At 58.5% G+C, this 92,216-nt stretch carries 96 protein-coding genes, 2 tRNA genes and 3 pseudogenes (1 of these 101 cut by a window edge); 53 read left to right on the forward strand and 48 right to left on the reverse strand.

Annotated elements, in window-relative coordinates:
* The 13 genes and pseudogenes from argJ to ACR0DS_RS10140 form a co-directional block, all read left to right on the forward strand.
* A protein-coding gene (gene argJ, locus ACR0DS_RS10080; protein ID WP_267363934.1) for a bifunctional glutamate N-acetyltransferase/amino-acid acetyltransferase ArgJ crosses the window boundary here: on the forward strand, positions 1-83 show its final stretch. Its footprint begins 1,144 nt before the window's first position; 83 of the gene's 1,227 nt are visible here — the last part of the coding sequence; the start codon falls outside the window, past its left edge; it ends in the stop codon at positions 81-83.
* Entirely contained in the window at positions 80-478 is a 399-nt protein-coding gene (mutT, locus tag ACR0DS_RS10085; protein WP_209506934.1) for an 8-oxo-dGTP diphosphatase MutT, read from the forward strand. Before argJ ends, mutT begins: the two co-directional genes overlap by 4 nt.
* Before the next feature lie 111 nt (positions 479-589).
* A pseudogene (locus ACR0DS_RS10090) lies at positions 590-862 on the forward strand (DUF6869 domain-containing protein); the annotation flags it as partial.
* Positions 863-1,113: 251 nt separating this feature from the next.
* Positions 1,114-3,105, forward strand: a complete 1,992-nt coding sequence (locus tag ACR0DS_RS10095) for an AMP-binding protein (protein ID WP_480492782.1) — start codon at positions 1,114-1,116, stop codon at positions 3,103-3,105.
* A 78-nt stretch (positions 3,106-3,183) separates the two neighbouring features.
* The gene (locus ACR0DS_RS10100) at positions 3,184-4,002 is read left to right on the forward strand and encodes an ABC transporter ATP-binding protein (RefSeq protein ID WP_480559234.1); all 819 of its coding nucleotides are present in this window, start codon (positions 3,184-3,186) and stop codon (positions 4,000-4,002) included.
* Between the two features lie 29 nt (positions 4,003-4,031).
* Positions 4,032-5,018, forward strand: a complete 987-nt coding sequence (locus ACR0DS_RS10105; RefSeq protein ID WP_480559236.1) for a branched-chain amino acid ABC transporter permease — start codon at positions 4,032-4,034, stop codon at positions 5,016-5,018.
* 3 nt (positions 5,019-5,021) lie between these two features.
* Complete coding sequence (locus tag ACR0DS_RS10110; protein ID WP_209506939.1) at positions 5,022-5,279, forward strand: hypothetical protein; 258 nt, start codon at positions 5,022-5,024, stop codon at positions 5,277-5,279.
* A gap of 3 nt (positions 5,280-5,282) precedes the next feature.
* Positions 5,283-6,359: a branched-chain amino acid ABC transporter permease gene (locus tag ACR0DS_RS10115; RefSeq protein WP_480482437.1), complete on the forward strand. Its 1,077-nt coding sequence runs from the start codon at positions 5,283-5,285 to the stop codon at positions 6,357-6,359.
* Between the two features lie 74 nt (positions 6,360-6,433).
* A complete protein-coding gene (locus tag ACR0DS_RS10120) occupies positions 6,434-7,717 on the forward strand; it encodes an ABC transporter substrate-binding protein (RefSeq protein WP_480559238.1) in 1,284 nt (427 codons plus the stop codon).
* Between the two features lie 111 nt (positions 7,718-7,828).
* Complete coding sequence (locus ACR0DS_RS10125; protein ID WP_480474334.1) at positions 7,829-8,662, forward strand: ABC transporter ATP-binding protein; 834 nt, start codon at positions 7,829-7,831, stop codon at positions 8,660-8,662.
* 19 nt (positions 8,663-8,681) lie between these two features.
* Complete coding sequence (locus tag ACR0DS_RS10130) at positions 8,682-9,899, forward strand: phenylacetate--CoA ligase family protein (RefSeq protein WP_480559327.1); 1,218 nt, start codon at positions 8,682-8,684, stop codon at positions 9,897-9,899.
* 122 nt (positions 9,900-10,021) lie between these two features.
* Positions 10,022-11,686, forward strand: coding sequence for an ABC transporter permease (locus ACR0DS_RS10135; RefSeq protein WP_480554339.1), 1,665 nt, complete (start codon positions 10,022-10,024; stop codon positions 11,684-11,686).
* Positions 11,687-11,759: 73 nt separating this feature from the next.
* Positions 11,760-12,110, forward strand: coding sequence for a DUF2794 domain-containing protein (locus tag ACR0DS_RS10140; protein ID WP_480474332.1), 351 nt, complete (start codon positions 11,760-11,762; stop codon positions 12,108-12,110).
* 3 nt (positions 12,111-12,113) lie between these two features.
* Here ACR0DS_RS10140 and ACR0DS_RS10145 read toward each other — a convergent pair whose 3' ends face one another.
* Entirely contained in the window at positions 12,114-12,809 is a 696-nt protein-coding gene (locus tag ACR0DS_RS10145; RefSeq protein ID WP_480559329.1) for a C40 family peptidase, read from the reverse strand.
* Here ACR0DS_RS10145 and ACR0DS_RS10150 point away from each other — a divergent pair.
* The gene (locus ACR0DS_RS10150; RefSeq protein WP_267363923.1) at positions 12,708-12,950 is read left to right on the forward strand and encodes a hypothetical protein; all 243 of its coding nucleotides are present in this window, start codon (positions 12,708-12,710) and stop codon (positions 12,948-12,950) included. The genes ACR0DS_RS10145 and ACR0DS_RS10150 overlap by 102 nt on opposite strands.
* A 41-nt stretch (positions 12,951-12,991) precedes the next feature.
* On the opposite strand, the gene ACR0DS_RS10155 is transcribed toward ACR0DS_RS10150, so the two are convergent.
* Entirely contained in the window at positions 12,992-14,374 is a 1,383-nt protein-coding gene (locus tag ACR0DS_RS10155; protein ID WP_480559240.1) for a leucyl aminopeptidase family protein, read from the reverse strand.
* A gap of 63 nt (positions 14,375-14,437) precedes the next feature.
* The gene (locus ACR0DS_RS10160; RefSeq protein ID WP_480476854.1) at positions 14,438-14,827 is read right to left on the reverse strand and encodes a hypothetical protein; all 390 of its coding nucleotides are present in this window, start codon (positions 14,825-14,827) and stop codon (positions 14,438-14,440) included.
* A gap of 144 nt (positions 14,828-14,971) precedes the next feature.
* Here ACR0DS_RS10160 and ACR0DS_RS10165 point away from each other — a divergent pair, with 144 nt between their 5' ends.
* Both ACR0DS_RS10165 and ACR0DS_RS10170 read left to right on the forward strand, forming a co-directional pair.
* Positions 14,972-15,622 (forward strand): carbonic anhydrase, encoded by a 651-nt coding sequence (locus ACR0DS_RS10165; protein WP_267363919.1) that lies wholly within the window; start codon positions 14,972-14,974, stop codon positions 15,620-15,622.
* 97 nt (positions 15,623-15,719) lie between these two features.
* A complete protein-coding gene (locus tag ACR0DS_RS10170; RefSeq protein WP_480506899.1) occupies positions 15,720-16,256 on the forward strand; it encodes an SRPBCC family protein in 537 nt (178 codons plus the stop codon).
* 63 nt (positions 16,257-16,319) lie between these two features.
* Here the strand turns inward: ACR0DS_RS10170 and ACR0DS_RS10175 are convergent, their stop codons facing one another.
* The 5 genes from ACR0DS_RS10175 to ACR0DS_RS10195 form a co-directional block, all read right to left on the reverse strand.
* A complete protein-coding gene (locus tag ACR0DS_RS10175) occupies positions 16,320-17,237 on the reverse strand; it encodes an endonuclease/exonuclease/phosphatase family protein (RefSeq protein ID WP_480559242.1) in 918 nt (305 codons plus the stop codon).
* Between the two features lie 217 nt (positions 17,238-17,454).
* Positions 17,455-19,086, reverse strand: a complete 1,632-nt coding sequence (locus ACR0DS_RS10180; protein ID WP_480559244.1) for a DUF4139 domain-containing protein — start codon at positions 19,084-19,086, stop codon at positions 17,455-17,457.
* A 123-nt stretch (positions 19,087-19,209) separates the two neighbouring features.
* Positions 19,210-20,232 carry an aspartate-semialdehyde dehydrogenase gene (locus ACR0DS_RS10185; RefSeq protein ID WP_480474325.1) on the reverse strand — a complete coding sequence of 341 codons (1,023 nt, stop codon included), beginning with the start codon at positions 20,230-20,232 and terminating at the stop codon, positions 19,210-19,212.
* A 103-nt stretch (positions 20,233-20,335) separates the two neighbouring features.
* Entirely contained in the window at positions 20,336-21,367 is a 1,032-nt protein-coding gene (locus ACR0DS_RS10190; RefSeq protein ID WP_480559245.1) for a glycosyltransferase family 4 protein, read from the reverse strand.
* A gap of 21 nt (positions 21,368-21,388) precedes the next feature.
* A complete protein-coding gene (locus tag ACR0DS_RS10195) occupies positions 21,389-22,561 on the reverse strand; it encodes an MFS transporter (protein WP_480482416.1) in 1,173 nt (390 codons plus the stop codon).
* A 140-nt stretch (positions 22,562-22,701) separates the two neighbouring features.
* Here ACR0DS_RS10195 and ACR0DS_RS10200 point away from each other — a divergent pair, with 140 nt between their 5' ends.
* Positions 22,702-23,844, forward strand: coding sequence for a DUF3095 domain-containing protein (locus tag ACR0DS_RS10200; RefSeq protein ID WP_480559247.1), 1,143 nt, complete (start codon positions 22,702-22,704; stop codon positions 23,842-23,844).
* A gap of 4 nt (positions 23,845-23,848) precedes the next feature.
* Here ACR0DS_RS10200 and ACR0DS_RS10205 read toward each other — a convergent pair whose 3' ends face one another.
* Complete coding sequence (locus ACR0DS_RS10205; protein WP_480482412.1) at positions 23,849-24,619, reverse strand: HpcH/HpaI aldolase family protein; 771 nt, start codon at positions 24,617-24,619, stop codon at positions 23,849-23,851.
* Between the two features lie 188 nt (positions 24,620-24,807).
* On the opposite strand from ACR0DS_RS10205, the gene hpaR reads away from it, so the two are divergent.
* Positions 24,808-25,242 carry a homoprotocatechuate degradation operon regulator HpaR gene (hpaR, locus tag ACR0DS_RS10210; RefSeq protein ID WP_209506956.1) on the forward strand — a complete coding sequence of 145 codons (435 nt, stop codon included), beginning with the start codon at positions 24,808-24,810 and terminating at the stop codon, positions 25,240-25,242.
* A 601-nt stretch (positions 25,243-25,843) separates the two neighbouring features.
* The gene (locus tag ACR0DS_RS10215; RefSeq protein ID WP_480559249.1) at positions 25,844-26,542 is read left to right on the forward strand and encodes a fumarylacetoacetate hydrolase family protein; all 699 of its coding nucleotides are present in this window, start codon (positions 25,844-25,846) and stop codon (positions 26,540-26,542) included.
* Positions 26,543-26,545: 3 nt separating this feature from the next.
* Here the strand turns inward: ACR0DS_RS10215 and ACR0DS_RS10220 are convergent, their stop codons facing one another.
* Positions 26,546-27,757: a winged helix-turn-helix domain-containing protein gene (locus ACR0DS_RS10220; protein ID WP_480559251.1), complete on the reverse strand. Its 1,212-nt coding sequence runs from the start codon at positions 27,755-27,757 to the stop codon at positions 26,546-26,548.
* The gene (locus ACR0DS_RS10225) at positions 27,754-28,779 is read right to left on the reverse strand and encodes a LacI family DNA-binding transcriptional regulator (protein ID WP_267366879.1); all 1,026 of its coding nucleotides are present in this window, start codon (positions 28,777-28,779) and stop codon (positions 27,754-27,756) included. The genes ACR0DS_RS10220 and ACR0DS_RS10225 overlap by 4 nt, the downstream gene beginning before the upstream one ends.
* A 115-nt stretch (positions 28,780-28,894) precedes the next feature.
* On the opposite strand from ACR0DS_RS10225, the gene ACR0DS_RS10230 reads away from it, so the two are divergent.
* From ACR0DS_RS10230 to ACR0DS_RS10240, 3 genes are all read left to right on the forward strand, one after another.
* Positions 28,895-28,971 (forward strand) — tRNA-Arg (locus ACR0DS_RS10230).
* Between the two features lie 278 nt (positions 28,972-29,249).
* Positions 29,250-30,344, forward strand: coding sequence for a helix-turn-helix domain-containing protein (locus ACR0DS_RS10235; protein WP_480559253.1), 1,095 nt, complete (start codon positions 29,250-29,252; stop codon positions 30,342-30,344).
* On the forward strand, positions 30,337-31,722 hold the full coding sequence (locus ACR0DS_RS10240; RefSeq protein WP_480482402.1) for a plasmid recombination protein: 1,386 nt from the start codon (positions 30,337-30,339) through the stop codon (positions 31,720-31,722). The genes ACR0DS_RS10235 and ACR0DS_RS10240 overlap by 8 nt, the downstream gene beginning before the upstream one ends.
* Before the next feature lie 1,351 nt (positions 31,723-33,073).
* On the opposite strand, the gene ACR0DS_RS10245 is transcribed toward ACR0DS_RS10240, so the two are convergent.
* The 13 genes from ACR0DS_RS10245 to ACR0DS_RS10305 all read right to left on the reverse strand — a co-directional run bounded on the left by ACR0DS_RS10245 (position 33,074) and on the right by ACR0DS_RS10305 (position 45,456).
* Positions 33,074-35,044 (reverse strand): UvrD-helicase domain-containing protein, encoded by a 1,971-nt coding sequence (locus ACR0DS_RS10245; protein WP_480559255.1) that lies wholly within the window; start codon positions 35,042-35,044, stop codon positions 33,074-33,076.
* The gene (locus tag ACR0DS_RS10250) at positions 35,041-37,275 is read right to left on the reverse strand and encodes an ATP-dependent nuclease (protein ID WP_480482398.1); all 2,235 of its coding nucleotides are present in this window, start codon (positions 37,273-37,275) and stop codon (positions 35,041-35,043) included. The genes ACR0DS_RS10245 and ACR0DS_RS10250 overlap by 4 nt, the downstream gene beginning before the upstream one ends.
* Positions 37,276-37,606: 331 nt before the next feature.
* Entirely contained in the window at positions 37,607-38,977 is a 1,371-nt protein-coding gene (locus ACR0DS_RS10255) for a type II restriction endonuclease (protein ID WP_480559257.1), read from the reverse strand.
* Positions 38,974-39,450, reverse strand: coding sequence for a very short patch repair endonuclease (locus ACR0DS_RS10260; RefSeq protein ID WP_480492783.1), 477 nt, complete (start codon positions 39,448-39,450; stop codon positions 38,974-38,976). Before ACR0DS_RS10260 ends, ACR0DS_RS10255 begins: the two co-directional genes overlap by 4 nt.
* Complete coding sequence (dcm, locus tag ACR0DS_RS10265) at positions 39,443-40,669, reverse strand: DNA (cytosine-5-)-methyltransferase (protein ID WP_480482392.1); 1,227 nt, start codon at positions 40,667-40,669, stop codon at positions 39,443-39,445. Before dcm ends, ACR0DS_RS10260 begins: the two co-directional genes overlap by 8 nt.
* Positions 40,670-41,124: 455 nt before the next feature.
* A complete protein-coding gene (locus tag ACR0DS_RS10270) occupies positions 41,125-41,454 on the reverse strand; it encodes a hypothetical protein (RefSeq protein ID WP_480508082.1) in 330 nt (109 codons plus the stop codon).
* On the reverse strand, positions 41,451-43,061 hold the full coding sequence (locus ACR0DS_RS10275) for a phage minor head protein (protein WP_480482388.1): 1,611 nt from the start codon (positions 43,059-43,061) through the stop codon (positions 41,451-41,453). The genes ACR0DS_RS10270 and ACR0DS_RS10275 overlap by 4 nt, the downstream gene beginning before the upstream one ends.
* 203 nt (positions 43,062-43,264) lie before the next feature.
* Positions 43,265-43,462, reverse strand: coding sequence for a hypothetical protein (locus ACR0DS_RS10280; protein ID WP_480482386.1), 198 nt, complete (start codon positions 43,460-43,462; stop codon positions 43,265-43,267).
* A gap of 8 nt (positions 43,463-43,470) precedes the next feature.
* Positions 43,471-44,067 (reverse strand): metallophosphoesterase family protein, encoded by a 597-nt coding sequence (locus ACR0DS_RS10285; RefSeq protein ID WP_480559259.1) that lies wholly within the window; start codon positions 44,065-44,067, stop codon positions 43,471-43,473.
* Between the two features lie 57 nt (positions 44,068-44,124).
* The gene (locus ACR0DS_RS10290) at positions 44,125-44,442 is read right to left on the reverse strand and encodes a hypothetical protein (protein ID WP_480559261.1); all 318 of its coding nucleotides are present in this window, start codon (positions 44,440-44,442) and stop codon (positions 44,125-44,127) included.
* Positions 44,443-44,618: 176 nt separating this feature from the next.
* Positions 44,619-44,777 carry a hypothetical protein gene (locus ACR0DS_RS10295; protein ID WP_250042147.1) on the reverse strand — a complete coding sequence of 53 codons (159 nt, stop codon included), beginning with the start codon at positions 44,775-44,777 and terminating at the stop codon, positions 44,619-44,621.
* Entirely contained in the window at positions 44,774-45,187 is a 414-nt protein-coding gene (locus tag ACR0DS_RS10300; protein WP_480559263.1) for a hypothetical protein, read from the reverse strand. The genes ACR0DS_RS10295 and ACR0DS_RS10300 overlap by 4 nt, the downstream gene beginning before the upstream one ends.
* Positions 45,175-45,456 (reverse strand): hypothetical protein, encoded by a 282-nt coding sequence (locus tag ACR0DS_RS10305; protein WP_480487020.1) that lies wholly within the window; start codon positions 45,454-45,456, stop codon positions 45,175-45,177. The genes ACR0DS_RS10300 and ACR0DS_RS10305 overlap by 13 nt, the downstream gene beginning before the upstream one ends.
* An 82-nt stretch (positions 45,457-45,538) precedes the next feature.
* On the opposite strand from ACR0DS_RS10305, the gene ACR0DS_RS10310 reads away from it, so the two are divergent.
* On the forward strand, positions 45,539-45,763 hold the full coding sequence (locus tag ACR0DS_RS10310) for a helix-turn-helix domain-containing protein (protein WP_480559265.1): 225 nt from the start codon (positions 45,539-45,541) through the stop codon (positions 45,761-45,763).
* Here ACR0DS_RS10310 and ACR0DS_RS10315 read toward each other — a convergent pair.
* Positions 45,760-46,404, reverse strand: coding sequence for a helix-turn-helix domain-containing protein (locus tag ACR0DS_RS10315; protein WP_480482374.1), 645 nt, complete (start codon positions 46,402-46,404; stop codon positions 45,760-45,762). The genes ACR0DS_RS10310 and ACR0DS_RS10315 overlap by 4 nt on opposite strands.
* Positions 46,405-46,522: 118 nt before the next feature.
* Here ACR0DS_RS10315 and ACR0DS_RS10320 point away from each other — a divergent pair, with 118 nt between their 5' ends.
* Positions 46,523-46,726 (forward strand): hypothetical protein, encoded by a 204-nt coding sequence (locus ACR0DS_RS10320; RefSeq protein WP_480559267.1) that lies wholly within the window; start codon positions 46,523-46,525, stop codon positions 46,724-46,726.
* 585 nt (positions 46,727-47,311) lie between these two features.
* Positions 47,312-47,902: a tyrosine-type recombinase/integrase gene (locus ACR0DS_RS10325; protein WP_480482372.1), complete on the forward strand. Its 591-nt coding sequence runs from the start codon at positions 47,312-47,314 to the stop codon at positions 47,900-47,902.
* Positions 47,903-48,299: 397 nt separating this feature from the next.
* Here ACR0DS_RS10325 and arsJ read toward each other — a convergent pair whose 3' ends face one another.
* The 3 genes from arsJ to ACR0DS_RS10340 are packed head-to-tail and all read right to left on the reverse strand — an operon-like array spanning position 48,300 to position 51,390.
* Complete coding sequence (gene arsJ, locus ACR0DS_RS10330) at positions 48,300-49,565, reverse strand: organoarsenical effux MFS transporter ArsJ (RefSeq protein WP_480559269.1); 1,266 nt, start codon at positions 49,563-49,565, stop codon at positions 48,300-48,302.
* Positions 49,562-50,560, reverse strand: a complete 999-nt coding sequence (locus tag ACR0DS_RS10335; protein ID WP_480559271.1) for an ArsJ-associated glyceraldehyde-3-phosphate dehydrogenase — start codon at positions 50,558-50,560, stop codon at positions 49,562-49,564. The genes arsJ and ACR0DS_RS10335 overlap by 4 nt, the downstream gene beginning before the upstream one ends.
* Positions 50,557-51,390: an arsenate reductase/protein-tyrosine-phosphatase family protein gene (locus tag ACR0DS_RS10340; protein WP_480559273.1), complete on the reverse strand. Its 834-nt coding sequence runs from the start codon at positions 51,388-51,390 to the stop codon at positions 50,557-50,559. The genes ACR0DS_RS10335 and ACR0DS_RS10340 overlap by 4 nt, the downstream gene beginning before the upstream one ends.
* A gap of 237 nt (positions 51,391-51,627) precedes the next feature.
* Here ACR0DS_RS10340 and ACR0DS_RS10345 point away from each other — a divergent pair.
* Both ACR0DS_RS10345 and tnpA read left to right on the forward strand, forming a co-directional pair.
* A tRNA-Thr gene (locus ACR0DS_RS10345) sits at positions 51,628-51,703 on the forward strand.
* A gap of 54 nt (positions 51,704-51,757) precedes the next feature.
* A pseudogene (tnpA, locus tag ACR0DS_RS10350) lies at positions 51,758-52,188 on the forward strand (IS200/IS605 family transposase).
* A 57-nt stretch (positions 52,189-52,245) separates the two neighbouring features.
* Here the strand turns inward: tnpA and pncB are convergent.
* Positions 52,246-53,538 carry a nicotinate phosphoribosyltransferase gene (gene pncB, locus ACR0DS_RS10355; protein ID WP_480484546.1) on the reverse strand — a complete coding sequence of 431 codons (1,293 nt, stop codon included), beginning with the start codon at positions 53,536-53,538 and terminating at the stop codon, positions 52,246-52,248.
* Between the two features lie 164 nt (positions 53,539-53,702).
* On the opposite strand from pncB, the gene ACR0DS_RS10360 reads away from it, so the two are divergent.
* A complete protein-coding gene (locus tag ACR0DS_RS10360; protein ID WP_480559275.1) occupies positions 53,703-54,236 on the forward strand; it encodes a hypothetical protein in 534 nt (177 codons plus the stop codon).
* Here ACR0DS_RS10360 and pncA read toward each other — a convergent pair.
* On the reverse strand, positions 54,233-54,826 hold the full coding sequence (gene pncA / locus ACR0DS_RS10365; RefSeq protein WP_480559277.1) for a bifunctional nicotinamidase/pyrazinamidase: 594 nt from the start codon (positions 54,824-54,826) through the stop codon (positions 54,233-54,235). The genes ACR0DS_RS10360 and pncA overlap by 4 nt on opposite strands.
* Before the next feature lie 97 nt (positions 54,827-54,923).
* Between pncA and trhO the strand changes: the two genes are divergently transcribed.
* Positions 54,924-55,829: an oxygen-dependent tRNA uridine(34) hydroxylase TrhO gene (trhO, locus tag ACR0DS_RS10370; protein ID WP_480559279.1), complete on the forward strand. Its 906-nt coding sequence runs from the start codon at positions 54,924-54,926 to the stop codon at positions 55,827-55,829.
* 65 nt (positions 55,830-55,894) lie between these two features.
* The gene (locus ACR0DS_RS10375) at positions 55,895-56,407 is read left to right on the forward strand and encodes a potassium channel family protein (RefSeq protein ID WP_209505145.1); all 513 of its coding nucleotides are present in this window, start codon (positions 55,895-55,897) and stop codon (positions 56,405-56,407) included.
* A 3-nt stretch (positions 56,408-56,410) separates the two neighbouring features.
* Here ACR0DS_RS10375 and ACR0DS_RS10380 read toward each other — a convergent pair whose 3' ends face one another.
* Positions 56,411-56,740: a hypothetical protein gene (locus tag ACR0DS_RS10380; protein WP_480559281.1), complete on the reverse strand. Its 330-nt coding sequence runs from the start codon at positions 56,738-56,740 to the stop codon at positions 56,411-56,413.
* Between the two features lie 188 nt (positions 56,741-56,928).
* On the opposite strand from ACR0DS_RS10380, the gene betB reads away from it, so the two are divergent.
* Both betB and ACR0DS_RS10390 read left to right on the forward strand, forming a co-directional pair.
* Positions 56,929-58,383, forward strand: a complete 1,455-nt coding sequence (gene betB, locus ACR0DS_RS10385) for a betaine-aldehyde dehydrogenase (RefSeq protein ID WP_480559283.1) — start codon at positions 56,929-56,931, stop codon at positions 58,381-58,383.
* 119 nt (positions 58,384-58,502) lie between these two features.
* Positions 58,503-59,870 carry an MmgE/PrpD family protein gene (locus tag ACR0DS_RS10390; protein WP_480484553.1) on the forward strand — a complete coding sequence of 456 codons (1,368 nt, stop codon included), beginning with the start codon at positions 58,503-58,505 and terminating at the stop codon, positions 59,868-59,870.
* Positions 59,871-59,928: 58 nt separating this feature from the next.
* Here ACR0DS_RS10390 and ACR0DS_RS10395 read toward each other — a convergent pair whose 3' ends face one another.
* The 5 genes from ACR0DS_RS10395 to ACR0DS_RS10415 are packed head-to-tail and all read right to left on the reverse strand — an operon-like array spanning position 59,929 to position 64,560.
* On the reverse strand, positions 59,929-62,076 hold the full coding sequence (locus ACR0DS_RS10395; RefSeq protein WP_480559285.1) for a hypothetical protein: 2,148 nt from the start codon (positions 62,074-62,076) through the stop codon (positions 59,929-59,931).
* Complete coding sequence (gene motA, locus ACR0DS_RS10400; protein WP_209505140.1) at positions 62,073-62,942, reverse strand: flagellar motor stator protein MotA; 870 nt, start codon at positions 62,940-62,942, stop codon at positions 62,073-62,075. Before motA ends, ACR0DS_RS10395 begins: the two co-directional genes overlap by 4 nt.
* 47 nt (positions 62,943-62,989) lie before the next feature.
* Positions 62,990-63,574 carry a MotE family protein gene (locus ACR0DS_RS10405; protein ID WP_480474307.1) on the reverse strand — a complete coding sequence of 195 codons (585 nt, stop codon included), beginning with the start codon at positions 63,572-63,574 and terminating at the stop codon, positions 62,990-62,992.
* Positions 63,571-64,053, reverse strand: coding sequence for a hypothetical protein (locus tag ACR0DS_RS10410; RefSeq protein ID WP_480474306.1), 483 nt, complete (start codon positions 64,051-64,053; stop codon positions 63,571-63,573). Before ACR0DS_RS10410 ends, ACR0DS_RS10405 begins: the two co-directional genes overlap by 4 nt.
* A gap of 9 nt (positions 64,054-64,062) precedes the next feature.
* Positions 64,063-64,560 (reverse strand): flagellar basal body-associated FliL family protein, encoded by a 498-nt coding sequence (locus ACR0DS_RS10415; protein ID WP_267364614.1) that lies wholly within the window; start codon positions 64,558-64,560, stop codon positions 64,063-64,065.
* A 118-nt stretch (positions 64,561-64,678) separates the two neighbouring features.
* Here ACR0DS_RS10415 and fliF point away from each other — a divergent pair, with 118 nt between their 5' ends.
* The 4 genes from fliF to fliP are packed head-to-tail and all read left to right on the forward strand — an operon-like array spanning position 64,679 to position 67,869.
* Complete coding sequence (gene fliF / locus ACR0DS_RS10420; RefSeq protein ID WP_480559287.1) at positions 64,679-66,262, forward strand: flagellar basal-body MS-ring/collar protein FliF; 1,584 nt, start codon at positions 64,679-64,681, stop codon at positions 66,260-66,262.
* On the forward strand, positions 66,262-66,858 hold the full coding sequence (locus tag ACR0DS_RS10425; protein ID WP_480484560.1) for a FliH/SctL family protein: 597 nt from the start codon (positions 66,262-66,264) through the stop codon (positions 66,856-66,858). Before fliF ends, ACR0DS_RS10425 begins: the two co-directional genes overlap by 1 nt.
* Positions 66,851-67,138, forward strand: coding sequence for a FliM/FliN family flagellar motor C-terminal domain-containing protein (locus tag ACR0DS_RS10430; protein ID WP_267364617.1), 288 nt, complete (start codon positions 66,851-66,853; stop codon positions 67,136-67,138). The genes ACR0DS_RS10425 and ACR0DS_RS10430 overlap by 8 nt, the downstream gene beginning before the upstream one ends.
* Entirely contained in the window at positions 67,138-67,869 is a 732-nt protein-coding gene (fliP, locus tag ACR0DS_RS10435; protein WP_480484562.1) for a flagellar type III secretion system pore protein FliP, read from the forward strand. Before ACR0DS_RS10430 ends, fliP begins: the two co-directional genes overlap by 1 nt.
* Before the next feature lie 102 nt (positions 67,870-67,971).
* Here fliP and ACR0DS_RS10440 read toward each other — a convergent pair whose 3' ends face one another.
* Both ACR0DS_RS10440 and ACR0DS_RS10445 read right to left on the reverse strand, forming a co-directional pair.
* A complete protein-coding gene (locus ACR0DS_RS10440; RefSeq protein ID WP_480559289.1) occupies positions 67,972-68,571 on the reverse strand; it encodes an MlaC/ttg2D family ABC transporter substrate-binding protein in 600 nt (199 codons plus the stop codon).
* Complete coding sequence (locus ACR0DS_RS10445; protein ID WP_245222636.1) at positions 68,561-69,331, reverse strand: MlaA family lipoprotein; 771 nt, start codon at positions 69,329-69,331, stop codon at positions 68,561-68,563. The genes ACR0DS_RS10440 and ACR0DS_RS10445 overlap by 11 nt, the downstream gene beginning before the upstream one ends.
* A 351-nt stretch (positions 69,332-69,682) precedes the next feature.
* On the opposite strand from ACR0DS_RS10445, the gene ACR0DS_RS10450 reads away from it, so the two are divergent.
* Genes ACR0DS_RS10450 through ACR0DS_RS10465 form a run of 4 tightly spaced genes read left to right on the forward strand, consistent with a single transcriptional unit; the run spans position 69,683 to position 72,425 of the window.
* Positions 69,683-70,138: a RidA family protein gene (locus tag ACR0DS_RS10450; RefSeq protein WP_480559291.1), complete on the forward strand. Its 456-nt coding sequence runs from the start codon at positions 69,683-69,685 to the stop codon at positions 70,136-70,138.
* A complete protein-coding gene (locus ACR0DS_RS10455; RefSeq protein ID WP_480559293.1) occupies positions 70,135-70,902 on the forward strand; it encodes a glycerophosphodiester phosphodiesterase family protein in 768 nt (255 codons plus the stop codon). Before ACR0DS_RS10450 ends, ACR0DS_RS10455 begins: the two co-directional genes overlap by 4 nt.
* Positions 70,903-70,947: 45 nt before the next feature.
* The gene (locus ACR0DS_RS10460; protein WP_480559331.1) at positions 70,948-72,135 is read left to right on the forward strand and encodes a GNAT family N-acetyltransferase; all 1,188 of its coding nucleotides are present in this window, start codon (positions 70,948-70,950) and stop codon (positions 72,133-72,135) included.
* Complete coding sequence (locus tag ACR0DS_RS10465) at positions 72,132-72,425, forward strand: 4a-hydroxytetrahydrobiopterin dehydratase (RefSeq protein ID WP_209505128.1); 294 nt, start codon at positions 72,132-72,134, stop codon at positions 72,423-72,425. The genes ACR0DS_RS10460 and ACR0DS_RS10465 overlap by 4 nt, the downstream gene beginning before the upstream one ends.
* On the opposite strand, the gene ACR0DS_RS10470 is transcribed toward ACR0DS_RS10465, so the two are convergent.
* The 4 genes from ACR0DS_RS10470 to ACR0DS_RS10485 form a co-directional block, all read right to left on the reverse strand.
* Complete coding sequence (locus ACR0DS_RS10470; RefSeq protein ID WP_480559295.1) at positions 72,422-72,733, reverse strand: hypothetical protein; 312 nt, start codon at positions 72,731-72,733, stop codon at positions 72,422-72,424. The genes ACR0DS_RS10465 and ACR0DS_RS10470 overlap by 4 nt on opposite strands.
* A gap of 15 nt (positions 72,734-72,748) precedes the next feature.
* Positions 72,749-73,096: an EF-hand domain-containing protein gene (locus tag ACR0DS_RS10475; protein WP_480559296.1), complete on the reverse strand. Its 348-nt coding sequence runs from the start codon at positions 73,094-73,096 to the stop codon at positions 72,749-72,751.
* Positions 73,097-73,106: 10 nt separating this feature from the next.
* The gene (locus tag ACR0DS_RS10480) at positions 73,107-73,352 is read right to left on the reverse strand and encodes a glycine zipper 2TM domain-containing protein (RefSeq protein WP_480518023.1); all 246 of its coding nucleotides are present in this window, start codon (positions 73,350-73,352) and stop codon (positions 73,107-73,109) included.
* A 103-nt stretch (positions 73,353-73,455) separates the two neighbouring features.
* Positions 73,456-73,941, reverse strand: a complete 486-nt coding sequence (locus tag ACR0DS_RS10485; protein ID WP_480474293.1) for a redoxin family protein — start codon at positions 73,939-73,941, stop codon at positions 73,456-73,458.
* A gap of 99 nt (positions 73,942-74,040) precedes the next feature.
* Between ACR0DS_RS10485 and ACR0DS_RS10490 the strand changes: the two genes are divergently transcribed.
* From ACR0DS_RS10490 to ACR0DS_RS10505, 4 genes are read left to right on the forward strand one after another with little or no spacing between them, the layout of a single operon-like run.
* The gene (locus ACR0DS_RS10490) at positions 74,041-75,252 is read left to right on the forward strand and encodes an NAD(P)/FAD-dependent oxidoreductase (protein WP_480559298.1); all 1,212 of its coding nucleotides are present in this window, start codon (positions 74,041-74,043) and stop codon (positions 75,250-75,252) included.
* The gene (gene rsmD, locus ACR0DS_RS10495; protein ID WP_209505122.1) at positions 75,249-75,809 is read left to right on the forward strand and encodes a 16S rRNA (guanine(966)-N(2))-methyltransferase RsmD; all 561 of its coding nucleotides are present in this window, start codon (positions 75,249-75,251) and stop codon (positions 75,807-75,809) included. Before ACR0DS_RS10490 ends, rsmD begins: the two co-directional genes overlap by 4 nt.
* Positions 75,802-76,437 carry an HAD family hydrolase gene (locus ACR0DS_RS10500; RefSeq protein WP_209598441.1) on the forward strand — a complete coding sequence of 212 codons (636 nt, stop codon included), beginning with the start codon at positions 75,802-75,804 and terminating at the stop codon, positions 76,435-76,437. Before rsmD ends, ACR0DS_RS10500 begins: the two co-directional genes overlap by 8 nt.
* Positions 76,438-76,462: 25 nt before the next feature.
* Positions 76,463-76,642 carry a hypothetical protein gene (locus tag ACR0DS_RS10505; RefSeq protein WP_480506529.1) on the forward strand — a complete coding sequence of 60 codons (180 nt, stop codon included), beginning with the start codon at positions 76,463-76,465 and terminating at the stop codon, positions 76,640-76,642.
* Here ACR0DS_RS10505 and map read toward each other — a convergent pair.
* A complete protein-coding gene (gene map, locus ACR0DS_RS10510) occupies positions 76,630-77,442 on the reverse strand; it encodes a type I methionyl aminopeptidase (RefSeq protein WP_480559300.1) in 813 nt (270 codons plus the stop codon). The genes ACR0DS_RS10505 and map overlap by 13 nt on opposite strands.
* 275 nt (positions 77,443-77,717) lie before the next feature.
* On the opposite strand from map, the gene ACR0DS_RS10515 reads away from it, so the two are divergent.
* Positions 77,718-78,635: a homocysteine S-methyltransferase family protein gene (locus ACR0DS_RS10515; RefSeq protein ID WP_480487052.1), complete on the forward strand. Its 918-nt coding sequence runs from the start codon at positions 77,718-77,720 to the stop codon at positions 78,633-78,635.
* A 55-nt stretch (positions 78,636-78,690) separates the two neighbouring features.
* Here ACR0DS_RS10515 and sfsA read toward each other — a convergent pair whose 3' ends face one another.
* Positions 78,691-79,422 carry a DNA/RNA nuclease SfsA gene (gene sfsA / locus ACR0DS_RS10520; protein WP_480506527.1) on the reverse strand — a complete coding sequence of 244 codons (732 nt, stop codon included), beginning with the start codon at positions 79,420-79,422 and terminating at the stop codon, positions 78,691-78,693.
* Between the two features lie 50 nt (positions 79,423-79,472).
* On the opposite strand from sfsA, the gene ACR0DS_RS10525 reads away from it, so the two are divergent.
* Genes ACR0DS_RS10525 through ACR0DS_RS10540 form a run of 4 tightly spaced genes read left to right on the forward strand, consistent with a single transcriptional unit; the run spans position 79,473 to position 82,389 of the window.
* Positions 79,473-80,195: a competence/damage-inducible protein A gene (locus tag ACR0DS_RS10525; protein WP_480559302.1), complete on the forward strand. Its 723-nt coding sequence runs from the start codon at positions 79,473-79,475 to the stop codon at positions 80,193-80,195.
* The gene (locus tag ACR0DS_RS10530; protein WP_480506525.1) at positions 80,192-80,902 is read left to right on the forward strand and encodes a GNAT family N-acetyltransferase; all 711 of its coding nucleotides are present in this window, start codon (positions 80,192-80,194) and stop codon (positions 80,900-80,902) included. Before ACR0DS_RS10525 ends, ACR0DS_RS10530 begins: the two co-directional genes overlap by 4 nt.
* 15 nt (positions 80,903-80,917) lie before the next feature.
* Complete coding sequence (locus ACR0DS_RS10535; protein WP_480559304.1) at positions 80,918-81,490, forward strand: peroxidase-related enzyme; 573 nt, start codon at positions 80,918-80,920, stop codon at positions 81,488-81,490.
* Complete coding sequence (locus ACR0DS_RS10540) at positions 81,487-82,389, forward strand: OmpA family protein (protein WP_480559306.1); 903 nt, start codon at positions 81,487-81,489, stop codon at positions 82,387-82,389. Before ACR0DS_RS10535 ends, ACR0DS_RS10540 begins: the two co-directional genes overlap by 4 nt.
* On the opposite strand, the gene ACR0DS_RS10545 is transcribed toward ACR0DS_RS10540, so the two are convergent.
* On the reverse strand, positions 82,382-83,344 hold the full coding sequence (locus ACR0DS_RS10545; protein ID WP_480559308.1) for a sodium-dependent bicarbonate transport family permease: 963 nt from the start codon (positions 83,342-83,344) through the stop codon (positions 82,382-82,384). The two genes, ACR0DS_RS10540 and ACR0DS_RS10545, sit on opposite strands and share 8 nt — an antisense overlap.
* 98 nt (positions 83,345-83,442) lie before the next feature.
* Here ACR0DS_RS10545 and ACR0DS_RS10550 point away from each other — a divergent pair, with 98 nt between their 5' ends.
* A complete protein-coding gene (locus tag ACR0DS_RS10550; RefSeq protein ID WP_267365933.1) occupies positions 83,443-84,360 on the forward strand; it encodes a LysR family transcriptional regulator in 918 nt (305 codons plus the stop codon).
* 52 nt (positions 84,361-84,412) lie between these two features.
* Here the strand turns inward: ACR0DS_RS10550 and ACR0DS_RS10555 are convergent, their stop codons facing one another.
* Positions 84,413-85,318 (reverse strand): LysR family transcriptional regulator, encoded by a 906-nt coding sequence (locus tag ACR0DS_RS10555; RefSeq protein ID WP_209505110.1) that lies wholly within the window; start codon positions 85,316-85,318, stop codon positions 84,413-84,415.
* Positions 85,319-85,741: 423 nt separating this feature from the next.
* Between ACR0DS_RS10555 and ACR0DS_RS10560 the strand changes: the two genes are divergently transcribed.
* Complete coding sequence (locus ACR0DS_RS10560) at positions 85,742-86,350, forward strand: LysE family translocator (protein WP_480559310.1); 609 nt, start codon at positions 85,742-85,744, stop codon at positions 86,348-86,350.
* A 20-nt stretch (positions 86,351-86,370) separates the two neighbouring features.
* On the opposite strand, the gene ACR0DS_RS10565 is transcribed toward ACR0DS_RS10560, so the two are convergent.
* Complete coding sequence (locus tag ACR0DS_RS10565) at positions 86,371-88,398, reverse strand: FAD-dependent oxidoreductase (protein WP_480559312.1); 2,028 nt, start codon at positions 88,396-88,398, stop codon at positions 86,371-86,373.
* Between the two features lie 137 nt (positions 88,399-88,535).
* Here ACR0DS_RS10565 and ACR0DS_RS10570 point away from each other — a divergent pair, with 137 nt between their 5' ends.
* Entirely contained in the window at positions 88,536-89,027 is a 492-nt protein-coding gene (locus ACR0DS_RS10570; RefSeq protein ID WP_480559314.1) for an RNA pyrophosphohydrolase, read from the forward strand.
* Positions 89,028-89,212: 185 nt separating this feature from the next.
* Positions 89,213-91,411, forward strand: a complete 2,199-nt coding sequence (locus tag ACR0DS_RS10575) for an adenylate/guanylate cyclase domain-containing protein (protein WP_480559316.1) — start codon at positions 89,213-89,215, stop codon at positions 91,409-91,411.
* A gap of 128 nt (positions 91,412-91,539) precedes the next feature.
* Here the strand turns inward: ACR0DS_RS10575 and ACR0DS_RS10580 are convergent.
* A pseudogene (locus tag ACR0DS_RS10580) lies at positions 91,540-91,800 on the reverse strand (PfkB family carbohydrate kinase); the annotation flags it as partial.
* Positions 91,801-92,216: the final 416 nt, after the last annotated feature.

The following is a 92,216-nucleotide window of genomic DNA, read 5'->3' on the forward strand; positions in this document are numbered from 1 at the left end:
GTCTGGGCGCGGGCAAATCCACCGTCTGGACCTGCGATCTGACCCACGGATATATCGAGATCAACGCGGATTACCGCTCGTGAAAACCGTGTTGGTTTCAGCTGTCGCCCTGATCGACATCGAGGGCCGGGTGCTGGTGGCCCAACGCCCCGAGGGTAAATCCATGGCCGGTCTTTGGGAGTTTCCCGGCGGCAAGATCGAACCCGGCGAAACCCCCGAGGCCGCCCTGATCCGCGAATTGCACGAGGAGCTGGGCATCGATACCTGGGCCTCGTGCCTCGCCCCCCTGACCTTTGCCAGCCACAGCTATGACGATTTCCACCTGCTCATGCCGCTGTTCGCCTGCCGCAAATGGCAGGGTATCCCGCAGTCGAAAGAGGGGCAGGCGCTGAAATGGGTCCGCGCAAATGACCTGCGCAATTACCCCATGCCCGCAGCGGATGTGCCATTGATTCCTATTCTAAGGGATTGGTTGTAGTGAGGGAAACGTAATATGGGCAGCGGTGCGCTGATTAGAAAATTCGTTTCGTCTTGGTTAAGTTTTTAAAGAAACCCGGCAGGCAGTCAGCGTTGGCTCGAAAGCGAATGGGTTGTTGATGCCCGTATTAGTTGGGCACATGAAAAACCGCATGTTCTTTGGAGCGCAATTTGCGATTTATCAAAGAAGGAGCTGAGCGAATGGGAAATTGGAATGCTTGGTTCCGGGCCTTTAGAGGATCTGTTGAATGAGCACTATACAGAGTTCTCCAGAGTGGTTTTTAAAGAAGCTCTAACCAATAAAACTTTGGTCGCGGCATTGTCATGTGTTTGCCCTCCAGATGATTTCCAGCACGAGTTTGAAATCGCTTGTGAGAAGCTCTAGCTAGAAAGATCTTTAATTATCGAGGACTCCGATGCTGCGAGTATCGGGTCAGGTGGTTCGAATTTTCCGACGCAAGGCGATCTGTACAATTTGTACAAAACGTAACATCACCCCTCTGCACCTGTTACAATTCGTAAGAATTGAGAAAACATCAGGAAAAAGTTGACGCTGATCGTGCGGGTGTCCCAAATCGGGGCACTGGCATCCGGGGGCTTTCCCGGATCCGCCATTTCCGGCTTTGAGGAGGCCGGATGGGGAGGAGAAAAAGATTGGCTCAGACGCAGTCGGGCGCCGAAGGGTTGCACTCCCTTCCGGCGCTTCTACACCGCAACGCGACCCAGTTCGGGGATGCCCCGGCCTATCGGGAAAAAGAATTTGGGATCTGGCAATGCTGGACCTGGGCTGAAGCGGCCAAGGAAATTCGCGCGCTCGCCCTTGGATTTCTTGAAATTGGCGTTGAGCGCGGTGACCACATTGCCGTGATCGGACGCAACCGGCCAGCGCATTACTGGACCATGGTCGCGGCACAGATGGTCGGTGCAGTTCCGGTGCCTCTGTATCAGGACGCAGTCGCCGAAGAGATGACCTATGTGATGGAGCATTGCGGCGCGAAATATGTCGTCTGCGGTGATCAGGAACAGGTCGACAAGGTCATCGAGATTCAGGAAAAAGTGCACCAGATCAAGCACATCCTCTATACCGACAAGCGGGGGATGCGGAAATACGACCACAGCCAGATGAACGCGCTGGAAGACCTCATGGCCGAAGGTCAGGCAGGACATCAGCGGTTTGATGCAGAGCTGGACAAGCGCATCTCTGAGATCACCTATAACGACACCTGCGTCATGCTCTATACCTCGGGCACAACGGGCAAGCCCAAGGGGGTGGTTCTGTCGAACCGCAATGTGATCGAAAGCGCCAAGAATTCAGCGATCTTCGACCATTTGACCCGCGATGAAGATATCCTTTCCTATCTTCCGATGGCATGGGTCGGGGATTTCATCTTTTCCATCGGTCAGGCCTATTGGTGTGGGTTCTGCGTGAACTGCCCGGAAAGCGCCGACACGATGATGACCGATCTGCGCGAAATCGGGCCGACCTATTTCTTCGCCCCACCGCGCGTGTTTGAAAGCCAGCTGACCAATGTAATGATCCGGATGGAGGATGCGAGCAAGCTGAAGCAGCGCATGTTCCATCACTTCATGGCGCATGCCAAAAAGGTGGGTGGCAAGTTGCTGGATGGCAAACCCGTCGGGTTTGGCGACCGGATGAAATACGCGCTGGGTAACCTGCTGGTCTACGGGCCGCTCAAGGATACGCTGGGCTATGGCCGGTTCCGGGTTGGTTATACAGCGGGTGAAGCGATCGGACCGGAAATCTTTGATTTCTATAGATCTTTGGGCATCAACCTGAAACAGCTTTATGGCCAGACCGAAGCAACCGTTTTCATCACGGTGCAGCCGGATGGCGAGGTTCGGGCCGACACGGTTGGCGTGCCCGCGCCGGATGTCGAGATCAGGATCGACGACAAGGGCGAGATCCATTACCGCTCACCCGGCGTGTTTGTCGAATATTACAACAACCCGGATTCCACGGCATCGACCAAAGATGCCGAAGGCTGGGTGGCAACGGGTGATGCCGGGTTCATCGAGGAAAGCAGCGGCCATCTGCGGATCATCGACCGCGCCAAGGACGTGGGCAAAATGGCCGACGGGTCCATGTTTGCGCCGAAATATGTCGAGAACAAGCTGAAATTCTATCCCGATATTCTCGAGGTCGTTCTGTTCGGAAACGGCAAGGACCGCTGCGTGGCCTTTATCAATATCGACCTGACAGCGGTCGGCAACTGGGCGGAACGCAACAACGTGGCCTATGCCTCCTATCAGGAACTGGCAGGCCATCCGCGTGTGTTAGAGACGATCAGGGCGCATGTGGAAGAGGTCAACAAATCGGTAGCAGCTGATGAAATGCTGTCCGGTTGCCAGGTGCATCGCTTTGTCGTTCTGCACAAGGAACTGGACGCTGATGATGGTGAGATGACGCGCACCCGGAAAGTGCGGCGTGGGTTTGTCGAAGAGAAGTTCCACGACATCATTGCGGCGCTTTATGACGGGTCCGAAAGCGTGTCGACCACGACCGAAGTGACCTATGAAGATGGGCGCAAGGGATCGATCAGCGCGACGCTGAAAATCGTGGATGCGCCGGTCGTACCGGTTGCGCAGCACAAGGTGGCAGCGGAATGAGGGCCGCCATTGCACCGCTAGACCTGCGGCCATCGCCACGCCCGCTATCCCGTTTTTGCGCAAGTCAGGGAGTGACTGATGCTGGATAACGCCGAAGGATATGTTACCGAAGACGGCCGCAAGATCGGCGGTGTGGTGATGGAAATGAAGAACATCACCCTGCGCTTTGGCGGCGTCGTGGCGATCAAGGACATCTCGTTCGATATTCGCGAAGGCGAAATTCGCGCCATCATCGGGCCGAACGGGGCCGGAAAATCATCCATGCTGAACGTTATCTCGGGGTTCTATGTCCCGCAGGAAGGCGAGGTCTGGTTCCACGGATCAAAACGCCCAGCGATGCGGCCCTTTGAGGTGGCGCAGCAGGGGATCGCGCGGACGTTCCAGAACATCGCCCTGTTCGAGGGGATGAGTGTTTTGGACAACGTCATGACCGGGCGCTTGAACTTCATGCGGACCAACATCCTCCAGCAGGCCTGGTGGAAGGGAAAGGCCGAGGCGGAAGAGGTTGAAAACCGTGAGGCGGTTGAGAAAATCATCGATTTCCTTGAAATCCAGCACATCCGCAAGACGCCCGTTGCGCGCCTGCCTTATGGCCTGAAAAAACGCGTCGAACTGGCCCGCGCACTGGCGGCAGAACCAAAGCTCTTGCTGCTGGATGAACCGATGGCGGGCATGAATGTCGAAGAGAAAGAGGACATGAGCCGCTTTATCCTCGATGTGAATGACGAATTCGGCACCACCATCGCCCTGATCGAACACGATATGGGCGTTGTGATGGACCTGAGCGACCGCGTGGTCGTGATGGATTACGGAAAAAAGATTGGTGACGGTACACCCGACGAGGTGCGCAACAATCAGGAAGTCATCGACGCCTATCTGGGGGTCAGCCATGACTGAGACCAAAGCAGATATCCGGGGAGGCACATATGCCTGAGCAGTTAATCTTTGCCACGGAGGTCATCCTTAACGGTCTGATGGCCGGGGTGCTTTATGCGCTGGTCGCGCTGGGTTTTGTGCTGATCTACAAGGCGTCGGGAATTTTCAATTACGCGCAAGGGGTTATGGCCCTGTTTGCGGCGATGACACTGGTCGGGATCATGAACGGGCAGGTGCCTTTCGCGCATTTGATCAACGCGACCTTCGGCACTCATGTCTACAACTTCGGTTGGACCATCCCCGCCCTGCTGGCGATCATCCTGACAATGGGCGTGATGGTTCTGCTGGCCTGGTGTGTGCAACGCTTTGTCATGCGGCATCTGGTTGGGCAGGAGCCGATCATCCTGTTCATGGCGACGATCGGTCTGGCCTATTTCCTTGAAGGCGTGGCCGACCTGATGTGGGGCTCTGAGATCAAGACGCTGGATGTGGGTCTGCCCCAGGGCATCAACCTGTGGATCGACGAGGTCACCTTTAACATCTTTGGCTATGGCTTCTTCATCGACAACCTCGACATCGTGGCAACCGTGATTGCGGCGCTTCTGGTGGCGGCGCTGGTGGCCTTCAGCCAGTACACAAAGCAGGGGCGGGCCATGCGCGCGGTGGCGGATGACCATCAGGCGGCACTTTCGGTCGGGATCTCGCTCAACTTCATCTGGGTCATGGTCTGGTCGGTGGCCGGGTTCGTGGCGCTGGTCGCGGGGATCATGTGGGGCACCAAATCGGGCGTGCAGTTCTCGCTGTCGCTGATCGCACTCAAGGCGCTGCCGGTGTTGATGCTGGGCGGGTTCACTTCGATCCCCGGTGCCATCGTCGGCGGACTGATCATCGGTGTGGGCGAGAAGCTGTTCGAATTCTCGGTTGGCCCGCTGGTCGGCGGTGCGACCGAGAACTGGTTCGCCTATGTGCTGGCGCTGATCTTCCTGGTGTTTAGACCGCAGGGTCTGTTCGGCGAGAAGATCATCGAGAGGGTGTAACGCATGACCAAGCTGATCGCCATCATCAACGTAATCGCATGGGCGGGGTTCTGGGCCTTTGGCTATATCGCGCTGACCTCGAATGACCTGACTGACAGCCAGTTGACGATTGCCGCGATCCTGGCCTTTGCCGGTCTGATCATGGGTGTTCTGGCCTACCTGAAACTGGTGCGCGCCTCTGAGGCGAGCGGATATGCCAAAGGGTCCAGCCAGCTGGACGCCGCGACCCGAAACCGGGCGCAGGAAGAATGGGGAAAGTAACAGATGTTCTATCGTGAGGCCGGAGATTTCAAAACCTCCTACGTGGATGACAGCCAGACTTTCCCGATCAAGTTCGACCGGTACCGGTACTATGTCGTTCTGGCGGTGGCGTTCGGGATCATTCCGTTCATCATCAACGACTATTGGGCAAACGCCCTGCTGCTGCCCTTTCTGATCTACGCCATTGCGGCGATTGGGTTGAACATACTCGTGGGCTATTGCGGGCAGGTTAGCCTTGGTACAGGCGGCTTCATGGCTGTTGGCGCCTATGCCTGCTACAAGTTGATGACCGCATTTCCAGACGTCAGCATGTTCATTCATGTCCTGCTGGCTGGTGGCATTACCGCGATTGTAGGCGTTTTGTTTGGCCTGCCTTCCCTGCGGATCAAGGGGTTCTATCTGGCGGTGGCCACGCTTGCGGCACAGTTCTTTCTGGTCTGGCTCTTCAACCGGGTACCGTGGTTTTACAACTACTCGGCCTCGGGTCAGATCAACGCGCCCGAGCGTGACGTGTTCGGCATTATCATCTCGGGCCCGAACGCCCCGGCCTGGGCGACCTACCTGTTCTGCCTGATCTTCCTGACCTTCAGCGCGATTATTGCGCGCAACCTGACCCGCGGCACGACCGGGCGGACATGGATGGCGATCCGCGACATGGATATCGCCGCCGAAATCATCGGGGTGAACCCGTTGAAAGCCAAGATAAGCGCTTTCGCTGTCAGCTCGTTCTTTGTGGGCATCGCAGGGGCCTTGTTCTTTGCCGTCTATCTCGGCGCGGTCGAGGTGGGCGAAGCATTCGGCATCCAGAAGTCGTTTCTGGTGCTGTTTATGGTGATTATCGGTGGATTAGGCTCGATTTTCGGGTCTTTTGCCGGGGCGGCATTCCTGGTGCTGCTGCCGGTTCTGCTCAAACTGGTTGGCGTCGATCTTCTGGGTTGGCCGACCGATATCGTTGCCCATCTTCAGCTCGTGATCGTGGGCGCGCTGATCATCATGTTCCTGATCCTCGAGCCCCACGGTCTGGCCCAGTTGTGGCGCGTGGCGAAAGAGAAACTCAGACTCTGGCCGTTCCCGCACTGAGGGCTGGCCCAATCATAAAGACGGGTGATCAAGCCCGAACTCAATATCGGATCAATCAAGGGAGGAGACACCCGATGAACAAGAAACTGGCAACTGTGGCGCTGAGCGCCCTGATGGCGGCAGGACCTGCGATGGCGGATCTTGTGTTCCCGTCGCTCAGCTATCGAACCGGGCCCTATGCGGCCGGTGGTATTCCGTTCGCGGACGGTTACGCCGACTATTTCACGCTTCTGAACGAGCGGGACGGTGGCATTGGCGGTGTACCTGCAAACGTGATCGAATGTGAAACCGGGTATAACACCGAAAAAGGCGTGGAATGTTATGAGTCCACCAAAGGTGAAGGCGCACTGGTGTATCAGCCGCTGTCGACCGGAATCACCTATCAGCTGATCCCCAAAGTAACCGCCGACGGCATTCCGTTGCACACAATGGGGTATGGCCGGACCTCGGCTGCGAATGGCAAAGTGTTCAGCCATGTGTTCAACTATCCGGCCAACTACTGGAACGGTGCGTCCGGTGCGATCAACTATCTGTTGGATGAAAATGGCGGTGACCTGAGCGGCAAGAAGATTGCGCTGGTCTATCACAACTCGGCCTATGGCAAGGAACCGATCCGGACGCTGGAAACTCTGGCTGAAAAGCATGGGTATGAGCTGTCCTTGCTGCCGGTTGATCACCCGGGCCAGGAGCAGAAGTCGCAATGGCTGCAAATTCGCCGCGAAAAGCCTGACTATGTCATCATGTGGGGCTGGGGCGTCATGAACCAGGTTGCGGTTCAGGAAGCGGCCAACATCCGTTTCCCGATGGAAAACTTCATCGGTGTCTGGTGGTCTGGCGCGGAATTCGACGTTCAGCCTGCTGGGGAAAAAGCGACCGGTTACAAGGCGCTGACCTTTACTGGCCTTGGCATGGACTATCCTGTCTATGACGACCTGAAAAAGTACGTCGTTGACTCGGGCAAGGCTGCAGGTGCCGGCGATCAGCTGGGTACAGTTCAGTACAACCGTGGTCTTTATGCCGCCATGCTGGCAGCCGAGGCTGTGAAAACGGCGCAGGAGATGCACGGAACCGCTGATATCGACGCATCGATGATGCGCGATGGCATGGAAGCATTGGAAATGACCAACGCCAAGATGGAAGCTCTTGGCATGTCCGGGTTCGGCCCTGAATTCTCGGTCTCCTGCGAGAACCACGGCGGCCCAGGCCTTGTCGGTGTTGTTCAGTGGGATGCGGCGACTGGCGCCTGGAACCCGGTACAGGACTTCAAACCGACAGATGCCGAAGTTATCGGCGCGTTGATCGATGAAGATTCCGGTGCCTACGCAACCGAAAACAGCATCTCGCCACGTTGCGAGTAAGGCATGTTGCGCCACGGATGTGATCCGGGGCGTTCAGACAACCGGAGCGGCGGGTCGCCTGCCGCTCCTCACGAACAGCCCCGGAACGGGCAGGCATGAGGAAACGCGCTGATGCTGGATGCGGCACAAACCACTGACGTGCAGGCGGAAACCCTGCTTGAGGTCAATAATATCGAGGTGATCTACAACCACGTGATCCTCGTGTTGAAAGGCGTCAGCCTGAACGTTCCAAAGGGCGGCATCACAGCACTGCTGGGCGGCAATGGCGCGGGCAAGACAACCACGCTCAAGGCCGTTTCGAACCTGCTGCATTCCGAACGCGGAGAAGTCACCAAAGGTTCGATCAAGTATCGCGGCCAGAACGTGCATGAAAGCGATCCGGCCGATCTGGTTGAAAAGGGTGTCATTCAGGTGATGGAAGGCCGCCACTGTTTCGAGCACTTGACCGTCGAGGAAAACTTGCTGACCGGCGCATATACTCGAAAAGACGGGGCTGCTGCGGTCCAGCGGGATCTTGAGATGGTTTACGCATATTTTCCCCGGCTCAAGGAACGCCGCCGGTCGCAGGCAGGCTATACATCGGGTGGGGAACAGCAGATGGTTGCCATGGGGCGGGCGTTGATGTCGCGGCCCGAGACGATTTTGCTGGACGAACCCTCAATGGGGCTTGCTCCGCAGCTGGTCGAAGAGATTTTCAGTATCGTGAAGGACCTCAACGAAAAAGAGGGCGTGTCCTTTCTGCTGGCAGAGCAGAACACCAACGTCGCCCTGCGCTTTGCACATTATGGTTACATTCTTGAATCCGGGCGTGTCGTGATGGATGGCCCGGCAGCCGACCTGCGCGAAAACCCGGATGTGAAAGAGTTCTACCTGGGTATGTCCGATGAGGGCCGCAAAAGCTTTCGCGATGTGCGGTCCTATCGTCGTCGCAAAAGGTGGCTGTGAGCGGATGGAGGATATGGCGATGACCTATTTCGACGCACTCGAAACACGCTCGGCAGATGAACGCGCCTCGGATCAGGCCAGGGCACTAGTGGAGCAGATTAAACGCGCGATGTCAGCCCCTGGATTTGCGTCTCATTTGTCAGAATCAGAAACTAATAAGGTAAAATCAGCAGAAGATTTGCCGACATTGCCCGTTCTGCGGAAATCGGATCTGACCCGAGCACAAGCCAAACGCCCCCCGTTTGGCGGATTTACGGTAAAACCGGCGCGGCATTTCCATCATGTGTTCCAGTCACCCGGACCGATCTATGAGCCGGGCAGCACTGATCACGACTGGTGGCGCATGGGCCGTTTCCTGAATGCTGCGGGTGTTGGCGCAGGGGACATCGTCCAGAACTGTTTTGGGTATCACCTCACCCCGGCCGGTATGATTTTTGAAAACGGCGCACGCGCTGTTGGCGCGGCTGTTCTGCCCGCAGGAACCGGACAAACCGAGTTGCAGGTGACTGCCGCCCGCGACGTTGGCTGTACGGCCTATGCAGGCACGCCGGATTACCTGAAAGTCATTCTGGACAAAGCCGACGAGATGGGCGTTTCACTGCATTTCTCGAAAGCCGCCGTTGGCGGAGGCGCTTTGTTCCCGTCTTTGCGACAGGAATATTCCGATCGGGGTATCTCGTGCCTGCAATGTTACGCGACAGCGGATCTGGGCAATATTGCTTATGAAAGCGCCGCGATCGACGGGATGATCATCGACGAGCACGTGATTGTCGAGATTGTTACACCGGGAACCGGAACTCCGGTGGCGCCGGGTGAGGTGGGTGAGGTCGTGGTAACCTCACTCAACCCCGATTACCCGCTGATCCGCTTTGCGACGGGCGACCTGTCCGCCGTGATGCCGGGAATTTCTCCTTGCGGTCGCACGAACACCCGGATCAAGGGTTGGATGGGGCGTGCAGATCAGACAACCAAGATCAAAGGTATGTTCGTGCGACCGGAACAGGTTGCCGCGTTGGTCGACAAGCATGAAGAAATCGTCAAGGCCCGCGTCATCGCCACCCGTCAGGGCGAGATGGATTCGATGACTGTCCAGATCGAAAGCACAGGCGGGGATGATACGGCATATGCCAGATCGGTGGCCGAAGTGCTGAAACTGAAAGGCGCAATCGAAGTCGTCGCCCCCGGCTCGCTGCCCAAAGACGGGCTGGTGATTGAGGATCAGCGCGTCTACGAATAGCAGTGAAAATCAGGTCTGCGGCAGTTTGTGTCGCAGATTTGTTGACCGACGCACTGGTGTTTCCGAGCATTTTGGTCGATTAAAGGCAGACCCTAAGCCTTTGCCAATCAAAAGCCGGGATGATGGCCCAGATCGACTATTCAGAAAACGGATCACGCAATCGCGGTGTACGCGGCACACGGCTGTTGGCCGCTGTCGCCTATCTTGTGGCTGCCGCGTGCCTGCTGCCCATGGTGGCCGTGGTCTTGGCAGCGGTGACCGGCGGAACAGATACGATCTCGCACCTGATGGACACGGTGTTGCCCGGCTATACCGTGACGACCCTGATCCTTGTGGTTCTGGTTGCGTCGGGTACGTTCAGTATCGGCACGGGCGCTGCCTGGTTGGTGACGATGACCCGCTTTCCCGGTGTCAGGATCCTTGAGATCGCGCTGGTCTTGCCGTTGGCCTTTCCGGCGTATGTGCTCGCCTATGCGTACACCTTTATTCTGGATCATCCGGGTATTGTTCAAAGCACCTTGCGAGATGTAACGGGCTGGGGGCCGCGCGACTACTGGTTCCCTGAAATCCGCTCGACCGGGGGCGCGGCGGTGATGCTGATTCTGGTGCTTTACCCCTATGTCTACCTGCTGGCACGGGCTGCGTTCCTGCAACAAAGTGCTACGGCGTTTCTGGCGGCGCGGGCGCTGGGCAACAACCCATGGCTGGCGTTTCGGCGCGTCTCGCTGCCGATGGCGCGCCCGGCAATCGCCGGTGGCGTGCTTCTGGCCATCATGGAAACCATCGCCGATTTCGGAACCGTGTCGTATTTCGGTGTGCAGACCTTTGCGACCGGGATCTACACCAGCTGGTTTTCCATGGCCGACCGAGCGGCGGCGGCGCAGCTGGCGTGGTGCCTGCTTGTCTTTGCACTGATCATGGCTGTGGCCGAGCGCACCCAACGCGGTAAGGCAAAATACTATCAGGCAGGAAAGAAACATGCTGCCCAACCGGCGGAAGATCTGACCGGTCTTCGCGCCGTCGCGGCATTCTTGTTATGTACGATACCCGTTATCTTCGGGTTTCTGCTGCCCGTTATCATACTGGTCGAGATGGGTTTGGAATCGGAACAGAACCTGCTGTCGCGGCGCTATATCGGTTTCATCCAGAACTCGCTGACCCTTGCCGGCACGGCCGCGGTCGTCACTGTCTTTGCGGCGATCTGTGTCGGGTTCTTTCAACGTCTGAGACCCGGGCGCGCGTCGTCTGCGACGGCCTACATGGCGCGGCTGGGATATGCCGTGCCCGGTGGCGTCATCGCAGTCGGCTTGATTGTACCTTTCGCCAGCTTTGACAACGCGCTGGATGCCTGGATGCGGCAGACCTTCGATGTATCGACTGGGTTGTTGGTTACAGGCTCGATTTGGTTGCTGGTTGCCGCTTACATGGTGCGATTCCTTGCTGCCGCGCTCAGCGCATATGAAGGGGGGCAAAGCACGGTTCATGCCAATATGGATGCCGCGGCCCGGTCGTTGGGGCAAACACCGCTGGGAACATTGCGGCGCGTTCACCTGCCCATTCTGACACCGTCGCTGCTGACTGCGCTGTTGATCGTCTTTGTGGACGTAATGAAGGAATTGCCTGCCACCCTGATCATGCGCCCGTTCAACTTCGACACACTGGCCGTACAGGCATACAGGCTTGCCTCGGATGAGAGGCTTGAGGGTGCCGCCGTGCCCTCACTGGTCATTCTGGCAGTCGGCCTGCTGCCGGTAATCCTGATCTGCCGTCAGGTTGGTCGGCGGTAACACTTGTGTTGTAAATGCCGGACAACCGCGCATCAGGCTTGATTCAAACATAATTTCCGGCAAGGCTGGCGGTATGAACATGCAGCCTCCCAACCGGTTTTCGGCAAGCGCAGCGCAGATGCCCGTGGCCTTTGACCGGCACGAGATGTCGCAAATCCTGTCCGTTTATGGACGGATGGTCGCCGCCGGAGAGTGGCGGGACTATGGTATCTCAAACCTGCGCGACATGGCGGTGTTCTCGATCTTCCGGCGCACTGCTGAGCACCCGATCTACCGCGTCGAAAAGCACCCGCGCCTGAAATCCCGGCAGGGGATGTACTCTGTCATCGGTATGGATGGCCGCATCCTGAAACGCGGCCACGATCTGCGAGCCGTCCTGCGGGTGCTGGAACGCAAGCTCATCCGGGCCGTAAACCCGGATTAGAGCCTAAGACGCAGGATGTCGCCCATATCCTGTTACAGCCCCGAACTCTTTTCGGCCGATACGAGAAATAGCGTCTTCCAAAGGTTCTTTGGCAACAGCCATGTGATGTGCGTTTGCATGCAGAAGCGTGTCCTGATCCAGCATCATGCCTACGTGACCTTTCCAAAACACCAGATCACCACGGCGAAGCTCGGGGCTTGAGATTGGCTTGAAGAACTCTGCTTGCATGTCGCTATCGCGAGGGCAGGGTAATCCGCAAGAATGAAAAGCGATTTGAATCAGGCCCGAACAGTCAAGTCCAAGCCCGGTATCGCCACCGTAGATGTAAGGGGTGGTAAGAAACTGTTCTGCTATGGCTGCAGGATCAGAACCCACCCAGTCTTTTTCGACCAGCTGTGTTTCGCGAATGTATCGCGGCGTTGGAATGTGGCCCTCTTCTTTCACGCAAACCCACCCGGTCGAACGAATGGCTTTTTCGCGTTCAGAATCGCGGCGCGGCCAGTATTCAACACCAGCGCCAAAAGGCAGTATCCGCTCATTCACGTTTTTAGTCACATCGGGGTGTTTCAACGAAACGGCCCTTGGCACGGAAACTCGATGCGTTGGCTGAAGCGGCCGAACCGCTATTTCCTGTCGCACCCATCCAACATAGCCATCTTTTTCGCGAAACCCGAACAGGTGGTTCTGCGTCCGTTCCAAGATGATGAATACTTCTCCACACACCATTTGGCACCGCCGGCTACCATTGGGTTTGTCCAGAACGTCCCGCACAACCGATTGGATACGATATGTTTCACCATCCGTGAAATCGTCAGCGTCGATATGACCTTTCAACGATGAATGCGCTACTCGTCCGTTGAAGGGGAGCAATCTGTGATCCGTCATAACCCCAATACCTCCGGTAAGGCCGACAGCACTGCGCGTGTTCCCTGACCCAGACCGCCTTTTGTGCGGCCGGGTTCATTGCTGGGTTGCCACGCGTAGATGTCAAAATGGATATAGCGACTGGACCCTACGAACCGGCGCAGAAACAGCGCGGCGGTGATAGACCCGGCAAACCCGCCCGAGGGGGCATTGTCCAGATCGGCAATGCCGGGTTCGATCATCGCCTCGTAGGGTGTGTGAAAGGGCATTCTCCAGACCGGATCAGCAGACGTTTTGGCCGCTTGTGTCAAGGCCACGGCGCAGCTTTCGTCGTCGGTGTAAAACGGTGCCAGATCAGGGCCCACGGCCACGCGCGCCGCACCGGTCAGCGTTGCCATCGAGATCACCAGATCGGGATTCCCTTCATCCGCCAAAGTCAGCGCATCAGCCAGAACCAGACGCCCTTCGGCGTCGGTGTTGTTGATTTCAACGGTCAGACCCTTGCGTGAGGTCAGGATATCACCGGGGCGGAAGGCATTGCCTGATACCGCGTTTTCAACGGCCGGGATCAGAACCCGCAGTTGCAGCGGAAGGTCCAGCGCCATGATCATCCGGGCCAGTCCCAACACATTGGCCGCGCCACCCATGTCTTTTTTCATCAGGCCCATGGAAGCGCCCGGTTTCAAATTCAGCCCGCCGGTATCGAAACATACACCTTTGCCCACCAGTGTCAGTCTGGGGCCACTGGTGCCCCAGTTCAGTTCGATCAGCCGGGGGGCCTGTACCGCGGCCCGCCCTACCGTGTGAATCATGGGAAAGTTCTGGTCCAGCAGCGCTTGGCCGGTGATCACCTTGCAAGACGCGCCGAATTCATCCGCCAGAACCTCGACCGTTTGCTGCAACTGATCCGGTCCCATGTCCGAAGTGGGCGTGTTGACCAGATCGCGCGTCAGAGCCTCGGCATTTGCCATGGCTTCAATACGGGTGGCGTTGATGCCATCAGGCGCAATCAATGCCGCTGACCCTCCGGTCTGGGACGCGTATCGATCGAAGACATAGCCAGTCATCAGCCAGCCAAGACACTCTATCTCCAACAGATCCGCAGGAATGCCCGAAGCAATGCCGTAGGTGCCTTCCGGCAGCGCCAAAGCCGCTGCCGCGAGGGGAAACCGTTTGCGCACACGTTTTTCTTCGGTTCCGTAACCAGCCAACGCGAATTCAATTGCGCCGTTCGTTGCCGGCACAAGCAGGGCCTGCCCCAGAGCGCCGGAAAACCCGTTTGCTGCGACCCAGGACTGCACGCGCTCAGGCTGATCCAGAAGCCAGCCGTCCAATTCCGGCTGCGCGATCACATGAAGCGGTACGGAAGGGTCAGAGGATGGGGCGAAGGACAGAGTCATGGGCGCCTCGGCAGATTGTTTCTGTGCACAGACTAGCCGCGCATAATCTGCCCGCAACCCCTGTCAGACGGAAAGGTCCTGTTGGTCCCAGACGGCTGTCAACGACCGCTCACCAACGCGGATCAGACGTCCCAGCGTCGCGCCCGCTGCTACCGCGTCACCGGCATCGACGGCCTGCGCTACGTCACCTGCAACCCTGGCCAGAACCGTCATCCCGACCTGTTCGGAAATCGCGACCAGCGACCTTGCGCATTTGCGCAGGTCGGCCCACTCGCGCTGACGCCAAAAGCGTTCGCAGTTCGACAGGCGCACTGCCAGTTCTTCGATGGTGCGACACAGCACATCCAGCGCGTTCTTGTCGCCCAGTTGACGGTAAAGGCCACTTAGCTGGTCCGAATCCAGACGGACGGATTCCTTGTGTTCAAGCGTGATAATTTTTTCCACCACATTCACCCTAATTCTGACGCCCCCACGGCGCAGGTTTGATACTGGTGGCAAATTCCTTTGCAAAACCTTGCAGAGAAACCGGATAATTACTCGAATTTTCCTAGAATTCAGTTTAGAGGATCGGTCAGCGACAAGAACGGGGACACCGTAATGGAATTTGCCAAACCTTTGCCGAGCTATCTGGTCACGCGGTATCACGGCTGGAAAGCGACCACATATTCGGAAAACCAGGTCTGGTTCAAGCGGCTGGCAGATGAAGGGCAGCGGCCCCGGGCGATGGTGATTTCCTGCTGCGACAGCCGGGTCCATGTGACCTCGATGTTCGGTGCCGATCAGGGCGATTTCTTTATCCACCGCAATATCGCCAATCTGGTGCCACCCTATGCGCCGGACGGTGATCATCACGGTACCAGCGCAGCAATCGAGTATGCCGTCACTTCTCTCAAGGTTGCGCATCTGATGGTTCTTGGCCATTCGCAATGCGGTGGTGTTCAGGGCTGTATCGACATGTGCAAGGGTCAGGCGCCGCAACTGGACGCAAAAGAAAGCTTTGTCGGTCGCTGGATGGACATTCTGAAACCAAAATTCGAACTTGTCGCTGATATCGAAGACAGCCTCGAACAAGCCCGGCAGCTGGAACGCCAGTCGGTTGTTGCGTCGCTTGAAAACCTGATGACGTTCCCGTTCATCTCGTCAGCGGTCGAACAGGGCACCCTGAGCCTGCACGGGTTGTGGACCGATATCGGCGCTGGCGGGTTAGAGAGTTTCGACCCCATACAGAAGAAATTCGTTCCGGTCTGACGACAGTTCATAGTGAAAAAATGATGCGGAATACGGCTCTGATTCCGGGCCGTTTTTTCGTATGCTCCACACATGACGTTTGATTTTGGAGCTTGCTATGAAGATACTTAAACGAATTCTCGCAGGGCTGTGCCTTCTTGTTTTTCTGTTCGTCGCCGTCTCATACGTGTTGCCCGGCAAGGCGGAAGTGTCCCGCAGCATCACCATCGACGCCCCGGCTGCAGTGATCTTTCCGTTTGTGAATTCCATGCAAGCGACCGAGAAATGGTCACCCTGGCTGTCACGCGATCCGGAGACGAAACTAAGCTACAGTGGCCCCGAGGAAGGTGTCGGTAACAAGTTGAACTGGAGCTCGGATCACGCACAGGTCGGTACGGGGTCGCAGGAAATCGTCGAAAGCGTGGAAAATCAACTGGTCAAAACAGATCTGGACTTTGGGCAGATGGGCACGGCGTCGGCTTCGTTCACTCTGAAACCCGATGGTGACTCAACCAATGTGACTTGGGGGTTCGAATCCGATCTGGGGCTCAACCCCATGTCCCGCTGGATGGGGGTGATGATGGATAAATGGGTTGGCGGCGATTACGAGCGGGGGTTGAATAATCTGAAAGTGCTGATCGAAAATAACACCTAGACCCTTCTTGGGATCGCGACATACGTTCTGGTATGTCCACCAAGGCAGCGGGGGCCTCGCGGATCAATCCAAACGAAACCGCGCGAATTTGCCGAAATGGTCGGATCCCATGAACGGGCGCAGTTCGACTGTTCCGGTTGTTCCCTTCGGGAGCAAAAGGTTGTCGATTGGCAACGGTAGGTGCCAGCTGCCAAGATCATGAGTGTTCAGGACGGCCCCAAAACTCTGGTTGTCTGCTGCCGCCGCTATCCGCCGGACGCTTGCACCCCAAGGAACCATGTTGAAATCCCCGGCTATCAGAACCGGGCCATCCAGATCCGCAATGCGTTCCGCAATGATCCGGCTTTGGGTTGATTGGTCATAAGGAAAAGGCCAGTTCAGGTGGATCGATACGATCCAGACCAAAGACCCGTCCGGGGCTTCGACTTGTATTCCGACAAGACCATGACCTTTCAGGCAAAACCCGGACCCTTCGACAATCGGCAAAGTTGTCAGGATGGCAACGTTTTGTTCGGGACGAAACTCACAGATCACCTTTTCGGGGTAATGCTCGAACAGGTTGCTCATGTATTCGCGGTTGTGACTTGAGACTTCCTGCAACGTCACGATCTGAGCATCGGATGCAATGATGTCGTCGGCCAGCGAATACCGGGGCCACGCCCGGCTCATGAGGTTCTTTTGATACAGGGTCAGACACGGACCGTCGCAGTCCTTGGGCGGGGCGGCGAAACTGGTTGCGATTGATCCCACAGCAACGGCGGCAAAGGCCAGGGTCACCAAAGCAAGGTATCTGGCGCGCATATACAGCAGGATCGCGGCACACGGCAAAAGCAAAACGCCAGCTTGCGGGCGGAAAAGCGCAAAGGAATCTCCGACTGCCAGGAATTGCCCGGTAAACCCGATGAGGATAAGCCCAACCAGAATGCCTGTACATCCCATGATCAGGTATCTTCCAATTCTGCGTTTGGTCGAGTTTCCCATGCTCTGCCCCTGATGCCCTGTGCAGGGCACCACCTGTTGTCTGTATTGTCCCATCCGTCACGTTCAGGTCGGTGATTAGCTGGCAAGCACGCCTGAATTTGTCAACAGATCGGTAATTTGGATTGCCGTCAGCGCTCTGCCGATGCTTGGGGTCCGGTCGGTGCCTTGATGGGTGCGGCTGATGAAATAGACGGCAAAATCCGAGCGTCTTTGGAAGCTACCTCAGGTCCATCCCCTCTGGCCAGTTCAGTTCAAGGTTCAAGGTGATGTTTGCCTTTTGATCGGGGGCAATATCCATTTCCCAAGCTAGAATTCCGCGTTGGTTGTCCACATTTTCTTCATTTGGGCGCGGATTGGCGTTCCACGTGATTTCCAGATCGTCCTGCTCGGAATATGGAACCCGGTCCAAAAGGCGCAGCGGCCAGGTTTGGCCCGTCAGGTTTTCAATGCTGATTTCAGCCTGTTCGATCCGTTGATTGGACCGCGAAATGATCCCGGTGTCACCGCTGCTGCGGTTCAGGATCTGTCGCGAAAGTGTCAGACCATGGATGGGACCAAATCCCATCTCGATTTCTTCCCGAGGGCCAATTTCCTGCGACCCTCCGGCAGCAACAAGAATATCGTCTACAAACCACCGTGCGGCAGCCGACTCTAGAAGCCTCTGATCCATTGGGTTTGTGAACCGCGCGGTCCGATACGCTGTGTCATCGCGCCAGGGCACGCCAAGCGCAAAAACCTCGGCAGATTGGGTGATTGAGTCCAATGCGACCTCGGTAATCTCATAACTAGTGGAAACCGAGATGAGATTTGGCAAAGTGTATGTGATACCGGTGCCTTCTACTGACGAGGTCAACATCGTGCCTATGGATGTCTCTTCCACTATAACAGGTGCCTCGACAACCGCTTCTGCCAATTTCCCGAAATTTCCCTGTTCTGGTTGCGGCGGCGGTGTTTCGCGTATCCAATGTCGTACTGAAGGCAGCCATGATGCAGCGTTCTGCCCTGTGGGGGCAATGGTCGAAACATGCATCGTAACATCGCGCCAGTTTTCACCGGTGTCCTGCGTGATCAGGATGTTGCGGTCGATCCGAACTGTGGGCGCGTCGCCGGTTGCCAAATGAAACTCGTATCCCGGAGACCATTCTGCGGCATAGGAGTCGATGTAAGACACGGTCAGAGCGCCACTTGTTGCTGTGTCGGCGGTCACGTCGACGGCAACGAATACATGGTCATCAGCTTCGGGGATCAGTGCTGCCAGATCAGCCTGAGCAATCAACAAATCTTCTTCCAGCTGTTCCAGTTGCCGCTCGACACCCCGGGCTTCGATTTCCGCCGATTGGGCTTCTTGCTCGGCGCGCAGAGATTCCTCGGCGATCATGCGGGTGATCTCACGCAGCGTGTTTGGGTCGGCAGGCAGACCTTCATTCTGTCCCAATTGACCAAGAAACAATAAGGATTGGCGTGCAGCCTCGGCGCGTAGACGGGTGGCTTTTGCCTTGTCAGTGACAGCAGTGATCTGATCTTCGATAGCTTCGATCCGATCCTCAGCCTGCATTACAGCTTCGCTTTTGCGGTCCTGTATCGGAAGGCTTTCAAAGCGCCGCAGCAACGCGGTTTGTGTCAGACCTTCGGCCAGAACCTGAATTGAAAACAACTGATCTTCGTCACGTGCGGGAATGCCCTGCAAGATCAAACGATGGTTGCCAGCAGGAATTTCGTAGGCCCCTGTGCGGATAATGTCGGCTCCTCTGGGGTAAACCGTGACCTCACTGACTTTGGTGTCGATCAAAAATGTTTCAGCATTCAGGACAGTGGGCGCAAGGGCCAGAAGGTAAATCAGGGGTCTCATAATCACTCGCGGAAATCGGGGGTTATCTTCCCGCAAGGGTTGCAGCCCGGATGGTCGACTGCAAGCACAAAAAAGGGCCGCCTGCAAAGGGCGACCCTTAGGGGTTTTCAGCTTTGAAAGCCCTCAGCCCTTTTTCAGGACCTCACGGCCCAGCAGTTCGGCGATCTGAACCGCGTTCAGGGCGGCACCCTTGCGCAGGTTGTCGCTGACGCACCACAGGTTCAGACCGTTTTCGATGGTCGAATCCTGGCGGATGCGGCTGATGAATGTGGCAAAGTCGCCTGCGCACTCGATGGGCGAGACGTAGCCACCGGCTTCGCGCTTGTCGATCACCATGATGCCCGGCGCTTCGCGCAGGATATCGCGGGCTTCGTCTTCGTCCAGAAATTCCTCGAACTCGATATTCACGGCCTCGGAATGGCCGACGAAGACCGGAACGCGGACGCAGGTTGCGGTGACCTTGATCGACGGATCGACGATCTTCTTGGTCTCGACAACCATCTTCCACTCTTCCTTGGTCGAGCCGTCTTCCATGAAGACGTCGATCTGCGGAATGACGTTGAAGGCGATCTGTTTCTGGAACTTCTTCGGAGCGACTTCGGTGGTTGGGTTGTAGACGGCCTTGGTTTGATCCCAAAGCTCATCCATGCCCTCTTTGCCGGCACCCGAAACTGACTGATAGGTCGACACAACAACGCGCTTGATCTTGGCGCGGTCATGCAGCGGCTTCAGTGCGACAACCATCTGCGCTGTCGAGCAGTTGGGGTTGGCGATGATGTTCTTGTTCTTGTAGTCGTGGATCGCCTGCGGGTTACATTCCGGCACGATCAGCGGAATCTCCGGGTCATAGCGATAGAGCGACGAGTTATCGATCACCACGCAACCCGCGGCCGCCGCCTTTGGAGCGTAGACTTTGGTCGCCTCGGAACCCACGGCAAACAGCGCCATGTCCCAGCCGGTGAAATCGAACGTGTCCAGATCTTTGGTCGTAAGGGTCTTGTCGCCAAAGCTTACTTCGGTACCCAGCGAGCGACGGCTTGCCAGGGCGGCAAGTTCATCAACCGGGAACTGGCGTTCAGCCAGAATGTTCAGCATTTCGCGGCCCACGTTGCCCGTGGCGCCGACGACTACGACGCGATAGCCCATTTCATGTCTCCAAAGTTAAGGACGCGCGTTCATAGCCGCGTTGCGGCGAAGAAAAAAGGGCTATCAGCGGGGTTTTCAACGACTGATGCTGAATTCAAGCGGTTCAATCGTTCAAAAGTCGTTCATATAGCGCAACCAGCGTCTTTGCTTCGCCCTGAATGTCAAAATTCTGCTCGACATGGGTGCGGGATGCCTGACCCGCTTGTGACAGGGAATCATTGCATTTCAACATCTGGGCAATCGCCTCGACCAAGGCGGGAACATCATCGGGGGCCACCACCTTGCCAAAGGATGGATCAGTTATGATCTCGGAGAACGCACCGACATCTGTGGCTACAACCGGAACAGCGCAGGCCATTGCTTCAAGAGGGGTCAAACCAAATCCCTCCCACCTTTGTGGCGCAACAAACAGGTCCAGGGCCTGATACCATTCAGCAATCTGATCTACCGCCACCTCGGGCTTGAAAAGGATGCGATCAGACAAGCCAGCTTTGGTGACTTTATCCTTCAGTTCGGCCAGAAAAGCGGTGTGTTTCTCGGTTGCCCGGCCCATGACGATGCCTGACACTGTGTCGAACCGCCCGCACACGTCAATCATGGCGTCGACAAAGGCATCCGTGCCTTTTTGGTGTCGAATACGGCCGTAACACCCTAACAGTACCCCATCCGGCAGCCCCAGCCGAGCACGGACGGTGACCTTGTCTGAAGGCGGAACGAAGTCCTCCAGGTTGATGCCATGCATCACCACCTGCGAGTCTCGCTCAAGATACCCTGCGGTTTTGCGCGAGGTTGCAACGACCGCATCCATCTTTCCGATCAGCCATTTGGTATAGCCTGTGTGCGGCCTTTGGGACGCGCTTGTGAACAGCATTTTGAGCTTTAACCGGAACACATCGCGCAGGATGAGCCCCAGCAACATCTCGGTGTTGCGGCGTGCGTGCCAGACCCGCCTTTTACGACGCGACAGGAAAGGCAGTCGACCCAGCGGGATGTGCGGCGTGTCGGCGGGCAGACCCGGTCCAGTGGCGGCGATGTCGATCCATTGCGCCTGCAGCGGAACCAGCCGTGCGATGGTCGCTGTTACGCCCGAAAGTCTGCGTTTTAGATTTGGGGCTATGACAATGGGGTCTTTCAACAGGCTCTCCTGATGGCTGCGTCAATCCACACTATCCCGGCTGAATAGATAGATCACGCAACCAATGGCAAGGGTGACCGCAAAAAACCCGAATATTGCGGTGTAGGGTGCCGTTGATCCGTCTTGCACGGTGGCTGCGTGAATACGTCCGGTGACGAATTGAGCAATGCCAACGCCGCCGATGCCGAAAAGATTCAGCAATGTCACACCACGCCCCACCAGATGCGGAGGCACAAAGGCCCGACCATGGGCCATGATGACCGGAAAGCTGGCACCGGTAAAGCCGATTACGGCCATCAGCAGGACAGACAGCCATGTTGCATCCTCGATCCACAAGCAGAGCAAGCCCAACGCAGCTGCGCCCAGTGCGTTGCCAGCGAAAACCACCCATTTCCGGGTACCAAAAACGCGGTCCAGCGGTCCGTAGACAAAAGTGCCCGCAATCATAGCCGCACCCATGATCAGCGTTGCAGTGCCGATCTGAGTGGCACTTAAGCCAAAGACATCGTTCAGGTAAGGCCCGGCCCAAAGCCCTCGCAGCGCAGCAGAGGGGGCGTAAGCAACCAGCATCAGGGGCAGGATCAGCCACAGGGCAGGCTCCTTCAGCAGATCCAGCAGGGATCCCTTGTGTTCTGTTTCGACCTTCGCCGGGTCGTGAACAGTCAGCCACAGGCCCAATGCGATTGCGGCGGACACTGTGGCCAGCCCGACCATCGTTGCGCGCCACCCCATCCATTCCACGGCAAGCGCGGTTGGATAAGAAGCCACCAGATTTCCAACGGACCCTGCGCCCAACATCACGGCGGCCAATGTGGCAAACCGCGCCGGGGGGTATTCACGCGCAAAGATATAGTAGGAGGCCATTAGGACCGGAGAGCACCCGACACCGATCAGGCCCATGGCTATGCTGATGTGCAGGGGCGTTGTTGCGGCTGCAAAAACCGCCGCTCCACCTGCCCCGCCCACCAGAAGCAGCGCGGCGGACGTGAGGCGGGGACCAATCCTGTCCAGCGCCCATCCGACCGGGATCTGCATGACGGCGAATACAATAAACCAAAGACCGGAAGCAAAGGCCAAATCTTCGGGCATGGCACTGATATCACGTTCCAGATCCAGGCTGAGAACCGCAAGGAAAGCGCGGAAAAATTGGCTGAGCACATAGCCCAGGCATAAAACCACCAAACCTGCCTGCATCTTCAGCCCTTTCCTGCTCGTCCGAGGAAAATGCTTGGCACGCCGTGATGCAACGCACAAGCCTGTGTATTATGTTTCAAAGTCAGGACATGGCTCGCCTTCCGGCTATCTTTGTCAAAACATTGATTCCGAGGGGGAGCATGAAAGACCTCCAGTTCACATTTTACGAAAACCTTCCCTTGCAGCGCGATTTTACCCGCCTGGCAGACCCCGCACAGTTTTCAAAACTGCCCGATGATTGGGTTCTGGGTGTTGCTGACATTGTCGATTCAACAGGCGAAATCGCGCGGGGCCGGTACAAGACCGTCAATACTGTGGGCGCTGCGGTAATTTCGGCCATGATCAATGCAATGGACGGCGCGCTGTTTCCATACGTCTTTGGCGGCGATGGGGCTGGGTTTGCTGTTCCACCCGGAAAAGCTGAAACCGCCCGGACTACGCTGGCGGATTTGCGGCGCTGGGCGGATGAAGAGTTCTCCATGCCATTACGGGCGGCGCTGGTGTCGGTGGCTGATATTCGCAAAGCGGGTAAGGATCTGCGTGTTGCGCGCTATGCACCCTCTGCCGGAGTGGATTACGCCATGTTTTCCGGCGGCGGTCTGGCCTGGGCCGAGGCCGGGATGAAAGCCGGGCAAAATATGGTCACACCCGCAGGGCCAGGTGCGCAGCCGGATCTGACAGGCCTTTCTTGCAGGTGGTCCAACAGCCCGGCCCGTCACGGTCAGATCGTTTCACTGGTCGTACAGCCCACACCGTCAGCAACCGAACGGGACTTTGCCGATCTTGCGCAATCCGTCTTGTCCGCGTCGGAAGCGCTTGAGCGTGCTGGCCATCCGGTGTCGGAAAAGGGTCCGCCCATGACATGGCCTCCACCCGGCCTTGACATCGACGCACATGTGTCGCGCAACGGGCGTCATGTGATTTTGCACAAGCTCGTTCTGCTGGTTCAAAACCTGTTGATCGCGGTATTGTTCAAAACTGGCCTGCGGATGGGACGCTTTGAGCCGGACCATTACAGACATATGGTCAGTAGTAATGCCGATTACCGAAAGTTTGATGACGGGCTGAAAATGACGCTCGACTGCGATCCGGACACATTGCGCCAAATCGAACACCTGCTTGAAGAGGCGCGTCGCCGTGGGAAAATCAGATACGGTTTGCACGCACAGGACGAGGCGATGATGACATGTATCGTCCCCTCGGCCACCCGGGATGACCATGTGCATTTTGTTGATGGAGCCTCGGGCGGCTATGCGCAGGCCGCTGCGGCCATGCGCTCTTGAGTGTCTAAGAAGGTTTCCACTGCGCGGCCAGCGCGCGTGCGGCCTGTGCCAGCAGCATCACATCAATGCCGACCGCCAGAAATTGGGCGCCCATGTCCAGATAGGCCTGACGCGCTTCGTCATTGGTGGCAAGGATGCCCGGCGCTTTGCCTGCGGCCTTGATCCGGGCCAGGGCGTCCGCGATGACCGCACGCACCTCGGGTGCGGTGCTGTTGCCCTTGTACCCCATGTCGGTTGACAGATCAGCGGGGCCAATGAAAACGCCATCCACACCTTCGACTTGAAGAATGTCATCCAACGCGGCCACTCCGGCGCGGGTTTCCACCTGCAACAACAGGCAGATTTCCTGATCTGCGGTCTGGATATAGTCGCTTGTCGACCCATACATCGTGGCGCGCGATGCCGCTGCGCCAACACCCCGCACCCCGTCCGGTGGATAGCGGCAGGCACGGACCAGATCCTGCGCCTGCGCGGCGCTTTCGACAATCGGAACCAGTACTGTTTGGGCACCAGCATCCAGAACCATCTTGATCAGCCAGGTCTCTCCAACAGGGACCCGAACAACGGGATGAGATGCGCTACCGGCCAAAGCTGTCAGTTGATCCCGGATCGAGCGGATCTCATTTGGCGCATGTTCACCATCGATCACCAGCCAATCGAAACCCGCGGTTCCCATGATCTCGGCGGTGACGGATTCAGCAAAGCTCATCCAGCAACCAATCTGCTGTTCGCCCTTTATGAGAGCCTGTTTGAACATATTCTTTGGGGCTGACATGCTGAAACCTCATATTTGAGCCGGAGCAGGTGAGAAGGACATGAAATGGACCTCGGTCGCATCATCAACGGTCGTTCCTAATTGTCCAGCCTGAAATCGGCCCGCATAACGTGCGTATACGGGAGTGGGCGCTGCTGCTGCGTGTCGGGTTGCTTGCTTATATCCCGGATTTCGGTGATAATTTTCTTATGACCGACGATCTCCCTCTGACGTCGCGATCTTTGCCCATTGCGCTTTTGCGGGCGCGGGAAAAGGTTATGGGACCCATTCGAGCAATGCTGGCTGACGCTGGTGTCACGGAACAGCAGTGGCGGGTGTTGCGGGTGTTGAATGAAGAAGGCCCGCAAGAGCCGACCCACATCGCCGATCGCGCCTGCCTGTTGCTGCCAAGCCTGACGCGCATTCTGCAAAAGCTGGAGACCCGCGGACTGATCACGCGGCGCAGCCATCCGGCAGACCGACGGCGTCAGGTTGTTGAGATCAGCACAAAAGGGGTTCAGATCATTCGTGCCAATCTGGCTGCAAGCACGGCACAGGCGGAACGTATTCGATCTCAGCTTGGACCGGACAAGCATGAGTTACTGCTGGATCTGCTGAACGAGTTGAAGGACCTCGAATCCTGATTATTGGCACTGCATCCGGTGTCGTCGGCAGTGACCCCGCCGGAAACTGTAGGGGGAGTCTCCGACGGGGCGGCCAGACCCGGACTGGTCGTTGGTGCCTGGCCCAAGACCGGTTACGTCAAACCTGACGGTCCGGCCTGTGCTTCGGAGTATATGAAAAGCCTATAATGTGGCTCTGAACAGGGTCTTTCGGCCCTTGGGGGAGGGGCCTTGCACCTATACTCTCCGAAACTGATTTAGGCAGTTGCCGACCGTTAAATGGGTCAGCCTATGGTTTGCCGACGTCACTTTGGTGAAATGCTTTACCAAAGCTGCTGTTCTGAATTTTGGCACCGCACCGAAATCGGAGCGGTCCTGACTACCTGAGGATTTTGCCCGGCTTTTGACTGAGCCAAGAGTTGTTTCGACCTGTTTGTGTACTGGTGAGACCATAAAAACTGATGAAACCAATTTTTGACACGGCGTCAGTCAATCAGGTCAGAATTGAGCCGTTTCACGCTGAAACACCACTTCGAGATTGGCGAAATACAGCGTGTTTTCCGGGCTTGCTGGAGGGTCTGGCAGACGTAATATGGCAGCTACGCAACCTTCAGGGATTATCATGCCAAACAGCCTGTTTTCGCTTCCGGACCCGATCACCATCCCCGTTGTCGGCGCGGCGGCCGGATATCCCATTGGACGGATCTTCTGCGTTGGTCGAAATTATGCAGCCCATGCTGCAGAAATGGGGAATGAGGTGGATCGCGAGGCACCTTTCTATTTCACTAAATCCGCCCCGAACGCCGTACTCTCAGGTGCGACGGTTCCTTATCCCGCTGGGACCGAGAATTACCACCATGAGATGGAATTGGCATTGGCCATTGGAAAACCCGTGTTTCGCGCCACCAGTGCGCAGGCGTGGGATGCCATTTTTGCCTATGGCTGCGCCCTGGATATGACGCGCCGTGATCTGCAAATCCGCGAGCGCAACAAGCAGCGGCCCTGGGATCTGGGAAAGGACGTCGAAAACGGAGCGGTCTTTGCCCCGTTGACACCATCTGCCGACTGGACCCCGGAAGATGACAAGCGCATTCGGCTAAGCGTAAACGGAGAGTTGCGCCAGAACGCGACCCTGGAGGAGCTGATCTGGAAGATCGACGAGATTGTCATGCACCTGTCCGGCTTTTACCACCTGCGCCCCGGTGACCTGATCCTGACCGGTACGCCGGCTGGCGTTGGTCCAGTCGTTGCAGGGGATGTTCTGACAGGTGAGATTGATGGGCTGGAACCGATCAAATTGTCCCTGTCCGACGCAGAATAGACCCTATTTAGGGTCTTTCAGCCAGTCCTTGGCGAAAGTCACATGTTCCACACCGGCCAGTCGCCGCACCCGGTCCAGCTCGGCGTTCAGGCGTAGGGTACGGGCATCTGACCAGCGCACCCCGCGCTCGGGCCAGAGCGCTTTGACATGCAGCAGGTCACGATCGCGGTGGGCCTTCATATCGATACGGCCAATCATACGGTCGCCCTCAAGCAGCGGAAAAACGTAGTATCCATAGGTTCGTTTGGCCTCGGGGACGAAAACCTCGATGCGGTAGTGAAAGCCGAACAGCCGCTCGGTCCGGTTGCGGTCGCGCAGCATGGGATCAAACGGGCTGAGCACGCGAATGCGGCCTGGCGGCTGCGGTACTTCGGTCGTCAGATTTGGGCGTGCGAATGCCTTGCGCAAGCGCCCATCGGCACAGGTGACCTCGATTTCTTCAATATCGCCACTTTCCAGAGACGCCGCGCACCAGTCTTTTGCCTCAGCCGCGCTGACGGTGTCCCAGAAAGCCGCCAACTCTCCGGATGTTGCAAATCCAAGCCGGTCCAATGCGGCGTTGCACAGCCAATCCACGGTCGCTTCGGCATCACAGGGCGTGTTTCCGGGGCAGAGCTGTGTTTCAATCACGCGCTCTGTCAGATCATAGCGTTTCTGGAACCCATCCCGACCGACGACGGTCAGGGCACCCGAGCGCCACAGATACTCCAACGCGGTTTTCGATGGGTGCCAGTCCCACCATCCGCCCGAGCCCTTCTTTTCATCCTTGCCAACATCCGAGGACGACACCGCACCATGGTCGCGGATGTGTTGCAGGACTGTGTCAAACTGCTGTACGAACCCATCCCGCCGCCAGTTCTTCCACCGCGCCTTCAACATATCCGCATCCCGCTGAAAGCGCAGATGCCAATGCTGATAGAACTCCATCGGAATGACCGCCGCGTCATGCGTCCAATGCTCGAAAAGCGCATTGTCCCTTTCATAGAGCCTTTTAAGATTGGCGCTGCGATAGGCGGGCCTGCGCGAGAACAGGATCATGTCATGGGCACGGGCAACGGTGTTGATGCTGTCAAGCTGAACAAACCCAAGCCGTTGGATCAGATCCAGAAGCGCGACACCTTTGCCTGAACCCGAGGGTTGTTCGCCCAAAGCGTGGCGGTCCATGAAGATCGCCCGTGCCGTCCGGTTGTCGAGCCTTTTCAGGGGTGTGTTCATCGCCGTTTCAGCGTGTCACCATAGCTGATCGTGGGGGTCAGAGTAACGCGTGTCTCGATCTCGGTATCAGGATTTTCCAGACGTTCGGCGATGATCTGGGCAGCTTGACGGCCGATTTCCAGACGACAGGCATCCATCGTCGCGAGTTTTCGGGGCAGGCCCTGCAAAAGCTCGACATTGTTAAAGCCTGCCAGGCCGATCTGTCCCGGAATATCGATACCCTGTTCCAACAGGTACAGCAGACCACCGGCCCCGATCATATCGTTCGAGTAATACAGAAAATCCAGCTCGGGCGAGCGTTCCAGCATAGCCTGGGTCATTTCGCGCCCCTTGGCCAGGGCCGATCCACCGGAGTAGAACTCGCGATCCTCGATCTCGATCCCGTGTTTGCCAAGAACTTCGGTAAAGCCTTCGAACCGCTTCCGTGCGCGGTGATCCAGTGGCATCTTGGTACCCATGAAACCGATATGCTGATATCCGGCCTTCAGGATTGCCTGCGCCATTTCGCGCCCCGCGCGGCGGTGTGAGATCCCCACCATCGCATCCACCGGCTTGCCATCCGTGTCCATGATCTCGACCACTGGAATACCCGCCGAATCCAGCATGGCGCGCGCAGCTTCGGTATGTTCAAGCCCCGCAATGATCACGCCAGAGGGCCGCCACGAGAGCATCTCGTACAGCACTTTTTCCTCTTTCTCGGGCAGATAATCGGTTACCCCGACCACGGGTTGCAATTCGGTGTCTTCCAACACCTGGTTGATGCCCGTCATCACCTCGGGGAAGACCATGTTCGAAAGCGAAGGGATGATCACCGCGATCAGATTAACCCGACTGGACGCCAATGCGCCCGCGATCTTGTTGGGGACATAGCCAAGCTCTTTGGCGGCGGCCAGAACGCGGGTGCGGGTGGCGTCAGACACATCCCCCCGGTTACGCAGAACCCGGCTTACCGTCATCTCGGATACTCCGGAAGCCTCGGACACATCACGAAGGGTAAGCGGGCGTTTGGTTTCACTGTTCACGGGAGGCACCTGCGTTGTTGTTTTGTCCGATGGTAGCGTGAACAGGTCAGTGTGTACAACAATTGTGCAAAGGCGATGACAACCCGGAAAATCCCGGTTACAGAGAGCCTGGCACGGCCCCGTGGCTCAACTGGATAGAGCAGCCCCCTCCTAAGGGGCAGGTTGCAGGTTCGAATCCTGCCGGGGTCACCAAATTCTTATTTAAAATCAAATGACTGCCGGATTAACCTTGGAGCTTCATGCAGCAGTTTGCATGATTTTCCGGTCCATTTCGGACGGAATCCGGGCTTCGTCTGTACAAAACCTGTACAGATATCCGCTCTTCACGCTGCTGCGGCCAGGTGCAGCCCAAATGAAAACCCCGGCTCGGCGGCAACCGAAACCGGGGTCAAAGTGCATGTGAAAGTATCCGACTTTCCCGACGCTTATAGCATCACCAGAGAGATGCCGTCCAGAAAAGAGGTGCTGTCATGACGCAGCATCTTACGCATGGTGGCCTCCCGGAGGGCATGACGCGCTGGCAGTTCTTTGGATTGATCGAGAGAGCCCGGCGGCAGCTCGGACTCAGCAAGGGCGCAATCGCCTATCTGAAGGTCGCGATCTCCAACATAATGGATGAAGATTACGTTGGTGGCCGGATTTGCGGTTTCTGGATTTCGATAACGAAAACCGCATCGCAGGCCGGGCTTGACCGGCGGCAGGTCGCACGGATCGAGGCTAGTTTAATTGAGCGGGGCTTTCTGGCGAAATCAGCTTCCGATCACAGTCGCCGCGTAGGCTCCCGAAGAGATGGCAGGATCGGCCACGAATTCGGGATCAACCTCGCGCCCCTGATTGCGCGTGCCGCCGAGATTCAGGCGGCGGCTCGAATGGCGACCTTTGAAGAGGAGGAGGCCGAACGGCTGCGCGCCCGGATCAAAAAGCTGTTCGGAGACATTCGCAGGCTGTGCTTCGAGGGTGCAATAAAGGCCGCTGAAGAAATCCTGCCGAACCGCCGCCCGTCTACCATTCAGAGCTTCGAGCGCCTGAAGCAGGTGGCCGAAGCCTTGGAAGAGGTCTGGGAAGATTTTTCTGCGGAAGTCCGTAGGGGTGAAAAGCCCCACCAGTGCGACATTTCACCCCCACCCAATACAAGTAAAGAAAATATCAATAAAACCTGTAGGGCTGAGAAGCAGTGCGAAGCGCGGCCGGTGCGCGTCAGCCCCGCGCTTGCTTTGCGACTGGCTGGCCTGGAGTTTCGTGAGCTTATTGAGTTTTACGCGATGGGTGAGCCAGGGGGATCAGCAACATGGCGAAGCCTTAAGCTGGCGGCGCGGGAGCGCGGCTGTCAGATCGGTATCGCGCAGGGTATCTGGCAGCGCCAGTGCGAGATTTTGGGCGGATCGAGGGCAGCTCTGTGCCTTTTGGTGGCCGATCACAATGCTGGGCGCTCTGATAAATGCCGGGTGAGGGATACTGCTGCGGCGTTCATCAGCATGGTGCGGAGCGAAGCACGCCAAAGTGCCGTTCTTGACCGGCTGCTGGGTGAACTGATCGCTTTCGCCAAAGGTGGGTGCCATGACTGACGTGCCGCCAGTAACGGGAAAATCTATCTTCGCCCATAAGCAAACCTACAGCCAGAAAGGTAATTCCAAGAGCAGGTCCGTTCGCTCGATCATCGAAGAGCTTGAGCGGCTGGAGGGTGCTTGTCCGTATGTTCCATGCCCTCAGCCTCCCGGCATCCTAGAAGGGATGCAGCCGCGCGACCTGATTGGCATGATCGAGGCACGCGTGGCCGAGCAGAACCGGGTCTTAAGAAAATTGCGCAAGCAATGCCCCGACCAGAAGGCCGAACTGCGCGGGATCCGTGTCGATACGCACGTTCTGGTGGCATCGGTGTTCAGCTATCCCGATACCGTCGAAGACGCGGATAATGAAGAATATCAGGCGTGGCGCGAAGCCGTGATTGCCTTCGCCAAGCGCGATGCAGAGGCGAACAGCCTCGAAGTCATGACGATCGTCGAACACCGCGATGAGTCTCATCCGCACCTGCATATTCTCGCCTTGCCCCTGATCTCAGACGCCAACCCGCGCATGAATTCAAAGCTGTGCCATGAAGGGCACGTTGCCCAGGACGAGCACATAAGGAATCGCTGGTCAGGATCGCCATCGCGATCTTATCGGAGGGTGATGAGCACTTGGCAGGATCGCTATCACAGCGAGGTCGGATCAAAACACGGGCAGGCCCGCACCGGGCCAAAGCGCCGCCGCCTAGACAGGACAACCTGGAAGGCTGAGCAGAACCGTATCGCACTCCTGAAGGATGCGGAAAAAGCAGAACGACGCGCGACGTCAGCCAACGATCGGGCCGAGCAGGCCGAAGCACGCGAGCTGGCCGCTTCACAGCGCTCGGCTGCGCAGTGGCTGCAAGAAGCTGAACTTGGGCAGAGGTTGGCAGCGGAAGGTTTGATCAGCGCACTTGCTGTCGCAGAAACAGATGAACGTCTGCTGGCGCGTCTGGATCGCCGGACAGACCCGCGTGGCTATCCGGCCCGAAACGCCGATGAAAACGCGGCACTTCATGCCTGCGTCGATCCGATCATTCTTGAGGGGCTCGATGCGTTGAGCGCAGACTCTCCGGGTGTCAGCCTTTCGGAGAGGTTTCGCGACATGCTGGCAATGGTGACGGACTGGACCAGCCGGTTGGCCGCCGCGATACCCCGCTGGTTCCGGTGGGAAGAACTGGCAGACCGGATCGCCCGCACGGCGCAGCGGATGTTCGGCTGGCCCTCACGGCCTGACACTCTGGCGGGGACAATTGAAGCAACCCCAGCGTGGCGCGACATCGAAGCCTCAGCGCGGCGAGATCTCGACCGTGCGCTTGGTGTTGCCGCGCTAGTCCCCCAGAATGCGGTGTCTGACCCGCCACAATCCAAGGCTGTGTTTCGTTTCACGTCAGACTGATATCGGGGTCGGGAAAATGACCTAAGTTGATCCATCATGATCCAACTTCGTGGTTCTCGCTAAGTATTGGTGACCGAATATTATTTTGCGGGGCCCGGCTGCTGACGCACCCACCCGCAAAATGTCGATCAGGCGCTGCGCCCCTGAACCCAGCCTGTCAGCGAGGCGCCAGCCCATTGGCACACAACCCGCCCACACAAGCGATGAATGATCCGTAGAACAGTTCTCGCCGCCTTTCGTACCTGCCCGTCACCGGCTCGCAATTTCATGAACGACCAATTGAGGACATTGGCCTTGCCAACCGATGCGGCATTGCAGCGTCTTTAGAGCCGACCTTGGTTTGGAATTCTACGATGGATCAGTCAGTTCCAACCGAACTCTTCGATAATGCGAGCTCGGTATGAAGTCGAAATCTGGTTTGGAGCTCTGCGAACGTACTCTTCGGCCCGAACCGCAGAGTTTCCCTTGAGACCGCGAAGATGCGAGATGACATCCTCAATTGACGGACGGTCGTCGTTCTGATCCGTGACTGGTGATTTTGGGGGAAGACCAGTCCATACGACGCCCGCGAAGCCACGTTTATTCGCCCAAGCCCCAACAAGCTCCGCACCATGGTGACCAGATGAGCCAGAACCAGTCCAAAATGCTGCATTCTTAGTACTTGGAAGGCCTTCGCGCTCGGCAAGTGCCTCGCGCGCTTCATCTAGCGATGTAGATGACAAAGTGTTCCAAAGTGTCGAACACAGAGTACCCTGCTTACACACAATAAGTGTCATGCGGCCATCCTTTGATTTTCGCGCGAATTCAAGCGGCAGGTCTGGTCCGTCTCCGTGCCATTCGTGCGAAATGGGCAGGCCTCCAGGCTCCCAGATCAATGACCCCCAACCAAGGCAAGCAAACGTGGGCCAATTCTCATTGCTGTTCATTTTGGTGCCATGCACGGATTGCTCTTGTCAGGTTTGATAACGTGAACCCACGGCTGGTCCGGACATCGAGCATCGCAAAATCCTCAGAGAATTTCACCGCACTTGCCCCGTTCAAGATGAACTCAAAGCGCCCACTCGAATATTCGTCTTTGGAGTCGTAATCTACGACTCGCCAGCTTCCGAGAACTTCACCGTCGCGAGTGACGACGTCGCCATGCGCCAGTTTGGGTTCGTATCCACTGTCTATCCACTCATCGTGGCCGACGAAATTTATTGGGTATATTAGGTCCATACACCGAAGATGGGTACAAACCATAGAAAGCGCAAGAAGCACGATGGGTGCAATGAGGTGTCCCTAGATTTGTAGACGCTTTGCTTGGCAATTCTGAATCCTGTTAGCCCAAAGCGGTCACTACAGAACTGGTTCAGCGTTGCACTGAAGCTTCCTGATAGGTTCCGTCGGCCGCAGCCATCACGACCTCGTCCTCGGCCGTCCATCCGTTGGAGCTCAGGAACGTGCGGATCGTGTCGGGGGCCTCGGAATAGAGCACAAGCGCGAGGCTCTCTTCAGCACGGGTGCAAGTGACATAGAGCAAGCGGCGTGTGCGCTCGATCGTGGTTTCCTCACCGTTGTCTGCTTTCTTCTGCGCGGTTGACCCAAGGGGCTTCACCTCGAACAGTGTCTCGTAGGAAGCAAGCCCCTTGAAGCGCGTGTGGGCGTCATCGGCGATCACCATGACCCGGGCAAATTCGAGCCCCTTGACCCCTTGGTGGGTGCCATAGGGGCTGCGGTCTTCAACATAGGCGAGGTAGCGCGCCACCTGGGAAAACGGGGCACCAAGCGCCAGCGTCCAAGCCTTGGTGATAGTGGTGTCGGTGGCTGGTGTGGCCTTGGACGCGGTCTGGTCCAGCTCGTCAAAGAAGGAACCAAGCTCGGCAAGGATGTCGGCCATGTCCTGAGCCACGGGACTGCCGTCCGGCAAACAGGGCCGAAGCTGGTCGGGAATCGGGAACAGCCGGTGCTCGGCCACGACCGCTAACACTTCGGCACAACTCGGATCCCGTTCGCCCTCAAACAGCGCCTTCAGCGCCGCGACGCCTGCCCGTGCCACGTCGAGGCCAGTGGCTTGGCCCGCGCGCCCTGCCCGGATATCTCGCTTGTCGACCAGCGGTGAGCCGTCGCGCAGCACTGCCATCGCGGCAAAGGCATCCCCATTCCGTTGTGCCGTCACCAAAGGCAAGACCCGGTGGGTGAAAAGCCGCATCGCGGGCAAGGTACCGTCGCGAAACCCGTCCTTGAGCTTGTCGGGTTTGCTCAGGGGCTCAAACAGCTCACTGAAACCAAGACGCGCGGCGGCCATGTGACGCTCAATCGTGAGGGTCTTGATCGCCTCCGCGTTCTGCCACGCGGAATCTCCGGTGATGCGGGCCATTTCCGCTCGGGCGGAGGCTTCGAAGGCTGCGCGATCCGTGCCCTCGCTTGGCGCAAGAAAGACACGCACGGTGCCCCCCGGCTTGTCTGCGCGCGCCCGCTGCTGGCGGCCATCATCGTCGCGCCGGATCGCATTCGCCAGGTCCACGATCCGCGCGCGACTGCGGTGGTTCATCTGTTTGGCCGGTTGCGCGAAATCCCCCACCCGTTTGTCGAGATCGCGCAAACCATCGGTGTAAATGCGCTGCATCGTGTCCCCGAGCAACCCCAAGACGATGCGGCCGCGATGGCGCGCTTCGAAGGTCAAAAGCGCCTCCATCAACGGTTTCATCGTGTCCTGACTCTCGTCGATCAGGATGAACGGGTAGCGCGCCAGAACGATGTTCTGAAACGTCTCGCTTTCGGTCAGGAAATGCGCGGCGAGCGCAATTACCTCGGTATGTTGAAGCGCATCGCGGCCGAAATTGTCCCCTTCTGGCGCGTAGGTGAAGGTGCGGATCTCGGCCAGGCGCTCCAGCCGCTTTGTCTTGGAGGCCATCTTCCTGACGCGTTCGTCATGGGCGTTGCCCGCCCGGCCCTTCGCATGGGCTGCCTGGATCTTGGCAATTTCTGTCCGCAGGTTGCTTTCTAGCCAGCCCCGAATATCAGCTGTGCGCCCCTCGATCAGCGACCAGGCGAAACTGTGGATAGTCTGCACCTGAAACACCGGATCGGCCTTGACGCGGCGTGTGATCTCATCTGCGGCGGCGTTAGTATAGGTGATGACGGCAATCTTGCGGCTGTGTTTGCGCAAGGTGGTCAGGGTCTGTGCGTCCAATCCCTCAAGTGCCTCCTTGAGAGATCGCGTCTTTCCAGATCCCGCCCCGGCAAAGAGAAAGAAGCTGCGTGGCTTATCGAGGGACAGGCACGCGCGGATCGTCGCGTCAGCGTCAGCATCGCGGTTGTCGTCGGTCACGTCTGTCACGCCGCGCCCTCCCCGCCCGTCAGTGTGTCGGCGAGCCAGATCAAGCCCTTCTCGATATAGGGGGGCGCGCGCAACACTTTGATGTCTTCGATGTATAGAAGATCCAGGGCAAAGGCGGCCTTCTCCGGATATTTTGCCAATCGATCAAAGAGCGCCGTGGCAAGGTCCTCAGGCGTGGGCTCTGCGGTGATGGATTTCGCAAAAGCACGAGTCATGCGGCAAGCGAACCCTGCCTTTGCTGCGTCCGTCACGGTCTCCGCATTGGCCAGAACAAGAGCATCCTCAAACGTGATGGGCGTGATGGCTTGGGTCTGCGCACCCTGCGTCACCTCTTGCGGGGTCTGGTAGGCGACGGCGATTGGGCGGGTGGCATCGGTATGACAGAGCGTATTCGGCGGCGCGGCCATTAGCGTATCGATCTCCACGATTCCGGGGAGCCAGGTTTTCAGCACGTGGTTCACGGTGATTTGAGCCGCTCCCGAGCGTGGTCGGGCCGATTGCGAGACAGTCTTTCCGTCTTTGTCGACCTTCGCCACGGCATCGAGATCGGTGATGATCAGCGTCGGCACCTCCAGTGCCTCGATCAAGGGACGCATGCGGTGCGCGTGGCTGCCCCCCAGCTCTAGGAAGGATAGATAGGCCGCAGCCAGGTCAGGGTAGTGATGCTGGATCAGATGCGGCAGCAGAATCCGCTCCGCGGCGCCCTCGATCACGATGATGGCGTCGGCGAAGAACAGGTCAAAATGTGTGCTCAGCAGATAGCGCGTCACGAAGCGACGGGTTTGTGTGTCCGCGCCAAAGAGCCCCGTCATATTCGCCACACTGGCCGTAGGCACAACTCCGTTACCGGGTAGCTCGCGCTTGAAATAGCGCAACTCATCAAACGCAGCGGCGTGCGCAATGTGGCCCGAATGGGTGCTCACCACCAGTTGCGTGGTAAAAGCCGAGTCCTCCCTCTCCAGATCCTCATGGTTGCGCAGCACCTTATGTGCCCTAGCCATGAAGACCTGCTGCACCTGAACATGCAGATGCGCCTCCGGCTCCTCAATCAGCACCAGTTGCAGGGGTTCGATGCCCCTGTCGTCCGGGGTCACCACCTGTGATTTGAACTTGCCCACCTGCATCCAGTCATCCCGGAAACGCATGAGCTGAAAAACCATGGAGATCAGGTTCTGGAAGCCCAAGCCGTTGTAGCTTTCAGGCAGTTTCACCCCAGATGCGTTGCCAGAGATATCGTATTGCACGGCCGCCGGGTGATCGAGTCCGTCAACGGGTTTGATCTGCGTGGCAATGGAGAGTTTCGGATTGTTAAGTCCGCCGGGGTAGCCAAGATTTTCCAGTTCCTTGATGGCATCGGCGAAACCATCCTTGAGACGGGCATTGAAGGTGGTTTCGGCATCATGGATGGCTTTGAGCGCTTTGATGTCGTTCGGCGTGGGGTCTGTTTCGGGGTCGATATGTTTGCGAAAATAAGGCTGTATCTGGCTGGCGATCTTCCGGCTGGTTGCGTTCCTCGGCTCATCGTCGTCGCCCTTACTGTCTCCTGCATCTGCGAAACCGCGTTGCGCGTTGATCTCACGAATGTGGATGAGGCCAGCAAATGGGTTCGCACCGATCCCCTCCGACAAGGGCGGCAGGGGATTTGGCTCCACCGGCCCTGTCGTGGTGAAGCTCGCAGGGTCCAAAATATGGGCGTTGAGCTCGAACAGGTCCTTCAGGCGCTTGTCCAGAAATTCCCGAAAGTCGCGTGGCCAAAGCGCGAAGCCGTCGGCCGTTGCGCCGCCGGGTCGTAGCGTCTGAGCGGCCTCTCGCGCAGCCAGGTACTGCGCCTTGATGTCCGCCCCCTTCTTTGGCTCCATGCGCAGGCGCACGCCCAGCAGACCGCCAGTCCAGGTAAGTGTTGGGATCAAATGCGCGACATGGTGCAATTCTGACGTGTCAGCATGGAGCCAGACGTCGAGGAACGGAAGCTGAGCCAGGAGCGGGCTGAGATCCGCCTCAGCCTCCTGTGTCCAGGCGCTAGCGGTTTGTTCGATCGCGGCCCAGTTGGAGGCTGTAACATCACGCGAGTCGATACCGCCGCAATCCTTGAGGAATTTGCGCAGCGCCTTCATGGCCGATGTCTTGCCGCTGTTGTTGGCCCCGACGAGCAGCGTCTGCTTGTCCGAAAGGTCCAGACGGGCGCGCCGCAACTTGCGAAAATTGAAGATTTCAATGCGTGTAAGTTTCATTATATCGGTTTCTCCCGCGCAGGAATTGCTGCGCTGGTGTCTGTATATATGCTTGTCATGCGGGTGGGTAGCCGCGCTCAACCGCCAAGGGCCCTGTCAGTCTTCACATGTCTGACTATTCGCTTTATGAATTCACAGTGGGCGTTGGAAATTAAATAGTGGGTGGTGGGCCGTTCACTTGCCTTGAGATGCAACCTCGGAGGCCTTGGTGCCTAGTTTTGATCCTGGCCCGTCCTCCAGAGTGCCGTGCCCTTGGATGCCTACCGGCTCTCATGCGTTTGCAGCGATTGACGTCTTCCCGCCCTTCATGCCTAAACAACCGGCCATCGCACTACGCCCAAACCGCCAAGTTCGGCTGCACCACTTCATCGCAGAACCGCCGAAAGGTCAGCACATTCGCGTGCCCGGCATATTCGGTTTCTTTGGCGTCCATCAGGCTCTCGGGGATTACGAGCTGGACGCCGATGCCCGCCATGTCCTGAATGGCGTTGCCCGCGATATTCTCATCGACCGTGGTGAGATACAGCCTGCGTTCACCCTTCTCACGCTCGACCTGTTTCCAGCGTTCGCGCAGGGTGGTTTTGGCGCTCAGTATCAGGCCTGTCGCGGCGAGGACTTCACCGCTGCTGATGAAGGCCAGCGAGGGAAGAATGAAGTCGGGGCGCTTCTTCGCTTCGATGACCACCTGCTTTTCGAAGGGGATCTTCCCGCCGCTCAGCATCGCCTCGATATGGTGTTCATAGGAATAGCCCGCCCGTGATTTCCGCTGCTGGCTGGCAGACAGCATCAGCGCGTCAATCCGGGGCAGTTCATTGATCAGCTGCCGGATGATCTCTGCGACGGTCATGTCGCGTGGCTTGTCATCCAAGACGATGCGCACCAGCTCGACAGCCCGCTCGCGGCGCTGGAAGTCGCGGAACATATCCCACTCGATGCTGCGGCTGATTTCACGGAGCGCATCACCGGGGCGCTCGATGGCAAAAGGATCTAGGCAGTCCAGACCGTGGATTTCCAGGTAACGGGCGCGCGCCAGCCCGGCCAGTTCCAGGGGTTTAGGCATGGCCGCACGAGAGCGGCCGAATTCGACGATCGTACCGGCCTTCCAGGCCGCGATCAGCTCTTCCGCGAAGTCCAGAACGCGGTCTTGTTCCCGTGCCCGGATCACGGCGGGCTCAAACTCACCGATCAGAAAATCCGGCGTGATATCGAGATGCATCAGTAGCAGGTCGGCTTCATCGCTGGCGGAATCGATGGTCAGGCATTCATAGACGGTGTTTTCACCCTGCCGATACCGCCCCATCACGAGGAAAGAGGCTGGCGAAAGCTGCTCAAAGCACTCTTTCGGCAGGCGCGTCATATGCGTCTCAGGGCCCTTGCTCGTGTAATGCACAATCCGGGTGCGTTTGGCCTGCGCATCGCCCGAAGCCTGCGGCCAGAGCGTTTCGAACCAGGCCTCCCGGATCGGGGCCGCATCCGGGTCTTTGCGCGCCTTGACCTCCAGCGGCGGAAAGAACCCGCCCTCGCGCTGTTCCGCCGGGATATAGACCCCAGCCTGGTGCTTGTTGGCATAGCGCGCCCAGTCCCGGTCATTGTTCGAAAGCTTCTTGACCAGAACCCGTTCGGCCCGGCTCAGAAGGTCCGTCAGAAGCCCAGCCTGCCCGCCGCCTTCACCCTCAAAATCGAAAATACCTTGCTCGCTCAACTCAAATCGCCTGTTTTCGTGTTCAGGCCTTCAAGAGTCAGCCTTTGGTCACCAGAACATATCCATCGGGCCAGGGAGTCAATCACCACCTCCGGCGACAACCTGCCACGTCCCTTCAGCGCACATTCCCAGACAATCGCGATACGCCAGCCTGACGCGATCAGCATGTCGATATTCCGGGCGTCCCGCTCGATGTTGCCGGTGATCTTCGTGCGCCAGAACTCCTTCCGCGTTGCGGGCCATCGAAAGAGCGGGCAGTCGTGGCCATGCCAGAAGCAGCCATTCACAAAGATCAGGGCACGGTGCTTTGGCAGCACGATGTCCGGCTTACCCGGCAGTTTTCGATCATGGAGCCGATAACGAAAACCACGGGCATAAAGCCCGCGCCTAATCAGCATTTCAGGCTTGGTATCAGCGCCACGGATCGCCGCCATATTCCGGCTGCGGGTCTTGTTGTCGTGAACGTCAGCCAACTTTTTTGAGCGGTTCAGCTCTCGTCAGCGCGAGGATGTGCGGAGCCATCACCTTTGCCACCTCGGCAAAGACAGGCACCGCGACCGAGTTGCCGAACTGTTTGTAGGCCTGCGTATCCGAGACCGGGATCCGGAAGTCATCCGGGTAGCCCATCAGGCGCGCACATTCGCGTGGCGTCAGGCGGCGCGGGTTGTTGCCTTCACCCCGGCTGACCAAAATTTCAGAGCCGTCCTTGTAATAGCGGGCCGAAAGCGTACGCGAGATGCTGTCCCCGTCCACCATGCCAAAGCCGAAACCGTTTCCCTTGGCCTTATGCTTTGCGGCATAGCCTTGCAGATAGGCCCAGAGCTTGTCGGTCAGGGTGTATTTGTCGCTGACCACCGCATCCGACCCAACGGTGAAATGGCCCTCTGGCTGTTCCGTGCCATTCTCGGGATGCAGAATATGGCGCATCCGTTTGGTGCCGTAAGTCGGAAGTTGCACGTCATCAAAGCTGAACCCGGTCGCTTCACGGAAGCCGACCATCACAATCCGCTCGCGGTGCTGCGGCACGAAATGCCCGGCATCAATGATCCGGGTCTCCAGCGTGTAACCCAGCTCCTCAGTCAGCTTGCGGCGGATCACCTCGAAGGTCCGGCCCTTGTCGTGGCTTTTCAGGTTCTTGACGTTTTCCAGCATGAAACCCGCAGGGCGGTGATGCATCAGGATGCGCAGCACATCGAAGAAGAGCGTTCCCTGGGTTTCATCCTCAAAGCCATGCGCGCGGCCGAGCGCATTCTTTTTGGACACACCGGCGATCGAGAAGGGCTGGCAGGGAAAGCCCGCAACCAGAACGTCATGCCGGGGGATGTCTTCGGCGTCGACTTCCCGGATATCGCCCACCGGAAGCCGGTTGTCGGGAAAGTTCGCCATATAGGTCTGCTGGGCGTACTTGTCCCATTCAGAGGTGAAGATGCAGCGCCCGCCCGCACTCTCCATAGCCCGCCGCAGCCCGCCGATCCCGGCGAAGAGATCAATGAAGGTAAAGGTCTTTTCCGCATCGCCCGTATCGCGCCGCCGCTCGATCTCCATGTTCAGCAGGCGGATCACGCTTTCACGGGGGATTTCCTCACCGCGCTTCCAGCGATAGATGTGGCCTTCAGAATAGCCAAGCACGCGCGCGGCCTCTGGCACAGTGTATCCGGCCTGCGCCAGTAGAGTCGAAAAGTCAGCCTGCATGTGTCATCGCCCCTCTGGGAATTTTTCTGACACAATGTCTACATGAGTCACCTTAATCAAGAACAAACGACGAAATCAGGTGGCTTTGTTTGCGGACAGGCGAACTTGAGTGCTCCGCTTAAGCCCATACCCCTACGGGGCGGCAGTCGCTATCCCTGCCATGTGGGGGGCGATGTCAGGCAGGGCCGGTGTGTGCAACGGGAGCCGGAAAATCTACATGAGCGAGACGCCAAGGATCGAGCGATTGTGGGGTTTCTGGCGGGCGTCAGCGCTTGTCCCCAAAAGCATCATAGTGGCAGTTCAGTTGGCGGAAGTGCAGCTTCAAAGATCAGCCCAGCTAGAAGTGTTAGACGGCAGAAATGCAGACAAAGCCTCGTTTCTCTGCGATCGCACCAATGGCGGCTCAGGGTTGGCAGGGCAGAAACGTATGTTTTTTGACCAAGCTTCTCGGTGATTTAAGGCTGCTCGGCCCAAACCTTGTAGTCGAACAGGGCGCCGTCTTCTTTGGCAAACTGAACAGTTTCGCGAACATATGCGGCGGAACGTTGGGGATCGAAATGATTGAGCCAGTGTTCGGGGTCGTCGCCGATTGGGGCAGGCAAGATGCCGTAGCCGAAATTTCGCTTGACGGTCCCACCGGCTGCCTGTGCGACCTCCATTCTTGAAATGCCAAAGCCGCGCGTGGCAAGATATTCGTTGAAGTCCAGAAGCTCGGCTTCGGAAATCCATTCAGTGCCTGCCCCTGTTTGTGCCTGCTCTATCAGGTCTTCAAACCGTGTATTCATTGCTCCTCCAGAGGACGGATGATGTCGTCCGGTTGGTTCTCTTTGTGCCCAAGCGGCAGATTACGATTGCTTACAGCGAAGACGTTACCATCGGGGTCAAGAAGAACCCAATGGCCATCCTGGCCTGTCAACAGGGTCATATCCTGCCCTTTGTATCTGCCGCGCCCTTCAACGATACCACTCAGATCTGGACGAGGATTGGCGATGATCTCGTCAATTTGCTCAACATCGTGGCCTTTGAGGCCAATATATTCTCGCCCGCCCCCTTTGCCACCGTGGGGCAGAATTCTGTTGCCGCCAGGTGTCGTTGTGGCCCCAGGTCGGGCTTCGACAATATTCGGCCCCGCCCCTTCCGGGATCGGCGTTGAGACAATGTTGTCGGTCGGATCATCAGGAATTGGCGATCCGGTGTGGTTCGGCAGGCCAAGCTCTTCAATCGGATAGGTTTCAAGCCATTGCTCGACCCGTTCCGGAGTGAAGCCCGGCAGTTGCCCCAAGCGGCGTTCATCCTCCGCAAGCTCAGGAAAGACTTCGACCCAGCCTTGCGCCAGTTCCCCATCCTGAAGCCGCAGTTCACCGCGCGCGAACGCTGCCCCGGCGGCTGCGATGAAATCCTGCAAAGCGCGCTGTTTCGCGGGATCACCGCCAACGCCCGTATCAAGAATGGTGCCGGGATTTAGCAACTCATAAAGCGCTGCCGCTTCGGCCCCTATTCGTGCGAATTCGGGGGTCTTGGGCAGGACCGGATACTCGCCGGTGCTAATCCCTTCCTGCACGAGGGCATAGGCTGTCGCCGCCAGGCGACCTTCTACAGTTGTTACATCGACCCCCAGTCGCGCGCCAGCATCGTCCACGCGCCTATCACGCATGGCTTGCGTCCAGTTTTGCAGCGCATCAGACGCAAGAAGCGCCGCGCCGACGCCCGTCAGAGCGCGCAAGCCACGCATCGCCTCCGTCAGATCGAGAGCGGGGACACCATTTGCCGTGGGTGCAAAGTCAGCGAGTACCACATTGCTCTGAACGCCCGGCAACACTGGCTCGGCATAGCACCTGCAATTGTGTGCCTCGCCGGGATGCCCGCCCTCCGGTGGATTGTTCCAGCGGAAAACGCGGTCGTCATAGGCCGCATGGCTGTCGCGCACCTTGGCATCATCTCGCGAGCGCCAGATGTATTGCTGAATCCCCAAGCTTTCCTGCCGAAGCCGATTTATTACTCCCGCAAAAGCCCGAACGAGACGTTCTTCCATGTCTGTGCGCAGTGGCCGCAACCGTTGCGGATGGTTTTGGTATTCGCCGAATATTCTCTCAAGGCGCGCGTCCCAGGCGTCGAGCGCTTCTGACTTTGCATCTGACACATCCCGCAATTCAGCTTCGGAGACAATTGGCACTGTGTCAGGCGGGGTCAGCGCGTTCAGAAGCATCCGAGTGTTTTCGGAGATCACCTGGTCGAGGCGTTCGCTGAAATCGGCCCGTAGAGCTGTGTAGTTAGGAAATGTCGACTTGAGCGATAATCCTACGCGGCGGCCAATCAGATGACCGTGTCGCTGCGCGATCTCGTACTTGCCGTCACCGCCGTGCCTTAAGAAGTGGCTGAAACTGTGTTGCATGGAATCTCCGAAAGCGTGCCGGAAATGTTCTATTCACAATTGGTAAAGAAAGCCCAAGACTACCGTTTGCAACTTTTTTGCGGAGAGCAACGCATCCTGCTTGAATTGGAGCCAGACATTCATGCACGACGCAGCATCCGACAAAATAGGCTCGAAGCGATCATGCGGCAGCGGGATAGCGCTATCGCCCTATCCTGACACTCTCAGACCTCCAGCACAAAGGCCGGATCGAACGACACCTCCTCACCTGGATATCCCCGCTGGTTCGTGACAAAGCGGATCGGTCCGTGGTCGCTTTCGAATGTCCGGCTCTCTCCCTCGTGGCTGTGCCCCCAAATCCATGTGTCGATGTCGAAGCCCCGGATCTCGTCCCAGAGGTCGCAGGCAAACCCGTTGTTCATCGCGCGCTTCACGTGGCCGCCGATGATGCGCACGGGGCGATCAGTTCGCGCAGCGGCAGGTGGTGGGTCATAACTACGGTCGGGCCATCATATGGGGCACGCAGGGCGGCGGGGATCGCAGCTTTGTCCTGCGCATGACGTTCCAGCATGTCGTCGATGGTAAAGCGGGTATCGGGCGCGGTGTGAATGGCATGGTAGTCCTGCATGTAGGCCGAGACCATGATCCGCGCGAGGTCGTCGAACTCTGGATAGAGTTGCAGATTCGTCCAGAGCGTCGCGCCGATGATACGGACGCCCGCGATTTCGGTCTCGGCCCCATGCAGAACGCGGACGTCGAGGCCTTCGGCGCGCAGTTCGGTAAGCTGGCGCTCCTCCTCGGTCAACAGTTCCGCCCAGACCGAGCCATAGGGTTCATGATTGCCCCAGATCACCACGACCGGGCAGCTATATTTGTGCGCGGCATACGCCGGAATCTCCAGATGCCGCCCTCGCGTGTGCGTATCGCCCGCTATCAGAATCCCGTCCAGCGGAGCGGACAGATCGGGCAGGTCGAAGCCGCCCCAGAATTCGTCAAGCAGGTCGCTCCAGACCAGAAACCGCGCCATACCGCGCCCTCATTTGATCGTGTGATAGTGCTATCGCCCTATATCTCCATCGCACGCCTATTGCAGATACACCCTGATTGCATCCAGCGCCTTAGCCGATCCCGCAAGGCTGAACCTGTGCGCCAGCCCGCCAAAGCCGACTTCGGCCCATTCCGCCGCGCGGATGTTTTCGACGAACAGCGCGGTCGCGCCCATGCCTGCGGCGGAATAGTTGTCGAGCAGAATCTCGCCGCCGCGCGCCTCGAAGTCCAGCATCTCGCCGTTCGAGAAGGTGAGCTGCACCCGTTCCCGCGCTTTTGGAACTTGCCCGCCTGGCAGCACCTTCACGGCGCAGTTGTCAAAGGTGCAAGCCCCGTCCGGCCCCAGCTCGCTCACCTCGTCCGAGCGTATGAGCCAGATTTCATCCCCCGTCTGGCGGCGCGGGCTGACATCGCCCGTCGCATTGGTGAAGGTCCAGAATTCGGCCCCGCCTTCCAGTGATGCCTCGAAATATCAGCCCCCGGCCATGACAGGGCTGGCGAGCGCGATCAGCGCGGCGGTGAACAGCGTTTTCATTTCTTCAAATCCTCCGCCGGAATATCGACCCCCGCATCGGCCAACGCGCGGGCGATGAGTTGGCTCATCGACAGGCCGCGTTTGATGGCCTCCAGCCGCAGAGCCTTGTGGCCCTCGGCGCTGATGTAGAAAGAGGTGTGCTTCTGCTCGCTCATGCGGTGGCCTCGCGGTGCAGGGCAGCGAAGCTGCGCAGTGCCATGGTCAGGGCCTCAAAGCTTATTGCGTTATCGGTGAACACAGCGTTGCCCGCCGTGACGCGAAGATCATAGCCGCCGCGCGCACCCACGCGGATATCGAATTGCGCCCCCGTTTCCGGCGCGTGCAAACAGCGCGGGCTGTGCCAGAATTGCTCTTGATCGGCAGGAACCAGATCGGCCTCCAGCCCGAGCTGCGCATCGAGCAGGATATCCAGAACGAGGTCCAGCCCCCCTGCGGCGCGTTCCTGATCCTCAATTGTGGCGTTGGTCTGGGTCTGCGTAACCCAATGCGGCACGGTGAACTGGACAAGAAAGGCCTGCAAGCGGCGCTGCACGCCGTCCGGATCGTGAAGGTTCAGCGATACCATTTTTCGCGCCCCTCCGATGCGACAAAGATTCCGGCAGCGATGGCGAAAGGTATGGCGGCAAGCCCACCCAGCAGCATGAAGCCAATGACGTCGCCTGTGACAAGAAAGCCAAGCCCGACGAGGAGCGGCAGCAGGCCAATCGCCGCCACGATACCAGCCCGAACCTTCAGGTAGCGCCCAGTGAACCCCGCGCCCAGAACGCCCTTCTTTGCGCCGCAGGACGGGCAAACCCGTGCCTCTTCGTGGATCTCGGTCATACAGTGGGGCATTGGGGCATGGGTACTCTCCAACTCGTCGAATGTATGTTAAAACAGGTAGATTTAAAAGCGTCAAAGCACAATAGCATTGTGCATGAAAACGACGCCCAAGAGCCCCCTGCGAGACATCGTCGCGCGCAATATGCGCAAGCTGCGCGCCGAGCGTGGCTGGTCGCAGGAGTATCTGGCGAACGAGGCCGGGCTGAACCGAACCTATCTCAGCGCGGTCGAGCGCTCGGAACAGAACATCTCGATCGACAACCTGTATCGGGTGGCCGAGGGGTTCGGCGTTGAGGCTTGGTCGCTGCTGAAGCCTTAGGTGTCGTCTCCAAGATCTTGATCAACAATGGCCTGCCAGGCAGCCATGTCCCGTTCATAACCGTGCGGTCGATCATCATCGCCGTAGTCGTCAGGATTAGGTGGTTGGGGGAGATTTTCCGGATGAAATTTGTACCTGGTAAGGACTTTAACTGATCCACGGATCATCTCGGGATCCACGCGGGGCCAGTCACCTGTATCAGCCATGACGGCATGTCGAGCAACTTTCATCCGGGTCTTCCAATCCATGGTTGGATACTCGCGATCCAGAAACTCAAGGATTTTCATGAGGTCGTCGATTGCACTCTCAATGATCTGTGGTGTCGGCTTGAGAGAACGTCCCATTAGGAGCATATCCAGATCGACGTCGATCATGGTTGCGAGCCTAGCAAGTGAGTCTGAAGGAACAGGCCGCGCGCCACTTTCATAGGTATAATATGTGCGCGGCGTGATCCCCATCAGATCAGCCATATCCTGTTTCTTTAGCTGTCGGTTGATTCGAAGGGTTCGCAAGTTTTCGTGCAGAGGCGACACAGGGGAATGATATGCCCGCCTGTAATCGAGCAAATCTTGCTTCATTCGCTCGCGTTTGGCCTGCTCTTCTTCTTCAGGTGTAGGCGGTTTCTGCGGAACAAACGGCATGGCACTCCTGATTTCGGAACATATGTTCCGAAAATGTAGAATATTTGTACTGTCGCGTGACTTCTTACCTATGGCCTGCAACTTCTTGCAAGAGTTTACGAAGATTGCAGGTGGAGAAATGTCGGAGCTTCTAACGCAGAGTCAGACACCAGAGGCGTGGAGCGTGAGCTTGCGCGAACACGGCGTGCATGTTTCGCCCCGGCTTATCCGGGAAAAGGCGCACAGGACCGGGAACTTCTACAATATCGGTCGTTTGATGTTGCTGACACCCGAGCACCTCGAAGCGCTGATCAAGTCGTCACAGAAAGCGATGGGCCAATAAAGATGAATGGTGCGCCCGGCTCCTCTTTCGGTTCGGAAATTCTGGCAACGGGCAAGACACCGGACCAGTGGGTCGAGGTGTTGGTCAGCCGTGGGATCCGGATTACCGAACGAACGGTTCGAGAGAAGGCAAATCGGCTGGGTGCACGATTCAAGATTGGAAATGCGATGATTATCACCCCATCGCAACTCGACAGAATTTTGATGTAGAGCCAAGGATGCCGCTCGAACCCTACCAACGCGGATCGGTCTACTGGGTCAAGGGCTGGATCGAATACAACGGTCGACCGATCGCCGGTCCATATCGCAAAAGCACGCGAGCGACTACTGAGGCTGCGCAAGGGACTGGATAAGGGATGAAACGGAACTTCAGATCCGTAAGCATGTCATCGGCGAAGAACACACCTTGCGATTTGCTGACGCCGTTGAGATTTATCTCCCGTCGCCCCAAACGGCGAAGCAGCTCCTGCCGATACTGGAAGAAATCGGGGACTTGCCTCTCGGTGCGATCACGGGGGCGCTACTCAAGAGCCTTGGACCCAAACTGAAACCGAAGGCTTGCACAGATACTTGGTGGCGCGAGATCGTGACTCCGGCGCGCGCGGTCATCAACAACGCGCACGAATTCAAGGGGACGCCACTCCTGCGGGTTAAACGGTATGACAAGTTCGAGCGGATTGCCCAAGATCAGCGCAGGCAGAAAACCAGCCGAGTTGAGCGCATCCCGGCAACGCGCGAATGGATCGAGGCGTTTTGCGCGGCGGCCGATCCCTACAATGCCGCGATGGCGCGCTTCATGTTTGAGACGGCAGCGCGCATTGACCAGGCGATTTCAATTGAGCCGGACGATCTGAGACCCGAAACCTGCGAGGTTCGTATCAAGGCTCAGAAAGGCCATGCCGAAAGCTGGATTGCAGTTTCTCCCGAAATGATGGCTGAGCTTGAGGCCTTGCAGCCGAAGCGGCCCAAGAACCTGAAAACCGGACAGCTCCTGTCTCCCCGTGTTTTTGGTTACGGCAGCTCGACCGGCTCTAACAACCGCTGGAAGACGATCTGCAAGCGTGCGGGCATTCCATACCTTTCGGCGCACCCCGCCGGGAGGCATGGGTTTTTCACAGAACTGGTGGTCCGGCAGGGCGTTGACCCAGTGACAGCAGCCAGGGCAGGGCGGTGGTAAGATCCCAATCTGCCGATGCGTATCTATGCCCATGCAGAGACCGACGAAGCCGCCATCAGGGCGCGTTTTCGTACGAAGCCTGTACAAGCGGCAAAGCCAAAATCACTTAAGAAACGGAAAACAAAGAAGGAAATCAAAGATGAATAACTCCCTCCTAAGGGGCAGGTTGCAGGTACGAATCCTGCCGGGGTCACCAAAAATACAGGATAATATGTCGGATACCGGGATTCAGCGGCCAGCGGAGTCGTCATGGTTTACTGAACATTGCGAAGGCATATGCCGAAACATGTAAAATTCGCGCCATTCGATTTTCTATAACCTTGCGCAGCCCCGCCGATCAGATCGCTACCAATCATGGCGAGGGCGATTCAGTCAATGAGGTATCGTTCAAAAACGGTCACGTCAGTGCGTCGGAAGTTTGGTCTGTCAGTTTGCATGAAGTCAGCGCAGCAAGGGCCAACATCACGGACGCGGTGCCGAGGACCATTGGCAATCCTCCGATCTGATAGGTCAGGCCGGACAGAACCGTGCCGATCAGCCGGCCTGTTGCATTTGCCATGTAATAAAATCCGACATCCATTGTCACACGTTCGGACCGGGTGAAGGCCAGGATCAGATAGGAATGCAGCGATGAATTCACCGCAAATATTGCTCCGAAGATCAGCAGCCCCGCCACAAGCGTTATGGTCAGCCAGGTTTCAGGCCCATGTGACAGCGATATGGACAATGTTAGAGCCGCAGGAACGCAGAAAAGGACAATCGCCCAATTACGTGCCGCGCGGATCAAATCGCCTTCGGTTCGATCCGCCGCACGAAGGATCTTTGGCGCGTAGGCCTGCACTGCGCCATAGAGGATGACCCACAGCGCCATGAATGTTCCGATCATGAAGAACGCGGAACGGTTGCCGTCGTCGGTGCCGTCCGACAGGGCGGCATAGAAATAGATCGGGATGCCGACCACGAACCAGACATCGCGGGCACCGAACAGAAAGACCCGCGCTGCGGATAGCCAGTTCACATTGGCGGATTTTGACAATATTTCCGAGAATTTCGCCCCTTTTCGCCCCTTCGGCAGGCCCGCTGGCATGAACAGAATAACTGCGAACAGGATCAGTGCCAGAACCGCCGCCATGGCCAGAATTGCCGTCATGAATCCCAACGTGGCCAGCATGGCCGCGCCCAACAGGAAACCCAGCCCTTTGACGGCGTTTTTTGATCCGGTCAGCACCGCGACCCACCGAAACAGCCCTCCGCCCTCGGCCGGGGCCAGTAATTTGACTGATGATTTCGACGACATCTTGGCCAGATCCTTGGCCACTCCGCTTGCCCCCTGCACCATCATCGCAAAGCTGACCGAGGCGGTAACGGTCCAGTGCGGATCAAGCTGCGTCATGGCAAGCAACGCCACCACCTGCAGCCCCAATCCTGCATAAAGGGTGGACGTCAACCCGAACCGGGCGGCAATCCAACCTGCGGATAGGTTGGTGACGATCCCAGCAATCTCGTAAAGCACAAACAGATAGGCCAGCTGAACCGGTGAGAATCCCATGGTGTGAAAGTGCAGTAGCACCAACATCCTGAGCGCCCCGTCAGTCAGCATGAAGGCCCAATAAGCCGCCGTGACCGCGACATAAGCCGACAGTCCTTCGGGCCGCTGGGTCACAGCGAGGACCCGACCATCAGCGCCACATCCACCAAGCGGTGCGCATAGCCCATCTCATTGTCGTACCACGCATAGATTTTCACCTGTGTCCCGTTTATCACCATGGTCGAGGGCGCATCGACAATCGAGGAGCGTTTGTCATTGGTGTAATCGGTGGATACCAGTGGGCGGGTCTCATAACCCAGAATACCCTTCAGATCACCCTCAGCCGCCGCTTTGAAGAGGGCGTTGACCTCGTCAACCGTGGTGGCCCGCTCAACTTCGAATACGCAATCGGTCAGCGAGGCGTTCAAAAGCGGCACCCTGACGGCGTGACCATTCAGACGCCCTTTGAGTTCGGGATAGATCAGCGTGATGGCGGTGGCCGAACCGGTGGTCGTCGGGATCAGTGAGTTGAGGGCCGACCGCGCGCGCCGCAAGTCTTTTGCGGGCCGATCAACAATCGTTTGCGTGTTGGTCACGTCATGGATCGTGGTCATCGACCCATGGCGGATACCCAGATTCTCGTGGATCACCTTGACCACCGGCGCCAGGCAATTCGTTGTGCAAGAGGCCGCTGTCACAATTTTATGGGTCGCGGGGTCGTATGTGCCGTCATTCACACCGACAACGATATTGGCCGTCGGGCCGTCTTTGACCGGGGCCGAGACGACGACCTTCTTCACCCCGGCATCAAAATACGGGGCCAGCTTGGCCTCGGTCTTGAACACGCCCGTACAGTCGATCACGACGTCGACGCCGTCCAGCGGTAGGGTGTTCTGGTCTTTCGTGCCGATGAACGGCAGGTGGGTTCCATTCACAGTGATGCTGTCGGCATCAAAGCTGAATTCTGCATCCCATCGCCCATGCACGGTGTCGAACTCCAACAGATGCGCGTGCATCTGGGGGTCGCCGACGGCATCGTTGATCCAGGCAATCTTTGCCCCCTGTTCCAAGAGTGGCTTCAGGGCCAGTTTCCCCATTCGGCCAAGGCCGTTCAAAGCGTAAGTCGTCATGGTGCATCCTCAAGTGGCGATCGCGCGATTTCATCAACGGCGGATTGCAGTGCGATCCGGTCCAGGCTTTCAACCGGCAGCGATGTAAAGGCTTGAATCCGACGCTTCAGCGCGCCGTACGCGTTTTGAAAGGCCAGGCTTTTCTCGGCATCGGAGCCTTCTGTCTTGACTGGATCCGCCATGCCCCAGTGACCGCTGATCGGCTGGCCTTCCCAGGCGGGACATTCTTCGTTTGCAGCCTGATTGCAGACCGTAAAAACGAAATCCATTTCAGGCGCGCCCGACCCCGAGAACTCGGATATATTCTTTGAGCGGAGCGCCGAAGTATCGTGCCCCTTGTCTTGCAGAACCCGAATTGCAAACGGGTTGAGTTCGGAAAACGGTCGTATGCCGGCCGAATACACATTGAACCGATCCCCGCCGATATCCCGCAAAAGGGATTCGGCAAAGATCGACCGGGCAGAATTACCCACGCAAATGAACAACACATTGAACTTTCGGTCGGCCATGGGCTCGCGTCCTTTGGCCAAGGGCACGCAAAGATCGGGTCGGCCGCGACAGCAATCCACGAGCAGGAAATCGAACATGTGCTGCACGTTCTTCATCTCAATCGAATAGAGCAGTGACGTCCCGGATCGTTCCTGCTTGACCAGCCCGGATCGCTGCAACGCGTTGAGATAGTTCGACAAGGTGCTGGACTTGATCCCCAGTTCCGACGCCAGTTCCCCCGCTGGAACAGTGTCAGGATACCGTCGCATCAACATGCGAAATACGGTGATACGTTGTGGGTGGCCAAGGATGGCCAGCTGGTCGGTTATCTCTTCTATCATATTTCATGAAATATAGAATAATAAGTTTAGAGTCAAAACTACTCATGCGTCGTTACAAAAATTTCACAAATTGGAAGCTCGCCCCATTGGATTGATCATTGGCCCAATACGTCGACGACAACCACTGGTGAAAAGGGGGAAAGGCCCGAACGGACATAACTGGTCTTGCAGGCTTTAGGCTGACGGTTTAAATGGGCCATCTCATCCGGTCGAGGCCAGTTCCGGATGACTCAAGGCGCCGCTGTAGCTCAGCTGGTAGAGCACGTCATTCGTAATGATGGGGTCGGGGGTTCGAGTCCCTTCAGCGGCACCACAAGTTTCAGTATCCACGCTTTGACGCAAACCCTTCGACTTCCGGTCGGGCCCGATTCAGTGCGGAGAATCGTGTTATGATATTGGCAAGCACTGCGTTTTCTATCACCGTACCATATCGTCTGGTCGACCAAGTATCGCTATAAGGTGCTGACCGGTGCGGTGCGCCTGCGGGTGCGCGCCATCGTCCGTCAGGTCTGCCACGAGAACGAGGTCGACATCTTGCGCGGGGTGTTGTTGAGCGATCCCGTGCATTTGTTCGTGTCGGTGCCGCCGAAGATTGCCATCTCGGGTCTGGTGCGCAAGATGAAGGGCCGTTCGTCTCACAAGGTGCAACGGGAAATTCCCGCGCTGCGCAGCCGCTACTGTGGACGCCGGTTCTGGGGCTGGGGGTATTTCTCAACCACCGACGGCGCCATCACCGAGAACATCGTGCTGCAATACCTCGAAAACCATATCGCCGATCCTGCCGACGCCAATCTGTAGTCGTTTAGTCCCGGCATCATATGAATTGAGGATAAGTGTTTGATATTGTGCCTTGGCTTAGACAATCACCTCGATCGCCTCCTGAGCGCCAACGCCAAACACCCGCTTATAGCGTTCGATCTGGTCCTTCGGGCCCATCGCCTTTTCCGGGTTGTCCGACAGCTTTACCGTCGGGCGTCCATTGGCGGATACGGCTTTGCAGACCAATGAGAACGGTGCCAGCGAGTCATTTGGAACCAGACCGCGGAAATCGTTGGTCAGCAAGGTACCCCAGCCAAAGGATACTTTGGTGCGGTCAGCAAACTGCGCATGCAATTCCTGGATTTTGTCCACATCCAACCCGTCCGAGAAAATGATCCGTTTCTGGGTCGGGTCTTCACCGCGCGCTTTCCACCAGTCGATGGCCACCTCGGCGGCGGTGGCCGGATCACCGCTGTCGATGCGAATACCGGTCCAGCCCGCCAGCCAGTCGGGTGCGTTGTCCAGAAAGCCCTTGGTGCCGTAGGTATCGGGCAGAATGATGCGCAGATTGCCGTCATGTTCGTCATGCCAATCGCTGAGAACGTCATAAGGGGCCTGTGCCAGTTCGGCATCGGTGTCGGCCAGCGCGGAATAGACCATCGGCAGCTCATGCGCGTTGGTGCCGATGGCCTCAACCTCACGCCGCATCGCGATCAGGCAGTTTGAGGTTCCGGTAAACGCGGGGCCAAGCCCTTCGATCATCGCCTGCACGCACCAATCCTGCCACAGGAAGGAATGCCGTCGCCGCGTGCCGAAATCGGCAATCCCCAGACCGTTGATCGTGCTCAGCTTTTCGATCTTTTCCCATACGCGGGTCATCGCGCGGGCATATAGCACCTGTAGCGCAAACCGGCGCATGTCGTTCAACACCGCGCGCGAGCGCAGTTCCATCAGCACCGCCAGCGCCGGAATTTCCCACAACATGACCTCGTGCCATTTGCCTTCGAAGGTCAGTTCATACTGATCGCCTTTGCGTTCAAGGTGGTAGGGCGGCAGGCGCATATTCTCGAACCATTCCATGAAATCGGAACGGAACATCTGGCGTTTTCCATAGAACATGTTGCCCCGCAGCCAGGTGCTTTCCCCCCGGCTGAGACTAAGCGAGCGGATATGATCCAGCTGTTCCCGCAGCTCACCTTCGTCGATCAAACGGGCCAAAGGCACGTGATTCGACCGGTTGATCAGGGAAAACACCACATTTGTTTGGGGCTTGTTTCGAAACACTGACTGGCACATCAGCAGTTTGTAGAAGTCTGTGTCGATTAAAGACCGGACAATCGGGTCAATCTTCCATTTATGATTGTAGACGCGGGTCGCGATGTCGACCATGGGGAACTCCTGCGATTTCCGTAGTTAGATCAATCGACAACGGGAATGGCAAGAGTCGCTGATTTGGTGACAATGCCAGCATGACGTCACAATACGGGCATATTGTGCATTGTTTTCGCCGGTTAGTGAGAGAAGGGGATGGAAAGACGAAACTGAGTTTGTGAATGGGTCTCGAGTACGATTTTGATATTGTTAATGTAGCACTGAACGAAATTGACCCGGAGAAGCTGGGGTCAGACTCTGATGTGGAACGCCAGGTGTGTGCGGTGTTTCGCGACATCAGAACAGCAGATGCGCTACGGGGAACATCGCCGAAAATCCGCAAGATTTTCCTGGATGCCGGGTTCAGCCTCGAGTCGCGGAACAGCGGCATCGTGCCCGGTGTGTTTCCGGCCGAAGATCAGGTGGACCGGGTCAGGATTCTGCGTTCTCTGTTTGAGAACATAAAATCGCGCGGCGTTCAGGGGGAGTATTGCGGCGAATTCAACCTGTGGGATTTTCTGCATTACATTCGGATGGCGCAGCCCATGGCCGGGATCGTGCGTACGCGTCAGGTGCGCAAACAGCCGCCACAGCAACAGCAACCCGTTTCGGACCGTCGGCGTTCTATTTCGGGGCGTATCGGGCTGGCGTTTGGGCTGGCCGTTGTTTTGTTTGTGACGATCAAACTGCTGGCAGCTGCCGGGGCGACACCTTAGGCCAGCGTAACACCGGCGTCGCGCATGGCCTGCTCGGCGGCAGCCAGTGATCCGTCCATGTCAATCGCGCGGCAGGCATCCATCCGGACTGTGACATCAATGCCCAACCGGGCAGCGTCTACAGCCGAATAGTGAACGCAGAAATCGGTCGCCAATCCAACCAGTGTCAAACGGGTGATGCCTCGGGTCTCAAGATAGCCTTTCAGGCCTGTTGGCGTCTGATGGTCATTTTCGAAGAACGCGGAATAACTGTCGATGCCACTGCGAAACCCCTTGCGCAGGATCAAATCGCCATCGGTGCGCAACTCGGGGTGAAACGCAGCACCGTTTGAGCCCTGAACGCAATGGTCCGGCCACAGCACCTGCGGGCCATAAGGCATGTCGATCAGCTCGAACGGGTTTTTGCCTTTGTGCGAGCTGGCAAAGGAAGAATGCCCCGCCGGATGCCAGTCCTGCGTCAGGATCACGGCGTCGAACTCCTCCATCATGGTATTGATAGACGCGACGATTTCGTCTCCTCCGGCCACTGCCAAGGCACCGCCGGGGCAAAAGTCGTTCTGGACATCAATGACAAGCAGGGCATGGGTCATGGCGGCCTCCGTATAACTGCCTTATCGGTAGGGGGCTGGGCGCGGGGCGTCAATGCAATCCCTTGCGACTCCGGGTTTGCGGGGGTAGATCGCGCATATGTACACGATCGCTGCCCTCTATCACTTTACCCGATTCCCGGACCCCGTCGCGCTGCGCGAACCGTTGCTTGATCTGTGTCGCGCGCAGTCCGTCACGGGAACGCTGTTGCTGGCGCAGGAAGGCATCAATGGCACCATCGCAGGCCCACGCGCCGGGATCGATGCGGCTCTTGCGCATATCCGGGCTCTGCCCGGTTGCTCGGATCTGAAGTGGAAAGAGGCGTCCTCGGACCATCCGCCTTTCGGCAAGATGAAAGTGCGACTGAAGAAAGAGATTGTGACCATGGGTCAGCCGGATGTCGATCCGCGCGCCCGTGTCGGCAACTATGTCGATCCGCAGGACTGGAATGATCTGATCCGTTCGGACGATGTCGTGGTGATCGACACCCGCAATGACTACGAAGTGGCGATCGGCACGTTCGAAGGCGCAATAGACCCTGAAACAGCCAGTTTCCGCGAATTTCCTGCCTGGTGGGAGGCGAACAAGGACCGCTTTCACAACAAGCGCGTTGCCATGTTCTGCACCGGCGGTATCCGGTGCGAGAAGTCCACCAATTACCTGCTGGGGCAGGGGGTCGAGGATGTCTATCACCTCAAAGGCGGTATCCTGCGCTATCTTGAAGAGATGCCATCCGAAGACAGCTCGTGGCAGGGTGACTGCTTTGTGTTCGACAACCGTGTCTCGGTTGGCCACGGCCTTGTAGAAGGGCCGCACAAGCTGTGCCATGGCTGCCGTCGCCCGATCCTGCCCGAGGATATGAAACGCCCCGAATATGAACATGGCGTGTCCTGTCACCAATGCATCGACGAGACATCCGAGGCCGACAAGATGCGCTTTCGTGAACGGCAAAAGCAAATAGTGCTTGCGCGCAAGCGGGGCGAGCCGCATTTGCGGCAGGACTGAAAGCGGGTTGCATGCCCTTGCTTTAGGCCGGATGATCACCGTCAGACTAGGCTGAGAGGGCGTTCATGCACCGCAAACCCACAACTCTGGAAGAATGGAAATCGACCCTGATTGCTGCATTGGGGCTGGTTCTGACAAGTTTTCTTGCCTGGTTCGGGCTATCGCGTCTTAACGAAACCGCTGCGGGTGACATGATCGGAACAATCGCGTCGGTTGGCCTGCTGATCTGGCTGGTGTCGCAATCCTGGTATTACATGACCCAGGTTACATCGCCGCGACGGCTTTTGTTCCTGATGGGTGTGTCATTCATCCAGGTCGTCCCGTTCCTGTTCGCCGCCGTCTACGGAGCTTTTGGGTACAACGATAATTGTGTGGTCGGGGCGCAGGGTCCGGGGGATGTCCTGTATTTCTCATATGTCACCTTCACCACGGTCGGGTATGGCGACATGTCCCCGACCGGCCTGTGCCGCGGGCTTGCCGTGTCCGAGGCTGTGACCGGTTACATTCTGCTGGGTATGTTTGTTGCGGCTGCGGTTGCGCTTTATACCCGCAATCATGCGCCAGAAGACCCTAAATAAGGGTTATCTGTTGTGATCAATCCAGCGGGACATCATTTTCTTGTCCCGAAAACACTCGGACGGGATCGGGCGGCGCTTACTGCGTGAGATCCGTTCAGCGAACGCCACTTGCTTGCCCGTCGGGTAATTGTCGAATTGCGAGGCGCCACATGATTTGTGGGCCGAAATCCAGTCGGACAACAATCGCCTGTCACGTTGAGCTTCGACCGGGATCTCAAGCGCTGATTTCTCGGCAATGGCGCGCGCATATCGCATCTGCCGGTCTGTTACCGGAAGCAGGTGGTAGTCATTGTTTGGCCCGTTCAGGGCCGCGTGGCGCATGTGCTGGGTCATCGGTTTGTCCTCTGACTATGTGGAACATATATAGAACATTAACCAAGGAGTTTCAAGATTTGTGCGCGGTGGCAGGCGTGACCTTGCCGCTTGGATGATTTTATTGACTGGCCAGTCAATAACCATTAGGGCCGATTCAAAATGACCAAATGCCCCGCCCGGACGGGGTCGAGCGAAAAGGACACGGTATGAAGTTTCAGCCCAAGGCCAGCCATTTCATCGACGGCACCTATGTCGAGGATACCGATGGCGCGGCCATTGACGTGATCTACCCCGCTACCGGCGAGGTGATTGCCCGTCTGCATTCGGCGACACCGGCGATTGTAGAAAAGGCTCTGAACAGCGCGAAAACCGCTCAGGCAGCTTGGGCCGCACTGACCGGAACAGAACGCGGCCGCATTCTGCGCCGCGCGGCCGACATTATGCGCGACCGCAACTACGACCTGTCGGTTCTGGAAACCCATGACACCGGCAAACCGATTCAGGAAACCACGGTGGCAGATGCCACATCGGGTGCAGATGCGCTGGAATATTTCGGCGGGTTGGCCGCCTCTCTGACCGGCGAGCATATTCCGCTGGGCGGTGGCGATTTCGTCTACACCATCCGTCAGGCGCTGGGCGTTTGCGTCGGCATCGGGGCGTGGAACTATCCCACGCAGATTGCCTGCTGGAAAGGTGCCCCGGCGCTGGCCTGCGGCAACACAATGGTCTTCAAGCCTTCGGAAACCACGCCCCTTTCGGCATTGAAAGTGGCCGAAATTCTGGTCGAGGCAGGTGCACCCAAGGGTGTCTACAACGTGATTCAGGGCTATGGCGACGTGGGGGCCGCACTGGTCACCGATCCGCGTGTAGCCAAGGTCTCGCTGACCGGATCGGTGCCGACAGGCCGCAAGGTTTATGCCGCGGCAGCTGACGGTATGAAGCACGTGACCATGGAACTGGGCGGCAAATCTCCGATGATCGTCTTTGACGATGCCGACATCGAAAACGCGGTGTCCGGCGCGATCCTTGGCAACTTCTATTCATCGGGCCAGGTCTGTTCCAACGGTACCCGCGTCTTTGTGCAAAAAGGGATCAAGGATGCCTTCCTGAAACGCCTGTCCGAACGTCTGGCCAACGCCAAAATCGGCGATCCGTTGGACGAGGACGTCAGCTTTGGTCCGATGGTCAGCGAAAACCAGTTGAACATCGCGCTGAGCTACGTCGACAAAGCCAGGGCCGAGGGCGCAAGGCTGGTCTTTGGCGGCAACCGGATCGAAGGCGGCGGTTTCTACATGCAGCCGACCGTTTTTGCTGATGTGACCGATGACATGACCATCGCGCGCGAGGAAATCTTTGGCCCCGTCATGTCGGTGCTGGATTTCGACACGGAATCCGAGGTCATGGCCCGTGCCAATGACACCGAATTTGGTCTGGCCGCAGGCGTCTTCACCAATGACCTGACCCGCGCGCACCGTGTTGTGGCCGGGTTCGAGGCGGGAACCTGTTATATCAACACCTATAACCTTGCCCCGGTCGAAGCCCCGTTTGGGGGATCGAAGATGTCGGGTGTCGGACGTGAGAACTCGAAGCTGGCGATCAACCATTTTTCGGAAATGAAAACAGTCTACGTTTCCATGAATGACGTCGAAGCCCCTTACTAGGGTCTTTTCTTCGTTCGTTTTCCTCTGTTCCCGACATTTGGCGTCGGGAACAGAGTACAAGCCCGCCCTTACCTGTGGCTGACTTTCCTGTACCGGCCCCGCCCGACAGGAGAGCTCTCATGACGCATAACCCGCAGACAAATACATTTTCCAGGGTTGCCGATTTCACGCTGACCCGCGCGGCCTCGGACATGCCTGAAAGCGCACTAGAGGCTGCGGCGCTGATGATGCTCGACACGATGGGGATCCTGATCGCATCCGGCCCGATGCAGGCAGGCGTGATCGCGCGGGACACGGCGGCATTGCTTTATGCCAGTACCGATCCTGCATATGGCGCACGGATGTTGTTCGATGGCCGCACCGTCAGCATGGCGGGTGCTGCCTATGCTGCCGCCACGCAAACCGACAATCTGGACGGTCACGACGGATATAACCCCACCAAGGGCCATATCGGGGTGGTCGTGTTGCCAGCGCTGGCCGCACTGGCCGAACATTGCCCGAATCTGACCGGACCCGAGGCTTTGGCGGCGGTCGTTGCCGGGTACGAGGTGGCCGGGCGCGCGGGCCTGTCGCTGCACGCAAGTGTCAGCGATTACCACACATCCGGTGCCTGGAACGCGCTTGGCGTGGTTGCGATGGCGGCGCGCCTGCGCGGATTTTCTGTCGACCAGATGCGGCAGGCGATGGGAATTGCCGAATATCACGGTCCACGCAGCCAGATGATGCGCGAGATTGCCAACCCCACAATGCTGCATGACGGGTCGGGTTGGGGCGCGATGGTGGGGCTGTCCGCCGCTGTTCTGGCCGAACGCGGCTTTACCGGCGCGCCCGCCATCACAATCGAGGCGGAAGAGGTCACACCCTACTGGGAGGATCTGGGAACCTTTTGGCAGGTCGAACATCAATACGTGAAACCCTATCCGATCTGTCGCTGGGCCCATGCCGCGATTGATGGCGTGCGCGCTGTCATGATCGCGCATGACCTGACCAGCACGCAGATCGAAACTTTGCATATCAGCAGCTTTCATCAGGCGGCCTGCCTTTTTGCGGGACTGCCCGAAACAACTTCGCAAGCGCAGTATTCCCTGCCATTTGCCGTGGCAGTTCAGGCCGTTTACGGGCGCATCGGCGTTGAACAAATCTCAGGGTCTGGCCTGTCTGATCCTGCGGTCGCCAATCTGATGTCCCGCATCACGGTCGCGGAAAGCGAACACCACAGCGTCCGGTTTCCCGAAGGGCGCTGGGCAGACGTCACGATCACGGCAACGGATGGCCGTGTTCTGAAATCCGGGGATATTCATGCCCGCGGCGGCCCCGAGGCCCCCATGTCACGGGACGATGTCATCGCCAAGTATACGCAGTTTGCGGCCCCCGTGCTTGGACAAGATCGTGCCGACCGCATCCGTCAAGTGATACTTAGTTGGCCGGACAAAAGCGCGCGGTATGCAGACCTGACACCGCTGATTTTTGATCCACCAGAACCGTGAACCGCGCCCCGTCCCGCCTGCAACGATCCGGGCAACTGGACCGGTTGGCTGGGAAACCTCACTCCACCCTGACCGTGTTCAGCATTTCGACGATCCTCTGCCGCGTTGCCAGACTGTCCTCCAGCAGGCTTCCCGCATCCGCCAACGGCTTGCCTGACACGCGAACCGGCGGGGCCAAAAGGGCCTCGGAGGTTTGGTTGAGGCTTGCGTACTTTCCGTCAGAGGGCCCAATCCTTTCCTCCGGTAACCCGGCCAGCCATAGGTATCGGTTTGCTTCTTCCTGTTGCCCGCGGTTCTGCATGAGTTCGGCCACCGCCGCATAGTCCTGCACCTTGTCCAACGCCTGCGCCTGCAGGACGAGCGCCTCGTCCGAGGTATCATTGGCCAGCTCAAGCATGGCCTGTTGCGGGCGGTCCGACAACAACGCCGCACGGGCGCGCAGACGGGCACGCTCTGACCGCCGGGCCTGATCTTCAGGCCTGTTTGCCAGCGCAACGGCCTGATCGGCAAAGCCAAGCACGGCCAGGCGTTCGGCCAGTGCAATCGCGGTATCCGTGGATAGCACCGCCGCCCGGCCCGACTGCTGCACCAATGTGACCTGGCGCAAAAAGGTAAGGTCGTCTGATCGCTCTGCCAGCAATTGCAGGTGACGGTTGAAAGCGCTGTTGCTGTCCGAACCGTCTGGCAAAGACTGGATCACATCGAATGCGCTGTCGAAATCCTGGCTCAGACCCAGGGCAATCGCATGGGTGCGGTTCATCATCGGGCCCAGTTCAGATCGCCGGAACTCGATCGCGTAAGACGCGGCCAGTTCAAGTTCCCTTGAAGACACAGTCTTGCGGTCGGACCACCGCTTTTCCACCAGCCGCGCCAAAGCCAAAGGCGCTTCGCTCTTGGCCACGGCCGAGGTCGTGACCTCGGTCAACAGCGCCTCTTCAAGGGCGCTGTCGCCTTCGGCTTCGGCGACGCCAGCACGGGCCAGCGTGGCGTTCGGGGACGGGTTCTGTTCAATCCGGTCGACCGAACGCATGATCCTTCGCGCGGCCTCCAGTTCCTGCGCGTCTGTCAGGATATCCGAAAGCCGCGTGCCAAGGTGGCGGCGAAGATGCTCTGGCAGCTTTGCAAAGCTGTGTTCGATGGCTTCAAGATGTGCATCAGGTGCCAACTTTCCCTCAGATAGCACGGCCCAAAGTGCGATGTCGCTGTTGCACCGTTGCTGGCCCCTGAATGGATTTGAAACCTGTGCTGGCCGCTCATCCACCAGCCGTGCAATCCCTTTAACACGGTCAATCTCATCCGATGGGGGGGTCAATAACTGCAAAACCTTCAGCGCCTCGGCCCCAAAGCCGTTATAGGCATAGAGCTTTGCCAATTTCAGCGCGCTTTCCGCGTCAAGACGGTCGAACTCTTTGTACAGGGCGGTGCGCAGGACGGACACCTGCTCTGGAAACGGGCGCGTCCCGGACCATGTCGTGAAGCCCAGTTCAGCCGTTGAGATACAAACCGGGTTGTTATCGATCTGCTGCAAACCAGAGTTCAGAATGTCCTGCAGATCATCCAGAACCGAGGTCACGCGTATGTTCGACGTCAATCCGGGTAACGGTGTCACGGCCTCGGACGAGGCAGAACGGCGCGGTCCGACAGGTGCCAAATTCAGGTCCAGCAGCTCACGATCCGCCCCTTGCACCAGACGGGTCGACAACTGATCCCTGATCCCGTGCGTCTTCCCGGTCAGAAGCGGCAGGTCCAGCTGGGAAAGAAGCTTGTGTTCCGCGGGAGAAGCTTTCGGCGCTGCCGGTTTTTTTTGGGTCGGCGAAGGGATTTCTGCAAGCAAGGGCGGCAGGGCTATTGCTGGCGCAATGTCCAGAACGATCATCGAGCTTCGAAACAGGAACGCCGACGCCGTGCAGTCGCACCCGAATTCCAGTTCAAGTGCACCACCGGGTTGCGTCTGCGACAGCGCGGCCAGCCGATCTGATGTCAACCGCCCGAACACCGAACCCGTCCGAAATGTGACACCCTTCAGGTCAATTGCCAGCTTGGCGCCGTTCTTGCGTTGGCTCAGAACCCAGCCCGTATCCGGTGGAACGGTGAAAACCAGCCGGGTGTAGCCCTCATGTTCACCGGACCGCACAGTCACCTCTTCAGAGGTTGCGGCCGTTGCAAGCGTGATCAATGCTGCAACCAGTATCCCGATTTGCCTCATGCTGCGGCCCGTTTAAGCTCTTTCAACGCATCCTCAAGCTCGGAGAAACCGGGGCGGTTATGCGTTGGTGTGTTCTGGCGCCCGACCTCAATGCACATGGCGGCATTGTGGTTGTGCAGGTTTGCAACCAGAACTTCCTTGATCAGCTGATAGAAGTGGTTGTCTTCCTCGACCACGGATTTCAGCTTGGCCGCAAAGGGACCAACCAGACCGTAGGCCAGAAAGACACCCAGAAAGGTACCCACAAGGGCACCGCCGATCAGTTTTCCCAGAACTTCCGGTGGCTGATCAATGGACCCCATTGTCTTGATTACCCCCAGAACGGCGGCGACAATTCCAAGCGCGGGCAGGCCGTCGGCCACGGTTTGCAAGGCGTGGCTCGAATGCAGGGCATGGTGGAAATTCGCTTCCATCCGTTTCTCAAGAACCTCTTCGACCTGATGCGGATCGTCGTAATTCATCGCCGCGGACCGCATCGTGTCGCAAATTAGATCAACCGCTTCCTTGTCGGCCTGAATTCTGGGGTAGGACGAAAACAGGTCCGAGCTGCCGGGGTCTTCTATGTGCTGTTCCACCTCTACCGGATTGGCGCGGGCAATGCGGATGAGGGAAAACAGCAGGCACAACAGGTCGCGGTAATCCTCGGGCTTCCATTTCGGGCCTTTAAAGACCTTCCCCATGTCCTTGATCGTGTGTTTCACGCCGCCGATGTCGTTGCTGATCAAAAAGGCACCAACAGCGGCACCACCGATCATCATCATTTCAAACGGAAGCGACTTTAGAATGATGGTCATCTTGCCGCCAGCGGCCAGATAGCCGCCGAAGACCATCACGAAAATGACGACAATTCCAACAATTCCAATCATCTGAGATCTCCGGCTATGTGTGTTGCACCCGCGGGGAACACGGGCGACTATTCCTGAGGGGCCGAGGCGTTTCGGCCCGCCATGACAACGCTGATCGTATAGGCCGCTTCGGGGCTGAGCCCCGCCAGAACCCCGGCTGCCGCATCCGGTGACATGCGTGACAGAAACCCGGCGGCAAAGGTCGGGTCCATGGTTTCGAACAGCGCAGCCGCGTCTTTCGGCTTCATGTTCTGATAGACATCGGTCAGGCGCGTCAGGTCGTTTTCCGCCGCCCTGTCCGCCAGCGCCAGAGTGGTGCGCAACGACTCCTCGGCCTCCTCAAGCGCGGCCATGCGCATCTCGATAGCCTGACCCGCGATTTCCAGAGCGTTTTCCCGCTCGCGCAGCATGTCTTCCTTTTGTTTGACACGCTCTTCCCGGCGCAGAAGCTCGGTCAGCAGAACCTGCATGTCACGGGTGTTGGACGGGGCGGGTTCATCGTGTTCCGCCTCAGGTTTGGCTGGTTTGGCAAAGGCGGGTCCGGCTTCCAGCCCGATGCGGATAGCGGCCGAGCCGATCATCAGCAATGAGATCACGGCAAGCACCCCTCCGCGGGGCCGCGCGTTGGGAGTGTTGATCCGCGGGCGGCTCATGCCTGCGCCTCGCCTTGCTTGCGGTCATGCCGGAAGAACATCAGCCCCTCAGGTGCGCGTGCCTGTTCTTGGGGCGCAGCGGCTTCGCTGGCCTGCGGCTCGGGTTTGCCTTCGTGTTTCACGCTCTCCGGAACTTCGGTGATGGTGCTTGTCTCTGAAACCTCTGCCTCAGGTTGGGGATCAGCGTCTTTTTCGGGCACGACGTCGTGCATTGACGCCATCATGAGTTCCAGCCGCTGTGCCACCGTTTCGGCGCGCCCCGTCAGCGCCCTAAGCTGGTCGCCTGACTGATCAGAGGCGTTGAGCGCATCATCCAGTGATTTCCGCAGCTCTTCCGCTTGGGTCGACAGCACCGCCACCGCGCCGCCGACGCCCTTTTCAAGATCGGCAAAACGCTTGAGACGGCGCGACAGCACAAAACAATACAGACCCGCACCCATGGCGCCGGCGACCAGCAAAATATCCGCAATCAGCTCCAATTTCGCCTCCTAGTTCAGAACAAATTCCATCACCAGCACGTCGCGCACGCGACCTTCGCCAACGACAATCTCGATGCGGCGCAGCAGGTGGCCCCGGATGCGCATCAACGCCAGTGAATCCTCAAGATCCTTCAATTCGACGGCCCGCAGATACCCGTTCAGGACATCCATGATTCGCGGTCGCATTTTTTCCACGTCAGTCATGTACGGGGCGTTAACCTCAAGCTGTGCGTGAAACTTCAGATGCCGCGCGCCGCCGGAATTCACCGAAACGATCACCGGCGGCAAATCGAGAAAGGCAACATCCGCCAATGCCTTGGCCGGTTCTTCCTTTTCCAAGTCATGGCTTTCCGCCTTCTCGGCCTTGTTTCCCAGCGGCAGCAGCCCGGATGAGGTCAGGAAATACCCACCGGCGGCACCGGCGATGGCCAGAATCACTCCGACGATCATTCCTTTTTTCCCCTTCTTTTCCGGGGTTTCCGCCTGTTCAGCCGTTGCGTCTGTCATGACGTCCTCATTCCTGTGATCTGCCCTGTCATAACCTTGCAGGGACTAACCGATTGTTAAGGGCAATCGTCCAAACAGAGGACGCGCCGGGCAGAATGTCGGCGAGTCGGAGGTGAGCGTGCAGCAGATCGGAACTGTCTGGGCAAGTTTGGACAGGCGTAAACAAATCGTCGTTGCCGGTGCGGTTGTGCTGGTGTTTCTGGGGATCCTCGGGATGTCGCGCCTTGCGACAGCGCCGTCGATGACCCTGCTTTACGCGGGTCTGGAAAGCGGTGCCGCCGGGGATATCGTACGCGCGCTGGATCAGCGTGGCGTGACCTACGAGATTCGGGGCGGATCAATTTACGTCTCAGGCGCGCAACGGGACGAGCTGCGTATGACTTTGGCCAGCGAAGGTCTGCCGGCCAACGGCAACAAGGGCTATGAATTACTGGATTCGTTGAACGGTTTCGGCACCACATCCCAGATGTTTGATGCCGCCTACTGGCGCGCGAAAGAGGGGGAACTGGCGCGCACGATCGTGGGCAGCCCGCATGTCAGCCAGGCCCGCGTTCATATCGCCAATGGCTCTGCCAATCCGTTTCAGCGCAGCGTCGCACCGACGGCTTCGGTTTATCTGGTGCCCTCGGGGGGCGATATCACCGGTGATCAGGCCAAGGCCATCCGGTTTCTTGTCGCCTCGGCCGTTAGTGGTCTGTCGCCTGAAAGCGTGACTGTGATCGATTCGAACGGGTCCGTGATTGGCGGGCAGGACACCGCCGTGGCCGCTGACACGGCAGATGACAAGGCGCGGCAGCTGCGGGAACGGGTTCTGCGTCTGGTCGAAGCGCGTGTCGGTACGGGGAATGCGGTTGTCGAGGTCAGCGTCGATACCGTAACCAGGACGGAATCCCTGCGTGAGCGGCGCTTTGACCCCAAAAGCAGAGTGGCGATCAGCACAGATGTCGAGGAACGCTCTGACAGCGTGCGCAACCAGTCAGCTGATGTCACGGTGGCCTCAAACCTGCCCGACGGCGATGGCGCGGGGGGGGAGGAATCGAATTCGACCGGGACCCAGACACGCGAGCGGGTGAATTACGAGGTTTCCGAAACCGAGCTGGAAGTGCACACCGCCCCCGGTGCGATCAAACGCCTGACGGTTGCCGTTCTGGTCAACGGGACGCGGGCGCTGGATGCTTCGGGCGCTGAATCCTTCACGCCGCTGCCGCAAACAGAACTTGACGCACTTGAGGAGCTGGTGGCCTCGGCTGTGGGATTTGACGCCGCGCGCGGGGACGTCATCACGCTGAAATCATTGGATTTACCAGTGGTCACGCCGCAAGGCACGCTGGTTTCCTCGTCGCTTTGGCAAAACATCCATCTGGACGCCATGTCACTGATCCAGATGGCCGCGCTGGCGCTGGTGTCGCTGGTGCTGGCGTTGTTCGTGATCCGTCCGATCCTGATGAAACCTGCGATGGTCCCGGCGCTGTTGCCAGCTACGGAGGGACGGGCACCGGCCCCGTCGGTCCTGACCGGTGAAATTGCAGCCGACGGAACGGCAGAGTTCACGCCGCTGCCCCAACAAGGGACCGTTCCCGCGCTTGGGGTCAGTGCCACCGGGGATCCGGTTGATCGGTTGCGCGCAATGATTGGCGACAAGCAGGAAGAAACGGTCGAGATCCTGCGCAGTTGGCTTGAAGAAGGTGAGGAGCGCGTGTGATGTCCATCGCACATCTGCTTGAGGATTTCACCACCCGGACCAGCGCCGGAGCCGTTCTGTATCTGGACGAGGAAACGCTTGAGGAACAACGCCTTGCCGCGTTCGAAAGCGGGTACGGCGCCGGTTGGGAGGATGCCGCGCAGGCGCAGGAACAGAACCGCGGCCGCGTTTCGGATGAACTGGCGGGTTCGCTCGAGGATATGTCCTTCACCTATCACGAGGCGCTTAACCGGATGACATTGTCTCTGGAACCGATGTTCGAAAGCCTGGTTCAGACCGTATTGCCTGACATGGTCGAACGCGGGCTGGCCGCCCGGATCGTCGAACAGCTTTGCGAGATGGCGCGCATGGAAATCGAACAACCGATGCAGATCATGGTGCCGGAAGGGTGCGCGCAAGCCGTTCAATCCCTGCTGCCGCAGACCTTGCACTCCGCACCGCGCGTCATCGAAGACCCTGGCCTGGCCCCCGGACAGGCGCGATTGCAGGTCGGCACAAGCCGGCGCGAGATTGATTGCGCGGCCCTGCTGTCCACCATTGCACAGGCATTTGACGCATACGTCTTTGAGGCAAGAAAGGCTTTGTCCAATGAATGACACCCAGTTCCCGAAAACCGAAAAACCCAATCCTTTCGAAACGGTTCCGATTGAAGTGACCGTTTCGGTTGGCCGCGCCCGCCCGTTGATCCGGGACTTGCTGAACATGGGTGAGAACGCGGTGCTGACCCTGGACAAGCGGATCGAGGACCCGGTCGACCTTTATGTCGGGGATCAGCTGGTGGCACGCGGGGTACTTGAGGAGATGGAGGGCGATCAGGCTGGGCAACTGGCCGTGCGCCTGACCGAGATTGCGGATCTGCAAAACGGAATCGGCTGATGCGCTATGTGATCTGGCTGGGTCTGGCTGTAGTGGTGTCCCTGCCGTCGATGGCGGCGGCTCAGGATGTAACCCTGTCGCTGGGCGAAGGCGGTTCGATCTCGGCCCGCACCATCCAGCTGATCCTGTTGATCACGGTGCTCAGCGTTGCTCCGGGTCTGGCGATCATGATCACCTGTTTCCCGTTTCTCATCACCGTTCTGTCGATCCTGCGGCAGGGTGTCGGCCTGCAGCAATCGCCGCCGAATATGCTTTTGGTCAGTCTTGCGCTGTTTCTGACCTATTTCATCATGGACCCGGTGTTCACCGAGGCCTGGACCGCGGGAATACGCCCGATGATGGAAGAAACCATGGCGGTCGAGCCCGCGCTGGAACGCGCGTTAGAGCCGTTTCGCACCTTCATGGCGAACCGGCTGGATTCAGATACGTTTTATGCAATGGCGGCCCTGCGCCCCGGCGGTGACGCGGTCGAGCTGTCTGCCCAGGCCCCGTTATCGGTGTTGATGCCCTCTTTCATGCTGTCCGAGATCGCGCGTGCCTTTCAGATCGGGTTCCTGATCTTCCTGCCCTTTCTGATCATCGATCTTGTGGTTGCGGCGGTGCTTATGTCGATGGGCATGATGATGGTGCCACCTGCCATCGTGTCTTTGCCGTTCAAGCTGGCGTTTTTCGTAATCGCCGACGGGTGGGCTTTGATCGCAGGCGCGTTGGTTCGCAGCTACATGCCGTAAATCTGTCAGGCACGCGCATCATGAGAAAGGGTCAGGCAGACCCGACCCTCTTGAACTTCCAAAAACACGAGCTGTCCGGCACACTTTTGTGCCGGAAACGGCTTAACCCGTCTTTTTCAGATCCGTGATCAGTTGGTTCAGGTTGCCTTTGCGGGCATCCAGCATTGCGCCAATCTCGGTGCGTTCGGTCAGCAACAGATTCACGCCTTCGATGAACATGTTGTAGAACTTGTCGCGGCCGGATTTGTCGGAAACAAGGAACGTCACATCGAACGGGGCTGATCCGCGCAGCTTGACCATTGTGCGAACCTCGAACCCGGCCTTGATCTTGCGGGCATTGCGCACATCGACTTCACCGCCGATGAATTCGCGAAAGCGGCGGCCGTATTTGCGCGAGATATAGCCCTGAAAGGCAGCGGTGAACTGTTTCAGCTGGGTCGGGCTGGCTGTGCGGGCGTCCGCACCCAGCGCATAGCGCGCCATGATCGGCACGTCGGCATACTGCGCGAAGATCTTTTCGAAATCGCGCAGCATCGCTTTTTCGGATTTACCCGACTCGATCACCCGGTTGATGTCGGAAACAACGCTGGTCACAAGCGCCTTGGCGGCGGCCTCGGTCTGGGCAAAGGCAGGTGCGGGCAGCACTGCCAGCGCCAGCCCGGCTGCGATAAAATGACGACGGTTCAACGCGTTATTCAGCATAGGGGTCCTCATAGGGGTCAAGATAGGGGTCCCTGACCGGGTCCGTTCCGGTTTCGGCATAGGGGTCAGAATACAAGTCCAGATAGGCGTCTTCGTCATCTCTTGCCAGTTCGAAGCGGCGGTTTTGCAGGTAGATCAGGCGGGCCTGCGCATAGCTGTCAGCACTTTCGTAAAGAATGGAATCGACAGTGTCCGAGAACCGGCCCCGATCTCCCATGCGCCGTACGATCTCGGCGTAGACGCCAAGGTTGTCGGCGGGGCGGGTCGGGCTGAAATTGATCGGGTTCGAGAACAGGTTGACCACAACCCCGATCGCATCCCTTTGGGTCGACGGGCCATAGAATGGCAGCTCGATATAAGCGCCTTCGCCAACCCCCCAGACATGCAGGGTCTCACCGAAATCCGTGTCCACCGGTGGCAGGTTCAGCTCATCAGCGGGCGAAGACAGGCCAAAGCCACCCACGGTCATGTTGATCACAAAGCGCAGCAGGGCATTGCCCATCTGTTTCGGGTTGCCCTGAAGCAGATAGTCCACCGCCTGACCGGGCAGCGAGATGTTTTCGGCAAAAGTGCTGAAACTGGTCACCATCGGGTCAGGGACGATTTTGACATAGCCTTTCGAGGCCGGCCGGAACAGGAACCGGTCAACACCCAGATTAAACTTGTGAATTCCCCGGTTCGCATTTTCATACGGATCAAACACATCACTGCGCGAGGCACCCTCGGGCGGCGTCGTTGCACAAGCGGACACAAGGGTCATGACCGACAGTAAAACAAGGTGTTTCAGGCGAAATCTGCTCGACACGATCTTTGTTTCTCCTAAATGGCCCCGGCACATGCGCCCGCCGGACATTCAATCAATAATCCACCAAAATCCACGTGCCGGGGTGGCACAAGTTGCAGTCACATAGTCGTTTCAGGTCTTAAATGAAACACCTTGCGTGTAACCTGTTCATCACGGTGGGGTAAAGTGACCGTCGATCAACAGTGAGTTTTCAGTAAAGATACGCTCAGATCGCAGGAAGGCCGAAATTTGCCGGTTTCCGTCTTTCCCAATCCGTGCTTCCCGGTTAGCGTCCGGCAGAGTTGAAATTAGGGAAGGACCTTCGCAATGAGCATCGCTGCAAAACTGGAAAGCCTCGGTGTAACGCTGGAAGACGCGCCCGCGCCTGCGGCCAACTATGTGCCTTTCGTGCGTGTCGGCAATATCCTGTACGTATCTGGCCAGATTTCGAAGACTGACAAGCTGATCACCGGTAAACTGGGCGATGACTTGGACGTCGAAGCCGGGGCTGCGGCGGCGCGTGTCTGCGCGATCAACCTGCTGGCACAGGTCAAGGCGGCTTGTGGCGGCGATATCGAAAAGCTGGTCCGCGTGATCAAGCTGACCGGATTCGTGAACTCGACCGCTGAATTCACGGCACAGCCGCAGGTGATCAACGGCGCGTCCGATTTTCTGGTCGAAGCGCTGGGCGATGCCGGTCGCCACTCGCGTTCCGCCGTCAGCGCGGCGTCGCTTCCGCTGGGTGTCGCGGTCGAGATTGAAGGCATCTTCGAAATCGAATGACGCCGCCCCTACCAGATGTGTTTTTGCAAGCCCCGATTGCGCATCGGGCGCTGCATGACATTACCAAGAACCGCCCGGAAAACAGCCGGGCGGCCATTCGTGCCGCGATTGAGGCTGGCTACGGGATCGAGATCGATCTTCAGCTGACATCGGATGACCAGGCAATGGTCTTTCACGATTACGACATGACCCGCCTGACCGGGCAGTCGGGACCCATTCAGCAGGTCACGGCACTTGCCGCCTCTGGCACGCCGCTTCTGCATGGGGATGACGGCATTCCGACACTGGATGATGTGCTGGACATTGTCGCGGGCCGGGTGCCGTTGCTGATCGAATTAAAGGATCAGGACGGGGCGATGGGCACGAAGGTGGGCGCGCTTGAACGCGACACCGTACGCGCGTTGCAGGGCTACAAAGGCCCGGTGGCCCTGATGTCCTTCAATCCCAACTCGGTCGCTGAACTGGCGCGGCTGGCCCCGCATCTGCCGCGCGGGATCACGACCTGCGCGTATGAGCCCAGTGTCGAGCTTTTGCCGCAAAGCGTCTGCGATCACTTGCGCGATATCCCGGATTTCGACCGTGTCGGCGCCAGTTTCATCAGCCACGAAGCCGCAGACCTGTCGCGCCCCCGCGTGGCGGAACTCAAGGCGCGGGGCGTGCCGATCCTGTGTTGGACAATCCGGTCGCCCGAACAAGAGGCAGAAGCCCGCAAGGTTGCCGACAATGTGACCTTCGAAGGCTATTTGGCCGCGCATTCGACTTGAACCCCCTCCGTGCGGTCACAGATAAAGGACAGGCGCGGAGGACATATGGATCAGGCACAGATCGAGATTCAGGTACTGGGCGCTCTGTCGCAGATTTCAGAGGCAGAGTGGGATGCCTGCGCCTGCCCCGAAGCTGCCGATGGCGGGCGGCCGCTTGGTCCCTTTACCACACATCGCTTTTTGCTGGCGCTGGAGGACAGCGGCTCGGTCGGGCGTGGCACCGGCTGGCAGCCGCAATACCTGACCGCCTATCATGACGGGATGTTGATCGCGGCGGCCCCGATGTATGCCAAATCGCACAGCCAGGGTGAATATATCTTCGATCACAGCTGGGCCCATGCCTATGAAAGCGCGGGCGGGCGGTATTACCCCAAACTGCAAATCGCGGTGCCGTTCACCCCGGCAACCGGGCGGCGGTTTCTGGTGCGTCCGGGCTATGAACGGATCGGCATGTCGGCGCTGGTTCAGGGGGCGGTGCAGCTTGCAGCTGACAACCGGGTCTCGTCCCTTCACGCGACCTTCTGTACCGAAGACGAAGCCCTTGTTGGCGAACAGATGGGCCTGATGCTGCGCCGATCGCAGCAGTTTCACTGGCTGAACGATAACTATGCGGATTTCGACGACTTCCTGAGCGCGCTGTCGTCGCGCAAGCGCAAAACTATCCGGAAAGAACGTACGCAGGCCTGTGGTTTTGGCGGCGAGATCCACACTCTGACCGGTGACCAGCTGCGCCCCGAACACTGGGACGCGTTCTGGCGGTTCTATCAGGACACCGGATCGCGCAAATGGGGCTCACCCTACCTGACGCGGAAGTTCTTTGATATTGCACAGGACACAATGGCAGATGACATGGCCCTTGTGCTGGCCGAACGGAATGGCTTTCCCATTGCGGGTGCGTTGAACTTCATCGGCCGTGAAACCTTTTTTGGGCGTTATTGGGGTTGCATCGAACATCATCCCTGCCTGCATTTCGAACTGTGCTATTATAGGGCAATCGACTTTGCCATTGCCCAAGGTCTGGCCCGGGTCGAGGCAGGCGCACAGGGCGAACACAAGCTGGCGCGAGGGTACCTGCCAACACTCACGCATAGCTTGCATTGGGTCGGCGATCCGGGTTTTGCCGATGCGGTCAAGAAATATCTGGACGCCGAAGGCCACGCAGTGGAAGAAGAGATCGAGATTCTGACGGATTACGGCCCGTTCAGGAAATCGAACCCGGAGGAACAGCAATGACCGAACTCTTGTCGACCGAAACCCGTGGCCCGCTGCTGGATCCGCTGTTCAAAAACGGTTGGACCATGGTTGAAGGCCGCGATGCGATCACCAAGACCTTCATTTTCGACAATTTCGTCCACGCCTTCGGCTGGATGACACAGGTGGCAATCTGGGCCGAGAAGTGGAACCATCACCCCGAATGGTTCAATGTCTACCGCACGGTCGAGGTTGTCTTGTCCACCCATGATGTGGGTGGCCTGTCCTCGCTGGATGCGAAACTGGCCCGCAAGATGGACAGTCTGTGCTAGCGATCGTTGCGGCCTGACCCTTCACCGCCGGCCAGCGATGCGGCAGTGCCCATCTGCCGGAACTCGGCAGGCGTGACAGTGCCGTCGCTGACGTCAATCGCTCTTGGAATACCCGTGGTCTTGTTTCCGATCTGGCGCACACTGCGCGCGGCCGGGTTGATATCCATACACTTGGTTTCATAGCAGGTCAGGCCAGACAGGTTGATCTGAATGCGGGCCTGCCCGTCCGGGCCTGTCACCAACGGGGCCTGCGGCACGTCACAGGCCGCAACCAGCGCCAGCGCTGTCAAACCGAGCCATTTGTTCATCCCAAACTCCTGCTGTTAATCAAGCTGACCATTCCCGTTCTGATCGGCGGACTGGAAATCCGCGCCCATCTGGGTGTCAAATTCAGGTCTTGAGATTACGTTGTCGCCGTTTCGGTCAGCGCTGCGGAACAGTTTGATGTCCATGAACGGTTTGGCCTCGGCCTGACCCAAAGTGCCGTTCCTGTCTTCGTCCATCGTCTGAAAGGCGTAATCCGAGAAAGCATCGAACTCGTCTTTGGACAGGAACCCGTCATTGTTGGCGTCGATGGCCTTCAACTCGTTTTCGTGCAGTTCAGCCACGCTTTCGGCGTGACCCGAACCGGCCAAAGCCACCATGAACATCACTAGGCTTAGCTGTTTCATATCGACCTCCTCAGCACGCGAATCTCTGACCTTCGATGCCGCCAGCGGCAGCGCCCGCTGCGGTCAGGATCGTCTTGCCTGATCCGCCACCAAACTGGTTGCCGATTGCGCCCCCGATCAGCGCCCCGCCCAACGTTCCGCCCAGACAGGCGATTTCGTGCTGGCGTGCAGCTTGCTGTTGCGGAGTTGGGGCCGGTCCACAGGCCGCCAAAAGGGCCGCGCCGGACAGTACTATGTAGAACGCGTTAAGTTTCATGAAAAAACTCCCCGTGTGAATACGCCAAGTATTCGCGCTCTGGGGCGGTGCTACAAGTTAATTTGGCGGCGAAAGGCCCCGGTCGGACCGGGGCCGATCAAAATCAGATCACATCCAACAGGCCTTCACCGGCGGAAATCTCGCAGGCGCCGGGGTTTTCTTCCATATTTAGCACGGTGACCGTGCCATCCTCGACCAGCATTGCATACCGCTTGGACCGCGCGAAAAGCCCCACGGGCGGCGCGTCGAAATCCATGCCGATGGCCTTGGTGAACTCTGCCGCTGCGTCCGACACCATGGTCAGCCCCGCCTCGGTCGCGCCCGTGGATTGCCCCCACGCCTGCATCACAAACGGATCATTGACCGAAAGGCACAGGATCTCGTCCACGCCCTTGGCGTCAAACTGTTTCTTCGTGCGGATGAAACTGGGCACATGGGCGGTCGTGCAGGTGCCGGTATAAGCCCCCGGCACGGCAAAGATCACCACCTTGCGGCCTTTGGTCTTGTCTGAAATCCGCACCTCTTCCGGCCCGTTCGCGCCCATCTGAATCAGCGTTGCTTCGGGCAGGGTATCTCCTGTTGAAATCATTATTCAGCTCCTGTCGTTTGGATTTGCAGAAATGTGCTTAGCCGCAATATAGGTGGTCTGAACACGGTGACCACTTGAAAACTACGGGGTAGGCAAAGCATGAACCATATTGTCGTGATCGGCGCGGGGCAGGCAGGCGCCTCTTTGGTGGCTCGTCTGCGCAAGGACGGGTTTGCGGGTGAGATCACTCTGATCGGGGCCGAGCCGCATCTGCCCTATCAACGCCCACCCCTGTCCAAAGCCTATCTGCTGGGCGAGATGGAGCTTGAGCGTCTGTTCCTGCGGCCCGAAAGTTTTTACACGGAAAACAACATCACCCTGCGTTTGGGTCAGCGCGTCACCGGTATCGACCCCAAGGCCAAAACGGTCACCCTGGGGGATGAGGTTATCTCTTACGACGAACTGGCGCTGACCACCGGGTCTGACCCGCGCCGCCTGCCCGCAGCGATTGGTGGCGATCTGGACGGTGTGCATGTGGTGCGCGATCTGGCCCATATCGACGAGATGGAGCCCAAAGTGACCGAAGGCGCCCGCGCGCTGATCGTGGGCGGCGGGTATATCGGCCTCGAAGCTGCCGCCGTATGTGCCAAGCGCGGCGTCAAGGTCACTCTGGTCGAGATGGCCGACCGTATCCTGCAACGTGTCGCAGCGCCCGAGACCAGCGACTATTTCCGCGCGTTGCACAGTGCATACGGCGCTGACATCCGCGAAGGCGTCGGGCTGGATCATCTGATCGGCGAAAACGGCAAGGTCACCGGTGCGGTTCTGACTGACGGAACAAAGCTGGACGTTGATTTCGTTGTGGTTGGCGTCGGCATTGCACCCGCAACCCAACTGGCCGAGATGGCGGGGCTGGACCTGGACAACGGCATCAGAACCGACGCCCAAGGCCGCACGTCCGACCCGTCGATCTGGGCGGCTGGCGATTGCGCCTCCTTTCCGCATGGCGAAGGCCGCATCCGTCTGGAAAGCGTCCCCAATGCCATTGATCAGGCCGAGATCGTGGCCCAGAACATGTTGGGTGCGGCCAAGGACTATGTGGCAACCCCGTGGTTCTGGTCGGATCAATACGAGGTCAAGCTTCAGATCGCGGGTCTGAACACCGGATATGACCGCGTGGTGACCCGGCAGGGCGACGGGCAGACCGTATCCTTCTGGTACTACAACGGGGATAAACTGATTGCGGTCGACGCGATGAACGATCCGCGCGCCTATATGGTCGGCAAACGCCTGATCGAAATGGGAAAAACGGCCGACCCGGCTGTCGTGGCCGACCCTGATGCAGACCTTAAATCGCTGCTCAAGGCATGAGGATCATCGCTGGAGAGTTCCGCGGTCGCGCCCTGACCCCCGTCGGCAAAGGCGATGCGGGCGCGCATCTGCGCCCGACCACCGACCGGGTGCGCGAAAGCCTGTTCAACGTGCTGGCCCATCAGATCGATTTCGACGGCCTGCGCGTGCTGGACCTGTTTGCTGGCACCGGGGCGCTCGGGCTCGAAGCACTGTCACGCGGTGCGGCACATGTCACCTTTGTTGATGACGGGCGCGTGGCGCAGGGTTTGATCCGCAAGAATATCGACCTGACCCGCAGTGCCGGGCGCACAGACCTGATCCGCCGCGATGCAACCCGGTTGGGCGAAAATCCGGGCGCGCCCTACGATCTGATTTTTCTGGATCCGCCTTATGGAAAGGCCATGGGACAGAAAGCCATTGACGCGCTGGCCAATGGCTGGATCGCGGATGATGCGCTGCTGGTTTGGGAAGAAAACTCACGGATGCAGGCTCCGGCCGGGTTCACGGTGCACGACAGCCGCAAATATGGCGACACGTATATCTCATTGATGCGGAACGGTGATCAAAGTGCATGATCTGGTCATTTTCGATTGCGATGGTGTTCTGGTCGACAGCGAGGTGATCTCGAACCAGGTGCTGGCGGACAATCTGGCGGGCTATGGCCTGCACCTGACCTTGCCCGAATGCATGTCCCTGTTTGTGGGCGGAACCATGGTTGGGGTGCGCGACAAGGCGCGTGGAATGGGCGCTGATCTGCCCGAAGACTGGATTGATCAGGTCTATGCCGAAACCTACGACCGCCTGCGCGCCGGTGTGCCTTTGGTATCTGGTGTCGCGGACCTGCTTGCGGCGCTGGATCAGCGGGGCATCCCCTATTGCGTGGCCTCAAACGGCAGTCCGGACAAGATGCAGATCACGCTGGGCCAGAACGGGCTTTGGGACCGGTTCAAAGATGTGATGTTCTCGGCCCATGTGCTTGGCACCGGCAAGCCTGATCCAAAGATGTTCCAACTGGCGGCCGAGAATTTTGGCGCACAGGCCCCTGTGGTCATCGAAGACAGCCACAATGGCGTTACGGCCGCAATCCGGGCCAATATGCGCTGTCTGGCCTACGCGCCGCATGGCGGTGGTGACAGGCTGGCCGATCTTGGGGCCGAGGTGATCACGGATATGTCACAGGCGCACCCGCTGTTGGGACTCTGACCCCCAACTGTGCTAGGGTGCAGCCATGGACCATGCTCTGACACCCTTTGTCTGGACAGTCTCCCGCGACGCCGAGGTTACGACGAAACCTGACCCCAACCCCCTGCGCGCGCCGGTGTTCATCCACGATGCGGTTACCCCTTGGGGGGCTGAGACGATGCTGCTGAAACTCCTGCGCGAACAGGTCGCCGATCAGGACGAATAGGTCGGGTGAAACTTGCCGCCCGGTGACAGGGTAAAGATATCGACCCCATTTGCCGTTACGCCCACCGAATGCTCGAACTGTGCCGACAGCGACTTGTCGCGGGTCACAGCGGTCCAGTCATCGGCCAGCGTCTTGGTTTCGGGGCGGCCCAGATTGACCATCGGCTCGATGGTAAAGAACATGCCTTCCTCAAGAACCGCGCCTGTGCCGGGGCGGCCATAATGCAGCACATTCGGCGGTGCGTGGAACACGCGGCCCAGACCGTGCCCGCAAAAGTCGCGAACAACACTCATCCGGTGCGCTTCGACATAGGCCTGAATGGCATGGCCGATATCGCCGAACGTGTTGCCCGGTTTGACCATCTCGATGCCCTTGAACAGCGCGTCATGGGTTACCTGGATCAGACGCTCGGCCTTGCGCGGCAGCTTGCCCGCCACATACATGCGCGAGGTGTCACCGAACCAGCCATCCACGATGACGGTCACATCGATGTTCAGGATATCGCCATCCTTCAGCTTCTTGTCACTGGGAATACCGTGGCAAACCACATGGTTCACACTGATGCAGCTGGCGTGCTCATATCCTTTATAGCCGATCGTGGCCGAGGTCGCGCCCGCATCCTCGACCATCTGCGTGATCAGCCCGTCAAGCGCACCCGTGGTCTGACCGGGAAAGACATGCGCGGCGATATCATCCAATATCCGCGCCGCCAGAGCGCCCGCCGCGTGCATCCCGGCAAAATCACCCTGTTCATAGATGCGGATACCGTCCTTGGTCAGACGGCCACGATGCTCTTTCATCGACGCAAAGCTCCAATTGTTACGCGCGGCACTTCTTTTACGCTGCTTGTGCAGAAAGTACCAGAGGGCGCAGTGTATCAGGCGGCACATGGGGCAGAACCACGAGAGTTCAAGAACTTGAACTGAAGTTAGGTTTCAAATCCGGTTTGACCCATCGACCATTGCGTTGACGCATAACGGATTGGCGTTTGTTCAGTTTACACAGCAAATTTCACAGACAGCCTCTGCCCTGTTATTGTTGCGATGAACTCCAACAACTAAAGGAGCGCACTGAAGTGCCACGACAGCTCCCGCACGAGACAGACAAAAAGTATTTGGTTTTTGCCGGAACTGGCACGGATCTGATCTTTAACCACGGCATAGATTTGCCGGGATTTGCCTCATTTCCATTGCTAGAGAACCCAGAAACCCGTTCTGTCCTGGCAGGTCAGATGCACGCGCTTGTTCAGTTGGCGGGCGAGATGGAAGTGGGTTGTATACTTGATGCACCGACTTGGATGGCCAATGCTGATCGGGCTGCTCCTCTGGGTTACGATGCCGAACAACTGGATGAAATAAACCGGGATGCTGTCGCGTTAATGGAAGACGTGCGTCAGAGCGCTGGTCGAGATGACGTTTTGGTTTCTGCCTGCGTCGGCCCACGCCACGATCCCTATGCGGACGTTCCGGCCATGTCGATCGATGATGCCCGTCAGTATCACAGTGCGCAGCTTGCCGTTTTGAAACAAACCAGCGTCGACTTGGTGACAGCTTATACGTTCAACAGACCTAGCGAAGCAGCGGGCTGCATTCTGGCTGCGCAGGATTTGGGACTACCGATAGTGATGTCATTGGTAGTTGAAACCGACGGGTGTCTGGCTGATGGAACAAAGCTTGTAGACGCGCTGGATCAAATCGATGTCGCCACGGATGCGGCTGCGCAGTTCTTCATGGTCAATTGTGCCCATCCGACCCACTTTTCCGATGCGCTAAATCGCCATCCAAGACTAAGAGGCGTTGTCGCAAACGCATCAAGTTGCTCTCATGCGGAACTGGATGAGGCCGAGGAATTAGACGAAGGTGACCCCCATGTGCTTGGGCAAGAGATTGCGGACGTCGTGCATAACAACCCGTCAATTTCAGTGATAGGAGGGTGCTGCGGTACAGATATGAGGCATTTGAAACTCATGGCACAAGCGGTTGCTGCGTCTTAGACGCGCGCCAAACAGTCTCAATCAGTGCTCCTTAGTCAATCGCGCGCATTTTGGGCTACGTCAGCAGGCCAGGGTCATGCTGGTTGATTACTGGAAAGGTACTGACGTCAACCCAAACCCCATCCGGCGCAATCCGCGTCCCGCAAATCATCCGCTCTACCCCTTGCGCCTGCGCGACCTCAAACGCCGCCGCATAGGCCGGGTCGATATCCGCGGCCAGCGCGAACCGGTCGCAATCGGTGCGTTGCACCAGGTACAGCATGATCGCCCGGTGCCCCTGCGCCGCCATCTGTGCCAGCTCGCCCAGATGTTTGGTGCCGCGCGCGGTGACGCTGTCGGGGAACTCGGCTAGACCGGGCTGGCGGGACAGCGTCACGCTTTTGACCTCGATATAGGCATCTGGCAGGCCGGGGCCGCTCAGCAGGAAATCGATACGGCTGTTTTGCCCGTATTTCACCTCGGGCCGGACAGTGTCATAAGCGGCCAGCTCGGGGATCTCGCGCGCCTCAAGCGCTGCCCGCAGGGCGCGGTTCGGGACGGAAGTATCGACCCCGGTGAAATGCCCGTTTTCGTGATCCACCAGCCGCCAGCCGAATTTCAGCTTTTTCTTCGGGTCGTCATTGGGCTCAAGCCAGATCAACTGGCCCGGTTCAGCCAGCCCCATCATGGATCCCGGATTGGCGCAATGGGCGGTCACTTCGCGCCCGTCATCCAGCCTGCAATCGGCCAGAAAGCGTTTGTAGCGACGGATCAGGCGGGCGGGGACAAGAGGGGTTCCAAAACGCATGTCTCACGGCCTATACCTGCCCCTGAAGACGATCAAGAGGAGTCCGCGCCATGGCCAATCCAACCGCAGCAATGCTGGTGATCGGGGATGAAATCCTGTCGGGCCGCACCCGCGATGCAAACATGCATTATCTGGCGCAGGAGCTGGCAAAACACGGCATCGATCTGAAAGAGGTCCGCATCGTCAGCGATGACGCCCCCGCCATCGAAGCGGCGGTCAAAGCGCTGTCTGACACCCACGACACCGTCTTTACCAGCGGCGGCATCGGCCCGACCCATGACGATATCACCGCCGATTGTATTGCGCGCGCCTTTGACACCCCGATTGACGTTCGCGACGACGCGCGCGCGCTGTTGCAGGCGCATTACGACAAATCCGGGCTGGAACTGAACGCTGCCCGCCTGCGCATGGCGCGTATCCCGGATGGCGCGACATTGATCGACAATCCGGTCTCGACGGCGCCGGGTTTCACCCTGAAGAACGTGCATGTGATGGCCGGGGTACCGCTGGTGTTTCAGGCTATGGTCGCCAGCGTCCTGCCCACACTGACCGGTGGCAGCCCCTTGTTGTCGCAAACCCTGCGCGTGGACCGGGGCGAAGGCGATATCGCCGCAAACCTGTCCGCGCTGGCCGAAGATTTCAGCGATCTGTCCATCGGCTGCTATCCGTTTCAGATCAACGGGGCCTTTGGGGCCAACGTGGTGGTACGCGGCACCGATGGCAGTCGGATTGACGCGGCCATGACCCGTCTGGCGAAAGAGCTTGCGCTTTGAGCGGCGATTGGGCGGACATCGTCGACGGCACATGGCCTGCCGCGCGGTATCGCAGGCTGGGGCCGTTTCAGCTGCGCGAAGGGCAGGGCGGCGGCTCGCGTGTTTCTGCGGCCAATGCGCTGGCCCGGGCCAGCGATGCAGATATCGACGCGGCCGAGGCCGCGATGCAGGCCATGGGGCAGAAATCCATCTTCTGCCTGCGCCCGGGGGATGAGGCGCTGGATGCAAAGCTGGCGCAACGGGGATATGACATCCTTGATCCGGTCAACATCTATACGTGCCCCGTCTCTCACCTCACCGATCAGCCGATCCCTCCGGTCATGGTGTTTTCGGTCTGGGAGCCGCTTGAAATCATGCGCGAAATCTGGGCGGCTGGTGGGATCGGGCCCGAACGTCTGGCGGTGATGGAGCGCGCGAAGGGTCCCAAAACCGGTCTGCTGCTGCGCCACAACGACCAACCCAGCGGGGCAGCCTTCGTGGCGATGCATGGCGATGTCGCGATGCTGCATGCGCTTGAAATCCTGCCCGCGCACCGCCGTCAGGGGCTGGGTCAGTGGACCATGCGCGCCGCGGCGATTTGGGCAGGTGACAACGGTGCTCAAACCTTCAGTGTGATCTGCACCAAGGCCAATGAAGGTGCCAATGGTCTCTATTGCGCCCTCGGGATGGAGATCGCCAGTGAATACCATTACCGTCACCTTGTCTGAACAAAAGGGGTCGCCATGACACAGAAAGACATGCCCACCGCGCTGAACCTGCCCATGGTCGATCCACTGCCGCCGGAAACGCAGAAATATTTCGATATCTGTGTCGAAAAGCTGGGCATGGTGCCGAATGTGCTTAAGGCAAACGCCTTCGATATCGACAAGCTGAACACGTTCACGGCGATGTATAACGATCTGATGCTGGCCAACAGCGGCCTGTCCAAGCTGGAGCGCGAGATGATTGCCGTAGTCGTGTCGTCGATCAACAAGTGCTTCTACTGTCTGGTCGCGCATGGTGCGGCGGTCCGGCAGCTTTCGGGCAACCCGCAACTGGGCGAGATGCTGGTGATGAACTACCGTGTTGCCCCGATCGAGCCCCAGCAGCGCGCAATGCTGGACTTTGCCGCCAAAATGACAACCGCCAGCGCCGAGATCGAAGAGCCCGACCGCCAGAACCTGCGCGACGCAGGCTTTTCCGACCGCGACATCTGGGACATCGCCAATGTTGCCGGGTTCTTCAACATGTCCAACCGGGTGGCCAGTGCCACGGCAATGGTACCCAACCCCGAGTATCACGCGCAGTTTCGATGATCCGATCAGCCGCCCTTATCGCCACGCTGCTGGCGGGGCCGGTTCTGGCGCAGGACCTGACCCTGCCAGCCAGCGCCCGCCAGATCAGCGACCGTACCTCGCCGCTGGACAGCTATGACCTGCCAACGGGGCCTTATGCGAATGGCGCGGTGCCTGCTGACACCCTCGAAGGTCGGGTTGAACGCTACACGTGGCGGCTTCAGGCGGGCTCAAGCACAACCCTTCAGCTTCTGACCCCGCTGCGCGACCAGATCGAGGCGCAGGGCTACAAGATTCTGTTCGAATGTGATGCCCGCGCCTGTGGCGGCTTCGATTTCCGCTTTGGCACCGAGGTCGTTCCGACCCCGGACATGTATGTCGCCATTCAGGATTACCGTTTCCTGTCGGCCACCAAGGGGCCTGTTGCCCTCAGCCTGCTGGTCAGCCGCAACCCCCCGGACGGGTATGTTCAGATGATCCGCGTCACACCCCAGAATGCACCGGACCCTGTTCCGGTCGTGATCGAACAGGCTGTCGAGGGGTCGGGCGGGCTGCTTGAGGCGCTGGCGACATCGGGTCACGTGATACTGGACGATCTGCATTTTCCAACCGGTGAGGTTGCATTGGACGAGGGGACATATGCCTCACTGACCCTGCTGGCCGGGTATCTGGCCGAAAACCCCAAGATGCGACTGGCGCTGGTGGGGCATACCGATAACACCGGCGCGTTGCAGGCCAATATCGCGGTCAGCAAAGTTCGGGCCGAGTCGGTCCGCACCCGTCTGATTGATGCGCATGGCGTGGCCGCCGACCGGATCGAGGCGCAGGGCGTCGGCTATCTGTCCCCGCTTACCTCGAACGCATCCCCCGAAGGACGCGAACTGAACCGCCGGGTCGAGGCGGTCTTGCTCGTCAACTGACCCACCACAGGTACAGCGGCAATCCGACCGTGATGTTGAACGGAAACGACACACCCAGCGACAGGGTCAGATAAATCCCGGCCTCGGCCTTCGGCAGTGCAATTTTCACGGCAGCCGGAACCGCGATATAAGACGCCGAGGCTGACAGCACCATGAACAGGAACAGGCTGCCTTGCGGCAATCCGATCACCGCACCGACGGCCCAGGCCATCAGCGCGCCGATCAGGGGCATCAATACACCAAAGGCGAACAGGCCAACCGACAGTTTGTCGCGATTGCTGATCAGGCTGCGTCCCGCCGAAAGCCCCATATCCAGCAGGAACAAGCACAGGATGCCAGTGAAGGGCGTAACGATGAAAGGCGCGATCATCTGCATACCTTCACCCCCGGTAATGGCCCCGATCAGGAACGCTCCGGTCAGCAGCACAATCGATCCATTGGCCAGCAGATCACGCCACAGCTTGTCATCCTTGACGCCGTTGCCGCCGGTCTTGTGCGCCAGCCACAGCGCCGACAGAATGGCCGGCACCTCCATCGCTGCCGCAACCGCCACCATGAACCCGTCATGGGCAAGACCTACCAGATCCAACAGGCTGGTGGCGGTGACAAAGGTGACAATCGAAATCGAGCCGTAATGCCCTGCGACCGCCGCTGCATTCAACGCATCCAGACGTGTCATAACCCTCAGCAGGGCAAAGGCCACGAAGGGGATGGTAAAGGACAGGGCCACGCCGCCCAGCAGGGTCAGGAACAGTTGCAGGTGGATGCCATGCGCGGCCAGGCTGGCACCGCCTTTGAACCCGATGGCCAGCAGCAGGTAAAGCGACATGAACTTGGCCGCGCCCGCCGGGATAGACAAATCACTGCGCACAAAAGCCGCCAGAAGCCCTAGGGCAAAAAACAAAATGGTGGGCACCAGCAGATTGCTGGACAGCGTCTCGATCACTCCGGGCATACTTGACTCCTGATCCCTCGTTTCAGGGCTAGGTGCCTTGCAAAATTGATTTCGCCAAATACTATCTTTTTAAGTTTAACATAGTTTCAGGCTATGAAATGCGTCCAACCTTGCGCCAATTGGAATACATCGTCACGGTCAGCCGCCTCGGGCGGTTCAGTTTGGCCGCCGAGGTGCTGAATGTCAGCCAACCCAGCCTGTCAGCGCAAATTGCGACCGTAGAACAAGAGCTTGGCGTTCGGATCTTTGACCGCAACCGCGGCGGAATTCAGGTGACGACAAAGGGGGAAGAGTTCATCTCGCGCGCGCAAAAGATCCTTGCCGAGGTCAAGGACCTGCGCCACGCCATGACCAACGATATGCCTGTCGGAGGAAGGTTGCGACTGGGCGTTTTGCCTTCGATCGGGCCGTACCTGCTGCCGCAAGCCATCAAAGAGGTGCACCGCCTGCGCCCGGGGTTGCGCATTGTCGTGCGCGAGGAAAACACCCGCGATCTGGAACAGGGTCTGAAATCCGGTCGGTTTGATCTGATCCTGTCAACGCCCGAAGATCACCCCAATACCGTGCAGCACCGTTTGTTCAACGAACCCCTCTGGGTCGCGGTGGCCGTTGACGACGTTCTGGCGCAGGACCCACAAGGCGTCAGTGCCGCCGACTTGCAGAACCGGCTGTTCCTGACCCTTGACCAAAGTCACCGCCTGTCGCGCATCGTCTATGCGCTGGCAGCGGAATGCGGCGGTGTGGTTTCGGATGAATATGAAGGCACAACGCTTGATTCCATTGTCCTGATGGCGGCCTCGGGGGTCGGGGTTGCGGTTCTGCCGGATCTGTTTGCCCGCAGACAGGGCATTTACCGCGACGAAGTGCGGCTGCGCCCGCTGTCCATTCCCAATGCCAATCGCGATATCGCATTGCTGGCGCGCAATGCCGAAACGCCGCCGCCGGGTCAGAACGTGTTGATGGAAAGCCTGCGCTCTTCCGCGCGATCCATCGGCCTGACGGTGATCGGTTCATAAAAAAAGGCCCGCACTTTGACATGCGGGCCTAAGGTTGGTCTTCAGGGAGAAACTACCAATCCATCGGGCTTTTGTCTTCGAATGCATCGACCAGAAAATCGATGAAGGCCCGTACTTTGGGTTGTGTGAAGCGGCCGGGCGGATAAACGGCGTAAATGCCCTGTACCTCGTCCGGCAGGGACGGCATGGCATCGACAACCCGCCCCGACTTCAACGCTTCGGCATAAAGATAGCTGGGCAGATACGCGATCCCCAGCCCCGAGATGGCTGCGTTCAGCAGCGACTGGCCGTCATTCACGCTCAGCCAGCCCGCGGTACGCACCTGACGCTTTTCGCCGGACGGTGCGGTCAGCTTCCAGACATTGCCCGACGACTGGCTGGAATAGTGCAGCAGCTTGTGTTCGTTCAGATCGTCGATCTTCTGCGGGCGCCCGAACCGTTCGATATAGCTGGGCGCGGCGACCATGCGTTTGACCGTTTCGGTCAGCTTGCGGGCGCGCAACGTGCTGTCTTCCAGCTCTCCGATGCGCACGGCCACGTCAAATCCCTCGGAAATCAGTTCGACATAGCGGTTGTTCAGAACCATGTTCACGGTGATGTCGGGGTAGACGGCCAGGAAATCGGACAGGACCGGCGACAGGTGATTTACGCCGAAATCCGTGGCAACGCTGATGCGCAGCAGACCGGACGGAGCCGATTGCATCGATGTGACTAGCGAATCCGCTTCACCCGCATCATTCAGAACGCGACGCGCGCGGTCATAATAGGCCAGGCCGATTTCCGTCGGCGACACCCGGCGCGTGGTGCGGTTCAGCAGCCGGGCTCCCAGACGCGCTTCGAGGCTCGAGACGTGTTTGGACACGGCCGATTTGGAGATGCCCATCTTCTTGGCCGCATCGGTGAAGCCACCCTGGTCCACCACATTGGCGAAGGCTTCCATTTCGGTCAGTCGGTCCATTCTCGTTCCCCAGATCTTGATTTCCAACCCGACTATCGCTCTGAATCTGGGCGGAATCGGGGCATACATGGGATAATATCAGGGATTTGAATCGGATCGTTTGCGTATCAGAAACGCAGAAACAGTGGTTTCCAAACCGGCCCCGAACCCTGCGATACTGCATTTTCCGCGCAATCCTTCGTTTCTGTTCATCTTAGAATGGCATTTTTGTGACGACAGAGGGGGTCAGGAAATCCGTTTTCTCCGTCTCCGTCCTTGTCGGTCTTTTGGCCGGGGGCACGGTACCCCGAAAACCCTTTTCAAAGCCAAGTTTCACCACCACGCCCAGCGGCGACACCGGGCCGCAACCCCTGTTCCCGGACCGATCGCTATTTACATCTTCGCGGATGTTCGCGACCCTGCGCGCATTTGCAGGGGGTTTGAATGTCACTGGAATTCTTCATCACATCCATGATCGTCGTGCTGCTGCCAGGCACCGGTGTCATCTACACACTGGCCGTTGGCCTTGGCCGCGGTTTCCGGGCCAGCGTTGCCGCCGCGGTCGGATGCACAGTGGGAATCGTTCCCGCTGCCGTGGCCAGTATCGTCGGGCTTGCCGCATTGCTGCACACCAGTGCCGTGGCGTTTCAGCTCGTGAAATACCTTGGTGTCATTTACCTTTTCTACATGGCGTGGGGCATCCTCAGGAGTGGCGGCGCCTTGGATGTCACCGCCGACAAGACCGCGAAAAGCAGTTTTAAGATTGCCATCACGGGAACGCTCATCAACGTGCTGAACCCCAAGCTGTCGCTGTTCTTTCTGGCGTTTCTGCCGCAGTTCCTGCCAGCCGACACGGCGAACGCAGGGGGTGCGCTGATCCAGCTGGCACTGGCCTTTATGGGCATGACCTTTGTTGTCTTCGTCGGATACGGGGGCTGCGCAGCACTGGCCCGCGACTATGTGATCCGCCGTCCAACGGTGATGAAGTGGATCAGGCGGAGTTTTGCAACGGCCTTTGGCGCACTGGGTGCAAAACTCGCGCTGTCCGACTAGGAAACGCTAAACCGGGGCGATCAGAACTTCGCCGCCAGCCGCGTGCCCTGATTGATCGCGCGCTTGGCGTCCAGCTCGGCGGCGACATCCGCACCCCCGATCACATGGGGGGTGATGCCCCGCTCGATCAGCGCGTCCGCCAGTGACCGTTCGGACACCTGACCGGCACATAACACAATGGTATCGGCCGCGATCACCGTCGGGTCTGCGCGCTCTTCGCCAAAGCTGACATGCAGACCGTCATCGTCGATGCGTTCATAATTCACGCCGCCCACGAAATTGACGTTCTTCATCTTCAGCGTTGCCCGGTGAATCCAGCCAGTGGTTTTGCCCAAACCCTTGCCATGCGCCTGTTTCTTGCGCTGCAACAGGGTGACCTGACGTGCGGGGGCGCTGGGTTGCGGCCCCTCGGGCGCCAACCCTGCACGGTGCTCAGCCGGGTCCGTCACGCCCCATTCCTTCATCCATAGCGGCAGGTCGGTCGTGGCGCTGTGACCCTCTTCCAGCAGGAACTCGGACACATCAAAGCCGATGCCACCGGCCCCGATCACGGCAGCAGACTTGCCAACCTCAGCCTTGCCGCGCAGCACGTCGATGTAACTCAGCACGTTGTCCCGATCCTGCCCCGGTATCTGCGGATCACGCGGGCTGACACCGGTGGCGATGACCACCTCGTCAAAGCCGGTCAGGTCATCTGCGCCTACCTCGCGGTTCAGTTCCACTTTCACGCCCAGTTCATCCATCATGGTGCGGTACCAGTCGACAAGACCCCAGAATTCTTCTTTCCCCGGCACCTGCTTGGCCATGTTCAGCTGCCCGCCGACCTCATCAGCGCGGTCGAACATGGTAACATCGTGGCCGCGCTGGGCCGCAGTCATTGCGGTCGACAGTCCGGCAGGACCTGCGCCCACAATGGCAATGGATTTGCGCGTTTTGGCCGGTTCAATCACCAGTTCGGTCTCATGACAGGCGCGCGGGTTCACGAGGCACGAGGTCAGCTTGCCGCTGAACGTGTGATCCAGACAGGCCTGATTGCAGGCAATGCAAGGCGCGATCTTTGCGGCCTCACCCTCAATCGCCTTGGCCACGAAATCCGCATCCGCCAGCATCGGGCGGGCCAGCGAGACCATGTCGGCGCAACCGGTCGACAGAACCTCTTCGGCCACCTCGGGGGTGTTGATCCGGTTCGATGTGATCACCGGTATCCCCACCTTGCCCATCAGCTTCTTGGTCACCCAGGCAAAGGCCGCGCGCGGCACGCTGGTGGCAATGGTCGGGATCCGCGCCTCGTGCCAGCCAATGCCGGTATTGATGATCGTGGCCCCGGCCTTTTCGATCTCCTGCGCCAGTTGCACCACCTCGTCATGGGTCGAGCCGTTGGGGACCAGATCGATCATCGACAGCCGGTAGATGATGATGAAATCGGTGCCCACCGCCTCGCGCGTGCGGCGTACAACTTCGATCGGCAGACGCATCCGGTTCTCATAAGACCCGCCCCAGCGGTCGGTGCGCTTGTTGGTATGGGTCACAAGGAACTGGTTCAGGAAGTACCCTTCCGACCCCATAATCTCGACCCCGTCATAACCCGCCTTTTGCGCCAGTGCGGCGGCGTTGACGATATCGCTGATCTGCTTCTCGATACCCTCTTCATCCAGCTCAATGGGCGGGAACGGAGAGATCGGCGATTTCACCGGGCTGGGGGCCACGCATTTCGGCCCGTAGGCATAGCGCCCCGCATGCAGGATCTGCATTGCGATCTTGCCGCCCGCTTCATGGACGCGCTGCGTCACGATGGAATGGTGTGCCACGTCCTTGTCGCTCACCATCATCGAAGCCCCCGGCAGGACCGAGCCTTCAAGGTTCGGACCAATCCCGCCCGTCACCATCAGGGCCACGCCGCCCCGCGCCCGGTCGGCATAGAACTCGGCCACCCGGTTCCAGTCGCCGGTTTCCTCAAGCCCCGTATGCATCGAGCCCATCAGCACGCGGTTTTTCAACGTGGTAAAGCCCAGATCCAGCGGGGCCAGCATATTCGGGTACGCAGTCATGGCGGAACTCTCCCTCCTGAATTTGCCCGCTAGATTGACGTTCGCGTCAACTTTGTCACGCGAAACCCCACGTCACCCTCTTTGCTGTAGCGCCGGTGATTGCTAGAGGTGGGCGGAACAACCCGATGAGGCCGCGCATGACCCCCGAAGAAATCGCCAAACTGCCCTATCGCCCCTGCGTCGGGCTGATGCTGATGAATACCGAGGGGAGGGTTTTTGTGGGCATGCGAAACGACGGCCCACAAGACGCCTGGCAAATGCCGCAGGGCGGTGTGGACAAGGGCGAAGATCCCCGCGACGCAGCCCTGCGCGAGCTGTGGGAAGAAACCGGGGTCACGGCTGATCTGGTCGAAATCATCGCCGAGACCGCGGGCTGGCTGCCCTATGACCTGCCCCATGACATCGTGCCCCACATCTGGAAAGGACGCTATCGCGGGCAGGAACAAAAATGGTTCCTGCTGCGCTTCACCGGCGCCGACGATCAGATCAACATCGAAACCGACCACCCGGAATTCACCCGCTGGAAATGGCAGGAGCCAGACCGGCTGATCGCCGAAATCGTGCCCTTCAAGCGCGATGTGTATGAGCGCGTGGTCGAGGCTTTTTCCGACTATCTAAACGAACTCTGATCGCTAGGGACGCTTTTCAGGTTGTTCCGCTAAGCGAGACGAAGCCAGCAGTTCGGCCTTCGCTTACCCATGACTTGTGTTTGCAGCTCGCGACTGGGATGTTTGCGAATATTCGAAAGGGATTGAACGACGCGAACAGCTAGGGCAACCTTAAAGGCATAGCTTGTACCACAGCGGAATTCTGGATGGAGCGGCGCCTAGCAGCCATTCTTGTTGCCGACCTGGTCGATTTTTCGCGCCTCATGCACGAGGACGAGGCTGGCATTCTTGCCCGGCTCGAGGCGCTCGACACAGGTATCATCACGCCATTGGTCGAACGCCACGGGGGACGGATCGTCAAGCGGATGGGCGACGGCTATCTGATCGAGTTTGCCAGCGTCGTAGATGCGGTGAACTGCGCTTTGGACTGGCAGGACCGGATAAGGCCTCGCGCGGACGAGCCGGACGCCCTGCAATTTCGGATCGGGATAAACCTGGGTGATATCGTTGTCAGGGACGACGATATTTTCGGAGATGGCATCAACGTAGCCGCGCGGCTGGAATCCATCGCTGAGCCGGGTTCGGTGCTGGTATCGCGCACGGTCGTCGATCATGCCAGCGGCAAGCTTGAGGCGGCGTTCGGCGATCTGGGCGACAAGACGCTGAAAAACATCCCCGAGCCTGTCCGTGTTTATCGTGCCACAAGACGCACCGAACCAACCGTCGTTCGGCCATCCCGCGGGCGCTACGGTAAAGCAAGCGCGGTCATAGCCGCGCTTTTTGGCCTTCTGGCCATCAGTGCTGGAGCGGCGTACTGGCTTCAATCCCGTCCGGTGAAGGTCGAAGCGGCCTCGATCGAAGCGATGGCATTGCCGTTACCCGACAAGGCCTCGGTTGCGGTTCTGCCGTTTGACAATCTCAGCGGCGAGTCCGAACAGGAACCTCTGGCCGACGGGATAACCGAGGATCTGATCACCGACCTGTCGAAAGTTTCGGGCTTGTTCGTCATCGCGCGCAATTCGACCTTCATTTACAAGCGCAAGTCGGTGAGCATCAAAGACGTCGCCGAAACCCTGGGCGTGCAATACGTGCTCGAAGGCAGCGTGCGGCGCTCGGGCACCACATTGCGCGTCAACGCTCAGTTGATTGACGCCACCACCGGCAACCACGTCTGGGCTGACCGCTTCGACGGCGACGCCTCGGATGTTTTTGCGGCACAGGACGCGTTTGTACTGAAGATCATCAACGCGCTGAAGGTTGAACTGACCGACGACGAACTCGAGGAGGTGAACCGGGCCGATACTAAAGTCGTCGCCGCCCGCGAGGCATTTCAACGTGGCTGGGAGTTGATGTCGAACTTCAACGAACGCGACAATGCCCGAGCTGTGGATCATTTCGAAAGGGCGATTGAAATTGATCCCGACTATGGCCGTGCCCATGCCGCACTGGCGCTGGCCTTTCAACGAGATGGCGTGTTCCGGTGGAACCAGAAAATTCGCGGTAACTCCCGCGCCCACCTCTATACCGTTCTGATCCCCGATCATCTTGAAAAAGCCTGCGACAGAGGCGGGTCGATGGTGCACATTATTCGCGCCATGCGGCAGCTTAACTTCCGTGACCAGAACACTGGCGAAACTGGCGCCGCGCGCTCGGCAATGGCCATCGAAGAAGCGGCCAGGGCGATCGAGCTTGGCCCAAATGACCCCGAGGCGCATGTCACTATGGCCTGGGCGCTAATCGCTTCGGGCAATCCCGAGCAGGGTCTAGACGAGATTGCGATTGCCAAGCGGCTTGACCCCAGTGTGCCCGCCAATGTCGTTATTGTCGAGGCAGCTGCGTATTATGCGTTAGGGCAGTTGCACAGGGCAGCCGAAATTCTGGACGAGGCGACTGCCAGAACGAAAAAGTCGCTGAACCTGATCATCACCGCGGCGTCGATTCACGCGCAGTTGGGCGACCGCCGGAAAGCCGACGACCTGATGTATGCCTGGGCGCGCGACAAGGATCGGCTGGCGCTTGCCGAAAACTATCTGCTGCCGATGCAGTGGGACGGTGATCACGAGGAACTAAACCGCAAGATGGCCGACGGGTTGAAACTCGCAGCGCTCAGGCCAACCACTACCGTGACATCCCTACTGGAAGACCTCAAGACGCAGGAAGGACCAGCGCAAATCGAAACGCTGCGGATGTTGGGCTGGTTCGGTCCCCAAGCGGCCAGCGCGGTCTCTGATCTGCTCGGTGTTCTTGAAACTGGCGGTAAGCGCGCGCGCCGCGAGGTCGTAATCACGCTCGGAAAGATCGGCGCGCCAGCCAGTGCAGCTTTGCCAGCGCTGGAGGCCGTCATTGAGGAGCCCATAATAGGGCTTCGTGCCAAGAGGGCGATCACGCGCATCTCAGGCGAGTAGAAAGCTGACTCCTAGCCCTGCTGGGAAAGGCGCGCACGGTCAGATTCAGGCCGGCTATCCGCCCGGGATTGCACGCCTGCAGCACTATCGACCAGTTCGAGCATGCCGCAGCATCGGCAACTCCGGACTCAAAGCAGCCCTTCTTCCCGCAACAATTCCAGCATATCCGCCTCGGGTCTTGGGCCGATATGGCTGATGACCTCGCGGGCGCAGACGTTGCCGATCCTGGCACAGGTCTCGTAATCGCGCCCTGTGGCCATTCCATACAGGAACCCCGCGGCGAATTGGTCTCCGGCACCGGTTGCGTCTACGGGGACGATCCTCTTGACCGGCACGTCGATGCGCGCGCCTCCGTTCAGGACGGTCACGCCGTCACCCGAGCGCGCGCAAGGTTTTTCATTCCAGAAGGCTATCAGGGGCAAGTTCCCCGGAAACGTGATTGAAAAGACCATAGGATCATCAAGATGTGGATCACCCAATGCTCGGCTTCAAATCCTTTGCATCCGCAACGCTGGATGGCATTCAAGTCGCGCAGATGATCAGGATGGGCGAGTAGGGAGTCGGAATATGCCCATTCAACCAGTTTTCGAAGTTCGGCGACCAAGCACTGAACCTGCCACTCCCCTTCATTTTTCAAAGAAGTTTGAGACAAATTCCCCCGACATTAGCCGGGTTCAAGGCAAACGATGGTTGTCCGCCATCAGCACCCATGGAACAGACTAGGTTGATTGCGTAGCGGAGGATTTCAGGCTCATCGTAACCATCAGAGAGTGGAGATGAGAATGAAATCCGGGAAACAGAAAGC

Source organism: Ruegeria sp. AF5 (assembly GCF_056541905.1).

Bases quoted from the DNA above. Each gene is read 5' to 3' on its own strand.
- ACR0DS_RS10240 (WP_480482402.1), top strand. From the start codon at position 30,337: ATGACTGACGTGCCGCCAGTAACGGGAAAATCTATCTTCGCCCATAAG.
- ACR0DS_RS10185 (WP_480474325.1), bottom strand. From the start codon at position 20,232: ATGGGCTATCGCGTCGTAGTCGTCGGCGCCACGGGCAACGTGGGCCGC.
- ACR0DS_RS10375 (WP_209505145.1), top strand. From the start codon at position 55,895: ATGCACCGCAAACCCACAACTCTGGAAGAATGGAAATCGACCCTGATT.
- ACR0DS_RS10170 (WP_480506899.1), top strand. From the start codon at position 15,720: ATGAAGATACTTAAACGAATTCTCGCAGGGCTGTGCCTTCTTGTTTTT.
- ACR0DS_RS10415 (WP_267364614.1), bottom strand. From the start codon at position 64,560: ATGACAGACGCAACGGCTGAACAGGCGGAAACCCCGGAAAAGAAGGGG.
- map (WP_480559300.1), bottom strand. From the start codon at position 77,442: ATGAAAGAGCATCGTGGCCGTCTGACCAAGGACGGTATCCGCATCTAT.
- ACR0DS_RS10450 (WP_480559291.1), top strand. From the start codon at position 69,683: ATGAGCATCGCTGCAAAACTGGAAAGCCTCGGTGTAACGCTGGAAGAC.
- ACR0DS_RS10110 (WP_209506939.1), top strand. From the start codon at position 5,022: ATGACCAAGCTGATCGCCATCATCAACGTAATCGCATGGGCGGGGTTC.
- ACR0DS_RS10305 (WP_480487020.1), bottom strand. From the start codon at position 45,456: ATGCCCCACTGTATGACCGAGATCCACGAAGAGGCACGGGTTTGCCCG.
- ACR0DS_RS10175 (WP_480559242.1), bottom strand. From the start codon at position 17,237: ATGGGAAACTCGACCAAACGCAGAATTGGAAGATACCTGATCATGGGA.
- ACR0DS_RS10525 (WP_480559302.1), top strand. From the start codon at position 79,473: ATGGCCAATCCAACCGCAGCAATGCTGGTGATCGGGGATGAAATCCTG.
- ACR0DS_RS10295 (WP_250042147.1), bottom strand. From the start codon at position 44,777: ATGAGCGAGCAGAAGCACACCTCTTTCTACATCAGCGCCGAGGGCCAC.
- ACR0DS_RS10125 (WP_480474334.1), top strand. From the start codon at position 7,829: ATGCTGGATGCGGCACAAACCACTGACGTGCAGGCGGAAACCCTGCTT.
- ACR0DS_RS10360 (WP_480559275.1), top strand. From the start codon at position 53,703: ATGGGTCTCGAGTACGATTTTGATATTGTTAATGTAGCACTGAACGAA.
- ACR0DS_RS10455 (WP_480559293.1), top strand. From the start codon at position 70,135: ATGACGCCGCCCCTACCAGATGTGTTTTTGCAAGCCCCGATTGCGCAT.
- ACR0DS_RS10250 (WP_480482398.1), bottom strand. From the start codon at position 37,275: ATGAAACTTACACGCATTGAAATCTTCAATTTTCGCAAGTTGCGGCGC.
- ACR0DS_RS10100 (WP_480559234.1), top strand. From the start codon at position 3,184: ATGCTGGATAACGCCGAAGGATATGTTACCGAAGACGGCCGCAAGATC.
- ACR0DS_RS10215 (WP_480559249.1), top strand. From the start codon at position 25,844: ATGCCAAACAGCCTGTTTTCGCTTCCGGACCCGATCACCATCCCCGTT.
- ACR0DS_RS10535 (WP_480559304.1), top strand. From the start codon at position 80,918: ATGACACAGAAAGACATGCCCACCGCGCTGAACCTGCCCATGGTCGAT.
- ACR0DS_RS10195 (WP_480482416.1), bottom strand. From the start codon at position 22,561: ATGCAGGCAGGTTTGGTGGTTTTATGCCTGGGCTATGTGCTCAGCCAA.
- ACR0DS_RS10405 (WP_480474307.1), bottom strand. From the start codon at position 63,574: ATGAGCCGCCCGCGGATCAACACTCCCAACGCGCGGCCCCGCGGAGGG.
- ACR0DS_RS10550 (WP_267365933.1), top strand. From the start codon at position 83,443: ATGCGTCCAACCTTGCGCCAATTGGAATACATCGTCACGGTCAGCCGC.
- ACR0DS_RS10150 (WP_267363923.1), top strand. From the start codon at position 12,708: ATGCGTTGGCTGAAGCGGCCGAACCGCTATTTCCTGTCGCACCCATCC.
- ACR0DS_RS10460 (WP_480559331.1), top strand. From the start codon at position 70,948: ATGGATCAGGCACAGATCGAGATTCAGGTACTGGGCGCTCTGTCGCAG.
- ACR0DS_RS10445 (WP_245222636.1), bottom strand. From the start codon at position 69,331: ATGACCCTTGTGTCCGCTTGTGCAACGACGCCGCCCGAGGGTGCCTCG.
- pncA (WP_480559277.1), bottom strand. From the start codon at position 54,826: ATGACCCATGCCCTGCTTGTCATTGATGTCCAGAACGACTTTTGCCCC.
- ACR0DS_RS10380 (WP_480559281.1), bottom strand. From the start codon at position 56,740: ATGACCCAGCACATGCGCCACGCGGCCCTGAACGGGCCAAACAATGAC.
- ACR0DS_RS10485 (WP_480474293.1), bottom strand. From the start codon at position 73,941: ATGATTTCAACAGGAGATACCCTGCCCGAAGCAACGCTGATTCAGATG.
- ACR0DS_RS10470 (WP_480559295.1), bottom strand. From the start codon at position 72,733: ATGAACAAATGGCTCGGTTTGACAGCGCTGGCGCTGGTTGCGGCCTGT.
- ACR0DS_RS10140 (WP_480474332.1), top strand. From the start codon at position 11,760: ATGAACATGCAGCCTCCCAACCGGTTTTCGGCAAGCGCAGCGCAGATG.
- ACR0DS_RS10115 (WP_480482437.1), top strand. From the start codon at position 5,283: ATGTTCTATCGTGAGGCCGGAGATTTCAAAACCTCCTACGTGGATGAC.
- dcm (WP_480482392.1), bottom strand. From the start codon at position 40,669: ATGCAGGCTGACTTTTCGACTCTACTGGCGCAGGCCGGATACACTGTG.
- ACR0DS_RS10575 (WP_480559316.1), top strand. From the start codon at position 89,213: ATGGAGCGGCGCCTAGCAGCCATTCTTGTTGCCGACCTGGTCGATTTT.
- hpaR (WP_209506956.1), top strand. From the start codon at position 24,808: ATGACCGACGATCTCCCTCTGACGTCGCGATCTTTGCCCATTGCGCTT.
- trhO (WP_480559279.1), top strand. From the start codon at position 54,924: ATGTACACGATCGCTGCCCTCTATCACTTTACCCGATTCCCGGACCCC.
- ACR0DS_RS10235 (WP_480559253.1), top strand. From the start codon at position 29,250: ATGACGCAGCATCTTACGCATGGTGGCCTCCCGGAGGGCATGACGCGC.
- ACR0DS_RS10465 (WP_209505128.1), top strand. From the start codon at position 72,132: ATGACCGAACTCTTGTCGACCGAAACCCGTGGCCCGCTGCTGGATCCG.
- fliP (WP_480484562.1), top strand. From the start codon at position 67,138: ATGCGCTATGTGATCTGGCTGGGTCTGGCTGTAGTGGTGTCCCTGCCG.
- ACR0DS_RS10340 (WP_480559273.1), bottom strand. From the start codon at position 51,390: ATGATAGAAGAGATAACCGACCAGCTGGCCATCCTTGGCCACCCACAA.
- ACR0DS_RS10560 (WP_480559310.1), top strand. From the start codon at position 85,742: ATGTCACTGGAATTCTTCATCACATCCATGATCGTCGTGCTGCTGCCA.
- ACR0DS_RS10135 (WP_480554339.1), top strand. From the start codon at position 10,022: ATGGCCCAGATCGACTATTCAGAAAACGGATCACGCAATCGCGGTGTA.
- ACR0DS_RS10425 (WP_480484560.1), top strand. From the start codon at position 66,262: ATGTCCATCGCACATCTGCTTGAGGATTTCACCACCCGGACCAGCGCC.
- ACR0DS_RS10270 (WP_480508082.1), bottom strand. From the start codon at position 41,454: ATGAATACACGGTTTGAAGACCTGATAGAGCAGGCACAAACAGGGGCA.
- ACR0DS_RS10105 (WP_480559236.1), top strand. From the start codon at position 4,032: ATGCCTGAGCAGTTAATCTTTGCCACGGAGGTCATCCTTAACGGTCTG.
- ACR0DS_RS10130 (WP_480559327.1), top strand. From the start codon at position 8,682: ATGACCTATTTCGACGCACTCGAAACACGCTCGGCAGATGAACGCGCC.
- pncB (WP_480484546.1), bottom strand. From the start codon at position 53,538: ATGGTCGACATCGCGACCCGCGTCTACAATCATAAATGGAAGATTGAC.
- ACR0DS_RS10220 (WP_480559251.1), bottom strand. From the start codon at position 27,757: ATGAACACACCCCTGAAAAGGCTCGACAACCGGACGGCACGGGCGATC.
- ACR0DS_RS10315 (WP_480482374.1), bottom strand. From the start codon at position 46,404: ATGCCGTTTGTTCCGCAGAAACCGCCTACACCTGAAGAAGAAGAGCAG.
- ACR0DS_RS10180 (WP_480559244.1), bottom strand. From the start codon at position 19,086: ATGAGACCCCTGATTTACCTTCTGGCCCTTGCGCCCACTGTCCTGAAT.
- ACR0DS_RS10120 (WP_480559238.1), top strand. From the start codon at position 6,434: ATGAACAAGAAACTGGCAACTGTGGCGCTGAGCGCCCTGATGGCGGCA.
- ACR0DS_RS10430 (WP_267364617.1), top strand. From the start codon at position 66,851: ATGAATGACACCCAGTTCCCGAAAACCGAAAAACCCAATCCTTTCGAA.
- ACR0DS_RS10285 (WP_480559259.1), bottom strand. From the start codon at position 44,067: ATGGCGCGGTTTCTGGTCTGGAGCGACCTGCTTGACGAATTCTGGGGC.
- motA (WP_209505140.1), bottom strand. From the start codon at position 62,942: ATGATTGGAATTGTTGGAATTGTCGTCATTTTCGTGATGGTCTTCGGC.
- ACR0DS_RS10335 (WP_480559271.1), bottom strand. From the start codon at position 50,560: ATGACGACTTACGCTTTGAACGGCCTTGGCCGAATGGGGAAACTGGCC.
- ACR0DS_RS10555 (WP_209505110.1), bottom strand. From the start codon at position 85,318: ATGGACCGACTGACCGAAATGGAAGCCTTCGCCAATGTGGTGGACCAG.
- betB (WP_480559283.1), top strand. From the start codon at position 56,929: ATGAAGTTTCAGCCCAAGGCCAGCCATTTCATCGACGGCACCTATGTC.
- ACR0DS_RS10475 (WP_480559296.1), bottom strand. From the start codon at position 73,096: ATGAAACAGCTAAGCCTAGTGATGTTCATGGTGGCTTTGGCCGGTTCG.
- ACR0DS_RS10280 (WP_480482386.1), bottom strand. From the start codon at position 43,462: ATGAACAACGGGTTTGCCTGCGACCTCTGGGACGAGATCCGGGGCTTC.
- ACR0DS_RS10395 (WP_480559285.1), bottom strand. From the start codon at position 62,076: ATGAGGCAAATCGGGATACTGGTTGCAGCATTGATCACGCTTGCAACG.
- ACR0DS_RS10165 (WP_267363919.1), top strand. From the start codon at position 14,972: ATGGAATTTGCCAAACCTTTGCCGAGCTATCTGGTCACGCGGTATCAC.
- ACR0DS_RS10490 (WP_480559298.1), top strand. From the start codon at position 74,041: ATGAACCATATTGTCGTGATCGGCGCGGGGCAGGCAGGCGCCTCTTTG.
- ACR0DS_RS10300 (WP_480559263.1), bottom strand. From the start codon at position 45,187: ATGGTATCGCTGAACCTTCACGATCCGGACGGCGTGCAGCGCCGCTTG.
- ACR0DS_RS10540 (WP_480559306.1), top strand. From the start codon at position 81,487: ATGATCCGATCAGCCGCCCTTATCGCCACGCTGCTGGCGGGGCCGGTT.
- ACR0DS_RS10505 (WP_480506529.1), top strand. From the start codon at position 76,463: ATGGACCATGCTCTGACACCCTTTGTCTGGACAGTCTCCCGCGACGCC.
- rsmD (WP_209505122.1), top strand. From the start codon at position 75,249: ATGAGGATCATCGCTGGAGAGTTCCGCGGTCGCGCCCTGACCCCCGTC.
- ACR0DS_RS10155 (WP_480559240.1), bottom strand. From the start codon at position 14,374: ATGACTCTGTCCTTCGCCCCATCCTCTGACCCTTCCGTACCGCTTCAT.
- ACR0DS_RS10440 (WP_480559289.1), bottom strand. From the start codon at position 68,571: ATGCTGAATAACGCGTTGAACCGTCGTCATTTTATCGCAGCCGGGCTG.
- ACR0DS_RS10320 (WP_480559267.1), top strand. From the start codon at position 46,523: ATGTCGGAGCTTCTAACGCAGAGTCAGACACCAGAGGCGTGGAGCGTG.
- ACR0DS_RS10545 (WP_480559308.1), bottom strand. From the start codon at position 83,344: ATGCCCGGAGTGATCGAGACGCTGTCCAGCAATCTGCTGGTGCCCACC.
- ACR0DS_RS10480 (WP_480518023.1), bottom strand. From the start codon at position 73,352: ATGAAACTTAACGCGTTCTACATAGTACTGTCCGGCGCGGCCCTTTTG.
- ACR0DS_RS10390 (WP_480484553.1), top strand. From the start codon at position 58,503: ATGACGCATAACCCGCAGACAAATACATTTTCCAGGGTTGCCGATTTC.
- ACR0DS_RS10200 (WP_480559247.1), top strand. From the start codon at position 22,702: ATGAAAGACCTCCAGTTCACATTTTACGAAAACCTTCCCTTGCAGCGC.
- ACR0DS_RS10275 (WP_480482388.1), bottom strand. From the start codon at position 43,061: ATGCAACACAGTTTCAGCCACTTCTTAAGGCACGGCGGTGACGGCAAG.
- ACR0DS_RS10310 (WP_480559265.1), top strand. From the start codon at position 45,539: ATGAAAACGACGCCCAAGAGCCCCCTGCGAGACATCGTCGCGCGCAAT.
- ACR0DS_RS10205 (WP_480482412.1), bottom strand. From the start codon at position 24,619: ATGTCAGCCCCAAAGAATATGTTCAAACAGGCTCTCATAAAGGGCGAA.
- ACR0DS_RS10565 (WP_480559312.1), bottom strand. From the start codon at position 88,398: ATGACTGCGTACCCGAATATGCTGGCCCCGCTGGATCTGGGCTTTACC.
- ACR0DS_RS10095 (WP_480492782.1), top strand. From the start codon at position 1,114: ATGGGGAGGAGAAAAAGATTGGCTCAGACGCAGTCGGGCGCCGAAGGG.
- ACR0DS_RS10570 (WP_480559314.1), top strand. From the start codon at position 88,536: ATGACCCCCGAAGAAATCGCCAAACTGCCCTATCGCCCCTGCGTCGGG.
- sfsA (WP_480506527.1), bottom strand. From the start codon at position 79,422: ATGCGTTTTGGAACCCCTCTTGTCCCCGCCCGCCTGATCCGTCGCTAC.